Origin of the sequence: Halobacteriovorax sp. DA5 (genome assembly GCF_002903145.1) — a bacterium.
Lineage (GTDB): Bacteria > Bdellovibrionota > Bacteriovoracia > Bacteriovoracales > Bacteriovoracaceae > Halobacteriovorax_A.
Window position 1 is genome coordinate 572648 of sequence record NZ_PPDJ01000001.1, and the last position, 115343, is coordinate 687990.

99 protein-coding genes and 1 pseudogene (2 of these 100 running past the window's edge) are annotated in these 115343 nt (G+C 37.3%); 52 read left to right on the top strand and 48 right to left on the bottom strand.

The features are described from left to right. Window positions 1–73 carry the 3' portion of a CpaF family protein gene (locus C0Z22_RS02860; protein ID WP_103216826.1) on the top strand. It extends 959 nt beyond the left edge of the window, so 73 of the gene's 1032 nt are visible here — the last part of the coding sequence; the start codon falls outside the window, past its left edge; it ends in the stop codon at window positions 71–73. On the opposite strand, the gene C0Z22_RS02865 is transcribed toward C0Z22_RS02860, so the two are convergent. The 3 genes from C0Z22_RS02865 to deoC form a co-directional block, all read right to left on the bottom strand. Beyond that, entirely contained in the window at window positions 68–337 is a 270-nt protein-coding gene (locus tag C0Z22_RS02865; RefSeq protein WP_103216827.1) for a TIGR02530 family flagellar biosynthesis protein, read from the bottom strand. The two genes, C0Z22_RS02860 and C0Z22_RS02865, sit on opposite strands and share 6 nt — an antisense overlap. Before the next feature lie 91 nt (window positions 338–428). After that, entirely contained in the window at window positions 429–716 is a 288-nt protein-coding gene (locus C0Z22_RS02870; protein WP_103216828.1) for a hypothetical protein, read from the bottom strand. 72 nt (window positions 717–788) lie between these two features. After that, on the bottom strand, window positions 789–1457 hold the full coding sequence (gene deoC, locus C0Z22_RS02875) for a deoxyribose-phosphate aldolase (RefSeq protein WP_103216829.1): 669 nt from the start codon (window positions 1455–1457) through the stop codon (window positions 789–791). Window positions 1458–1528: 71 nt separating this feature from the next. Here deoC and C0Z22_RS02880 point away from each other — a divergent pair, with 71 nt between their 5' ends. From C0Z22_RS02880 to C0Z22_RS02895, 4 genes are read left to right on the top strand one after another with little or no spacing between them, the layout of a single operon-like run. After that, window positions 1529–2479, top strand: a complete 951-nt coding sequence (locus C0Z22_RS02880; RefSeq protein ID WP_103216830.1) for a sensor histidine kinase KdpD — start codon at window positions 1529–1531, stop codon at window positions 2477–2479. Next, window positions 2480–3157, top strand: coding sequence for a response regulator transcription factor (locus C0Z22_RS02885; RefSeq protein WP_103216831.1), 678 nt, complete (start codon window positions 2480–2482; stop codon window positions 3155–3157). A 29-nt stretch (window positions 3158–3186) separates the two neighbouring features. Continuing rightward, window positions 3187–3954 (top strand): enoyl-ACP reductase, encoded by a 768-nt coding sequence (locus C0Z22_RS02890; protein WP_103216832.1) that lies wholly within the window; start codon window positions 3187–3189, stop codon window positions 3952–3954. Between the two features lie 2 nt (window positions 3955–3956). Beyond that, window positions 3957–4733: an exodeoxyribonuclease III gene (locus tag C0Z22_RS02895; RefSeq protein WP_103216833.1), complete on the top strand. Its 777-nt coding sequence runs from the start codon at window positions 3957–3959 to the stop codon at window positions 4731–4733. 54 nt (window positions 4734–4787) lie between these two features. Here the strand turns inward: C0Z22_RS02895 and C0Z22_RS02900 are convergent, their stop codons facing one another. From C0Z22_RS02900 to hemC, 6 genes are all read right to left on the bottom strand, one after another. Then, a complete protein-coding gene (locus tag C0Z22_RS02900) occupies window positions 4788–5987 on the bottom strand; it encodes a M20/M25/M40 family metallo-hydrolase (RefSeq protein WP_103216834.1) in 1200 nt (399 codons plus the stop codon). Window positions 5988–6135: 148 nt separating this feature from the next. Next, window positions 6136–7173: a uroporphyrinogen decarboxylase family protein gene (locus C0Z22_RS02905; protein ID WP_103216835.1), complete on the bottom strand. Its 1038-nt coding sequence runs from the start codon at window positions 7171–7173 to the stop codon at window positions 6136–6138. A gap of 2 nt (window positions 7174–7175) precedes the next feature. Beyond that, window positions 7176–7874 (bottom strand): response regulator transcription factor, encoded by a 699-nt coding sequence (locus C0Z22_RS02910; protein ID WP_103216836.1) that lies wholly within the window; start codon window positions 7872–7874, stop codon window positions 7176–7178. Beyond that, window positions 7867–8781 carry a sensor histidine kinase KdpD gene (locus C0Z22_RS02915; protein WP_103216837.1) on the bottom strand — a complete coding sequence of 305 codons (915 nt, stop codon included), beginning with the start codon at window positions 8779–8781 and terminating at the stop codon, window positions 7867–7869. Before C0Z22_RS02915 ends, C0Z22_RS02910 begins: the two co-directional genes overlap by 8 nt. After that, window positions 8772–10043 carry a glutamate-1-semialdehyde 2,1-aminomutase gene (locus tag C0Z22_RS02920; protein WP_233189681.1) on the bottom strand — a complete coding sequence of 424 codons (1272 nt, stop codon included), beginning with the start codon at window positions 10041–10043 and terminating at the stop codon, window positions 8772–8774. Before C0Z22_RS02920 ends, C0Z22_RS02915 begins: the two co-directional genes overlap by 10 nt. Window positions 10044–10060: 17 nt before the next feature. Beyond that, on the bottom strand, window positions 10061–11590 hold the full coding sequence (hemC, locus tag C0Z22_RS02925; protein ID WP_158246783.1) for a hydroxymethylbilane synthase: 1530 nt from the start codon (window positions 11588–11590) through the stop codon (window positions 10061–10063). A 223-nt stretch (window positions 11591–11813) separates the two neighbouring features. On the opposite strand from hemC, the gene C0Z22_RS02930 reads away from it, so the two are divergent. Continuing rightward, window positions 11814–13145, top strand: a complete 1332-nt coding sequence (locus C0Z22_RS02930) for a S8 family peptidase (RefSeq protein WP_103216839.1) — start codon at window positions 11814–11816, stop codon at window positions 13143–13145. Window positions 13146–13176: 31 nt separating this feature from the next. Here the strand turns inward: C0Z22_RS02930 and C0Z22_RS02935 are convergent, their stop codons facing one another. From C0Z22_RS02935 to C0Z22_RS02955, 5 genes are all read right to left on the bottom strand, one after another. Further along, window positions 13177–14160, bottom strand: coding sequence for a hypothetical protein (locus C0Z22_RS02935; protein ID WP_103216840.1), 984 nt, complete (start codon window positions 14158–14160; stop codon window positions 13177–13179). Between the two features lie 2 nt (window positions 14161–14162). Beyond that, a complete protein-coding gene (locus C0Z22_RS02940; protein WP_103216841.1) occupies window positions 14163–14963 on the bottom strand; it encodes an HlyD family efflux transporter periplasmic adaptor subunit in 801 nt (266 codons plus the stop codon). Window positions 14964–14985: 22 nt separating this feature from the next. After that, window positions 14986–17109, bottom strand: a complete 2124-nt coding sequence (locus C0Z22_RS02945; RefSeq protein ID WP_103216842.1) for an ATP-binding cassette domain-containing protein — start codon at window positions 17107–17109, stop codon at window positions 14986–14988. Window positions 17110–17117: 8 nt separating this feature from the next. Next, on the bottom strand, window positions 17118–18764 hold the full coding sequence (locus C0Z22_RS02950; protein ID WP_103216843.1) for an ABC transporter transmembrane domain-containing protein: 1647 nt from the start codon (window positions 18762–18764) through the stop codon (window positions 17118–17120). A gap of 71 nt (window positions 18765–18835) precedes the next feature. Beyond that, window positions 18836–19732, bottom strand: coding sequence for a hypothetical protein (locus C0Z22_RS02955; protein WP_146037768.1), 897 nt, complete (start codon window positions 19730–19732; stop codon window positions 18836–18838). A 300-nt stretch (window positions 19733–20032) separates the two neighbouring features. On the opposite strand from C0Z22_RS02955, the gene C0Z22_RS02960 reads away from it, so the two are divergent. Then, entirely contained in the window at window positions 20033–20359 is a 327-nt protein-coding gene (locus C0Z22_RS02960) for a hypothetical protein (protein WP_103216845.1), read from the top strand. A gap of 29 nt (window positions 20360–20388) precedes the next feature. Next, the gene (locus C0Z22_RS02965; RefSeq protein WP_103216846.1) at window positions 20389–22017 is read left to right on the top strand and encodes a PhoU domain-containing protein; all 1629 of its coding nucleotides are present in this window, start codon (window positions 20389–20391) and stop codon (window positions 22015–22017) included. Here the strand turns inward: C0Z22_RS02965 and C0Z22_RS02970 are convergent. From C0Z22_RS02970 to C0Z22_RS03010, 9 genes are all read right to left on the bottom strand, one after another. Then, window positions 22014–22595 carry a hypothetical protein gene (locus tag C0Z22_RS02970; RefSeq protein ID WP_103216847.1) on the bottom strand — a complete coding sequence of 194 codons (582 nt, stop codon included), beginning with the start codon at window positions 22593–22595 and terminating at the stop codon, window positions 22014–22016. The genes C0Z22_RS02965 and C0Z22_RS02970 overlap by 4 nt on opposite strands. 67 nt (window positions 22596–22662) lie before the next feature. After that, a complete protein-coding gene (locus C0Z22_RS02975) occupies window positions 22663–23427 on the bottom strand; it encodes a hypothetical protein (RefSeq protein ID WP_103216848.1) in 765 nt (254 codons plus the stop codon). A 101-nt stretch (window positions 23428–23528) separates the two neighbouring features. Beyond that, a complete protein-coding gene (locus tag C0Z22_RS02980; RefSeq protein ID WP_103216849.1) occupies window positions 23529–24812 on the bottom strand; it encodes a S8 family serine peptidase in 1284 nt (427 codons plus the stop codon). Between the two features lie 67 nt (window positions 24813–24879). Beyond that, entirely contained in the window at window positions 24880–25812 is a 933-nt protein-coding gene (locus C0Z22_RS02985) for a hypothetical protein (protein WP_103216850.1), read from the bottom strand. Continuing rightward, window positions 25813–26577, bottom strand: coding sequence for a hypothetical protein (locus C0Z22_RS02990; protein WP_103216851.1), 765 nt, complete (start codon window positions 26575–26577; stop codon window positions 25813–25815). It abuts the gene before it with no gap. A gap of 85 nt (window positions 26578–26662) precedes the next feature. Continuing rightward, window positions 26663–27727, bottom strand: a complete 1065-nt coding sequence (locus C0Z22_RS02995; protein ID WP_103216852.1) for a hypothetical protein — start codon at window positions 27725–27727, stop codon at window positions 26663–26665. A gap of 144 nt (window positions 27728–27871) precedes the next feature. Then, window positions 27872–32881, bottom strand: coding sequence for a hypothetical protein (locus tag C0Z22_RS03000; protein WP_146037769.1), 5010 nt, complete (start codon window positions 32879–32881; stop codon window positions 27872–27874). 191 nt (window positions 32882–33072) lie between these two features. Beyond that, complete coding sequence (locus C0Z22_RS03005; protein WP_103216854.1) at window positions 33073–35253, bottom strand: hypothetical protein; 2181 nt, start codon at window positions 35251–35253, stop codon at window positions 33073–33075. 97 nt (window positions 35254–35350) lie between these two features. Then, window positions 35351–36436: a tRNA-dihydrouridine synthase gene (locus tag C0Z22_RS03010; RefSeq protein WP_103216855.1), complete on the bottom strand. Its 1086-nt coding sequence runs from the start codon at window positions 36434–36436 to the stop codon at window positions 35351–35353. Between the two features lie 64 nt (window positions 36437–36500). On the opposite strand from C0Z22_RS03010, the gene C0Z22_RS03015 reads away from it, so the two are divergent. Continuing rightward, entirely contained in the window at window positions 36501–37169 is a 669-nt protein-coding gene (locus tag C0Z22_RS03015; RefSeq protein WP_103216856.1) for an HAD family hydrolase, read from the top strand. Window positions 37170–37180: 11 nt separating this feature from the next. Continuing rightward, the gene (gene ffh, locus C0Z22_RS03020; RefSeq protein WP_103216857.1) at window positions 37181–38623 is read left to right on the top strand and encodes a signal recognition particle protein; all 1443 of its coding nucleotides are present in this window, start codon (window positions 37181–37183) and stop codon (window positions 38621–38623) included. Window positions 38624–38886: 263 nt separating this feature from the next. On the opposite strand, the gene C0Z22_RS03025 is transcribed toward ffh, so the two are convergent. From C0Z22_RS03025 to C0Z22_RS03035, 3 genes are all read right to left on the bottom strand, one after another. After that, the gene (locus C0Z22_RS03025) at window positions 38887–39357 is read right to left on the bottom strand and encodes a hypothetical protein (protein WP_103216858.1); all 471 of its coding nucleotides are present in this window, start codon (window positions 39355–39357) and stop codon (window positions 38887–38889) included. Window positions 39358–39832: 475 nt separating this feature from the next. Next, window positions 39833–40657, bottom strand: coding sequence for a hypothetical protein (locus C0Z22_RS03030; protein WP_103216859.1), 825 nt, complete (start codon window positions 40655–40657; stop codon window positions 39833–39835). 133 nt (window positions 40658–40790) lie between these two features. Then, window positions 40791–41333 carry a YceI family protein gene (locus tag C0Z22_RS03035; protein ID WP_158246784.1) on the bottom strand — a complete coding sequence of 181 codons (543 nt, stop codon included), beginning with the start codon at window positions 41331–41333 and terminating at the stop codon, window positions 40791–40793. A gap of 34 nt (window positions 41334–41367) precedes the next feature. Between C0Z22_RS03035 and C0Z22_RS03040 the strand changes: the two genes are divergently transcribed. The 5 genes from C0Z22_RS03040 (at window position 41368) to C0Z22_RS03060 (ending at window position 45710) form a co-directional block, all read left to right on the top strand. Continuing rightward, window positions 41368–41613, top strand: coding sequence for a hypothetical protein (locus C0Z22_RS03040; RefSeq protein WP_021266900.1), 246 nt, complete (start codon window positions 41368–41370; stop codon window positions 41611–41613). Window positions 41614–41911: 298 nt separating this feature from the next. Continuing rightward, entirely contained in the window at window positions 41912–42457 is a 546-nt protein-coding gene (locus C0Z22_RS03045) for a hypothetical protein (RefSeq protein ID WP_103216861.1), read from the top strand. Window positions 42458–42578: 121 nt separating this feature from the next. Continuing rightward, entirely contained in the window at window positions 42579–43892 is a 1314-nt protein-coding gene (locus C0Z22_RS03050) for a cytochrome-c peroxidase (protein ID WP_103216862.1), read from the top strand. A 109-nt stretch (window positions 43893–44001) separates the two neighbouring features. After that, entirely contained in the window at window positions 44002–45279 is a 1278-nt protein-coding gene (locus C0Z22_RS03055; protein WP_103216863.1) for a hypothetical protein, read from the top strand. Then, on the top strand, window positions 45279–45710 hold the full coding sequence (locus tag C0Z22_RS03060; protein WP_103216864.1) for a hypothetical protein: 432 nt from the start codon (window positions 45279–45281) through the stop codon (window positions 45708–45710). Before C0Z22_RS03055 ends, C0Z22_RS03060 begins: the two co-directional genes overlap by 1 nt. Here C0Z22_RS03060 and C0Z22_RS03065 read toward each other — a convergent pair. Continuing rightward, on the bottom strand, window positions 45702–46577 hold the full coding sequence (locus C0Z22_RS03065) for an arginase family protein (RefSeq protein ID WP_103216865.1): 876 nt from the start codon (window positions 46575–46577) through the stop codon (window positions 45702–45704). The genes C0Z22_RS03060 and C0Z22_RS03065 overlap by 9 nt on opposite strands. A 23-nt stretch (window positions 46578–46600) precedes the next feature. On the opposite strand from C0Z22_RS03065, the gene C0Z22_RS03070 reads away from it, so the two are divergent. After that, entirely contained in the window at window positions 46601–47944 is a 1344-nt protein-coding gene (locus C0Z22_RS03070; RefSeq protein ID WP_103216866.1) for a DUF4339 domain-containing protein, read from the top strand. Here the strand turns inward: C0Z22_RS03070 and C0Z22_RS03075 are convergent. Further along, window positions 47936–48778 carry an MBL fold metallo-hydrolase gene (locus tag C0Z22_RS03075; RefSeq protein ID WP_103216867.1) on the bottom strand — a complete coding sequence of 281 codons (843 nt, stop codon included), beginning with the start codon at window positions 48776–48778 and terminating at the stop codon, window positions 47936–47938. The two genes, C0Z22_RS03070 and C0Z22_RS03075, sit on opposite strands and share 9 nt — an antisense overlap. Before the next feature lie 205 nt (window positions 48779–48983). On the opposite strand from C0Z22_RS03075, the gene sucC reads away from it, so the two are divergent. From sucC to C0Z22_RS03115, 8 genes are all read left to right on the top strand, one after another. Beyond that, window positions 48984–50156 carry an ADP-forming succinate--CoA ligase subunit beta gene (gene sucC / locus C0Z22_RS03080; protein WP_103216868.1) on the top strand — a complete coding sequence of 391 codons (1173 nt, stop codon included), beginning with the start codon at window positions 48984–48986 and terminating at the stop codon, window positions 50154–50156. After that, on the top strand, window positions 50156–51031 hold the full coding sequence (gene sucD, locus C0Z22_RS03085; RefSeq protein WP_021266725.1) for a succinate--CoA ligase subunit alpha: 876 nt from the start codon (window positions 50156–50158) through the stop codon (window positions 51029–51031). The genes sucC and sucD overlap by 1 nt, the downstream gene beginning before the upstream one ends. Before the next feature lie 42 nt (window positions 51032–51073). Continuing rightward, window positions 51074–51502: a nucleoside-diphosphate kinase gene (gene ndk / locus C0Z22_RS03090; protein WP_103216869.1), complete on the top strand. Its 429-nt coding sequence runs from the start codon at window positions 51074–51076 to the stop codon at window positions 51500–51502. Window positions 51503–51599: 97 nt separating this feature from the next. After that, window positions 51600–52079, top strand: coding sequence for a hypothetical protein (locus tag C0Z22_RS03095; protein ID WP_103216870.1), 480 nt, complete (start codon window positions 51600–51602; stop codon window positions 52077–52079). Next, the gene (locus tag C0Z22_RS03100) at window positions 52054–53427 is read left to right on the top strand and encodes a sensor histidine kinase (RefSeq protein ID WP_103216871.1); all 1374 of its coding nucleotides are present in this window, start codon (window positions 52054–52056) and stop codon (window positions 53425–53427) included. Before C0Z22_RS03095 ends, C0Z22_RS03100 begins: the two co-directional genes overlap by 26 nt. Before the next feature lie 60 nt (window positions 53428–53487). Next, window positions 53488–53967, top strand: a complete 480-nt coding sequence (locus tag C0Z22_RS03105) for a hypothetical protein (protein ID WP_146037770.1) — start codon at window positions 53488–53490, stop codon at window positions 53965–53967. Continuing rightward, entirely contained in the window at window positions 53942–55333 is a 1392-nt protein-coding gene (locus C0Z22_RS03110) for a sensor histidine kinase (RefSeq protein WP_103216873.1), read from the top strand. The genes C0Z22_RS03105 and C0Z22_RS03110 overlap by 26 nt, the downstream gene beginning before the upstream one ends. Before the next feature lie 136 nt (window positions 55334–55469). Further along, window positions 55470–55943 (top strand): CarD family transcriptional regulator, encoded by a 474-nt coding sequence (locus tag C0Z22_RS03115; RefSeq protein WP_233189682.1) that lies wholly within the window; start codon window positions 55470–55472, stop codon window positions 55941–55943. Window positions 55944–56039: 96 nt separating this feature from the next. Here the strand turns inward: C0Z22_RS03115 and C0Z22_RS03120 are convergent, their stop codons facing one another. Both C0Z22_RS03120 and C0Z22_RS03125 read right to left on the bottom strand, forming a co-directional pair. Continuing rightward, a complete protein-coding gene (locus tag C0Z22_RS03120; protein ID WP_103216875.1) occupies window positions 56040–57518 on the bottom strand; it encodes a hypothetical protein in 1479 nt (492 codons plus the stop codon). Window positions 57519–57550: 32 nt separating this feature from the next. Then, window positions 57551–58162, bottom strand: coding sequence for a TetR/AcrR family transcriptional regulator (locus C0Z22_RS03125; RefSeq protein ID WP_103216876.1), 612 nt, complete (start codon window positions 58160–58162; stop codon window positions 57551–57553). A gap of 134 nt (window positions 58163–58296) precedes the next feature. Here C0Z22_RS03125 and uvrB point away from each other — a divergent pair, with 134 nt between their 5' ends. Then, the gene (uvrB, locus tag C0Z22_RS03130) at window positions 58297–60294 is read left to right on the top strand and encodes an excinuclease ABC subunit UvrB (RefSeq protein WP_103216877.1); all 1998 of its coding nucleotides are present in this window, start codon (window positions 58297–58299) and stop codon (window positions 60292–60294) included. Here uvrB and C0Z22_RS03135 read toward each other — a convergent pair. Beyond that, window positions 60257–60769: a M48 family metalloprotease gene (locus C0Z22_RS03135; protein WP_103216878.1), complete on the bottom strand. Its 513-nt coding sequence runs from the start codon at window positions 60767–60769 to the stop codon at window positions 60257–60259. The genes uvrB and C0Z22_RS03135 overlap by 38 nt on opposite strands. Window positions 60770–60884: 115 nt before the next feature. Here C0Z22_RS03135 and C0Z22_RS03140 point away from each other — a divergent pair, with 115 nt between their 5' ends. Together C0Z22_RS03140 and C0Z22_RS03145 are read left to right on the top strand one after the other, a co-directional pair. Continuing rightward, complete coding sequence (locus C0Z22_RS03140; protein WP_103216879.1) at window positions 60885–61280, top strand: hypothetical protein; 396 nt, start codon at window positions 60885–60887, stop codon at window positions 61278–61280. Continuing rightward, on the top strand, window positions 61258–62397 hold the full coding sequence (locus C0Z22_RS03145) for a metallophosphoesterase (protein ID WP_103216880.1): 1140 nt from the start codon (window positions 61258–61260) through the stop codon (window positions 62395–62397). The genes C0Z22_RS03140 and C0Z22_RS03145 overlap by 23 nt, the downstream gene beginning before the upstream one ends. A gap of 10 nt (window positions 62398–62407) precedes the next feature. Here C0Z22_RS03145 and C0Z22_RS03150 read toward each other — a convergent pair whose 3' ends face one another. Together C0Z22_RS03150 and C0Z22_RS03155 are read right to left on the bottom strand one after the other, a co-directional pair. Then, window positions 62408–63421, bottom strand: a complete 1014-nt coding sequence (locus C0Z22_RS03150; protein ID WP_103216881.1) for an HD domain-containing phosphohydrolase — start codon at window positions 63419–63421, stop codon at window positions 62408–62410. After that, on the bottom strand, window positions 63418–65931 hold the full coding sequence (locus C0Z22_RS03155; protein WP_103216882.1) for a hypothetical protein: 2514 nt from the start codon (window positions 65929–65931) through the stop codon (window positions 63418–63420). The genes C0Z22_RS03150 and C0Z22_RS03155 overlap by 4 nt, the downstream gene beginning before the upstream one ends. A gap of 287 nt (window positions 65932–66218) precedes the next feature. On the opposite strand from C0Z22_RS03155, the gene C0Z22_RS03160 reads away from it, so the two are divergent. Further along, window positions 66219–67052 carry a flagellin gene (locus C0Z22_RS03160; protein WP_103216883.1) on the top strand — a complete coding sequence of 278 codons (834 nt, stop codon included), beginning with the start codon at window positions 66219–66221 and terminating at the stop codon, window positions 67050–67052. 144 nt (window positions 67053–67196) lie between these two features. On the opposite strand, the gene C0Z22_RS03165 is transcribed toward C0Z22_RS03160, so the two are convergent. Continuing rightward, window positions 67197–67541, bottom strand: a complete 345-nt coding sequence (locus C0Z22_RS03165; protein ID WP_103216884.1) for a hypothetical protein — start codon at window positions 67539–67541, stop codon at window positions 67197–67199. Window positions 67542–67630: 89 nt separating this feature from the next. Then, window positions 67631–68038, bottom strand: coding sequence for a DUF523 domain-containing protein (locus C0Z22_RS03170; protein ID WP_103216885.1), 408 nt, complete (start codon window positions 68036–68038; stop codon window positions 67631–67633). A 134-nt stretch (window positions 68039–68172) separates the two neighbouring features. Between C0Z22_RS03170 and C0Z22_RS03175 the strand changes: the two genes are divergently transcribed. Continuing rightward, complete coding sequence (locus C0Z22_RS03175; protein WP_103216886.1) at window positions 68173–69357, top strand: hypothetical protein; 1185 nt, start codon at window positions 68173–68175, stop codon at window positions 69355–69357. 35 nt (window positions 69358–69392) lie between these two features. Here C0Z22_RS03175 and C0Z22_RS03180 read toward each other — a convergent pair whose 3' ends face one another. The 8 genes from C0Z22_RS03180 to C0Z22_RS03215 are packed head-to-tail and all read right to left on the bottom strand — an operon-like array spanning window position 69393 to window position 76340. Then, complete coding sequence (locus C0Z22_RS03180; RefSeq protein ID WP_103216887.1) at window positions 69393–70883, bottom strand: aldehyde dehydrogenase; 1491 nt, start codon at window positions 70881–70883, stop codon at window positions 69393–69395. Between the two features lie 8 nt (window positions 70884–70891). Further along, complete coding sequence (locus C0Z22_RS03185; RefSeq protein ID WP_103216888.1) at window positions 70892–72103, bottom strand: thiolase family protein; 1212 nt, start codon at window positions 72101–72103, stop codon at window positions 70892–70894. Continuing rightward, window positions 72100–72759 carry a 3-hydroxyacyl-CoA dehydrogenase family protein gene (locus C0Z22_RS03190; RefSeq protein ID WP_158246785.1) on the bottom strand — a complete coding sequence of 220 codons (660 nt, stop codon included), beginning with the start codon at window positions 72757–72759 and terminating at the stop codon, window positions 72100–72102. Before C0Z22_RS03190 ends, C0Z22_RS03185 begins: the two co-directional genes overlap by 4 nt. Beyond that, a complete protein-coding gene (locus C0Z22_RS03195; RefSeq protein ID WP_103216890.1) occupies window positions 72752–73615 on the bottom strand; it encodes a 3-hydroxyacyl-CoA dehydrogenase NAD-binding domain-containing protein in 864 nt (287 codons plus the stop codon). Before C0Z22_RS03195 ends, C0Z22_RS03190 begins: the two co-directional genes overlap by 8 nt. Window positions 73616–73619: 4 nt before the next feature. Further along, window positions 73620–74432: a Phenylacetic acid catabolic protein gene (locus C0Z22_RS03200; protein WP_103216891.1), complete on the bottom strand. Its 813-nt coding sequence runs from the start codon at window positions 74430–74432 to the stop codon at window positions 73620–73622. Window positions 74433–74444: 12 nt separating this feature from the next. Next, window positions 74445–75233: an enoyl-CoA hydratase/isomerase family protein gene (locus C0Z22_RS03205; protein ID WP_103216892.1), complete on the bottom strand. Its 789-nt coding sequence runs from the start codon at window positions 75231–75233 to the stop codon at window positions 74445–74447. Window position 75234: 1 nt separating this feature from the next. Then, entirely contained in the window at window positions 75235–76014 is a 780-nt protein-coding gene (locus C0Z22_RS03210; protein ID WP_103216893.1) for an enoyl-CoA hydratase-related protein, read from the bottom strand. 14 nt (window positions 76015–76028) lie between these two features. Continuing rightward, window positions 76029–76340 (bottom strand): EthD family reductase, encoded by a 312-nt coding sequence (locus C0Z22_RS03215; RefSeq protein WP_103216894.1) that lies wholly within the window; start codon window positions 76338–76340, stop codon window positions 76029–76031. Window positions 76341–76613: 273 nt separating this feature from the next. On the opposite strand from C0Z22_RS03215, the gene C0Z22_RS03220 reads away from it, so the two are divergent. After that, on the top strand, window positions 76614–76973 hold the full coding sequence (locus tag C0Z22_RS03220; RefSeq protein WP_103216895.1) for a hypothetical protein: 360 nt from the start codon (window positions 76614–76616) through the stop codon (window positions 76971–76973). Between the two features lie 7 nt (window positions 76974–76980). Here C0Z22_RS03220 and hppD read toward each other — a convergent pair whose 3' ends face one another. Beyond that, the gene (hppD, locus tag C0Z22_RS03225) at window positions 76981–78054 is read right to left on the bottom strand and encodes a 4-hydroxyphenylpyruvate dioxygenase (RefSeq protein WP_103216896.1); all 1074 of its coding nucleotides are present in this window, start codon (window positions 78052–78054) and stop codon (window positions 76981–76983) included. A 93-nt stretch (window positions 78055–78147) separates the two neighbouring features. Here hppD and C0Z22_RS03230 point away from each other — a divergent pair, with 93 nt between their 5' ends. The 12 genes from C0Z22_RS03230 to C0Z22_RS03285 all read left to right on the top strand — a co-directional run bounded on the left by C0Z22_RS03230 (window position 78148) and on the right by C0Z22_RS03285 (window position 96684). Beyond that, entirely contained in the window at window positions 78148–78663 is a 516-nt protein-coding gene (locus C0Z22_RS03230) for a TonB family protein (RefSeq protein ID WP_158246786.1), read from the top strand. Window positions 78664–78733: 70 nt separating this feature from the next. Then, complete coding sequence (locus C0Z22_RS03235; protein ID WP_103216898.1) at window positions 78734–82171, top strand: thiamine pyrophosphate-dependent enzyme; 3438 nt, start codon at window positions 78734–78736, stop codon at window positions 82169–82171. Beyond that, on the top strand, window positions 82168–83505 hold the full coding sequence (locus C0Z22_RS03240; protein ID WP_103216899.1) for an MBL fold metallo-hydrolase: 1338 nt from the start codon (window positions 82168–82170) through the stop codon (window positions 83503–83505). Before C0Z22_RS03235 ends, C0Z22_RS03240 begins: the two co-directional genes overlap by 4 nt. A 256-nt stretch (window positions 83506–83761) precedes the next feature. Then, window positions 83762–86800, top strand: coding sequence for a hypothetical protein (locus C0Z22_RS03245; RefSeq protein ID WP_103216900.1), 3039 nt, complete (start codon window positions 83762–83764; stop codon window positions 86798–86800). A gap of 339 nt (window positions 86801–87139) precedes the next feature. Continuing rightward, window positions 87140–89791 carry a hypothetical protein gene (locus C0Z22_RS03250; protein ID WP_103216901.1) on the top strand — a complete coding sequence of 884 codons (2652 nt, stop codon included), beginning with the start codon at window positions 87140–87142 and terminating at the stop codon, window positions 89789–89791. A 113-nt stretch (window positions 89792–89904) separates the two neighbouring features. Further along, window positions 89905–91524 (top strand): carboxyl transferase domain-containing protein, encoded by a 1620-nt coding sequence (locus C0Z22_RS03255; RefSeq protein ID WP_103216902.1) that lies wholly within the window; start codon window positions 89905–89907, stop codon window positions 91522–91524. A gap of 22 nt (window positions 91525–91546) precedes the next feature. Next, entirely contained in the window at window positions 91547–92338 is a 792-nt protein-coding gene (locus C0Z22_RS03260) for an enoyl-CoA hydratase-related protein (protein WP_103216903.1), read from the top strand. 7 nt (window positions 92339–92345) lie between these two features. After that, a complete protein-coding gene (locus C0Z22_RS03265) occupies window positions 92346–94259 on the top strand; it encodes a biotin carboxylase N-terminal domain-containing protein (protein WP_146037771.1) in 1914 nt (637 codons plus the stop codon). Window positions 94260–94271: 12 nt separating this feature from the next. Beyond that, window positions 94272–95177, top strand: coding sequence for a hydroxymethylglutaryl-CoA lyase (locus tag C0Z22_RS03270; RefSeq protein ID WP_103216905.1), 906 nt, complete (start codon window positions 94272–94274; stop codon window positions 95175–95177). After that, a complete protein-coding gene (locus C0Z22_RS03275) occupies window positions 95177–95992 on the top strand; it encodes an enoyl-CoA hydratase-related protein (RefSeq protein ID WP_103216906.1) in 816 nt (271 codons plus the stop codon). Before C0Z22_RS03270 ends, C0Z22_RS03275 begins: the two co-directional genes overlap by 1 nt. Window positions 95993–96077: 85 nt before the next feature. Beyond that, window positions 96078–96359, top strand: a complete 282-nt coding sequence (locus C0Z22_RS03280) for a hypothetical protein (RefSeq protein ID WP_146037772.1) — start codon at window positions 96078–96080, stop codon at window positions 96357–96359. Further along, a complete protein-coding gene (locus C0Z22_RS03285; protein WP_103216908.1) occupies window positions 96346–96684 on the top strand; it encodes a hypothetical protein in 339 nt (112 codons plus the stop codon). Before C0Z22_RS03280 ends, C0Z22_RS03285 begins: the two co-directional genes overlap by 14 nt. On the opposite strand, the gene C0Z22_RS03290 is transcribed toward C0Z22_RS03285, so the two are convergent. Further along, the gene (locus C0Z22_RS03290; protein WP_103216909.1) at window positions 96665–98710 is read right to left on the bottom strand and encodes an ATP-dependent helicase; all 2046 of its coding nucleotides are present in this window, start codon (window positions 98708–98710) and stop codon (window positions 96665–96667) included. The genes C0Z22_RS03285 and C0Z22_RS03290 overlap by 20 nt on opposite strands. Before the next feature lie 172 nt (window positions 98711–98882). Between C0Z22_RS03290 and C0Z22_RS03295 the strand changes: the two genes are divergently transcribed. The 7 genes and pseudogenes from C0Z22_RS03295 (at window position 98883) to C0Z22_RS03325 (ending at window position 107708) form a co-directional block, all read left to right on the top strand. After that, window positions 98883–99935: a C1 family peptidase gene (locus C0Z22_RS03295; protein ID WP_103216910.1), complete on the top strand. Its 1053-nt coding sequence runs from the start codon at window positions 98883–98885 to the stop codon at window positions 99933–99935. A gap of 448 nt (window positions 99936–100383) precedes the next feature. After that, window positions 100384–101813: pseudogene (locus C0Z22_RS16360) on the top strand (FumA C-terminus/TtdB family hydratase beta subunit). Window positions 101814–101844: 31 nt separating this feature from the next. Then, complete coding sequence (locus tag C0Z22_RS03305) at window positions 101845–103776, top strand: acetoacetate--CoA ligase (RefSeq protein WP_199177509.1); 1932 nt, start codon at window positions 101845–101847, stop codon at window positions 103774–103776. Window positions 103777–103875: 99 nt separating this feature from the next. Further along, a complete protein-coding gene (locus C0Z22_RS03310) occupies window positions 103876–104598 on the top strand; it encodes a hypothetical protein (protein ID WP_103216911.1) in 723 nt (240 codons plus the stop codon). A gap of 249 nt (window positions 104599–104847) precedes the next feature. Beyond that, on the top strand, window positions 104848–105561 hold the full coding sequence (locus C0Z22_RS03315) for a hypothetical protein (RefSeq protein ID WP_103216912.1): 714 nt from the start codon (window positions 104848–104850) through the stop codon (window positions 105559–105561). An 8-nt stretch (window positions 105562–105569) separates the two neighbouring features. Continuing rightward, window positions 105570–106205 carry a hypothetical protein gene (locus C0Z22_RS03320; protein WP_103216913.1) on the top strand — a complete coding sequence of 212 codons (636 nt, stop codon included), beginning with the start codon at window positions 105570–105572 and terminating at the stop codon, window positions 106203–106205. Between the two features lie 168 nt (window positions 106206–106373). Then, a complete protein-coding gene (locus tag C0Z22_RS03325; RefSeq protein WP_103216914.1) occupies window positions 106374–107708 on the top strand; it encodes a hypothetical protein in 1335 nt (444 codons plus the stop codon). Window positions 107709–107771: 63 nt separating this feature from the next. On the opposite strand, the gene C0Z22_RS03330 is transcribed toward C0Z22_RS03325, so the two are convergent. The 3 genes from C0Z22_RS03330 to C0Z22_RS03340 all read right to left on the bottom strand — a co-directional run bounded on the left by C0Z22_RS03330 (window position 107772) and on the right by C0Z22_RS03340 (window position 109944). Next, window positions 107772–108353 carry a hypothetical protein gene (locus C0Z22_RS03330; RefSeq protein WP_103216915.1) on the bottom strand — a complete coding sequence of 194 codons (582 nt, stop codon included), beginning with the start codon at window positions 108351–108353 and terminating at the stop codon, window positions 107772–107774. Window positions 108354–108456: 103 nt separating this feature from the next. Next, the gene (locus C0Z22_RS03335) at window positions 108457–109584 is read right to left on the bottom strand and encodes a hypothetical protein (RefSeq protein ID WP_103216916.1); all 1128 of its coding nucleotides are present in this window, start codon (window positions 109582–109584) and stop codon (window positions 108457–108459) included. Beyond that, window positions 109585–109944 carry a response regulator gene (locus C0Z22_RS03340; protein ID WP_103216917.1) on the bottom strand — a complete coding sequence of 120 codons (360 nt, stop codon included), beginning with the start codon at window positions 109942–109944 and terminating at the stop codon, window positions 109585–109587. It abuts the gene before it with no gap. A 180-nt stretch (window positions 109945–110124) separates the two neighbouring features. Between C0Z22_RS03340 and C0Z22_RS03345 the strand changes: the two genes are divergently transcribed. The 3 genes in view from C0Z22_RS03345 to C0Z22_RS03355 are tightly spaced (each overlapping or abutting the next) and all read left to right on the top strand, a layout consistent with a single transcriptional unit that may run on beyond the window. Next, window positions 110125–114231, top strand: coding sequence for a proline dehydrogenase family protein (locus C0Z22_RS03345; RefSeq protein ID WP_103216918.1), 4107 nt, complete (start codon window positions 110125–110127; stop codon window positions 114229–114231). After that, window positions 114231–115037 (top strand): pyrroline-5-carboxylate reductase, encoded by an 807-nt coding sequence (locus C0Z22_RS03350; RefSeq protein ID WP_103216919.1) that lies wholly within the window; start codon window positions 114231–114233, stop codon window positions 115035–115037. Before C0Z22_RS03345 ends, C0Z22_RS03350 begins: the two co-directional genes overlap by 1 nt. After that, window positions 115037–115343, top strand: the 5' portion of a protein-coding gene (locus tag C0Z22_RS03355) for a PaaI family thioesterase (protein ID WP_103216920.1). Its footprint extends 185 nt past the window's final position; 307 of the gene's 492 nt are visible here — the first part of the coding sequence; the start codon lies at window positions 115037–115039; its stop codon lies beyond the right edge, outside the window. The genes C0Z22_RS03350 and C0Z22_RS03355 overlap by 1 nt, the downstream gene beginning before the upstream one ends.

A 115343-nucleotide genomic window follows, 5' to 3' on the forward strand; every position in this document is an offset into this window, starting at 1 on the left:
TGCGGTTCCAAACCTTGCAAGTGAGTTAGCTCGAAAAGGTGAATTACCAACAAATTATTGGAATGAGCTATAAGATCATTGTTGCATCAATTTTAGTGAAAATATTATCACTAAGTTCGTCTTTATTTACTGCTGTTATTAAACAGTAGCGATCGATATCGAGAATAAAGGCTGCATCGTCAGTAATAACTAAGGATTCCTTTACGCCTTTTAACTTCAATTTATGAGCAGCTTCATTTAAGCGGCTATAATCATTTTCGCTAAAGTGAATTTGGCGCTCAAGCAGGCGCTTTTTTGCATGTTTTGAAATTGTTAATTGGTGTGTGACTCTCTCCATATAACCCTTCCTGGCCTTGGCCTAAATGACTCTAAAGTCATTGTGGCACTTTGCTTGGCGCAATAGTAGGTAGGCAAGGGTAAAGAAAATCTTATAACTTCTTCAGTTCATTAAGCTCTAATAAAATCCCAAGCTGCTGATGTCTTAGGTTTTGGCATCCTGATTTGAAGTAGTAATTTCTCGTGTTCTTAATAAGTGATTTAATTCGATTTCGAATGTCGTCATTTACTTGAGAATTTTCTGTGATTTTCTTTTTGATACTTATGAATTCGCGAGTGTTTTCATAAGCCAGGTTTTGGTCGAGTTGCTCACATGGCAGACTTGCGTACGCCTTGATTGAAACTAAAGTTACAGTTGCTGATAGCAAAATAGACTTCATGAAAACTCCTTGTGTGAGTCCCTCTCTCTCATCTACTTCTATCAATAGCATACTAAGATGCAAACTTACACATTAGTAAGAAGTTGTGATATTTTTTTCACCTTCCATGATCGCGACACCAGAACTCGTTCCTAGTCTTTTTACACCCATTTCTAGATATTTACGTGCATCCTCAAGACTTCTAACCCCACCAGAGGCTTTTACTTCACATTTTCCTTGAGCCTCATCAATCATTATTGAGACGACTTCAGGATTAGCTCCTTCACTTGAGAATCCAGTTGATGTTTTTATGAAGCTAGCACCAGCACTTATGGATGCTTTGGCCGCTAAACGAATTTCTTTTTCATTTAAAAGACATGTTTCAAAGATAACTTTAACAACTTTTCCGTTTGCCGCCTTAACCACTGCGGCGATATCTTGTTCAATGTACTCAAGATTACCTTCTTTTAGCCTTCCGATATTTAAAACCATATCAATTTCATCTGCACCTTTTTCGATGGCATCTTTAGTTTCAAAAACCTTTGTTTCTGTCGTCATGGCGCCAAGTGGAAAACCAATAACTGTACAAATAAGTGACTTACTTGGGTCAATATGCTTCCTTGCTTCGAGGATATTACTTGGATTTATACAAACTGATTTAAAGCCATACTCATTAGCTTCTTGGCATAGCTTTTTAATTTGTAGGCTACTTGCTTCAGGCTTTAATAAAGTGTGGTCAATAAATTGAGCGATGTCTTGCATAGTTGTCCTCGATAGAAATTCTTTTATTATTTTCTTAACTAATAGTGCCAATAATTGCTAATATTTGCAATATGTCACTTATTAAACGCGGTCCATTTTTTATTCACCCGCTCTTTATCTTTATATCGAGCTTGGTGGCCTTAGGTATTTCTTTATATCTCTATATTTCTTCTTACTTAGAGGTTAATGCCAAGTTAACGGACTTTGTTAACAAGTCGAATATTCCTCTTGTTCAGTTCCAACAAACTGAAACATGGGTAATGATCTTAATTCTGTCTATTTTAGTTTCACTTATTATCGTTGGCTTTAGTATGGTTTTTTATTATTACCAAAAACTTCGCCAGCTCTATCGTATGCAGCAAAACTTTATTAATGGATTTACTCACGAACTAAAGACTCCCGTTGCTTCGATTGCAATCTTTATTGATACTTTAAAACGCCACAGCTTTGAGAGAGAAAAGCAGTTGGAATATCTCGATATTATGAGACATGATACAGAAAGACTTGGTGATAATATTGAGCAAATCCTTCAACTTGGGCGTCTCGAAGAAAAGAAAGTCGAGCCTGATTTAAGACAAATCAATATCCGCCAGACAATCGAAGAGTTTGTTCATCGTAATCGTCATAATTTCTCTGAGCTTGATATATCGTTTGTACATCTTGATAATGAAGAATCAATCGAATTTGATAGCAAGCTTTTTGATATTCTATTAATGAATATTTTGACTAATGCAATTCGCTACAATAGCAAAGAAGTGAAGACAATGGAGATCATCTTTCAAAAAGGGAAACGTTTTAGTGAACTCTTCTTTGTTGATAATGGTGATGGTGTAGAAGAAAAAGATTTGAAAAATATTTTTAAAAAATTCTACCAAGTTGGAAAGTCATCAAAGGGAAGTGGTGTCGGACTTTATATGGCCACTCAAATTATGAAAATTCATGGAGGACGCATTAGCGCTGAAAGTGAAGGTGTCGATCAGGGGATGACATTAAAGTTATTATTTAAAAATAGGGTTAGTTAAATGAGTCGTATTTTACTTATTGAAGATGAGCAAAATATTGCGAAAGGTATTATCTTAAACCTCGAATTAGAAGGCTATGAAGTCGTTCATGCAAATCGAGGAGATTTGGGAATCAAATTTTATAAGGATCAAGAGTTTGACTTAGTTGTCTTGGATCTCATGCTTCCGGTAATAAGTGGTGAAGATATTCTTGTGCAAATACGAGAGATTAATGAGAAAACACCAGTTCTTGTTCTTTCGGCAAAGGATAGCTCGAAATCAAAAGTGCGCTGTTTTAATTTAGGTACTGATGATTACTTATCGAAGCCTTTTAACTTAGATGAGTTCATCTTGCGAGTAAAGCGTCTTTTAAAGCGCTCTAGTTGGACAAAAAAGGAAGTCACTATATATAAATTTGGGGCCAATGAAATACACTTTTCTGACTTTAAAGCACTCTGCCAGGGAGAGGAATATACTCTAACAGAGCAGGAAGTGAAGATTTTGACACTTTTAACGCAAAATGAGGGTGAAGTGGTTACGCGCGGTGAGTTACTTGAATTATTAGGCTACAAAAAGGATTCAAATACTCGTACCATTGACAACTTCATTGTACGTTTTAGAAAATACTTTGAAGAGAACCCTAAGGAACCAAAACATATAATAAGTATCCGATCTGTCGGATACAAATTTATTAAATAATAAATAACTAAATAGAAATGGAGTAATAAATGGGAATTTTAGAAGGAAAGAAAGTTCTTGTCCTAGGACTTGCAAATGACAAGTCAATTGCATGGGGAATTGCAACACAAATGAAAGAACAAGGTGCACGTCTTGCGTTTTCATATCTTAATGAAGCACTTCAAAAAAGAGTTGAGCCACTAAGTGAACAAATCGGTGGAGAGTTTACATTTGAACTAGACGTTCAAAATGAAGATCATATGACTCAGATGGCGGAAATCGTAAAAGAAAAATGGGGAGAGGTTGATGTAATCGTTCACTCTCTAGCATTTGCTGATAAAACTGATCTTAAAGATCGCTTCCATAAAACAAGCCGTGAAGGTTTCAAGATGGCACAAGATATTTCAGCATACTCACTACTAGGTGTGTGTAATGTTCTAAAGCCTATTATGGCAAAAGATTGTTCAGTTATCGCTCTTACTTACCACGGATCAGTTAAGGTTCTTAATGGTTACAATGTAATGGGTGTTGCCAAAGCATCTCTTGAATCAACAATGAGATATCTTGCAGATGATCTAGGTCCAGAAGGAATTCGCGTAAACTGTATTTCAGCAGGTCCAATTAGAACTCTTGCTGCTTCTGGTGTTCCAGGGCTTAAAGGTTTCCTAAATGATGTTGAAGAGAAGTCGCCACTTCGTCGTAATGTTACTCAAGAAGATGTTGGTGGAGCAGCGGTATTCTTAGGTTCTCGTCTTGCTAACGGTGTTACTGGACAAGTTCTTTACGTTGACTCTGGTATCTCGATCTTAGGAGCTTAGTTTTGACTAAAATTTCTAGTTGGAACGTCGCAGGTCTTAGGGCCTGCGAAAAAAAAGGTTTTTACGATTGGTATTTAGAAGATAATTCAGATGTAATCTGTCTTCAAGAAACGAAGGCATTACCTGAACAATTAAGTGATCGCTTAAATAATCCTGATAACCACGAAGTGCTAATTGCTCCTGCTGAAAAGAAGGGCTATTCAGGTGTTGCTACTTGGGTTCGAAAGGGGATCAATGTTAAGCACACGATAGGGCTTGGAATTCCTGAGTTCGATTGTGAAGGCAGAACGATCATTTCTGAATTTGATGATTACATTCTTTTTAATTGTTACTTTCCAAATGGACAAAGAGATCACGCTCGAGTTCCATATAAGTTAAACTTTTGTCGTGCTGTTGCTGATAAAGCATTAGCTCTAAAGAAGAAGACGAAAAAAGAAGTTGTGATTTGTGGAGATTATAATACCGCGCATACGGCAAATGATCTTGCAAATCCAAAGTCAAATACAAAGACGACTGGTTTTCTTCCTATTGAGCGCGAATGGATGGATGAGTTTAAGGCCCAGGGCTTTACTGATTTGTTTCGCAAGTACACTTCTGCTGAAGAGAATGGCCATTACACTTGGTGGACTTACCGCGGAGATTGTCGTGCAAGGAATGTAGGCTGGCGTATTGATTACTTCTGGTCAACTGATGAGTTTGTTTCTCGTGTGAAAAACTGCTGGCATCAGCCAGATGTTATGGGAAGTGATCACTGTCCACTATCGATTGAATTTAAATAAAAAAAAAGCCAGCATAAGCTGGCTTTTTTTATTTGATCAAAGTCGAGAGATATCCTATCTATCAAGTTCGATTGTGAATGCTAGTGCTAGTTTCGCAAACTTTAGAGCGTGATCAGCTGTTCCACCCATATTATCTAGAGTGTCACGAGATGAGTGGATTTTTCCATTCATTTCACGTTTGCGAGTTTCAAATGGTGTTGAAGCAGGGAAGCCTTGAGCAGTCCATGAAGCATGATCTGAACAAGCATAACCACAAGTATCACGTCCCCAAGATAGTTCTGGAAGATACTTATCTAATAGAGAACCTAGGAAGTTATTTTGTGCTTCGTTTGTATAATCTGTGATGATTGTGATGTCATCGTTTGAACCATTGAAGTTTGTCATATCAAGTTGCATAACACCAACAACGTTCTTACCTTGTCTTTTAAAAGTTTGTGCAATTTCTTTAGAACCAAGAAGACCAACTTCCTCGGCAGCATAAGACATGAACATAATTGTTTTTTCAGGTTGGTAACCACTTTGAGCTAGTGTTTTTAAAACTTCAGTAACCGTTGCCACACCTGAAGCGTTATCATCGGCACCTGGTGCGTGAGCGTTTGTGCGTCCCCACCAACCTGCGATTGAGTCACCGTGACCACCGATTACAATAACATCATCACTCTTACCTTTGATTGTCGCAATAACTGATGGTTGTGGGTATGAAGAGTGGTTAAAGAAATCAACACTAATATCAGAACGGTGTGATGTTAGGCTTGTCCAGTGATCTTTAAGCCACTGTTGAGAATCAACACCTGTTTCAGATTTATAATATCTGTTATTGTAGCTAGAAAGCTTTTCAATAACACTTCTTATTGAGCTTTCTTTTGCATTTGCAATGGCCGATCTAACAAGATCTTCTTGGTTGATTGTGTAATCAGCTAAGAATGCATTAATATTTGAGTTTTCTTTTTGTTCTTTTACGAATTGAAGTGCTTCTTCTTTCGTTTGAAACGCAAAGAAACCACCACATCTTTGATGCTCTTCGTGTGCAAGGTGAGAGATCTCAGCTTGCTCGCTCATAATTTTTGTCTTAGCAATAACAAGGTCTTTTTCAACCTTAATAATATCAATTTGCAGATTCGAGTGTAGACTTTGCGTTGACTGGAATAAGTCCTTTCCTGTCACGATGTAGTTGTGCTCAAACGCATGAGTATTAATTGTAAGTAGTGAGAGTCCTGCTAGTAACTGAACACAAATCTTGCGTGTAATTTTCATCTAACCTTCCTTGGTTATTTTATAACTGTAACTAAATTATTTTAGGGCCAATCAGATAATTAAAATAGAGATAGATTCTGTTATCTTCTTACACAGATGTTGGAGAAGACGTCTAGGAAGGGAGTTTGGGCGCTTTGCGCCCAAATAATTAATATTGAAATTTTGTTTGAATTAAATCAACACTTTTACGTACATTTTCTTGATCGATCCACTGAAGGCATCCGTGTCCAAGACCGCAAATCCATTTATTCATCGGTGCATTAGCATTTTGCACTGACTCATATAGGTCCATCCACTTCTTCTCAAGAGTCTCCCATGGAAGTCCTAGATAAGCTGGTTCAAGGTTTCCTTGAATATAATAGTCATTTCCTAGAGTATTTAAAACATGACCAAGGTCATGACGCCAATCGATACCTAGTACATCAATATTGTCATCTTCAATCGCCTGTAGGTATCTAAGGTGAGTCATTTTTGAGTAGTAAATTACTTTCTTATTTGGGAATTCTTTTTTGAATTCAGCAGTTACTTTCTTAAGTACTGGTAGTACTTTTTGAGTGTAATCTTCAAAATTAAGCTCACCGGCTGCTGTATCAAAAAGACACATTGCGTCTGCGCCACCAATGGCCTGAGCTCTCATTTCTCCTAGTAGTTCTGGAAGAAGTAGATCGACAAATGCATCCCAACGTCCGTCATATAGACCAATTTTTGAGCTGTATAAGGCACCAGCATGAGATCCTTCAACTGCATATGTATAAAGAGTGAAAGGAGCACCTACGAAACCTAGAAGTGTCTTGTTACTTGGTAGAGCATCTTTAAGAAGAGTACATGCTTCTCCTTGGAATTTATAAAAGTTCTCTGCGCTATCTAAGAATTTAAGTGCTTTTACATCTGCAACAGTTTCTAGAGTTTTTTCAAGCTTTGGTCCTGGAGCATACTCTAGGCCCATTCCCATTTGCTCTAGAGGGAAGAGTAGATCTGAGAATAGAATAGCCGCATCAAATTTAAAGTCATTGATTGGGCCCATTGTTACTTCACATGCAAGCTCTGGTTTTTTACATAGCTCCATGAATGTATGATCTTTTTTCATACCTTGGTAGTGGTCGTGGTAGCGCCCAGCTTGTCTCATAAACCATACAGGTACAAATTCTTTTCCATTTTCACTTTTGCGATCGTTAAATAATCCCATTTTTATTCCTTTATAATAAGCTTGTAGCCAATTCCGCGAACACTTTGAATCTCAAGTGAGTTCTTTGAGTCACTCTCGGCCCATTTTCTAAGTTTAACAATATAGTTATCTACAGTACGTTGTGATGGAAATTTATCCTCACCCCATACTTCATCAATAATAAAATCTCTTTCAACAGCTTCATTCTTTTTCTTTAGTAAGATTTCTAGAATGGCACACTCTTTTTGTGTTAGATTTAGTATCTTGCCGTCGCCATCTTGTACTTCAAATCGCTTTGGCCAAATTTTTAAATCACCAATAAGAATTTCTTCCTCAAGGGAGTCGATATTAGTCTTAAAGCTTAGTAGTCGATCCAGTCTTATCGTTAGCTCTTTTAAGGCAAATGGCTTTGTAATATAATCTTCGCCACCTGCTTCAAACCCTTCAACTTTTGTTTGAGGGTCATTTAGAGCAGATAAGAAAAGAAGAATGAAGTCTTTTCTAAGCTTTCTAAAGTCTTTAGCAAGATCAATCCCATTTCCGTCTGGAAGTCCAATATCCATTAGAATGATATTTGGTTTGAAGTCTTCGAAATAGTAACGAGCGTCTTTAACATTCTTTGCAAGTCGGCATTCGTGACCGATGTCGCCTAAGTATTCGCTTAGTGTATCACCTAGATTGTTATCATCTTCAACGACAAGAATCTTTCCGAAGTTATTCATCTTTACCTCCGTCACTTTGTTCTGATAGTGGTAATTGAATATCGAAGATTAAGCCTTTATCTAAAGTTATATTAAATTGACCTTTCATCGTTTCAATTAATTTCTTCGAAAGGTATAGGCCTATGCCTGAGCCTTTCGTCGATTGGTGCTTGTAGAAAAGCTTCCCAAGCTTTTTGACATCACCACTAAAACTGCCGCGATCATGATATCTGATATTTACGGCCTGTCCTTTAGTACTGATCGTAATTTCAACTTCATTCGAATCAGTATGTGAAATAGTATTTTCTAAAAGGTTTTTGAAAATGATACTTAGAGCAAACTCGTCAGCTTGAAGGCTAATGTTTTTTACTTCCTTAGTTACCGTAACATTCAATTTATTTTGGTAGCCACTCTCAATAATATTTTCTAGGAAATGACCTACTTCAATATCTGTACAATTTAAGTTTCCACCTCGCTCTATACGTGAGAGCTGTAGGATTTTATCCATTTGATTCTCTAGTCGAATCGTATCGTCAATTAAGCGAGTCGTAAGTTTTTGAAGTCTTTGGTTTGAGTCTTTTTCAACTTCATCTTTAATGACTTCAGATTGAAGTTTTATGCTTGCAAGGGGAGTCTTAAGCTCATGCGTAAGCCCTGCAAAGAAAGCTGCAATCGAGCGATTCTTTCTCTGGTCTCTGATAAAGAGGAGAGTGTGAGAGCTCACTAGAATGAGAATAAGGACCAGAAACGTAATTCCTTCCCATTTAATTAGTGAGCCTATGTCTGGGCCCTCTGTGATATTAAGTTTTGCCAAGCGATCACTCATTTTAAAAATTAAAAAGAGCCACCACAGGCCAAAGAGCCCAATTAGTCCCGTCGTAATCGTTGAGATTAAAAAGAATGGAGAAGAAGCTTTCTTTAGTTCCAAAGTCTGTTCTCTAAATCCTTCGCAACTTCTTCGTTATGTGCAAGTGAACCAAATCCAACTTCATATGCATTTGGAGACAGGTAAATTCCCTTTTCAAGAAGAAGTTCAAATAGTGGAACAAAGTCTTCACCAATATTGCCTGGAATATTTCCAACTGACTTTATCTTATCTCCTGGAACGATCCAAAATAGAGAAGAGTGGTGAATTACGTTGTAGTTTGAAAATTGACCATCGTTATATTCAGCAAGCCACTTCTTAAAGATATTTACAATTCTTAGAGTATTATCTTCAAGCTCTTGGTAGCTCTCTTTTGTCATTTGTTTAAGTGTCTCAAGTCCACCAACCATTGCAAGTGGGTTTGCACTTAGAGTTCCAGCTTGGTAAACACCACCAACAGGAGCAAGGTGTTCCATAATTTCTTTCTTGGCCGCAATTGCTCCAACTGGAAGACCACCACCAATTACTTTACCGTAAGTAACGATATCTGGAGTGATTCCAGTCAGTTCTGCCATACCACCAAAAGCAACACGGAAGCCTGAAATTACTTCATCAAAAATTAGAAGTGCATCATTTGCTTTTGTGATCTCTCTTAATCCTTCAAGGAATGCTTGGTCTTGAATTAAGAGACCATTATTTGCCGGAAGTGGCTCAACAATGATTGCAGCGATTTCATCTTTGTGATCTTCAAAGCATTTCTTTACACCCTCAAGATCTTCAAGCTCTAGAATTAGAGTGTCATCTGCAACACCTTTTGGAACACCAAGAGAAGAAGACTCAGCAGCACCAGCAAGTCCTGATCCCGCTTTAATTAGCATGGCATCAACGTGACCGTGGTAGCAACCATTAAACTTAATAATTTTATTTCTTCCTGTCACACCACGTGCAAGACGAAGTGCTGTCATAACTGCTTCTGTTCCCGAGTTTACAAATCTGATTTGATCAACATGTGTAAGACGAGAAAGTAGGTATTCAGCTAGATCAACTGAATATGGTTCACAAGCACCATAACTCCAGCCACGACCTAAGGCCTCAGTTAGTTTTTCTTTTACAGTTTCGTTTTGGTGTCCAAGAACGAGTGGCCCAAAGCTCATGCAAAAGTCGATATATTCTTTACCTTCGATATCTGTAAAGTAAGCACCTTTAGCGCTTTTAAAGAATTTTGGTGTTGATGTCATTCCTTTGAATGAACGAACAGGTGAGTGAACTCCACCTGGAACCATCTTCTTACTTTTTTCAAAAATTTCTGTGTGCATATTGCTCATATGTAATCCTTTTATATTTATTTTTTTAGCCAAGCTTTAAATTCTTCCATACTCGCGAATGGACGAACAGTAACGCCTTCTTTTGAAAGTTGTTCAAATGTTTTACCAAGTCCACAAGCATGAAATTTGTCTTTTAACTCTGGAAGGTGTTCAACATAAGTTTTGTATTGTGAGTAACTAGTCCAAAAGAATACATCGCACTGTCTAAGCTCATCTAAGAATGTTTCACGAATTTCTTTATTGCTCTTTTCATATGATTCAAATACTTGTCCATAGTCAGAGTAAGAGTCTTTATGTGTTAAGATTGTTAGCTCTTGTTTAGGGCCATTTAAAACTTCAATGGCTTTTGAGCTGCGAATCTTGTCTAGTGTGTCTTCTCCTAGGCCATCACATGATCCATGAACCCACTGGCCATTTTGAGCAAGTAGCTTCCAAGTTGAAGTACCAGCAGTATAAACAGCTTTACCGTGATTCTTTAGAAGGCTTACACCATAGCGCGCAGAAAGAAGAACGTCGTTATTTGGAACGCGAGCATTCTTTAGGGCCTCTTTGTGGATTAGCTCACAATAGATATATTCTTGTTCTCTGTGGTCAGCATGCGGAAGACCAATGAATGCCTTTGCCTTAGAGGCTGGTGCAGGGAAGCTTCCTTCAAGGTGTCTTTCATAGATTACCTTGTCATCAACTTTTCCCTTATGCGTATGAATATAATAATCACCTTTTTTTGTGACATTGATACCAACTGCAAGGTGACAACCGCCTCCATAGCTTGCAAATGCTTTACGCTCACGGCTTACTTCACTTACTGTATCTTTGTCTTGAAGCTTAAAAAGTTTTTCTTCTAGTACTCCGTTGTCATCACGGTTTTCTAAACATTCAATTCCAAGAGCTCCTTGAGAAGCGGCAGCTGGAAATTGACTGTGAGGTAGAACAGCATAAGTCATTCCCGAAAGTAGAACCTCAAGCTCTTTTCTTGAGCTTTCTGTAATAGCAAGTCTTTCGATACCAGGCATTGCTAGAACGATCGCATCGTAGTTGTCATCTCTAAGTTTTTGAATACGTGAGTTTACATTTCCACGAAGCATCTTTGTTGATACTTTTACATTGTCTCCATAAGGTAAGAACTCCGATAAAGAGCTTTCAATATTAACAATTCGACGTGGAGAAGAAGTTCCAACAACAAATTCTGTTAGTTCTTTGGCCATTAACTTACTAACAGTCTCTTCCTTAATTAGGAGAATATCGTAAGCATAGTCACGTTTCGATATTGCTGCTAGCCTTATTCCTTCCGGTCTATCACTTCCAAGATCTTTATATGAGTGTACGACTAAGTCGATTTCACCTTGTAGTAGGGCCGCATCTAATTCTTTAGTGAAAAAGTCTTTCCCTTCGAGTTGCCAAAGTGGCTTATCAACAATCTGGTCACCTTGAGTCTTAATTACCTTTAATTCAAACTCGTCACCAGTTAGTTCTTCAAGTTGATCTTTTACTTGATTACATTGAGTCAGGGCCAATAGTGAGCCACGTGTTCCGATGATGTATTTCAAAATAAATCCTTGTTTATGGTGTGAACGTAAAATACATTAGATAACTTACTTTTTTGTCATGAAATTGTCATTAAAACCAAGCATGCGCGATGAGTCTATTCTTTGATTTTTAACTAAACTGGTCCCATCTCCGAGTGAAAATGTAAGAAAAAGACATTTTTTATATCGTTTTTTTATATATACACTTAAGTCATTGAAATTTTATTAGCAAAAGGAATTGCAAATGAATCGATCGATCTTAATAGGAACAGTCCTAATTTTATTAGGTTTTTTCCTTAACATCACAGCTAAGGCATCGTCTCTTAACATCAACCCAAAACGCATTATTGTAAAGTTAAAGAATGGTAAAGATATTCCGGCGTTTAAGGGAATAAATAAATCAGTTTACTTTTTTGAATCCACATATGTTCTTTATACAAATGGGGATGAGTCACTTTTAAATAAATTAAGAGCGCATCAAAATATTCTTGATGCACAATTTGATACTTTCTCAAAACGTGAGCCTCTTCCAATGCCAGTTGAGTCTTTTGAGTCAGAATCAATTGAAGAAGGAGATGAGATTTATAGCTCTGTTTTAAATGATCCAAAACTTTCAAAGTTATGGGCATTTAAAGATGCTGACAAGCATGGCATGAGTGTTAATAGAGTTTATGAGGATAGTGGATTGTCACAATCTAATGCTCCAATTATTGTCGCAGTTGTTGATACAGGTGTTGATTATAACCACGAGGATCTTAAGGATGTAATGTGGGTCAATGCTAAGGAAATACCTGGCAATGGAATTGATGACGACGGTAATGGTTATATCGATGATGTTCACGGAATCAATACACTTGAGCGTGATAGTGAAGGGAATGCAACAGGGGATATGATGGATGGCCATTCACATGGAACTCACGTTTCAGGAACAATAGCAGCAACACAAAATAATGGAGTTGGTATTGCAGGTGTCGCATCAAATGTTCGCATTATGGGACTTCGTTCAGTTCCAAGCTATGGTGATGAAACAGATGTCGATATTGCGGAAAGCTTTCTTTATGCGGCAAAGAATGGTGCAAAAGTAATTAACTGCTCTTTTGGTAAGTCACATAATGAAGGTGGAATGCTGGTAAAGGAGACAATTGATTATATCGCAAAAACATATAACACTCTTGTTGTTGTTAGTGCTGGTAATAGCTCACAAAATATTGATACAAAATTAACTTATCCTGCTTCTTATGAAAGTGAAGGGATGTTAGTTGTAGCTTCATCAACTCGCTATGGTCGCTTTTCTTATTTTTCAAACTATGGTGTTAAAAGTGTTGATGTTGCGGCCCCGGGATCATCAATTTATTCAACGACTCCTGGAAATCGCTACGGAAATATGTCAGGGACTTCAATGGCCTCTCCTAATACAACAGGTGTAGCCGCAGAAGTACTTTCAAGACACCCTTACTTAACAGCAGTTGAATTAAAAAATGTTTTAATGAATAGTGTAACGGCCAAGTCTTCGATGGATGGAGATATCCTAACGGGCGGGGTTGTCGATTTATTTTCTGCTTTAGAAAATCTTTAAAATAATGGCCCGTTAATAACGGGCCTTTTTTTTAGTGCCAAAGTTTGAACTTTTCCTGATGTGGAATATTAATTTCAACAATATTTCCTGGAACAATATAATTTAACTCGATTCCTTTAGTACTATTGGCAATAGCAATTCCTTTTTCAGATTCTTTGATTGAGTTACTAAGGTTGGCCTTTAGGTATTTTTTGAACTCAAAACCATCTCCTCCATCTATGACAGAGATACGATAGGACTCTTCTAGCTTTTCATATGTCACAATAACAGGCTCTTTATTTCTATTACATAGGATATCAAGATAACTTTCATAGTCCCCATTGGCCTTTATTTTCTCTCGCTCGAGTTTATCAATCTTAAGTTGACCGTGCTCAAGAGAGTTTAGAATAATTTCAAAAAATGCCCTTTCTTGAGTAATTGATGAATTTGTAAATAGCTTTAATGTTCTTGCACATCCGGCAACATCAGCTAGTGTTCTTATGTGCATTTGTGCGTTTGATACGATATCAAGCCCACTATTGTGGTTAAGAGAGTAATTAATAATAGATTTTATCTTAGCTTGAAGTTTTATTTTTGAGTTAATTAACTGTTTAATGTTAGAGAAACTTTGAAGATCAATGAAATCATTTAAGTCATTGCTTAAATAGTGTGACTTTCTCTTTTCTGTAATTTCTTGTGCCAAGACTATTATTGGAACACTTGAGAATCTGGGGTACTTTTTTAGCATTGAAAAGATTGATAAGTCTTTATTTAAAGTAGAATCATAGTAGAGTATGAGATCGACATCATTCTTTTTTACATCTGCAAAAATTTGAATGATCATTGCAACTTTATCTCTTTGAATAATCTCATAAGTGTCATCCAGTACTTGCATTAATCGCTCTGTGATATATTTGTTGTTACTTATGATTAGGATTTTGGGCCTTTTCATTTCATGTTCTTGTGCATGTGATTTATTGCTGCTACTTGCCTCTGACATATTTTCTTGAACCGCTTGTTGTAGTTTTTTAAACATAATCATCTCTCTGTTAATGCATAGTTAAGTGAGGAGTCTAAAGGATTTGTTAGAAAGGATAGAATACTCTTTTTAGTTATAAGTATATCTGCGCGAACTTTGACTCCTGGTAAGATTAGATTCTTATTTGAGTCTCTTCCTAGGTAGTTTTTAAAGAGAAGCACTTTCGCTTGGTAGTAGGCTCTTCCATTGCTAGTGTAATATGTTGTAGGAGAAGTCGATTGCACTTCTCCAAGGATTGTTTCATATTGATTGTTCACTTTGAATCTAATCTGAACTGGCATTCCGTCTCTAATAGAATCAATATCTTTTGGGGTAATTTCTACTGATGCTGTTAGACTATCATTAATCGGTTCCAAATTCATGATACTTTGATTGGCCAATAATCTACTTCCAATGGCCTCTATCTTAACGTTTCTAATGATTCCTCTTGTCTCTGAGCGGACATAGAATATATTATCCTTCTTTTGTTTCTCATCAACGAGAGTGTAGAGAAGTTCACCTGCTTCTACATACTGGCCATTCATAACATAGAGGGCGTTAAGTACTCCTGACTTATTATAATTTATAGAGCTAATTTTGTTGGTTGATTCAATGACACCGTTTCCACTAACAACTTCATTAACCTTTGAAAGGGATATCCACACAAAGAATGCGATTAAAGCAAAGCAAGAGAGTAAGATCGTAGATTTTGAAGCAAGTGGAACTCTTGCTTCATCTAATAAAATATCCTGTCCAATATAGTCGGATTGCTTATCGTAATCTGAAACATTTTTAAGTGATAATTTTCTTTGTTCTTTCATTTATCGTATTCCTTGCATCGGTCTAAACAAGAGCACTTTCTTCGAGAATTTCTAAGATTTCTTCCTTATTTCCTGAAGAAAATTTTGAGCCTGATGCCATGTAAATTATCTTATCTGCTTCTTTTAATATTTCTTTGTGCTCACTACAAAAGATGACTGAAAAATTCCCTCTGGAGAGCTTTAAAAACTTCTTGAGTAATTTGAATTGTTCATTAATCACATTTGAGGGAATATCTTCAATTAGAACAACTTTTGCTTGAGTGCAAAAGGGGATCGCTAGAACAATTGAAGAATAGAGTTCGTTGGAAACCTTCAATTTTGTTGATCCACTAAGTGGAGTGTCGATAGTCATTCCGCTTTCTTCTAGTAGCTCTCCAATCCCAAAGAAGCCTAAGTGGATCATAATATCATCACGTGTAATTAGGGGATTGATATATTTGATATTCTCGTAAATACTCATATCCTTTAATAGGGACTTCTTGAGATTTAGAGTTAGAATATATTGTCTCATATAAAGTGTATCAAATTGGCGATGATCAATGCCTCCAATTTGAATTGATCCAGATTTTGGTAAGTAAGTTTTATTAAGCAGTTTGATGAATGCGTTTTTGCCCGAATTCACACCTGCATGGATACCATAAATTTCGTTCTGTTTTATCGTAAGGTCTATATCCTCAAAAACATTTTCTAAAGTATCAGGGTATTGGAATGATACTGATCTAAATTGAATGTCGAAGTTATTCGTGTAGAGATCTTCAAAAGATCGATATGTTCTCGTTTCACTCTTTGAACGTAGAAGCTTGTGTAGTTTTTTAAAAGAGGAGTTAACAGCATCAATTTGTTGTAGAAATTCTTGAAGTTTTTGGGCCGGAGTCACCAGATGCCATAATAAGATCATTAGACCCAAAAAACTTGCTGCCGATAGTGATTGATTCCAAACTTGGACAAGCCCTATTGCCATTGAAATAATTGCGACACACACCATAAAGCTATATGAGTAGAAGTAGATTTTTTGAGAATGCATCTTTGTTTTATGCTCTCGATAGCAAGCATTTGAATTGAGTGCAGATAGGCGTGTGCTAAAAACAGGGAAAAGGTTTTCTAAATAAATCTCTTCAGAAGTTCTCTTTAGCTCATTAATAAGATTGTTTTTGTTTTCTTTTAAATCTTCAAATTCCTCCTTTTTTAGTCTTATCTTAGAAATATTGTATAGGTAGATAAAGATGTATAGAGGTGCGAGTATTAGGATTGGAAGTGCAACTTGCCATGAAATAAAGATCATCGGAATAATGAGTAGTGTGTTAAATAATATATCGATAAATTTTAAAAAGTTTGCAGATGATAAAAACTCTACTGAGTTTCTGATATCTTCTAAGCGATTGTTTTGAAAATCGATCTTTTCTAGCTCTCTTTGATGGTCAGACATATTTGATACTTTTTCTAGAATGGCGACCTCAAGAATATAGTCTATTCGATTTACACACCAAGAAATGATATTTGATCGAATATTTCGAGCGAGAAAATTAATTGTTAATAGGAGAAGAATTCCAGTTGTTGTAGGAATGAAAATTGATGTATCTCTAGCATTAATCATGATGTCATAAATTGTCATTACATAGAAAGCTAGTACGATTATTGTTATTATGTTAAGTAGTGAAATTGAGACAACGGTTATGAACTCTTTTCTAAAGCGAATGAGTAGTGCTTTTACCCAATCAATGTAATTCTTAGAAGTGTTTTCAAATATTACTTCATTCTTTATTTCTGTGTCGTTAATTTGCTTGATGAAGAGAGCGTACTTAATAGGGAAGTTGTCGATATCAATTTGTCTCTTTAAATCGTGATCATTTATAAGGTAGTGTTGTTCTAAGTCTTTTTCATAAGTGAGTATGAGATAATCATTCTTGTCGCAAAAGTTCTCTATACTCTTTGCGGCCACTAGTAAACAAGGAAGCGCACTGTTTTCAATGTTTTGAAGATTAACTTTTAACTTTTCTGTTTTCAATCCTATTGATGCTAAAGCATTAATTAGATCAACTTCATTCATATGTCGATATGACATTAGAATTTCATTAACATCTTCGCTGTAGTCATCCTGATACTTTAGCTCCATTAGATTATGAAATATCATTTTTATATTAGACATTATTCTCCCTAGACTAAGTAAGTATCAATTTCGCCTATGCGATTATTCAAAAGATCTCGATTACATAACTTAAGTAAGTTTTGATCTCTGGTATTGATAAATATAATTCGTGACTCTCTAATATTTGCAATATATTCGAATACCTTAATATAGTTTTCTCTATCTACTCCTGCTTCAAATTCGTTTAAAACAATAATCTCTGGTGTCAGTGCAAGCTGTCTGGTTATATAGATTAATGATTTTACTTCATCAGAAATATTATCTTCAACTTCTGATGTCAGCTTTGTATCAAGTCCGTTTGGAAGATTTTGAATTATTTCACCAAGCCCCAAAATGTTAATGAATTTTTGGGCCTTTTTTTCATCGACTAGACCAAAAGAAGTGATGTTCTCTCTAATTGTGCCGTTCCATATATTTGGCTTTGCGTTTATGATTGCAATTTTCTTGTAAAGACTTAAGTCATCAACATCTGATAACTTATAGTCATTTATATAAACTTTTTTTGTGATGGCCTTCAAATTAGGTGCATATAAGAATTCCTTTGTATCTTTGTCTTGATATTTTAATGAAATAGTATCGCCCTTCATGAATGGAATTTCGTGCTTTTTACCTCTTATATAAATAGGGATAACCATCGAATAAACACTTTCTAGCTTTTGTTTTTCTTTTGCTTGAGCTGAACTTGTTGGATGAATAATTACATCAGACATGACTTTAGCCTCATGTACTTTCTTTAATACTTGAAATATTTTTGTGACTGGTGCTACACATCGATTGGCCAGAATAAGTGAAGCAACAAGTGATCCAATTCCTATTTGTCCTGTTCTTACGAGATAAACTCCTAGTGCTAGAACGGCAACAGATGTAATTTGTGTTGTTAATTGACCGAGGTTAATTAACTGTTGCTCATAGCAATTAAGCTGATAATTATTTTTAGCAACTCTTGCCTGTTTCTTTTTAAATTGATTGTTAAATAGTTTAATTCTACCAAACTTTCTAATCACAGTTAGATTATCGAGAATTTTATAAAGTAGGTTATTTTGATCAATATCAGTTATGTGCTTGAGTTGGATTATTCTAGTTATCCTCTTTAAAGAATAGAGTGAGGTCATCATATAAACTGACAGTGTAAAAAATGGAATTAATGCCATAAACGGATTTATATAAAAAAGGAATCCAAAATAGAGGCATAAGAATGGTAGCTCTGTTAATGTAATTATCCCTTGTCCTGCAAAGAATGACTTATTTCTTTGAATCTCTTTTAAGGAATACTGAAATACACCAACATTATAAAAATCTGAATCTGTAATTGTTTTCTTAATCAGTTCTTGTGAGTGTTTACTTTCAAATCGGGCACCTGCAAAGGTAATAATATAGTAGCGCAAGTATCTTAGAGCTGCTTCGGCCATTAGGAATAGAGTTAGTCCAAGTAATAAAATAATCGCTGTTGCTGTTCGATGATTTGGTATCATTCGATCATAGATTTGCATCACAACAATTGGAAGTACAAAGGATGTAATATTGATGAGTAGACTAAGTAGCAATAGCATTCTTAAAGAAATAAATTCTTTATCGAATACAATTGAGTTTTTTCGAATCCACTTAAGTGTACTAAGCGGTATATGTCCGATTCGATTTGAGCTATTAATCTCCATGTCGTCTCCTACAGTAAATTACTGTAGATAACAGATCGACTTAGATAACGGTGCTTTTGAGTTAATTAATACTAAAGATTTGCGCGTACTGTAGCTAAGTGCTTAGCTCTCTTCTCAACAAGAGATTCAATGGCCATCTTCGCTTGGTCTAGTTTCTCAATCTTTTCTTCATCTAGCATTTTACCGTGATTAAGAATATCTCCTAAACGATAAACACCCTGTTTCTTGTCAAATTCTGTGTCAATTACAGAAGGTGAGCCAAGGTCGACAAAGATTGAGTTATTTGGACAGTGGCCAGCAAAGAACTCTTCAGCAAAGATCTTTCCTGAGCATCCGATAGTGTTCACATAGCTATTAAACTTGAAGTATTCGTTATAATCCTTCCAGCCAACAGCAGTGATATTGATATTTGGAAAATCATTAATGATATCTTGTACTTTCTCTGGGTTTCTAGCACTAATATAAACATTATACTTTTTCATTAGGTGCTTAATAGAATCTCTTGCTAATTGTCCTGATCCTAAAATTAGAACATCTCCAGAGTCATATTTTGATTGAATGATTCTTCTTGTAATACCTGCATAAGATTGTTGACCAATCTTAATTAAGTGCTCTTTTCTTACTTCTTTAGCATCCTTAAATAGTTTTTCAAGGACTCTAAGAATTAGAGAAGAGCGAATATCTTCTTTTAAATAATTTGAGAATGCTTCTTTGAATTGGGCAACGATCTCACTCTCACCCTTAAGCTTACTTTGTAGGCCACAAATAGTTTCTAGTAAAAAGTGATAGGCCTTCTTTCCAAAGTAGTATTGTCCTAGTTGTCTGTCTTCATCACTGAATTCAGTAGTTGTTAGGATGATTGTTCTTTGACATGTAATAAGAACAAACGCACCTGGCATTTTTAGCAGGTGAGTAGGTATATTTTCACTCTTAGTTTGAATGTTTAATAGGTGTATTTTTTGTAGCAAAAAATCTTCCTTGCACTGTGTCGTCTATAATCCCTGTGACTTAGATTACCCAAATCGGTACCCAAAAGTGTCATGGAATTGTAGACCTTGTTTTTCTTTATTCGTCTTAATTCTTTTTGTTAGATATTGTGCTAATTTGTATTGTCTGAGTGTATTAGTCAATATCTTCTTCCATAATATTACTATCTTATATATCTTGATTCGGGGCCAATAGAAATTCTATATGGTGTCATTAATAGTTGTTCAAAGATTCCTAAAATCCTTTTCACCACTGTTTTTCTCTGCTAATTTGTGCTTATCATGAGCTCAGTTACTAATAATGCAAACGAAGTAGATAAGAATAAGCAATCAGAGCAGAAAACTGTTCTAAAGTCCTTACTGGAGCGACTAAAGGCTCCTTTTCTGGCATTTGATCGCAAGGTCGATGGTGCTATTTCATTCTTCATTACCCACTATGGTAAAACAAAATTTATGGTGGCAATGTCTAAGAAGATTCAATACTTGGGGATTGAAGGATTATGGAATAAAGGCCCAAAAGCTTTTATTTATTTTTTCCTATTTTATCTGATCCGAGATACAATACTCTACATTATTATCCCTATCTGGGTGGCCAAGGCCACTTCTTAAATCTTACAAGGATTTATATTTAATAAGTCATGGAATACTTGCAAACGGTTTTATTTTTTATCTCAGGACTCGCTATATTTTATTACGGACAACGAATTATCTCTGCAGGTATTCAGAGTCTGGGTTCTGGTGCTATCAAACATATTGCTTCTGATATTGATGGAAAGAACTTTGTCGTCAATTTCTGGAATGGTGCAAGGCTGAGTCTACTAGCATTCTCACCAACAATGGCCAATATCGTGACGGTAGGTCTTGTTAATGCCAACTTGATTAAAAAGAATCGAGTTATTCCTATGCTTTTTGGCTCTGTCATTGGTGCCGTTACGATCTTTCTTATTCTAATGCTTTCAAGACAGGAGATAGGTCTGAATCTTATGGCCTTTGCTCTTATTCTTGGTCTGGTATTTACACAACGCTTTGTGAGAAAGCTAACAAAGCTCCTATTTGGACTAGCATTTCTTTTTCTTGGTGTATCGGTAATGCATGAGAGTCTTGTCTCTCTTTTAACTTGGGATCTTGTTCAAGATATTGTTGTTCGATTTGTTGATTATTCTTTATTTACAAACCTTCTAATTGGATTTGTTTTTGGAACAGTAGTATCGTTCATCTTAAGAAGCCAAACGATGACATTGGCCATCGCAGTGGTCATGATCTTCACAAAAGTTTTTCCTGTTAGTATTTGCTTTTCAATTATTTGCGCCTCAACACTAAGTTCATTTTTTATAAATTTTAATACGGCAAGAAAAGTTGCAAGACCTCTTGCAATTCGTTTATCCCTCCATCCATTAGTCCATTACTTAGTGGCCACATTTGCTAGTTTCTTATTAATTGTGATCATTGATCATAATGTTGAAACAACAGTTGGAACGGTTAGTCTTGTTGTCATAGGGCAATTCTTTGTTATTTCACTGGCAATCCTTAATTACTTCTTCTTTAAGAATATTGTGGCGGAACTTATTCAGGGAATGTATCCGGATGCGAAATTTAAGGATCGTCCAAAGTTAAAATTCCTTGGCGAAAGAAGACATATTTCTTCGACAATGGCATATGTTTTAGTCGAACTTGAAATTGGTAAGCTTTTAGATATTGTTTCAAGAATGTTTGAGAAGTGCCACGAGTATATTGAAAGTCCTACTAAGGGGGCCCGTGCTCTGGCAAAAATTAAAGATTACGAAAAAATTATTGATAATATTCAACTTGAAATCAATGATTTTATTTCAAAAGTAATTGCTAATGGTGCAGAGGAAGTTGAGAGTCGCAATGCTATAAAGCTTATGCAGATCGCCTCTGACCTCGAACAATTAGCAGATAGCTTAGATAAGCTTACAACTATGCTTACAAAGTATTACGAAAATTGGAAGCTATCAGCAGATGAAACCGATCGTCTTCTAAATTACTTTTCAGAAGTTGAATCTCTCTATCAAAGAAGTATTTCAGTCTATAAAGGACAGATTGCAACTGAAGATGAAATTAATGAGGTCATTGTTAGTACTCGTGAACTCAAGAGGCACCTTATGACTGAAAGAGAAGATTTTGCGAAAGTTCATCACAATGAAGATGGAAGAAAGCATATCTATTATTCGGATATGATGACATCAATATCTGTGGTTCGTGCAAATGTTAGAGAGGTTTATTTACTCTTAACTGGTGTTATCTAATTCCACTTATTAGTTAATTCATTCTTACAAACAACAATGGGTAGCTCTTTTACAATAGTATTCTGATTCTTATTTATTGCGAAAGGAAAGAACTTCTTCGTTGATGCTATTTTTCGATCAATCATACTTTCTTTATGGCGACGAGAGGCCTTCACTTTTCTGTAGCGAATACATTTCTTACCTCGCATTCGTACACATTGGCTGATAAGAGCTACCTGATCTATTTGCTCTTCGTAGTATCTAATTTCTTTTTCTAATTCAACTTTTGTATTTGTGATGGGAATGAACTCTTCACCCTTTGTTGTTCTAATTCGATACTTTCCAAATGGACGATTCGGTCTTAGGGTTAGTAGGTCTTCTTTTGCCTTAAGGTTGATATCAAGTTTATATTCGTAGCAATTGTAATTTTGATCTAAGACTTCACTTTGTATATCAATTGAGACAATCTCGATATCAAAGAATGAAGGGATTTCGTAAAAATTTCTTGTTATCTCTGATAAGCGGCCCTGCTTGGGGTGATCTTGATTGCAAGATAGCAATGCAATAATGAATAGGGGAATTAAAAGTAGAACTCTCATATGAACATCATAGGTTCTACTTAAAGTTAATTAAAAGGTCGGTAAGGCCTAATTTAGTTAAAGATTCCTAAAACCAAAGTGCTTGCATTCTTCTAAAAGAAATTTCCGTATACTCAATATCTTCTGATTTTGAAGCTAGTCCACGACCGATATTAACTTTCTTCTTTGTTGAAAGATTGTCGATTAGTAATTTGTTAAAAACAAGACTTGTTTTAACTAGTGAGTTTGCACCTTCACTTGTTCCTGCATAAACTTTATTACTTTTTGCTAACGAAATATAGTTTTCGAAAACGTAGTAATTATCAGAGAAACCATTGTCACATAGTTTTGATATTTCGTAATATGTACGATCCATATGTTCTTTCATTGCAAGAGGAAGAGTTGCTTTTGTTGCTCTCTCTCCATCATATGGAAGGTGCCAAACCACATTTTCAATATTGTCATCAATATCTTCTCTTAGCTGATAACTCCAAGTCTTTGGTTTGTCATTATATGAGCTAAACTCTTGATGAAAGTAAGCACATGTTTTAACGTCTTTTTTAAAACTAGGGTAGAGGTCAGAGAATGTTAAGTATTGTTCATAAAGCGAAAGAAAGTAGACTTTCTTATTATCAAGCTTAGAGATATCTTTAGTCAGTTCTTGACCAACACTCGCTGGGCCACGACTCTTCTTTTTAAAGCTTCTAATTTTATAAGAAGGGATTGGATTAACTTCACTATCTGAGCGATCTTCAAAGCCTGCAATTTTGCTTTCAATTGATTCAGTTTGGTGCGTACTACTCGCACAGCTCATTAATGAAGATAGTAAGATTAAAGTTGCTAATTTGTTCATATGATCCACCTCTTATCTATTCTTATCGTCAAAATAGATAAGAGGTTTAGGCAAAATATGCTCATTCCGTATGAAATTTCAGCTAAAATTTAGCATAGGTTTTACTTTAAATAGTAACGTGCAAGGCTTAGAGCGCTTTGTTGATCGAGTAGTCCACCACTTGTGCAAAGATTGCTTAAAGTACTCAGCTTTTTGGCCGAGTCTTCCAGTATGTCTTTTACAAAAGATCCATTAATATCTTTATTGTAAAAGTCCGCCATGGCATAAATCATTGCGGCCGTGTTTGTTACTTGTGGAGCTGCTTGAGAAGTTCCATTTATTGGAACATAGTTATCGCCGGGTGAGCATGAATTGATTGCCACTCCTGGTGCAAAGATTGTCACAGTCTTTTTTCCGAAATTTGAAAAATAGGCCTTGTCCTTATTGTGTTCATCAATTGCGGCAACAGAAATAACGTTTTCTGCAATAATTGAAGATGGATAATGCAATAAAGAGTCCGTATCGTCTTTTTTATTTCCAGCAGAAAATACGAAAAGCATTTTAGGATATGCTTTTACCACTTCTAGACCTTTGTCCATCAGTCCTTTCATATAGCTATCACGCATTTGAGTGATTAGCTTTTCATATTTATCATTAACTTCTTTTTCTTTTAAATTAAATTCATCTTGGAAGAGCCCGTTGATCATATCATAGGCCGGCTCCCAGCTTTGTCCCCAAGATGCGTGATAGATATTTGAAAACTTAGACGAGTACTTAACAGTTTCTCTCATTTTAGAAATCATCCAGTTTTCATAGTACATTAAGTATCTTTCGATATTTCTAATCTTTAGATATGACTTACTATATTTGCTAGGAATAAATTCCTTCTTAGCAAATAGACCTTTCGGATCATCTCCTAAGTAGCGAATTGGAAGATATCGGAGATCTCCTGACTTTAGCTCGTACGGCAAAGTCTTTGTGTTCATTGCAAGACATGCAACATGAGAGCCGTGCGTATATGAAGAGAACTCATCTCTGCTTTCCATAAACTCGTCGTCTTTTCTAATTTCCGTGTACCATTTAAGTTCACTTTCAGTTGCCGTCTTTAGTGTCTTCTTCTTTCTAATTTCATAGTATTCAAAAACTCTTGGGTCGAAAGTTCCAATAAGGCCGTCATCAAAAACCTTTCCAGAGTTTTGGATATAATTCCAACCATTAAGATCATCAATCTTTCCATTAGCGTCGCTATCTTTACCATTTTCGATTTCTTGGCGATTAGAAAAAAGATGATCCTTAAGATCAATATGATTGATATCAATTTGGTTATCACTGATGGCAACAACAGAAGCTGCAAAAGTAGGTAACGCAAAAAGCCAGATTAAGATGTGTTGTTTAATTTGATGCATAGAGAATTTATTAAATGATCTTTTTCATCCTTGCAATTGCATCGCGTAAATCATCAATTCTCGAATCTTATTTCAATAGTTTATAAATTGCGTACACAGGGTAGTGGTCAGAGGGATTATTCCATATATCCGATCGTTTGCGCGGCGGGCCTAAAACCTTTCCAACTGAGTTGCGGTAGCGATAGACAGCAGCATCTGCAATTTGATTTTTAAACCTTTCATCAATAAAGAGGTAATCAAGTTGAAGAGGGTGGGCCGCTTGGCCAACGAATTGATAGAATGTTGTTCGGTACTCTAGTGGTAATTCAAAAATTCCAAGTACATCCTTAAGATTTGTTTCTGAGTATAGTGATAAAAATTCTTCATCTGTTTTTTCATTCGAAGCATTACCATTAAAGTCTCCACATAAAATGACAGGGGTTTCTTTAAAGAGTGAAGATTCTTGTTTATAGACGTGAACAAGTAACTCAAGCTCGGCCTTTCTTCTTCTAACTGATCTAAAGTCATGGCCGGAATCATCTCGTTGGGACTTTAAGTGAACATTCAAAAGACTCATTATATGTTTTGTTTTCTCTTTATCGCTAAATACTCTTAAGTGAGAGAAGTCACGTGATAGAAAGTAATTTGTTTCATCTTCATCGTGCAAGATAAAATCAATCTCTTTATCAGTGTGAGAGAGATGCTCAAAATAGAAAGGCAGGCCCTTTCTAACTAAGAAGGCGTTTTCAATTCCTCGATCACTATTTCCTTGGTTGTGATAAATTTCGTACTCATTTGAAAGGTAATTTTCATTAAAGTAATGAAGACTTTCAATATAGCCAATCTCCGTTAGAGCATAAATATCAGCATTTATTTCACTAAAAACTGTACGCAATTGATTGAGATTTAGTGGTGATTTAAAGTAGTTTAGGTTTGGAGGATGATCAAAGGCATCCTTTATAAATAGATTTTCTAGGTTGTAAACACAAAGTTCAATTTCTTCTAATTGTTTCTGTTGCAATTAACAGCTCCATCCAAAAATATAGCGAAAGTACTTCTTCGCCTTTGCATCATAGATAAGCTTACAATATGCACTTTGATAGAGCTTTTGACTATTAATTTCCTTAAACTTAGTTAAGAGCTCTTCGCTGCAAGCTCCACTTTGTATCTCATAGTTTTGAAGTTTATCTGTGAAGAGGGAGACCTTTTCATTTTCTATTTTAAACTTAAAATCAACCCCGCGATACTCTTGTTGAAAGTAAATGGCCGCTCCATTTGTATAAAATGGAATAGAGTGGCGTGGGATGATCGTTGGTTTATCTTGCCCTTGCCTTAACATGATATTAGGTAGGATATCTTGATTGTTTGAAAGCTCCTTCGTGCTCTTTAGAAATCTAATTCCTTCATAAATAGGCTGCCTGTCATTTACAATTTTTCCAAATTTATCTTTCTGAGGATGATGAAAACTACACTTTGATTGATAGGTAATTGTATTTTTATCTTTAGGGAGAGTTGTCCAGAAAGTGAAAGGCAGACCATATTTGTTTGCGAATTCTTTCTTCTTGATCAAGCTATCCTTTAAAAAAGTTTGCTTAAAGTCTTCTGATACTTTTCCCATTTGTGAATTACATTCAGAGTTTTCTGGACAGCCTTTTATAAGATGCTCCACCATATGCGGCTCAAACTTTACTTCTTCAATAACTTGCGCCTGAGGAGGCGGAGGGCTTAGGGCCAATGAGAAATGACTGATTGTGGCAACAAGAAGCACTTTGTAATAATTTTTCATATCTAAATTGTATATGGAATTGGAATATTTCTCAAAACAAAAAAGCCCGCATGATGCGGGCCTTTAAAGGGGGGAGGGGTATTTATTATTGTGATCTTGAGTTAACTGATCCACCTAGGATAAAGTCAATCTGATCATCTACTGTATACTTTTCTGTAGTTTCGCCTCTTCTGATATCGTTGATCGTTGGTTGATTTGGATTAACACGATCACTATTACCTTTTTGGGCCATAAAGTTTTGTTTTTCTTGTGCTTCAAATTTTACAACTACTTTTTGCTCATCTTCATCGCTATCAACTTTTGCAGAGTTTACTCTTGTTTCAATTGTCGTCTTTGTCTTAATGTCTTCTAAAGTATCTTTGTCGTTTACAGGATTATTAACACACTCAATTTTAGTAAACTCTAGTGCTCTAATATCACTTGCAAATGTTGAGATGCTTCCATTGGCCTGTAGAACTCTTAGATCAGCATTGAACTCCATACGCTCTTTTCTTGATGTTTCAAAGTCTTCTGTAACTGTTCCTGATTCAACATTGTCTCCAAGATCAAAGATACCTCTTTTTGTGATCTTAAATGCGGCAGATGAGCCAGCGCCATCAAATCTTGATTCTAGCTGATCACTTACATCCTGAGGTGTTTGAACTTGACCCATATGCTCTTTTTCAGCGATAGAAACAAGTGCACTTTTTGCTTTAGCTTTCTTGTCACCAAGGATATTCTGGCAAATGGCATCAGCATCAGAAACTTTTTGAAGATAGATTTCTTTATTACCTTCGAATACTTTATATTTCAGTGATGCACGGTATGCGATAATAGGTGAGTTATCATAGTAGTCTCTAAGATCTTCTGTTGAAAGCTCAATTGACTCACGGTCTTTAATGAAGTCAGCATGCTTCTTTTCATCTTTTTCGATATTTGTTTGTTTCTTTTGAAACTTCTCTTCAGCAATCTTATATTTTTCTAGATCACATCTATCCTTGTATTTATTGTATCTTTCTTGAAAGTCTTTATCGAAGTCACTAATCTTCTCAAAACCTTTTCTTTCAAACTTCCTTTCTACAATAGTACAAATATTTGCATAAGCAGAAAGTGGAATTAATCCAGTGAAGATGGCAACTTTAATCAGTGTTGATAGATTTTGCTTTTTCATAGTTTCCCCATTTGGTTTTTCATTTCTTAAGTTTAGATACTATGTATAAAGCAATAGGTGTGCCAAAAAACAGAAGGGGCAAGATATTGAATTTTCGTTGTGTTTGAAGAAACTACTGTCTATTAAATGAACAGTGTATGAAACTTATTCACAATAGAAGTGATGATTCCAACGGAAACCTTTAATAAAGCTTGAGTAGTTAGCGTCATCAGCAGTTAAGTCATCCATTGAGTCGACAATTGAGTTATAACCTTTTAACTGAGTGTCTTCAGTAAAGTAGCCGGCCGCCGGTTGAGGATAGTAATTATCAAAGGCGCTACCTGTTCTTACTTTTCCAAGTTGACAGAAGCGGTTACCAATTTGATTTAGTTTAGATTTTACTTGATCACCATTGGCACCCTCAACAAGTGGAAATCCTGTTCTTAGATCATAATGCTTTTCTGGATCAAGTGACATATCCGCACTTTCTGTTACGATACCTTCAGATGAGATAAATAAGTTTAGATAAGTGTTAATATTTGTCCCACTAGGTAGACGACACTCATAAGTATTATCTTCATTTAAGACACCAAAGCCTGAACAACACATTGAGCCTGGGTCTGTAACGTTTGTCCCTAGCTTTGAACAACACTTAAAGTCGTTGGCCGCAAAAATCTGAGGTAGGGCAATCGTTGAACCATCTGTTTTGTAATATACTTGATTATCAATTGCATCAGCTGTTCCAATATTTGGATCTGTTGCAGGAATTCTATCTGGATCAGTAAAGAACGGATCACTTACTTCATTATAGATACCTTCAACTAGTCGTCCTTCATTTGAAGTGTGGGCCGCAGGATTGGCCTTCTCATCATTACAACGAATGGCCTCATAAGTAACTTGTGGAACACCTAGTAACTCATATCTTTCGAAGATACTTTCGTAGTATTTTTGTCCTCCTGGAATTGTCCCAAAAGCACTCGCAGGGAAATTGTATCTAAATGATACCCATCCAATTTGCATTGGTGTCGGAGCAGACAGAAGATCATTATTAATTCTAAAGAACATGTATCTTAAGTTATTTTCAGTAACAGTACAGTATGCCGGCTGACTAATTGAGGCCAGTGCTAGTTCGGCACCTGCTACACTTGGGCAGACAACTTCTGTCATTGCTGCTTCATCGTGTGTTGAAAGGTCTGAAAAGTCCGTCGCATCTGGATCAGTAATATAGTTAAGGATAACATCGTTAATCGATGCACCATTAACATAGTCAGGGATGTAAATCGCAAGCGTTTGTTGCTCAAGATCATCAGCTCCAAGTGCTGGGGCAATAGGGTTATTGAATCCTGCCGGTTTAACAACCACTGGCGAATACGGGGCATTGAATGTGTCATTAAAACCAGTATTCTGGTAAAGTCCAAATGCTATCTTCGTATTAAATAGAGTTCCTTCTTCATCGGCAGGGTAGAAGCTAATACGGCCATCAATAGGTGAAGTTGTATTAATATTTTCAGGTACTGCCGCAGAGTCAGCATTAATATTTGCCTGAATACTTCCAATAGGATCACCTGGTCTTAGCCAAACAAATGGTTGTCCTACTTCTCCATTATAAGTACGGTAACCACCAATAGCACTCATGAAAGAGTATTCCATTAGCCAGTTATTACGGTAAAGAGGTTGAAGCTCTTCACGCCATGACTTCATTGAATAGTTAAGGCACGCTAGCTTTGTTGGTGAAAGGTTTAGGCGTCCACCAGCTGTCCAGTTATTTGTTCCATCTTCAAACTTTCTAATGAAACCACCACCACAGCAATTTGAGCGTCCTGTTTCATTAATAATAAGGGCCTGACCATTATCTGGAAGAACTCCCGGTTCTACTTTCATCTCAATTGAGCTTGTATTAAATGTCTCAGATGCTGAGTAACGAGAGTAGCGTCCTGTTGCATCAGGAGATACATTTGATGTTGTTCTCGTATTAAGAACCTCATTTTGTGAGTCATAACCAGGAAATGATGTATTTGTCTCGACTTGTGTGTACATCGTGAAGTCTTTTGAAATTTCACGACAACAACGGTTTTGACCCATATCATAGTTATAGTAACTACCCGCAAGAATCGTATTTAAAAGAGGCTCTTGTTGACTTTGGCCACAAACGAGTTCTTCTTCCCAGTACTTTTGTTCAGCGATTGTATCACCAAAGCTAGAAGGAGAGAGTCCTCTTGCCACATCAGCATGAAGGCGGTTTGGACCACAGTCTAAGTTAGTATGACAAACAGCTCCCGCTCTTCTAATACAGGCGTTGGCCGCGAGTGTTTCCGTTTGAAGCTGAAGGATATCTTTAATTAAACCAGCTTCAATTGATTTGAAAGATGATGTTTCATCTGTATCAACAGAAGCCGCTGAACACATATTTTGTAATACTGATGGAACATTGATTGTAGCATCTTCTACAGTCACATAGTTTCCGTCTGTGTCGAATACTGGACATGAACGGGTACGATTAAAGCCTGTAGCATCTTCATTACAAGAAGCTATTTGAGAAATATAATCAGTACGATTCTTATTATCTTCAGACTCGTGACGACTTTCAAATCCATTAGTTGTATCTGTTGAGCGCCCTGGAACACAAAGGCCCACATCTCCTGGCCCATAGGTACCAGTAGCTGCATATATTGAAAGGTTTGCAGCAATTGCTTGTTGAATATTTGTCGGCAGCTCTTCGCCGCGGTTACTATAAGAGATTGGTCGTCCAAGAATACTTGCAGCTTGTCCGTAAAGGATTGCTGTCGGCTCATTAGGTGAGCGAATTAGTTCTTTTGAAAAACTTGCAGAGTCCAGGGCCGCACAGTAGAAGTTTGGAGCACAAGTTAAAAGTTTTGAGTGTGTTGTCTTTTTAACATTTGTTGTCGGGCTTAATTTACAAAGTGAACCGGCCCCGCGGTAAACACATCTCTTATTTTGACCACTACTAATATTTGTATTTAAAATAGAAGAGAGTGAAACTCCTTCTCTTGAGTAGTTATTTCTTTCAAATGCATCAATATCAAATTTTGGCCAATTGGTTTTCACATCTGTTACCTGAGCACAGGCATATTCCCATCCAAGTTTTGCAACACAATCGCTATCAACATTACAAGCATGCATATACTGGCAACTTGCCCCGTACCCTTGACCTGCGGCCGAAGGATCTTTTGAGAAGTCCCAGTCATAATCTGCTGCCGTTTGACCACCAAGATCTTCGACAACAGAAACTGTATAATTTGTGTTTTGAGCAAGATCCGCAAAAGGAGCATTAATTGCTAAGAATAGTTTTTGTGTTGTCGAACGTACACGTCTTCCTGCTCCAACAGAGAACCAAGATACTCCATCAAATGAACCAATAAGGGCACCTTGATTAAAACCATACCAATCTCTTTGGTAACCGTTTACATACATTGCCGCTTGAGTTTCTAGACGGTTTCTTCTTTGCACACCTGCATCTGCATAGCTTATGTGTGAACTCGGTAGCATTGTCGGAGGGACCCAACAAGCACGTCCAAAAATTGTATCTTCATAATTTCCGTAAGTTGTATTACTGCCGATTTGGGCACGATCAGTTGTATACCCTCGCCAAGTTAACCCATAGCCTTTTGCTGTCTCTGGCTGTGAACTAAATACCTTTTGCCAAGCATCTTGTTGACAGTAAGGGCAAGGAGTAGCGTAACCACTTGTTACCGAGACAATATAAACTTTATCAACTTCGACATCTAAGGCCTTGGCCGGTTGTGCTTGTTGAAGATCAAGTGTCATCTGACCAATAACAGCGTTCATATTATATGACGTTTCTAAAGGGCCTGCCTTGTTTGCATCATCAAGATAGTAGAATGTATCGCCTTCTTGATTTGTTCCCTCTGGAATCTCTGATAAATCATCATAAGGAGTTCCCGCTAGAGAGAAGAAGCGGTGAGGAGCACTCTTTCCAGAAACTAAAACTGATAGGTTTTGAAATGGCCTGTCTTCATTTTCAATTACTGGAATATCACATTGAATATTTAAAATATTACCATTGGCGTCCTTTTCAGCTTTTAGGCCGTAGTCAATACAGCGAGAGTCTAGTTGAAGTTCTCCACCAATATACGTTGGCTCAAATGAACAACCACATTTTTGCCATACTTTCACACGCACACTATCAAGATTTGGATCACAGCTATCGAGCTGGCCAAGAAGACATTTGTAATCTTCGATATCTTTTAATAGCTGTTGATTTGCATCATCAATTGGATCGCCATCGTTTGAATCATCGTCATCCTCTCCCGGATTAACGTTGATAGGACAGACATAGAAGAGTTCTGGATAATTTTTAAAACTATTTGCATCTTCTAAGATTTCAGCAAGAGCTGTTTTATATTCTGAACTATTTTGATCTGTTTCAGGTCTAACTTCACCGTCGATTACACATTGTCCGTTTAGACAACAGTTATAGCCTTGTTGCTGACATGAAGTATTTGTACAACTACCACCAGGTGTTGTTGATGAGCCATTAACATTGATTGTGACAGAAAGATTCGACAGGCTAACTGAAGTACTTGGAACAGGTGAGTGCTTTAGAACACCTGCTACCGACTCATGAAGAGTGAGTGCAATAGTTGTAAAACTTGTTGAACATTCTGGGCAAATTGTAGCAAGGCTGTAAGCGGCCTCGTTTGCGTCAACTAGCACTGAAGATCCAGAGCTTGTGTAGCTTACGATATTATCTCCACCACAAAAAGCAGCATTATCACCAGCATTGGCAACATTAATTCTTAAGCTTGTTTCTTGTGATTTACTTGATTTAATTGGCGTGGCCATTAATCTAACTTGTGACTTCTTATCCACTCCTGTAGAGCTAGCAGTATTAATAGAACCAACTAAACAGAACACTGAATTCTTTTTATCTTGTGAAACAATGTAATTATTAACAATGCCACCAACAAGATAAATACTTCCTGTGTCGCTGGAATTTAGTGTTAGAGCACCATCGACATACTGACCTTTGGCGTACCAAGAAGGATTCGTAGGATTTTCGATAATATAATCTGATGACTCTTGTTCTGAGTCGTTTGAATCTAGATTAGAGCGGCGATTGTTGGCCGCTTCCATACATGAAGTAAGGAGCATCAATGTGCTTATGAATGTGAGTAAACTTACTTTAAATTTCATTGGTTTACATTTTCCTACCCATTTACTTTTCGTGAAATTCGATGCCTTTCTTTATATTAACCTGTTGATATTAAAGAAAAGGTAAGAAATACCTACTTATCGATAACTTATTGAAATAAGGAGTATTTTTAGCACTTTGGTAAGGGAGCGAACTGAATGAGACGACAAATTTTTGTGTGTTTTAGCAGATTCTAAAATCCATAGCCATAATTGGCGTAGAAGTCGTAAGAGCTATAGAAAGGATTATAGCTTCCACTAAACATTCTCTGATTAGAGAGATCAAGCTTTTCCATGTACCAATCATAGTACTGTTGTTGATAGGCGAGTTGTTGCTGTTGAACTCGGCCCGTGTAAATGTATCCAGGAAGTTGGGCCCTTAATTGCTGAGTAGAGATCATTGGCCCAATGAAGGCATACGAATTCTGAGCAGCATACATCGCAACTTGAGGCCAGAAGCTCTTTCTGTGCTGGCGCTTGACCATTCGTTCTGAGACAGGGTCCCAGTCGAAGTACTCATTACTTTTAAGTTCAACACTACTATCGGCAAATGATTTTGTTTTTAAGTTACACGTTCGAACATGAAGAGCTCGACAGGCATAATCAAACTCGTCGCCACGGCTATCCTCATCATTTCCACTTGCACCATTTTCGACAACAGCTCCATTACAGCGCTTGTTTTTCTTTTCATGGCAGTAATCTAGTAGGTAGCGATCAGTCATGCGAAAATCATTAGGCTCTCGCTCACCATAAAAGTAGCGAGAGTAATCCTCTGTAATAATCTTATCATCGATACCATCACTTAGTTTTGTGAGAATCGAAATACCTTCATTACCCGTTTCAAGAGCTGGCATACAAGAGATATTAGCTTCTTTAAAGCCACTACAGTTTAGCTTATAAGTTTTTAAGTTAAGGGCCTTTAGAACTTCTAAGTCCTTCATTGGTCTTGTTGTGAAAACTGCTGCAATCTGCTTCTCAACGTCACCCAGCGCTTCTTCACGCTCTTTTATCTTTTGACTTAAAGCTTCGTCATTTAATTCACTTTCAACACAGCCATATAAAATATCTGTCGTCGAACCACCCGGAGTTCCAGGGCAAAGCTCTGCAAGATTATCTGCTAAAATTTCACCAAAGTTATGATTACTCTTACTTGTTTTGTTTAAGGCAGATACTTTATCATTAGCATCTTTTAAGAATGAATGAATTTTATTCTTAAGATCATCTCTTCTTTTTTCGTCGGCCTTCTTCTCTTCCTCGCTAGGGTAGAGTGAAATGCTATCAAGTGTATTGTAATTACCAATGGCCGCTCTAGAGTCATTGATAGCAGTTTTTATTTTTTCTAAGTCTTTACTCGCGTCACACTCTTTAATTTTCACTCGACAGCTCTTTAGACTTGTCAGTGCTGAAGATAAGTCACTAAATGACTGATCAGAGATACCACTATCTAAGTAGAAGGAAGCATAAGAACCTTTTTCAGTATTAAAGATATTTGGATCTTCGTTATGATCAAAAGTGTCTTCGTATAATTTTAAAATTGTATTTTCGTAGTAATGCTTTAATTGATCGTTGTGCGAAAGTAAATTTAAGCTATTGCCCGAAGTGTTGATTTTTATAGAAGGAGTTCCTTCTTTTGTCGTTGTTAATGCAACATTAACAGTATCGTCCTTTAGGGCCTCTAGGTGAGCTTCTAGGAAATTGTTTGCATCATCTTCTGTTGCACTTCCAGCATAAATTTTTTGTAAGATTACACCATAGTTATTGATTGTATCCTTGGCCATATCTTCATAGCCTTGATCCATCTCAAAGTTTCCTGTGAAATCATTGAAGACCTCGCATTCTTTTTGTACGCTTGCATCTCTGCCACGACACGCAGATTTAACATAAGAGTAGAGATCTTTCCCATTTCCATCTTTAAGATGATTAAAGAGTTTTACGAAAGCATTTTCTTCTTTGTTATTCTCAGCGATACTTGCAGCTTGCTTCTTTGCTAAGGCCGATACAGTCGAGTGAATGACTGCATACTTTGTCACAGCTTGAGTGTGTGTTTCAAGCTCTTTTAGCGCCTGTGCAGTATTAGTATCAAAGAGTTTAGCGACATCAAGTACCTCGGCTTCTTTTTTAAAGCTTAGGTATTCATTACGAATTTTCTTTAATGATCTCAAGGCCACGACTTGTGCCATTTGAGCATCGCGAATTTTTTTGAGTTCGATAAGTGTTGGAGAGTCCGCCTTATCATCTTTTTTCATTTGATCTTGTTTTTCATGGATGGCAGAGATTTCATTTTCAAGATCTGTACACATATCAGAGGCCATCGCATTGAAGGCCAATGTACCGATAAGCACTGTATTGAAAATATTTTTAAAAAGTCTCTTCATCTCTTAACTTAAGTATAAAGTAATTTACACTATCTCCACTAACGCCTCTTCGACATTTCAAGTGGAAAACTTTAGTATGAGAAGTGATTTCGGAGTCTTAGCCGTGTCCACCGGCCATGAAGGCTTGAGTTAGATCCAATTTCTTGTGATCATTTTTTATGGCATCGAAATATTCGCGAGTTACCTTCATCGTTTCTTCGATATCAGGTGTTTGGAACATGACATTTCTAAAGTGAGTTACATTTGGAAAGCCTGCGGCCATCCAAACGATATTCTTTCTAAGTGTGATAAGAACAGTTCTTTCTCGATCAGTGTACTCTTCCATGTATTCACGGAATCTTTCGATAACTTCAAGATAGTCACTTGGTGTGAATGTAATATCATCATCTTCGTTTAAGAAGCTCTCGAGAAAAATAAATGGATTTCTAAGAGGTCCACGTCCAAGCATCAGTGCCTGACAGCGAGTTGCCATTAGGCGCTGCTTTGTCATAGGGGCCGAGTGAAGATCTCCGTTTCCAATAATTGGCAGGGGAGATGTTTCAGCAATACTTTCTAAAAGATCCCAATTTGCTAATCCTTTATAGGCCTGAGTTCTTGTTCTACCGTGGATAGCAACGAATTCAACACCTTCTTCTTTTGCAATATGAATAACTTCCCCAGCATTAATTGAATTCTCATCCCAACCAGTTCTAATCTTAATTGTTAAAGGTACTTCGATTGCATTCTTCATTTGGTTGAAGAATTTTCCAAGCTTAGAAGTATCTTTTAAAAGAGCAGATCCTCCGCCTTTTGTGACAACTTTACGAACAGGACAACCCATATTGATATCGATAAATTTCGGCTGTCTTTCTTCGGCCACTTTTGCGGCTTCGGCCATGGCCGTTCCATCTTCACCAAATAGCTGCAGACCAATATTCTTCTCTTGTGGGTGAATCTCAAGCATTTTCACCGTCTTTTCATTCTTGTAGTTAATCCCGTGACAGCTCACCAATTCACTTACTGTCCCACCACATCCTAGCTCTTCCATCAATAAACGATATGGAGCTGTGCAAATACTACTCATTGGAGCAAGTAGAAGTGGTGAATCAAATGAAATATTACCAAGTTTGACCTTTGGGCGACGTGCCATTAGAGTGTCAATCTTAGCTTGAAGAGATGGTGAAAAAGTGCGATTATTGGCCATGCGTTTATTTAGCAAGTAGCTAGAATTAGGTCAACATATTTCAATAATTTGGAAATAATTACTAATGTTTTTTGAAAATCCAAGAGGATATATTGTTTTTGATTGCGACGGTACTTTAGTTTCATCTAAAGAGGCCGTAATCTGCGCTGTGGCCGAGATGATGACGATTATTTTAAATCGTGATGTCACGATCGAAGAGGCCCGTTCAAAATATGGGCCAGATCTTGTTTACACAGCAAATCAGTTTGGTCTTGATCCTGTGAACTCTGAACTACAAAGAAACAAGCTCATGACGACTTGGAAAGAAGTGACGGCAAAGCAGAGCAATAACTACAAACTCTTTGATGGAATGAAGAGACTAATTTTAGATCTTCTTGATCACGAATTTCAACTCTATGTTTGGACGGCACGTGATCGCAGATCAACGTTAAGAATTTTAGACGACCAAAATGTCCTTCAGCATTTTTTAGAGTTACGATGTCTTGATGATACGACTCCTAAGCCACACCCGCAGGGGTTAAGTGAGATGCTTGAAGATATGCCAAAGAATAAGATTCTTATGATTGGTGATAGCTACACGGATACTCAAGGAGCAAAGGGCTTTGGGGTTGAATCAATTGGCGCTCTATGGGAGAGTGGGATAACTAAAGATGGCTTTGGTGAGCATAGTGCTGACTACTGGGCCACGCACCCAAGTGAATGTTTAGATATAATTTTGAATAAAATAAAATAAGGACGACAAGAATGTTTGATAATTTAAGTGATAAGTTTTCAGAAGCGTTTAAGAATATCTCGGGTAAGGGAAAGATTACTGAAAGCAATATTGAGGATACTCTAAAACTTGTAAAGACTGCACTGCTAGAAGCTGATGTTAACTTTAAGGTTGTAAAGAATTTCATTAACAACGTTAAAGAAGAAGCTCTTGGTGAGAAAGTTATCATAGGTGTTAATCCTGAAGAACAGTTCATTAAAATCGTTCACGATGAACTTGCAAAAACGATGGGAGACACAAATACTGAGCTTAACTTTGTTGAAGGCGGTATTACTCCAATTCTAGTTGTTGGTCTAAATGGTCAAGGTAAGACAACATTCTCTGGTAAGCTTTCACTTTTCCTAACAAAGAAAGAAAAGAAGAACGTTCTTCTTGTTCCTGCCGATACTTTCAGACCTGCCGCTAAAGATCAGCTAATTACTCTTGCTAAGTCAATGAATATGGACTGGTTCGATTCTGATCTTGGAAAGCATCCGAAAGATATTGCAGCAGAGGCAATGGCCTATGCAAAAGAGCACGGTAAAGAAATTGTTATCATTGATACGGCCGGACGTCTTCACGTTGATGAAGAGCTAATGGGACAAATCAAAGAAGTTCGTCAAAGCCTTGAGGGACTTAATCCTGAAGTTCTTATGGTTGCAGATGCAATGACTGGTCAAGAGGCCGTAAACGTTGCAAAGAGCTTCCACGAAGCTGTAGGGCTTACTGGTGTCGTTCTTTCAAAAATGGACTCTGATGCTCGTGGTGGTGCCGCACTTTCAATCAAGCACGTAACCGGAGTTCCAATCAAGTTCATCTCTACAGGTGAGAAAATGAAAGACCTTGAACTCTTTCATCCGGATCGTCTTGCTGGACGAATTCTTGATATGGGAGATGTTCTAACTCTTGTTGAAAAAGCAGAAGCTGCAATAGACAAAGATGATGCTGAAGGCATGATGAAACGTTTAGAGAAAGGAAAGTTCTCTGTAAACGACTTCATGAAACAAATGGATATGATGAAGAACTTAGGTTCAATGGCATCAATCATGAAGATGATCCCTGGAATGGGGGGCATGCTTAAGCAAGTAGGGGATTTAACACCTGCTGAAAATGAAATGAAAAGAATGCGCGTTATCATCAACTCGATGACAAAAAAGGAACGCGACAATTATAAGATCATGAAGGATTCTCACATCAAGCGTATTGCTCGTGGTTCTGGAAATACAGAAGCACAGGTTCGTGACTTTATCGCTAAGTTCAAGCAGATGGAGCAGATGATGGGTGGCCTTTCTCAAATGATGAAAGGTGGAGCGATGCCGGGGATGCCTGGTATGCCAGGAATGGGGGGAGGTGGAATGCCTAATCTTCCTGGATTTGGTGGCAAGAAGAAAAAGCCTCGCAAGAAGGGCGGCCCTTGGGGCGGTGGCTTCTTTTAATTCTTTAGGTCTCACTCCGTCTGCTGCGCCTGACTTCGGTCGGCGTAGCAAACTACGCCTTCCCTCGTCTTACGCTAGCATCCGAAGCAAGCCTTAAAGAATTAAATATCATTTCAAAATTTGTTTTGCGGCTTTGCCGGTGGCTCGGGCTGCGCCCATCGCTTTTGCTAGAGCTTCGCTCGTCGCTGCTAGGACTTCGTCCATCGCTGTGGCTCCCATCGCAAAAAAAAAGCGACACCGAAGTGTCGCTTAGAAGTATTGAATTATTTTAGGATGTATGGAGTAAGAGTAGTTTCTGTTCTATCGTGGCAGATATCGTAGTTGTACTCTCTAAGTAATGAAACTTTTGTGATTTTTACTTCTCTGTATTTCGCTTCAAAGTTAACTTCAAGCTGCGCATCGAAAACATAGTTGAATGCTTCAAATTCGTCACAACCGTAACCATTAGCAATAACATCTCTGTCTAGTGAACCTTGAACTTTGTATAGGTAGTCTGAACCAGTAACTTCGCGCTCAACGATCTTTCCAGTGAATGACTTTAGTTCACCGTTAAGTACTGCTCTAAAAGTAACAGTTCTAGCAAAGATGTCTGAGTTTAGATGCTCAACATCAGTAAGTGTAATTGTTTCTAGAGCTTTGTAGTCATAGCTAGCTTCAGAAGCTACAGTGTTTGAAAGTTGGTAAGTATTAGCAAATGCTGTAAGTGTAACAAAAAGTGCGATAACAAGTTTCATAATAATCTCCGAGTTTTATTTATGCTGGTTAAGTACCAACCAAAGACTCAAAAGAAAAGTTTGGTTTCTGTTAAGATTTGAACATTAGGAAAAGAAAAGACGTGGCACAAGTGCCACGCCAGATACTTAGAGAAATAGAAGTCAGGCTCGCGTACCTGATTCTATGAAAAGTTATATATAGTAGTTGGATAAAAGATATAGCGACACAGCAGAAGCGAATGTTCTAGCAAATCAATTTCAATATCCCCCTACAGATATATCTAAATTTTATTTGTAGTAACAATTAATTGACCGAATGAAAAGAAGAAAATTTATTTTGGAATCGCGGCAAGATTCAGGGGCCTTGCCGCGAAGTGTGTTCTCTAGACCTGATTACTCTATGCAATTGTAATTAAGTGGAGAGGATATTGTTCTTGTGTTCTCAATGAAAATAACAATAACAACTCCACTTGCAAAGTTGAGATTCTGTTAAGATTTAAAAGAAGTAATAACCGATATCCAATGTAACTGTTCCACGCTTGTGAAAGTCGTCAATGATAAGAGCATGGTCATTGTCACCTGATTGGGCCGCAGTGTAAGTTGCATAAAGTTCAACAAATCCATCACCCTTGGCATATCTTAAATAAGGTAGCCAAGCTACGAAACGATCGTCACCAGCTTTTCTGTCACCATCTCTGTGGTCAGTATACCACTCGCCACCAAAGCCAAGAGACCAGTTGTCATTAAAGTTGTAAAAAGCAAAAGTTCCAAACATTGTACGCCATGCATTTGCATTAGGATTCCTTCCATTCTTATTGTAAACCTGCAAGTAAGTATTCGCTTCTAAAGTTAGCTTTCCGTTAGCGACTGTTTTTGATGATAGGAAATAGGCCCTATGATATGAGTCGTATCCACTGTTGCGATCTTCACCATCAAAAATATAATTTCGGTTTTGAAAGTTTAAGTTAATTCCGTGCTTATCTTCAGTTAGGATATTGTTTACGTACCATCTTAATGATGAGTAAGCGTATTCTCCTTGAAGTGTTTTCTTTCCTTCTTGTCCTATATATTGAGTGTAGACAGGAACCCAACGAATATTCTGATTCTTTGATAGGTTTAAACGAAAGTAGAAGAGGTGATCCATTGTAATACCATCTCTATCTTTTGAATTGATCTCTGCGTATGTAGAGTTTAAATAAAGAAGTTTAAAATTCTTTGATAGGGAATCAAGAAAAGAAGCTTCTTCGATTGAGATTTCATTGACCTGCGCATAGGTTATATTAATGACCAATGAAAGTAGTAATGTTGCTATCTTTTTCAAATATGCCTCCAAGCTTACTTAAATAGGGTTCGACCCTGAACTTAGAGGGAGTATGATAGTTAATTGAATTAATCACAAAAAGATGTGGGTGAAGTTAGTGAAGGTTCACTTTCTTTACCCACAATTGAGTATATTATTTACACTTTGAGAACTTAGATTCAATTGAAACTTGAACATCGTTCCAAGTTTTCCCTTCGTGAAGGGCAAGACATGCTTTATTGATAGCAGATAGGTTTTTTCCTAGAGCAAAATCAAGAACATCAATTGTTCCTTCTGCCTCTAGCTCACCATCTTCGATATCGTATTTCATTGGAACCTTGATTGTTTTTCCACCTAAAGTCATATCTACATAAAGGTAGTTGCTATCAACTTTATTAACAACACCTGAGATTTTCATATCTTGAAAAAAGAATTTCTCAATCTTTGCATCACGAGAAGCATCTTTTGTGTGAACAGAGTTTACGTCAATTGTAAAACGTGCACCACGAATTAGATCCTCAATAGAACCTTGTTTCTTCGTTGTCTTGATGTCGAATTTTTTAAATTCACCTTTTACACCAACTTTTTTTGCAGTCTTGTATGCTTCCCACTTTATCTTCGTATTTGCGTTACTAACTTCGAAACAGTTTGCAAATGTCATACTAGAAAAGAGGAGCCCAGCAATAATAAATTTCATTGTCTTTCTCCTTTGAATTAGATACATCAAGTATATGAAACAAAATGATTATCCGAAAGATTTTTATGTAACTTTACAAAATAATGACAATCTCATTGGTCAAATTGAAGTTAATAAAACATCTCGTGGATTCAATGCAGATATTGCAATCGTCTATAAAGAAACAAAAAAGATTTTCAAACACGTGGATCAAGTTTTTAACGCAGAAGATGAAACTGAAGCTTGTGATATTGGGATGATGAAATTGTCTCGTTTCTTGAAGTCAGTGAAGTCAATTTAATAACACAAAGACAATGTGTGTCAGTCATAAATATGACATCGCCTTTTTATGAAACTACGTACTATTAATGCCTTTTCGCTGCGTCAGTGGTTTTGAAAAGTTGGCACGGGCCTTGCTTATATATAAACGTGTGTGTGTTGGAGCAGAAGAAAGGATTTTTTCACTCCGTCAAAAATGTCTCTCTTTAAGAAGCCGGATCAGTGATCCGGCTTTTTTTTTGGAAGCGGCATTTGCCACGATGGCAAAATGACGCTGAACAACGCCGACCGACCAGTATGGGAGGTCAGGTGAACCAACTATGCAATCTAGAAAACACCCTTACCAAATTACCACCCAACCAGCGACACTTCACGAAGTGAAGTTAGCGACATTCAAATTACAGACTCCCAAACCAGCGACACTTCACGAAGTGAAGTTAGCGACATTCAAATTACAGACTCCCAAACCAGCGACACTTCACGAAGTGAAGTTAGCGACATTCAAATTACAGACTCCCAAACCAGCGACACTTCACGAAGTGAAGTTAGCGACATTCAAATTACAGACTCCCAAACCAGCGACACTTCACGAAGTGAAGTTAGCGACATTCAAATTACAGACTCCCAAACCAGCGACACTTCACGAAGTGAAGTTAGCGACATTCAAATTACAGACTCCCAAACCAGCGACACTTCACGAAGTGAAGTTAGCGACATTCAAATTACAGACTCCCAAACCAGCGACACTTCACGAAGTGAAGTTAGCGACATTCAAATTACAGACTCCCAAACCAGCGACACTTCACGAAGTGAAGTTAGCGACTTTCAAATTACAGACTCCCAACCAGCGACACTTCACGAAGTGAAGTTAGCGCTCTTTTTAAGCATACTCCCTTAGGTCCTCTTTTCTCAACTAACTTAGAAACAGTTTGACGAGGCAAACAAAGCTTCCTACTATCTTTCAAACACAATTGGGACACACAAAAAATGAAAACATTATTTATCCTCACATTGGCACTGAGCGCTTTTGCAGTTCAGGCCGACCAACTTGATATTAAGCTAAAGCGCTATATTGAGGGCTTTTCAATGAAGGCCGTTGAGAAGCCAACAGGAAAGAATCCACAAATTTTTAAATTAGGAAAAGAGCTCTTTAATGAGAAAGAGATTTCTGGAAATCGCAATATTAGCTGTGCCGATTGCCATATGCCTGAATTTGGCAGTGGTGATAAGCTTCCTGTTGGAATTGGTGAAGGTGGAAAGTGGCAAGCAGGTGAGCGCTTAATTGCTAAAGGCCATGCTATTCCACGAAATTCACAACCTCTTTATAACTTAGGTGATAAGAATATCGAATTTATGTTCTGGGATGGAAGAGTTCACTATCGTAAAGATTGGGATGTTTACACAACTCCAGTTGAAGCCTTAAATGGTGATTATCCTGAACGATGGGATATTACTGAAAATCTTGGAAGTGCCCTTGCTGCGCAAGCTCTTTTTCCAATTACTTCTCATGAAGAAATGAGAGGCGTTAAGGGAAGCAATGACATTGCCAACGCCGTAAACGAAGAAGCAGTTTGGAAGATCGTTATGGGAAGACTTTTAAAGATGCCTAAGTATCAAAAGTTGTTCAAAGAAGCCTATCCAAGGACTCCAAAGGCTGAACTTAATATTGGCCACTTTGGTCAGGCTATTGCTCATTTTGAAACACATGAATTTGCAGTATATGAAACGGCGTGGGATGAGTACTTAAATGGCAACCGCTTTGCTCTTAATCAAAAGGCTAAAAGAGGTGCAGTTGTATTCTTTGAAACTGGAAGCTGTATCGGATGTCATACAGGGACACTTCTTGGTGCGAATATGTTTGCAGCAGTAGCTTCGCCGCAGATAGGGCCAGGTAAGAATGATCCGAGAAGAAATGATGAAGGGCGATTTCTTGTAACCAAGCGAGAAAGTGATCGCTATAAATTTAGAGTTCCACCTTTAAGAAATATTGCATTAACCGCTCCTTACTTTCATTCGGGCGCATATGGGAGCCTTGAGGAAGTTGTTGAACATTACCGAACAGGTGTTACGGCAATTGATCAGTATGACAGCTCTTGGTTACTAAGCACTTTTAAGAAGAATTTTGGAAAGAATCTCTTTGTTGAAACAAATCAATATATGCTCTTTAAAAAGAAAGATGCAGCAGACATGATCCTTAAAGATCAATTGATTCGTATCAATGACTCGCAAAAAAGCGATTTAGTCTACTTTTTGAAGTACGGATTAACTGATAAGAAAGATCTCCAGAGAATTATGCCTTAAAAAATTGGTAGCGAAATTTGTATAAACAAGCAGATTTCGCCCATATTTCATTAATATCTTCGCAACGTGTTACAATAACTATTGTCGCGTTAAACTTATGGGGAAGTTGATGAAAAAGTTGATTTTATTTTTAAGCATAGTCGCAATTTCAAGCACTTATGCTCTTGTAACAGATGAGAATTACGAAGGAGTGACGGATGTTCAATTCGATGTTGTCCGTTCATTTGATATTCTTGATCCTGAAACAGGTTACTCCCACCGAATTGATGCCCCAAAGAGAGGAAGTGATAAGAGTATAAAGGTTCGTATTGTTGGTCAAAATAATTGGGCCTATCGAATTAAACTTGAAGTCGACGGAGTTGAGCAAGATAAGACTTATCATGTAACGAAACGATATCTTAAAGAGGCCCTTGATATGGCAACGGCCTATAACTATATCCGCTTAAACCGTACTATTGATGAAGTAGGGAATCCTCCAATTGAGCCTTGTGAAGGTAGTGATATTTTATCTGAAAACCGTCCTGTTTATGTTGGCGAAATTTTTGAAGAGCCTAAGAATATCATTACAAGTAATCAAAAGTGGAAGGCCGGTTGCGAGGTCTTAGAAAACCGTAATTCATTAACTTCAAGCGATAGCAATACTAAGTCAAAGCTTGGACAATGTATTAGGAGTATCCAAAACTCAATTACACGTCAGGGTTCTTTAAAAAATCGTGGGCAAATATTTAAAAACCTCTACCGTTATTTAAGACCGGAAGAGCAGCACTTTGCCGCTATGATCTTTACTGCTCAAGGTGAAGCTGGAATCCTTGTTCGTGATATCAATGGTGGTGAAAGACACCCTGAAGAAATGATGATGATCATGAAGGTTATTGATAATCGTGTTCGTAACTCGAATGAAGATGCATCTCGTGCTGGTAAAGAAGGTAGTACGACTGCTCTCGATATTGCTTTAGATCCATGGCAATTCTCGATGTATAACCATAATGAAGATAATTGGAGACAAATGATGCTTCCTGGTCGAAATCAAGAGTTTGATACGGCCATTGATGCTTATATGAAATTTGGAACGGCCAATTTTAAGCCGAAGCCAGATGTTGATCATGTTTACCATTACCATGCAAACTGGATGCTTCCAACAAATGATGCTTGGGGAGATAACTTTAGAGCAAATCAAGATAATTGGGAGTTAAATGTTCAAGTTGATGGAAATCTTCTAAGACAGCCAAACCCAATGTATAATGAAAACAATGCAAGTGATCGTAAGAAGATTGCGAAAAGTTGGAAAAGACAACGCCATATTTTTTATAAACCAATCGATACAGATGGAAAGATCGTTGATGGCGACGATTGGCATTGGACTGTAAAGAAACCGTTTAGGTCATAATGAAAAAGATACTATTAATTACAACATTTCTATTTCAAACAATTGTTAGCGCTGGTGTTAGTGACTGGTCAATTGTAAATATTAAAGGTGACTTCTGGCTTAAGAAAAAAGATTCGAAAACACTTAAGGCAAAAATCACAAAACGTACTGGAAAAAGTAAAGTTACTGAGACTAAGTCTGTTGGTGATAATTATGAATTGATAATTTATTACGCAGGTTCAGCGGGTACTTTCCAGTTAATAGATATTTACTACGCAGTCATCTTTGATAAGAAGAAAAATCAATTTATTGGAGACTACCCTTGGGAATATAAAGCTCAAGAAGGATCTAAAAAAGTTGATAATCCAAAATGGGATATTTCAAAGAAGGTCATTAAAATTAATGACCCACAAACTGACTTGAAGAAAACTATCCAATTAAGATCAAACTAAGAAATCATAAATGAGTGAGGCGAGGGCGCGTGCGTCCTTTGCCGATAACTCGTCAAATAACGGATTGTATTCGTAAATTCCTAAAATCTGTTTTTTACTCGCTGTATACTCTTTATATTGAGAAACAAGCTTTCTTAAAAACTCAAGAGGGATTCCGTCGTGATTTACAGCGCTCACACTTTGCATATCACTAGCTGCAATAGCGTCTGCATCGATACTAAAGAGAATATCACCATCATGTTTTTCGTAGATCTCTTTCATAAAGCTAGTGTCGCTAAAAGTAAGAGATAACTCTTTGAGCTTTTTCGTATCGATAATATCCATCTTCATACCTTCATAATTTTGAGGCACGTTTGCATATTGATGAATTCCAATTTGCAAAATTTTGACTTCTTTCTGATTGGCCACTTGGCGAAATGGAGTCCCTGAATGATAGACATCATCACTTCTTGTATCAAGGTGGGCATCAATATTGATTAGAAGTGGATTCTTTAGTGCAACACCCATGGCAAGAGGATAGACATGGTCGTGTCCTCCACCAAGGTGAACTAATTTCTTTGCTTTTATCTTCTTTATTTTCTCGATTGATTGGGCCTGCATTTTATCAAAGTCCAACTGTCCTTGGTTGGCGATACTTATTATTCCAAGCTCACTGAGGCTATTATGATCGGCAAATTTTTTTAGCTGAGAAAGGATTACTTTTGGCCCGTGAGAGGCGCCGCGGCGGCCACCGTTTCTCACAACACCAAGGTCGTTCTCACTTAGTAGAAGAGCTTGCTGTGAATTAAAGTCATCAATTTTAAAGCGAGTGGCAATAGATTGTGATTTTCTTTTGTTAAGATTGTCATCTATTTCTTTCCAGCCCATGTAACTTCCTTTAAAGTATAACTATGCAAAAAAATTGGTATATTAATCAGTCCGGCAAAAATAAGGGACCATTCAACGCTCAAGATATTATCGACTTTTATGATAAAGGTCTAATTAAATCCTATCAACTTTGCTGGCGCAAAGGGGCCAAGAATTGGAAGCCTGTCTTTGCAGTCATTCAAGTTGCCCGTAATGAGGCCCAATCTTATTATGAGTCTAAGGTTTTAGATGAAGATCATGATCTTCCTGAGATTCCTATACACGAAGCAAAGTTCTTTGATGACTACAATGAGGATGATACTCCACCTCCTTTAGAGGAAGAGATTGAAGATGAGGACGATTTTGAACGTGAGTTAGAAGATAGTAGCGAGAAACTTGATGTCGCAGCAGACATTAAGTTACCTAGTAAGTTTCCAATTTATACAACAGTTATTGCAAGTTTTATCATCACAGTTGTTGTGGTTATCAGTTTCTACATGGCCGCAGGCCCTAAAGTGAAAGAAGTTGAGTTAAAAAATATCTCTATTAGTGCACTAAATGAATTTAAGAAGCCTGTTAGTGCAAATGATGTACATTTAATTGTTAATAAGGATATGTCTGCTCTTTATATAAAGCTTCCATTTAAAAGGAGAGTAAGTGTTGAGCTCATTCTTCATCGAAAACCAGATGAGCTACATCGTGGGGATGTTCTCGTAAAGGCCCATAATATTGGAGAAGGCGGAATTATTGAGTTTAAGGATCTAACATTAGAGGAAGGACAAAACTTCATACCTGGTTCTTATGCAGTAACTTTCATTTACGATTATCTTGGACTATTGGATAATATTAAGAGTAAATTTGGGACTGGTTCAAACCGTGAAGTTTTAGAAAAGAAAGTATTCCTTGTTCCTGAAACACGTGAAAAATATATTGCACAAATTACAAAAGTTGAGAAAAAGAAGACTGTTGCTTCAAAAAAGAATATTGCTGCAATTAATGAAAAGCTTAGAACACTAGAGGCCCTCATTTCTTCGATGTCTATTCACTATCGTCTTTCTCTTAGTCAGGTTAGTGGATGGTTGGCCCATAAAGAATTTAAGCAACGATATGCAAAGAATATTGCACCTTTGTTACAGAGTATTATTTTATCGAATTATGATCTTAATGATGCAAGACTTTCTAGTGAAGAGAGGAAACTTGAAAATGAAATACACTCTTTGGGTAAAGATATAAGTGCTTGGAGTGTGAAGCTTACTGATAAGCTGTCTCGCTATGGAATGCTAAATAAGAAAAAGCGTCTCTACCTAAGAAAGTTTATGGATGATGACCGCGTGATTTTTCAGTCTTCAAAGAATGATATTCAAGCAGAAATTCAAAAGCTACTCTAAGTCTACTGGAATATACTTTCCGCGCTCATTTTGCGTAATCTTTGCACTGGCGTATTTAGGGTCATGTTCAAAAATTACGCGAAGATCTTTTTCTACAATCATCTTTAGAAATTCAATCTTATCAACAGTCGTCTGCCCAGGAGCAATGTCATAGCCCATAACCCAAGGCACGTGAACGTGATTTGATGTTGGGATTAGATCGGCAAGATAGATATATTCATTTGTATATGGGTGTATAAGGTGAGGAGTATGGCCATAAGAGCACTTAAAACGAAGGCTATCATTACTTAATTTTAAAATTTCACCTTCTTTTCCAGTGAGCCAGTGAACACGTCCAGCTTTATCAAACCTTTCAATTGTTTCTTTAAAGTATTGCTTATGAAATGAGCCACTATCTCTTAACGTTGGATTAAGTGCATATTCCCAGTGGTCTTTGTGAAGGTGAATCGTGGCGTTTGGAAAGACCGGTGCAAATTCACCATTTTCATCTTTATATACCATCCCACCAACATGGTCGAAGTGTAGGTGAGAGATCACAAGGTCTGTCACACCTGCACAATCAATTCCCTTGTCGGCAAGTGCCTTCTTTAAAGGAGAGTGTTCTTGGCGTACATCGAATTGCTCGTCAAACTTTTCACCGTGATAATCGCCAATTCCCGTATCTGTTATAATGATGCGATCTTGGTCCTTGATGATCCAAAGTCTTAGGTCGAGGTCAATGCGGTTGTCATTATCCGCAGGATGAACCTTGTTCCATAATGGTTTTGGAATAATGCCGAACATGGCACCACCGTCTAATCTAAATTTACCAGGGCTAATAAGTATGTTTTCCATGTCATAATTGTGCGAAAGTTTAGAAATTGCTACAAGACTGTAAGCGTTATATTGTGAATAAATCTTCAGTTCTAAATCTTAATCATTTAATGCACAAAAAACTTGGGGAAAATGACACGACTCACCTAGAAAGATATGGTCTTGCCCTCTATTATAAGCCAGTAAAATCATGAATATTTCATAGACAAAAAACTTAGGAGTTTTAATGAACGTACATGAGTACCAGGCCAAGGGTTTAATGAGAGATATGGGCCTGAAGGTTCTTAGAGGTGAAGTAGCGAAGACTGTTGATGAAGCAGTTGCTGCTGCAGAAAAATTAGGTGGAAATATTTGGGTTGTTAAGGCTCAAATTCACGCAGGTGGGCGTGGTAAAGCAGGTGGTGTTAAGCTTGCAAAGTCAATCGAAGAAGTTCGCTTACACGCTGACGATATTCTAGGTAAGACTCTTGTTACTCACCAAACTGGTCCAGAAGGAAAGAAAGTACACACACTATTCATCGAAGAAGGATGTGACATCGAGCATGAGTACTATGCTGGTGTTGTTCTAGACCGTGCAACTGGTAAAGTTACAATGATGGCCTCTGAAGAAGGTGGAGTTGAAATTGAAGAAGTTGCTCACAATACTCCAGAGAAAATTATTAAAGTAGCAATCGATCCAGCAGCTGGGTTCACACCATTTGTTGCTAGAAAGCTTGCATACGGAATTGGTCTTAAGACAAAAGAAGAAGTGAAGGAAGCTTCAATTTTCTTTAAAGGTCTTTACGATCTATACATGAAGTATGACTGTTCAATTGCAGAGATCAACCCATTAGTAAAAACTAAGCAAGGTGATATCTTAGCACTAGACGCAAAGTTAAACTTTGATTCAAACGCTCTTTTCAAGCATCCAGAGGTTCAAGAACTAAGAGATCCAACTGAAGAAAGTGATAAAGAACTTGCAGCAAGTGAATTTGGTGCAGCATATATTGAGCTTGATGGAAATATTGGTTGTCTAGTAAACGGTGCAGGTCTTGCAATGGGTACAATGGACATCATTAAGCTACACGGTGGTGAGCCAGCTAACTTCCTTGACGTTGGTGGATCAGCAACAAAAGAAACTGTTCAAAAAGCATTCTCTCTAATTCTTCAAGATGAGAACGTAAAAGCAATTCTAGTTAATATCTTTGGTGGGATCATGAAATGTGACATTATCGCTGAAGGTGTTGTTGCAGCTGCAAAAGAACTAGAACTTACAGTTCCATTAGTAGTACGTCTAGAAGGAACAAACGTTGCTCTAGGTAAGAAAATATTAAATGAATCAGATCTTGCAATTATCGCTGCTGAAGATCTAGCTGATGCTGCAAAGAAAGCAGTTGAAGCAGCAAAAGGGGAGGCGTAATGGCCATTCTTATTAATCGTGATACAAAACTAATCACTGTTGGTTTTACAGGTAAGCAAGGTACTTTCCATTCACTACAATCAAGAGATTACGGTACTAACTTTGTTGGTGGTGTAACTCCAGGTAAAGGTGGAACAGTTCACGAAGGTTTCCCTGTTTTCAATACAATCAAAGAAGCTATGAATAAGACGGAAGCGAATGCGGCCATGATTATGGTTCCACCTCCGTTCGCAGCTGACTCAATCCTTGAAGCAATCGATGCAGAAATGCCACTTATCATTGCTATCACTGAAGGGATTCCTATCCTAGATATGGTTAAGGTAAAAGCAGCTCTTAAAGGTTCAAAATCAAGACTAATTGGTCCTAACTGTCCAGGTGTTATCACTCCAGGTGAGTGTAAGATCGGAATTATGCCAGGTCACATCCACATGCCAGGTCGTGTTGGTGTTATCTCTCGTTCAGGAACTCTTACTTATGAAGCTGTTTACCAATTAACTCAAAGAGATATCGGACAATCAACTTGTGTTGGTATCGGTGGTGACCCAGTAAACGGAACTAACTTCATCGACGTACTAGAGCTTTTCGAAAAAGATCCAGATACAGATGCTGTTATCATGATCGGTGAGATCGGTGGTTCTGCAGAAACAGATGCAGGTCGTTGGATTCAAAAGAACATGAGTAAGCCAGTTGTTTCTTTCATCGCTGGTGCTTCAGCGCCTCCAGGTAAGAGAATGGGGCACGCAGGTGCAATCATCTCTGGTGGTGATGACACTGCTGAAGCTAAGTTTAGAATTCTTGAAGAGTGTGGTGTAACTGTATCACGTTCTCCAGCTGAACTTGGTGAGACAATGGAGAAGGTTTTAAAGAACCTTTAATTAAAGAATTTAGGAAATTTTCCGCAAGATAATTTTAAGGAGATTAAAATGGAAAGAACTTTTAGTATCGTTAAGCCAAACGCGCTTCTTGATAACAACATCGGTAACATCATTAAGAGATTTGAAGAAGAAGGTCTAAGAATCGCTGCTCTTAAACTTACTCACCTTTCAAAAGAGAAAGCTGAAGGTTTCTATATCGAGCACAAAGACAGACCATTCTTTGGTGAGCTTGTTGCTTTCATGACTTCTGCGCCAGTTGTACTTATGTGCCTAGAAGGTGAAAACGCAGTTGAAAGAAACAGAGAAATCATGGGGGCTACTAACCCAGCTGAAGCTGCTGAAAATACTCTAAGAAAGCTATATGCTAAGTCAATCGGTGAAAACGCTGTTCACGGTTCTGACTCTCTAGCTTCTGCAGAAAGAGAACTTGCTTATTTCTTCGAAAAAGATGAAATTTGTCCACGTTTCTAATTATCTTTTTATCTTAAAAGCATAATGAGAGAAGGCCTTGTCTATGACAAGGCCTTTTTTATGTTTATAAAGAGAATTTGTCGTGTTAAGTTTACGTATGAAAACTCTTGTACTGTCTTTAGCATTATTCGGGATTTCGGCATTTGCTCAGATCCCAAGACAAAAAATTAAAATAATGAATCAACGACTTCATAAAGAGCTTAAAGTTGTAAAAGTTGATTATTTTACAAATATTCCAAGTGAAGAATTCTACTTCGTCGATCCCTATCAAAAGAATAAAAAGAATAAAGCGTTGGCATTCTCTCTTGAGAATCTTTTCAAGCACTTTGCTCCAGATGCAAAGTCAGTAAAGCTAACGGCCATTAATCTTTATCAAGTTATTATCCAAAGAAATACTGAGAGGGCCAAAACAACTTACGTCATGTATAAGCAAGATGGAAATTGGATGGAAAACTCTGACTTAGGTCCTTTAAGGGTTATCAGAAAAGGTTTAGGTATAATTCCGAATGATAAAATTACCAAAGAAGGAATAGATTGGATTTGGATGATTAATGAGATTTCTTTCATCTATGAATAAATTTTCGAATAAACACTTATTTTACAGTTTCATCGTAATTTTTATATTTGTTATCGCTGCAGGAGTAGGGGCCGGTCTTCGTATCTTTGATAAAGATGAGCCTAAGCTGTTTAATGCTCGTGTTATTTCGAGATTGTATTTTCAAGTGGTCGCAAGTATTCATGCCACTTCCCAGAACCTTGAAGAATTTAAAAAGAGTCCAAGTTCTGAAGCCCTTGAGTCCGCTTTTCTTAGGGCCGATGCAATCCTTGGTCATACAATGGCCTATAGGAGTGAAATCTACTCTCTTGCTGAATATGATACAGAGTCGTTTCTGAAATATCTCTCTGAAGTCGACCGTAGCTTTAATACTGCTAGACAAAAGATTGAAGCACTCCTTTTTAAGGTTGAGTCAAATGTGGGATATTCTTATGTTGCTAGTGACTTGAATAAAATTGATGAAGTTCTAATCATCTTAGAGCGCTTGAATAATCTAACATTAAAGCTAGAGAGTGAGTCATGGCTGTTGTCTGCAAATGTATTTGGGGATGCTGCAGGTTCATTTGAATTTAATCGAATTGTTTTTCTCACTTCTTTAATTGGTCTATTTATTTGTCTGACCGGCTTTCTGATCATGCTTATTTTAAAGAGTAGGAGTGATGAAGAGCTAAAAGAAAAAAATGTTGAGCTGCTTAATAATTATCGACTCGCAAACCTAGGTGAGTTTGCCGCTAATGTTGCTCATGAGATCAATAATCCACTCACGGTTTTATTGTGGAGCGTAAAAAGAATTGAAAAAGTTAATAACAGCGATGGGGAAATGAAAAACTTGGCGATGATTAGAGGTCAGGCCGAGAGGATTGATCAGATCATTAAGGGGATAAAGCTTCTTTCTCAAAATTCTAATCACTTAAATAATAGCCCAATAGATATTGAAGAACTCTTTGAACACCTGCGAGAGATTATTATTCATAAATGTGTCGCTAATAATATTGTTTTGAATATTGAAGGGAGTTGCTCAGGAAGTAAGGTCTGGGGGAAAGAGGTTCAACTTCTTCAAGTTTTCACAAACTTTATTGTTAACTCTATTGATGCAATGGAGGGAATGAATAATAAGAAAATTTCGATTAAGTATAAAACTAATCTTGAAGATCAGTTACTTATTCATATTATCGATACCGGTAGGGGGATTGATCTTAAAGATCAGAAGAAGCTTTTTGCTTATATGTACACGAGTAAGCCTGGTACAGGTATGGGAATCGGACTTGCCCTTAGTTCACAGATCATTGAGTCTCTTAACGGCCATATCAAATACCTAAATAATGAGGAAAATACGACTTTTGAAATCATGTTGCCCCTTTATCGCTAATTAGTTTCTATATTTCTTTTATACTTGGTCAAATCGACTTAATCGTGATAAAAATTATTTATGAAAATTTTGCTACTAATCGCTACGTTTTTTAGTATTAGCGTGATTGCTAAAGTACCTAGACAAAAAATTGCAATCTTAAATCAAAAACTTCATACGGAAGACAAGGTTGTGAAGGTTGATTACTTCACTAAAATCCCAAGTGTTGAGTTTGATTTTTTTGATCCATATCAACAGCACAAGAAGATAAAGGTAACAGCTTTCTCTCTTGAGAGTCTGTTTGTTTATTTTGCGCCTACAGCTACGTCGGTGAAACTTAAGGCCATTAATCTTTATAAAGTTCATATTAAAAGAAATGTTGAACGTTCTAAAACGACTTATATTATGTATAAGCAGGATGGGAAGTGGCTTGAAAATTCAGAGCTTGGCCCTATGAGAATTATTAGAAAAGACTTAGGGGTCATTTCAAAAGATAAGATTACTGAAGAAGGAGCTGACTGGATTTGGATGATAAATGAGATCGAATTCGTCTATGAGTAAGCTTTCTAATAAGCATTTATTCTATAGTTTCTTAATTATTCTCGTTTTGATGCTTTCTGCTGGATTTGGAGCAGGGCTTCGAATTTTTGATAAGGAAGAGCACAGACTTTTTAACTCAAGAGTTGTTGCTAGACTTTATTTTCATGTGGCCTACGCTATTCATGACACTCATAAAAAACTTATAAAATTTAAAGATTCACCAACAATTGATAATCTCGAAGATGCCTATTTAAGAATTGATGCTAGCTTTGGACAAATTAGTGCACTAAAGAGTGAAGCTTTTATTTTAGATGAGTATGAAACGAAATCATTTCAAGACTACCTGAAGGTTGCAAATGAAATCCTCACGTCTGCTCGTGGTATTATTGAGACAGTTCTTACGAGGGCCGAGAGTGTAGATGGCTATCAATTTACGGAAAATGACTTTAAGGAGATTGCTCGCTCAATTCTAATTCTAGAGCGACTCAGTGACTTGAACTTAGAGCTTGAAAGTGAGTTTTGGCAAATCTCTGCCTATGTCTATGGCGATATCACCAAATCTTTTGACTTTAAGCGTGCTGTTTACCTAGCTTCTCTTACCGGTTTAACTATCTGCCTTATTGGTTTCCTCGTCATCCTTGTTTTAAAAATTCGAAGTGATGAGAGGCTTGAAGAAAAGAATGTTGAGCTTGTTAATAATTATCGTCTGGCAAATCTAGGTGAGTTTGCGGCCAATGTCGCTCATGAAATTAATAATCCTCTTACTGTACTTCTGTGGAGTGTGAAAAGACTAGAGAAGAACACTGCTGATGAAGAAGAGAAGAAAAAGTTTAATATGATTAAGAATCAGGCCCAAAGGATTGATCAAATTATTAAAGGGATCAAGCTTTTATCTAAGAACTCTAATCATCTAAACAATAGTGCAATTAATGTAGATAAGCTCTTTGATCAGCTACAAGAGCTTGTTATTCATAAATGTAGTGCAAATAATATTGCTTTGAATATTGAAGGTGACTGTAAAGGTTGTCAGATTTGGGGAAAGGAAGTTCAGATTCTTCAGGTACTCACAAATTTTGTTTCCAATTCTGTTGATGCAATTGAAGAGATGGAAAGAGGGCGAATTACGATTCGCTATAAATCTAATAGTGAAAACCAATTGATCATACATATTGTTGATACAGGTAAAGGGATTGATCTTAAGGATCAGAAGAAGCTCTTTGCATATATGTATACAACTAAGCCAGAAGCCGGTATGGGCATTGGTTTGGCCCTTAGTACTCAGATCGTTGAGTCGATGAATGGCCACATTAAATATCTTAATAAAGAGGAGAATACGACTTTTGAGATCATGCTTCCTCTTTATCGTAACTCAGCTAAATATAAGTAGTTGAAATTATTGGGTCGTTTCTCTACAACGAACTGTCTAAAATTCAAAGATCATATGTAAATCTTACAAGGCTCATTGAGGCTGATGCTGCGTCGTAGTATATTCAATGGGAGAGAAAATACCCTTGGAGGTAGAAATGTTTAACATTGGAGATTACGCAGTTTGCCCTGGCCACGGTGTGGGACAAATTGTGGACATCGAAGATCGCGAGGTAGGAGGACAAAGTCTTTCATTCTACATCATTAAAGTTGTAGCTAATGGAATGACTGTAATGGTTCCTACGAATTCCAAAGATGGAATTAGAGTACTCGTCGACGAAAAAGAGATCAGTGAAGTTTACGAGCTTCTTAATGATCATGATGTAACAGTTGATAATTCAACTTGGAACCGTCGTTATAGAGACTATATGGAAAAAGTGAAGACTGGTTCACTTATTGAGATTGCTGATGTCCTTAGATCACTTTTCTTATTAAAGAATAAGAAGAATCTTTCGTTCGGTGAAAAGAAAATGCTTGAGCAGTGTAGAGACCTAATTGTTCAAGAGATTTCAATCAAGAACGGGGCAGAGAAAACTGAAGTAAAAAATCAAATTGAGAGCTGTTTTAATTAATAGCTTTATAAGTTCAAGGTTCTTTTGAACTTATTCTCTTGTGTTGTGTGTGTGAAATAAGCGTTTGTGGGGTAACTTGCAAGCGCTTTATTTTTTTCAAAGACTTTCAAAATATCTTTTTTCAACATTTTCGAGTAACTCTTTTGGTGTAACTTCCATAATGTACTCAGTATTTCCTTCGTAATTGATTCGCTCGTGAATTGGTTTAAAGCCCCAGCGCTTAAATGAACGGGCCCTAATTTTATCCGCTTCTATGACAATGCGATCAAGGCCCTCTACTTTCTGTGCCGCAAATGTAACGGCCGCTATTAAGTCATTTGCATTGAAAATGGAATCATTCCCATCTACTGCAAAACGTCCAATTTCGGCTATTATTTCACCTCTTTGTCTTTCTACCTCATGGCCAGTAAAGATCTCAAGAGGAAGCTTCTGATTTACTTCTTTTGAAAGAGTAATTGAAATTGTTCCCGAAATATCGATCGAATCTTTTTCTCTAGATAGGTAGCGAATACCAGAATCATCATGACCTTTAAATGAATATTTTATCTGAGAGTTTCGAGCTGCTGCAAGAACGATTGTACGACTTTCTAATTGCTCTGTTATTTCTTTAAGCTTATCTAAGTCTTGGTCTTCGATATTTAGACGATTCTTGTATTCATTAAAAAGAAAGTCTCTCACGGTACTGACTAGTTCAGGACGTGATTCATAGTCTCTGATAGCATCAATCATATGAAAGGATGCCTTCACTTCATTATCATCCATATAGGTAAAGCTTTGAATCTTTTTGATCCTTCTTTGAGGTGAGAAAAAGTTTTGATTGTAGTTTAAGCTATTTAAAAAGTTCGCAAACATCGTTTGGTAAGTTATCTCTTCACTCTCATTTGCAGAAATATTAAAGATAGAGTTGCTCGTTGAGCTCGAGTTATCAAAATGTACAAGAGTTCTTGTTCTTCCTTGAGAGTCTACATGAACTGGCTCGTGTAACTTATAAGGGTTATCTCCAAGTTGTGCATATGGGACGTAATCTAATTCTCCACGGTAGAATTTGATAAGAGTATTGATTCGTTGATATTCACCTAGAAGATAATCTGTTATTTCTTTTTCATCTTTCTTATGAGCTTCATAAATAATAGTGCTGATATCATTTTGATACTTATAAAGTTTTGAAATATTATTCTCGTATTGCTTTTGATGATAGTCGCTTAGTTGTGATAGGGGAGTTACGGCCTTTACTTTATCGGCCTTAATAAGATGCTGCTGATTAAGAGGAACTTTTAAATTCCCTCTTAAAGTAGTGAAAACTAAGTGGCCATCTTCTATCTTACGATCTAGTCCTGAACGATGGATATAAGAAAGGTTGATCCCCTTATACTTATCTTTCAGATAAGTCATGATTTGTGCAACCTTTGTGTCATACTTAGGATCCGCTCCAAAATTAACAAATTCAGAAATGGCCTCGAGACAAGAATTTGGCCTATTTACACTTGCAATTGAGCGGCGTGCAACTTCGTCTTTACTAAGAATAAAGCTAAGAACAACTAGAATGGAAAATACACAAGATATTAGAATCTTCACCAATAGCTTTTCGGAAATTCTACGGCAATTCTTTAGTTGTTTAGTCGGTTAATTAACGTCTCAAGCCTTTTTATGTAGGCTTCAACCTCTTCTTTTGGATCAATTACATTATAAAGGCTTAATATCTGGATGATAGCACCTGTTAGAAATTCATGAATGGCCTGACCAGCAAGCTCAGGGTTTAGGTCTTTTGCGAGCTGCCCATCTTTTTGAGCGCTACGAACGAGGTCGATAATCCTCTGTCTACCGGTGTGAATGAGGTTGGCAGCAGTTTGTGAAACCTTCTTGTCGATAGAAGCGCGATAGTAAAGATAGAGAATCGTTTTTGCCTCATTGGGACGGTCAATGAGCCATTGGAAATTAGCAAGACAATGCTTTTTTAGTTTAGTTAAAGAAGTATCTTCTTCGCAAATTGTGCTTATGACTCTAGCGTGGTTCTTTGTAACGATAAATTCGAGAACTCCAAGAAAGAGTTGAGACTTATTTTTAAAGTAGTGAAAAACTGCAGACTGGCTAACTCCAAGTGTATTTGCAATCTTTTGAAAAGATGCACCATCAATACCTTTGTGCGCCATCTGATCGATTGCTGTCTCAATGATCGCGATCTTTCTTTTTTCACCTTTAGGTGTTTCACCTACACTCATAATAAACCCTAATAACAATTCGAATTTTTACTATCATATAAACTTTCTATCGAGTTTACAAAAACTAACTTGGTTATATTAATGATAACTCAATTTCGCTGTTTTAAACTATGATAATAAGATAAAATAGGCATATGAGTGAAAATGTATTTAATTTAAAATCGAAGTTTAAGCCTTGTGGAGATCAGCCTGAGGCGATTAAAACAATTGTAGAGAAGCTTACAAGCGGCACTAAGGAACAAACACTTCTTGGTGTAACAGGTTCTGGAAAAACTTTTACCATGGCCAACGTTATCCAAAAGCTAGGAAAGAAAACTCTTATTCTCGCCCATAACAAGACTCTTGCTGCTCAACTCTATGCAGAGTTTCGTGAATTCTTTCCTGATAATGCTGTTGAATACTTTGTTTCATATTATGACTATTACCAACCAGAAGCCTATGTTCCTGGAAGTGACACTTATATTGAAAAAGACTCATCAGTAAATGATGAGATCGATAAACTTCGCCACTCGGCAACTCGTTCACTACTGGAAAGAGATGATGTGATTATCATCTCATCTGTTAGTTGTATTTACGGGATTGGTTCCCCTGATGAGTATGCGAATATGAGAGAGACTCTCTTTGTTGGAGATGAAAAAGATCGCGACGAATTTTTAAAGTCACTTGTTGCAATTCAATATGAAAGAAATGATATCGACTTTGTTCGTGGATGCTTTCGCGTTCGTGGTGATATCGTTGAAATCTTTCCGGCCCACGAGGATTCAAATGTTGTACGAGTTGAGTTCTTCGATGATGAGATTGAGAGTATTACAATTGTTGATCCTTTAAGAGGAACAAAGATACAAGCACTACAGAAGGTGACAATCTATCCAAAGTCTCACTATGTTGTTGGTGAGGAGAGAATGGAGCATGCTTTAGAGACTATTAAAGTTGAGCTTCGTGAAAGACTACAGGAATTAGAAAAACAAAATAAACTGGTAGAAAAGCAAAGACTTGAACAAAGAACACTTCTTGATATCGAAATGCTTGAAGAGATGGGCTTTTGTTCTGGTATTGAAAACTACTCGCGCCATATGACAGGAAGTGAGCCTGGTGATCCACCTCCGACTCTCATTGATTTTTTTAGAAAAGACTTTCTTATGATTATTGATGAGTCCCATATTACTGTTCCTCAGGTTGGAGGGATGTATAGGGGAGATAGAGCAAGGAAGTTAAATCTTGTGGATTATGGCTTTAGACTTCCATCAGCACTTGATAACCGTCCTTTAAACTTTGAAGAATTTAAGACAAAGTTAGACGATATTCTTTATGTCTCAGCGACTCCTGGAAATTATGAGTTAGAGAGAACTCACGGTGAGTTTGTTGAACAAATCATTAGACCAACTGGCCTTCTCGATCCAATTATCGAAGTTAGGGATGCTACCAATCAGGTTGATGACCTCCTTGTTGAAGTAAGAAAAATCATAGAAAAAGGTCAAAGAGTTTTAATCACAACACTAACGAAGAAGTTAGCTGAAGAGCTAACTAATTTCTATCATGGTAGTGGAATTAAAGTGAAGTATCTTCATAGTGATATCGATACAATCGAGCGAGTTGAAATCATTCGCGATCTTAGACTTGGGGAATTTGATGTTCTTGTTGGTATTAACTTATTAAGGGAAGGACTTGATATACCTGAGGTTTCTCTTGTCGCAATTTTAGATGCAGACAAGGAGGGCTTCTTAAGATCTGAGAGATCACTCGTTCAGACAATTGGACGTGCCGCTCGAAATAGTGATGGTAAGGTTCTTATGTATGCGTATCAAACGACAAAATCGATGGAGCGAGCAATAGGAGAAACGAAAAGGCGTCGTGCTATTCAGATGGAGTATAATGAGGCCAATGGAATCACTCCTCAAACTATTTTGAAAGAGGTATCTGGTGGTGTTATCGAGACTCTTCGAGGAAATAAGAAGAAAGGTAAGAAGAGTGGACCTAAAGAAGTCTCGATGTCTCCTGAAGAAATTAAGAAGCGTATCGCTGAGCTTAAGCTAGAGATGAAAGAAGCTTCAAAGGATCTTCGATTTGAAGATGCAGCTAAAATAAGAGATGAAATTAAGTTCTTAAACGAATCATTTCTAGTCTTTGGCTAACTTCCGTTGTAATTGGCATACCCTTTAAGAAATTAAATAGTCCAAGAGCATGGCCATGACGAATAGAGAACTCATCTGCTTCAATTTGTTTTGTCATCTCTCCAATTTGTGATCTCATCGTAAAATGACGATAGTAGAGGTGACCTAATTCATGGAAGATAACTGCTTGGGCCATTTCGTTATCTGCTGAACGAATCAATTTTAGTAATTGAGGGTAAATAAGAACAAATGTTTTATCTCCATGTGAAGGAATAACACTTGAGTACATTCCTTGGCTTTCGAGAAAAACTAATTGTCCATATGAGGCCAAGCTCTCACATTCTTCTTCATCGAGTTGTCCAAGTATATCTTGAAAGAATCTAAAAATATGTGGATTTGAAACGATCCAGTGGTGTGCTGGATCAGAAAAGTCCACTAATGGTAGGTTTTGTTCTTCAGTATTCTTTGTAAATGTTTTCTTTATTGCGTTTATCATACAAGATTCATCGGTATGAATCTTAAATGACATCAATTTCAGCGTGTAAATGATGATTACTAGGTAAGCTTTGCCAGCTATAATCTATAAAATATTAAATAGTTACAATATAAATATGAATAATAAACGATTAAGCTTCTTTCTTTTCTCAATTTTTTTTAGCTTCTTTTTAACAAAAGAAGTATTTGCACAACAGAGAATGGAGAGGGCCGAGGCATTTATAGTTACGGCCATGCCTAGTTATTACAAAGTAATTTCCCCTGCAAAAATGAGAAATGGGAGAGTTGCAGTTATTGTTCAAAATAAAACCCTTACTCCGATTCGCGGCAAGTTTGTTGATGAGTTTGATAAGAATTTAAAATTTATTACAGTAAAGTCAGACATGGAAGTAAGTGTTGAATTTGACTTTAATACCAAGAAAAGATTTTTTTTCGTTCCACTAGATCCTGCTTTTCAAAAAATCGTCTTGAATATAGGTAAATCGGCATATGAGATTCCTTCGCAAAAATAATTCAAAGAAAACCATTATTGTAATCTCTGATGTTCATCTCGGAGCAGGCGAGTATGTTGATGGTGTAAGAAACTATCTTGAAGATTTTCACTACGATGAAGAACTAGTGGATTTTCTCGAATATTTTAGTAAAGAAGAATATTCAAATAAAGAAGTTGAATTAATTATTAATGGAGACTTCTTTGATCTTTTGGCCGTTCCTTATATCAAGGTATATGATGACGAATTTTGGTCTGAAGAGTCTTCATTAAAAAAATTAAAAATGATTCTTGAGGCGCATAAAGAAGTTATGCTGGCCCTTAATGATTTTTTGAAAACAAAGAATAAGAAAATTACTTTCATTATAGGTAATCACGATGCGGAGCTTGTTTTTAAATCACTACAGGAGCTTGTTTTATCTTACTTTGACGAAAATATACGATCAAAATTTGAAATACGTCACCTAAATGATGAGTATCGTCCTGCTGATCGAGTTGTTCTTAAGCATGGCCACGAGTATGAGATTGCTCATACCTTTGATGAAGAGCATTGTATTATCGAAGATGAGTCTGGTAAGCGCTATTTTAATCCTCCGTGGGGATCTTATTACGTCACAAGAGTAATCAATAAGTTTAAAGAGGAGCGAGATCACGTAAATGCTGTAAGACCTATCAATAAGTTCTTAATTAATGGACTTATTTACGATACATTCTTCACGCTGCGCTTTATGCTCGCAAACGTTATCTATTTCATCATGGTTCGTTCAATTTATCTTTTTAAGATAAGTGATAATTTTGGTGATTGGTTAAAACTATTCTTTAAGGAATTAGCACTCTTTCAAGATTACGAATCTCTGACTTTCGATTATCTACAGCAAGCAGAAGATACAGATGTGCTAATTGTTGGTCATACGCATGAGCCGATTTGTCGTACCTATTCTAATGGGAAGACATTTATAAATACTGGAACATGGACTCGTATGTATAATCTCGATTTTGGAAAGGGAACTGGAACGACTCAGTTAACTTTCGCTAAGATTGAAGTTATGGATAATAAAAATGATAATGAAACGAGTATTCAGGCGAATCTTCACACTTGGATGGGAAGAAATACACTTCCGTACGGAACATTTAATTAATAACTAATAATTAAAGAGATAGTATGCTAGTTACATGAGGCTTTATACGGCCGCTGTAATTGACATTGAGTCCACTAACTCCTGCTCCAGCATCAATCATATAAACAACACTACTTAGAGATGTTTTTTCTCCGGTAATCAGTCCGTAGCTAAATTCCATGATGTGAGAGACAAACTCAAGGATCTCACTGCTTAGGCCAAGGCCTGCTTGTGATATTTGATCGGGCATTCCTGAACCATCATATTTTTCATGATGAGTATCAATGAGTTTCTTACACTCTTCACTTAACTTAATACCGCTTTGATCAATAAACATACGACTAAATTTAACATGTTTGTAATATTGCTCTCTTTGATCGTGAGTGATTTCAGTTTGATTGCCATGAATGATATTAGGCGATATTTGAGTAAGGCCAATATTTGCTAGGAATGAAGCACATACTAGGTCTGCAAGATCTTGTGGGTTATCAATCATCATTTTCTTCGCAAAGAAATAACTGAGAGCGACGATTCTATTTGTCAGATTATCTTTATTCATATGCACACCTGCAAAGTGACGTGCAAGAGATACAGTGTGGCTTATATCAATTGAAAAAAGCATGATTTCTTTTTGGGCCCTAAGTATGATAGGTAGAAAGTCATCCTTATCGATTGCTTTTGAGACCATACTGCGAAGTGGGGGAAGTGCGATATGTTCGCTTATCCTTTGTTCCTCAATAATGTCTTCGTACTCTTTTAAAATTTCAATCTTCTGCTTTGTTTCTTCAATAACTCTTGGTTCAATCTTATCGAGTTCTCCAACTGTGGCCAAATAAGTCATTCTCTGGGAAAGCTTTACTGCGATCTTACCTTTATTACTATCTTCAATATAACGTAGTAGTTCATAACTATCATTTGTTAATGGAGTATTGGCCTTTAGTGACAAATTATATGTTTTATCTTTCAAGTTGTAGACATAGAGTGAAAAAGGAAAAGTTTTAATGTCTTTTAGTGAACTTAATTTGATAAAGAAATATGCCCTCATTTCTTACCTCCAAAGATTCCTTTAAAGAGACCACTAACAGATTCTGTAATGGATGAGCTCTTTTTTGATTCAATCTTCTTAGATGCTCGATCTTCTCCACTAAGGTAGCTTCCCTTGATTACTTGTAGACATTGTTCGACCCTTTTTGGATTTTCATTTGATCTTGCAATTTCACCCTTGGAAGTCAGAAATAGAATGAAGTTATGGTATTTTCCATTTTCTATGATTGGTATGTGATAGTAGAGCAGCTCACTTTGAAATGTTGTATCATTCCAACTAGGTTTTCTCTTTGCTTTTAAAACATTCTTTATGGCCTCGAAGCGATCATCAACATCTTCATTGCCTAGAATACACTCATTTTGAATATTATAAATGACGACAGTTCCAATGCAAAAACTATTTATATATTCATTTGTGAAGCTTTTTACTGCGTCACCATCAATAACAAAATTCATCGCCTCGATAAAAAAGTTCATATCTTTTGGATCTGGAATAAAGATTGCGTCTAGGGCATCTTCAATTTCTTGTTCATTTTTTAGCCTCTCTGCTTCAGCATCGGCCAGTGCCTTTGCTTGTTGTGCTTCAAGTGCTCTTTTTCTTTCTTCTTCCTGCTTTTTTCTTGCATCTTCTTGTTGCTGAATCTTTAATTGTTCTGCTAGACGATTTGCTTCTTCTCTTTTTTTAGCAGCAAGCACATCCTGAGATTCGGAGAATTTTATTTCTAATTCTTCTTTCGAACCACCTTCGTATTCAGGTTGTTTATCAAGGTTTGAGTAATCAATAGTTTGCTCGCCAAGATCACCCTTCTTTTCGTATTCAATAGTTGGTCCAGGAGGTCTTGTTACTTCTTCGTTTTCGGCCTTGTTATCTAAATTAAGATCTAAATTATGTACATTATCATACTTTTTATTTTTCTCTTTAGAGTGCGCATCGAGAGAAGCAAATAGATCTTCATTGTCTCTATTATTTGTCTGATTATCACGAGAACCATTATTCTTACTCATTGCCAGATCGGCACTGTCTTTCGATTTACCTTGGAGACCTTTCTCGTTATCAATAAGTTCATCATTAGATGAAGACTGTATTCCTTGTTGATCTCTTCCCTTAGAAGTGGTCTTATTTGACTGTAGCTCTTCTAATGTTTTCAATAAGTCATCATCAAAATCGTCATCACTATAATCAGTATCGCTTTGTGTAGGAGTAAGCTTTCCACTAAGATTTGGTCTACTCGTTTTGCTATCATTTAAGTTTGATTTTTTTATATTATCAAGACTTGCAAAGAGGTCTTCGTCGGTATCTTTTTCATTTTCTACATTATCTAATGTTGCGGAGATGCTACCTTTAAGTGAACCATCTTTCTCATTCGATTTATTTGTCGCATTTTTAACTTTATCGAGACTTGCAAAGAGGTCTTCGTCAGTATCTTTTTCGTCTTCTATGTCATCAAGAGTAGGAGATAGCTTACCTTGAAGGCTTCCACCAAGGTCATCGGCTTTATTTGCTGATTTTTTGACAGTATCAAGACTCTTGAAAAGATCGTCTTCGAAATCATCGTCTTCAATGTCATCTAATGTTGGAGATAAACTCCCCTTAAGTTGTCCACTTTGTTGGCCTGAGTTTTGTGAACTCTTTTTTACACTATCAAGACTTTTAAAAAGGTCCTCATCAAAGTCGTCTTTATCTTCATCATAGTCATCTAAAGTAGGGGATACTTGTCCTTTTAGACTTCCTCCTAGATCCTTATTTGATTTACTTGATTGCTGTTCAAGGCTTTTAAAGAGATCCTCTTCAAAATTTATCTCAGGAGTGTTGTCGGCCTTACTATTCTTTTCTAATGAGCCTTTAAGATGGCCACCTTCTTGATTATTTTGCTTTTGGTGTGCACTTAAGTCTTTTAATGACATTCCTTGTTCTTTAATTTCGTCATCATCACTATAATCTGCATATGTACTATCATCAAAGACATCCTTATTAGCTTTTTGAGGAGCTGTCTTTGAAACATTTCCCTTTAAGTGCCCACCATTATTATTTCTTTCGGCCTCTTTCTTATCTTCATAATTTCTTTCTTCGAGTGCTGCTTTATCTTCACCACTTCGAAACTCCATTTCTGCTGTTTCTTCGGCCTTCTTTAAAGATCTTAATATAAGATTTACTTTATACTCTAACGTTTTTGCAGGAACAGGTTCTTGTATATACTCTGTTAATCCAATCTTTCTAAACTTTTCTAGAGTTTTAGGAGGCACAGCTTTCGAGTTAATCAGAAGTACTTTTACATTATTTTTATGAATGAATTTTCTTAGCGGTTGAATACATTGAGCTGTCTTTTTAGGACTACAGGCAATCGTTAAAGACTGGCCGATAGTTGGGATTAGTTGATTATATTCCTCGGGACTTTCAACTTCATATATTTCGATACCCTCTGCTTCTGCAGATGCCTCAATAGACTCTTTTAGCTTCTTTACTGCTTCAGTAAGAGGCTCAAGAAAAATGAGCGGTTTCCCTTCTTCCATATAGCTTATTATCGGTAAATCATTTAATTTATTTATGTACTTATCATTATAGAGTCCAAAAAAATTAATGATTTTCGAGACTTTCCTTAATTTTAGAAAATGTAAAAAAAAATCTAAAATAATTTAATATTTTCCTAAAGCTTTCATTTTCACCTCCGAGAAGATTCATGTTAGGTCAGAAGACTTAATTAAAAAGTTAATAAAATTCACAAGAGCAGTATGCTCATTGTTCCAATGGTCGGGACAACCCTGAGTACGGGGGGGAAATAGATCACGGAGGTATCACAATGGGTATGCGTATTAACACAAATGTAACGTCTTTAGCTGCACAAAGATCATTAGGTCTAAGCAACAACGCTCAATCAAAATCTTTAGAAAAACTTTCATCTGGTACAAGAATTGTACGTTCAGCTGACGATGCTGCAGGTCTTGCGATTTCTGAGAAATTAAAAGGGCAAATTAGATCAACTAATCAAGCAGAAAGAAACGCGAATGACGGTATTTCAATGATTCAAATCGCAGAAGGTGGTCTGAATGAAGTATCAAACATCTTAGTAAGACTAAGAGAACTATCTGTTCAATCAGCATCGGACACAGTAGGTGACACTGAGAGACAATTTACTGATCTTGAGTATCAAAACCTTAAGCAAGAGATCCAAAGAATTTCAGAAGTTACTGAGTTTAACGGAAAGAAACTTCTAACTGGTGCTGGTGATAAGTTTGATATCCAAATCGGTATTAATAATGATGATTTCCAAGATAGAATTCAATTCGATACGAATGTTCTGAACTCTTCTCTGGAAAACCTAGGTGTAGCAGACCTTGAAGTTGGCTCGAAAGAGGGTGCTCAATCTGCTCTTGCAAACCTAGACTCTGCAATCGAAAGTATTGCAGGACAAAGAGCTGAGCTAGGTGCTAAGCAAAATAGATTAAATTCTACAATTAACAACCTACAGATCAGTTCAGAAAACTTAAGTGCTGCTAACTCTCGTATCAGAGACACTGACTATGCAGCTGAGACAGCGAAGAAAGCTAAGAATGATATTCTTGTTAACGCTGGTTCTTCAGTACTTGCTCAGTCTAACTCTCAAGGTGCTGCAGCTCTAAAACTAATTGGTTAATTAAAACCACTATAATTACTGCAAAAGGATTGCCCCGCGAATGCGGGGCTTTTTTATGTCCAGGATGGACGGTATGTCGGCGAGAGGCAGGAGCCGAAGCCGACGAGTTTGCGTGCATCCGCAGAAGCACAAACCACAGTTTAACTAATGCGTAAACTCAGATTGCATTTCAGTATTGATTAAAAGCTCAACACCTAGGCCATCTAGAGCATCGAGAACTTCATCAAATTGGTCTTTTACGATAGTAATAGTCTCATTATTAAAATTTTCATTTAAATGATTTTGTAATAGGGCAAGATAATTTGCCGCTTCAATACTTCCAAGAGAAATTGAATCATTGATGAGATGATTAAATTTCATATTAATGATTGATTGAAAGTTATCCCAGTCTTCTGGATTCACTTTTAAGTATTCAAGCTGATGACTAAGGTGCTTCATTCGACCTTGTAAATTTCTTGCTTGAAATTTCTTTAGTTCTAATTCATTCATCTAGACCCTCCTAGTGTTCTAGTAGGTCTATCTTAATTGATTTATTAATTGAGATGTTACAGCTTTGTTAGATGTGTGAAAACTTTGGATTAGTCGATGGCCTCAACTTGAATACCGTTCTCTTTTAGCTTCTTGGTAAATTCGCCATCACCTTCAATTAGGTTTCCTGAAAAATTCCCATCGTAAACAAGTCCAGCACCACACATTGGTGATTTTGATTTTAGCAGTGCCTTTGTGCATGAATTTTCTAGTGCAATTTCTAGAGATCTCTGGGCCCCAAGCTCGTAGTTGATGCTGACATCATTTCCATCGATTGTGATGAGCTTTCCATCGACATTCTCAGCGGGTGGCCTCGGAGTAGGAAGGCCTCCTAGTTCTTCAGGACAGACAGCAATGGCCTTGCCTTGAGCAACGAGGTCACTTATAAGTTGTTGTTTTTTATGCTCTCCGTCATATCGACATTTTTTGCCGGCCAAGCACGCGCTTACGATCATCATATTTAACAAGAATACGTTAAAATCGTCGATTTTGCCACTGTGTGTCGAGGATTCTTGAATAATTTACAATATCATATTTGGGTATCCTATTTATGGTAAAAAATCGGACTAAATGAAGTTTTTGGAGACGAACTTTGCTTAAGGCAATAACACTTTCAATCATCTCACTACTTGTTCTGTGTTCATGTGGAACTCCAGGTGGAGAAGATGGTGCTAAAAAGAATGTTACGAGACAGACCTCGAAATTAGAGACCTCAACAAAGGTTAAATTCGACTGTTTCGAAGAGGGTCAGTGTACTGACTCATTTGTGCTATTTATTAATAGTTCAAGTGAGTTTCCTAAGTATTGTACTGGCTATATGGCCGATGAGCAGCACATGGTTGTTCCTTCTCATTGTGTGACCGATGCCAGCTGTAGTTCAATTGCAGCAAAAACAACAAACGGCCGCGTCTATCAATGTGGTGAAATTCTAGAAGATCAATCTCAATTCAACGAACAAAATACTTACAACGGAAACTTTACAACTATTAGACTCAAGGAGGCCATTCCTGGAGACTATGCCGCTGTTTCTGAAAATAAGATGAGTGATTTTAGCTATTATCAACTTTGGTTCGTTAAAAAGAAACTTGATAATACAGGTTATGAACTTAACCGTATGAGATACAACTGCCGTAAAACAAATAATAATGTTTTATTCCCAAATAATAACAAAGAATCTTCTGCCGTTGCGATGAAAAATTGTAATATTCGTGATGATTCTATGGGGGCCGGTGTCGTTGATACGAGAACTGGTGATGTTCTTGGCCTTGTGCACGGATCAGTTAATGAGGATAAAACATTTAGGCGCTTCATGCATGGTAGAAAGGGGTCAACCCTTACGATCGCAACACCAATTAAGTGTGTGATTAAGAAATTTAATATCGCAAATTACAACTCTGATGACACTCAATATTGTGATGAACCAGTCTTTCGCCCAGGAACGGCACAGCACTCTCAAAAATTATCTCAACTTTTTAGATTTAATAATCGCAATATTAGCTATGTCTTTACGAGGTTAGCTGGAATAGGAGAGGACTTTCTTAAGTATCGTGAGTACTTTGCTTTAAGTTATGAAAGTGTTCCTTATCAATACCCAAGGGTGAGAATTTGTGAATTTCAACCTTTCTTAAATCGTAGTTACGAAATCTACGGACGTGATTTTATCACAACATGTATTGATTCTAATTTAGATATTGTGTTTAAAGAAAGTCACTTTGAAAAATCATTCTCGATTTACGATGACTTTGGAGATATTGCACTAAAAGTTTTATACAAATAAAAAAAAGGCCTTCATAACGAAGGCCTTTTCTTTATCTAAAATAGGGCATCAAACCACATTTTACCTTCGCGTGTATTACAATCAGATTCCCATAGGTGTTTAACTTCAAGGTAGGCCTTGATTCCTTCTTCACCCATTTCTCGTCCAACACCAGATTGTTTAAATCCACCAAATGGCATTCCTGGGTTTAATAAGTGATACTCATTTATCCAAACTGTACCGGCTTCAATTTCTTTGGCAATATTAAGCGCACGCTCTTCATTCTTTGACCATACAGCTCCTGCAAGTCCATAGATTGAGTTATTTGCTAGCTTGATCGCTTCTTCTTCCGTGCTGAATTTAGTAATACCTACAACTGGCCCAAAGATCTCTTCATGCCAAATTGTATTGTCTGGTGTGATTTCAAAAGCTGTCGGCTGAATATAGTAACCTTTGGCAAAGTCACCTTCAGTAATACGCTCACCACCATAGATCAGCTTTGCACCTTCTTCTTTTGTCTTATTAATATAACCCATGATTGTGTTAAATTGTTTCTCTGAAACCACTGGTCCAAATCCTGTTGTCTTCTCTGGAGTTGCACCAATTGCTACTTTTGCAATTCTTTCTTTGAACTTTGTCATGAACTCATCATAGATTCCATCTTGAACAAGTAGGCGAGTTCCCGAGTCACAAGCTTGACCTGAGTGATATAGGAATGCGTAAAGAGCGCCATCAACAGCGATATCAAGATCAGCATCGTCTAAAACGATATTTGCTGATTTTCCACCAAGCTCCATTGTCGTATTCTTAATTTCACTTGCACTTTGCTTTAAGATTTCACGCCCAACGGCCGTTGATCCTGTAAATGCTACTTTTGCGATATCCTTGTGATTAACAAGATATTGTCCTTCTTTTGCTCCACCCGTAACGATATTGACAACACCTTTAGGCACGCCTGCTTCAATTAGAACTTCTGCTAGCATCATTGCTGTCACTGGAGTTTCAACTGCTGATTTTAGAACTGTCGTACATCCTGTCGCTAAGATTGGACCAATTTTCCAACCGGCCATAACAAGAGGGAAGTTCCATGGAATAATTTGTGCACAAACACCAACAGGCTCATAGCGACGAGTATTTTTAGAAAAGCCCGCTCTTGTTGCTTTTTCATCTAATTGTTCAAACTTAAAATTTGTCGCAACCTTACTCATTACCTTAAAGAAACTTGCTGTGTTGTGAAGATCAGCGGCAGCTTTTCTAAAAGTTGAACCACTGTCTTTGATTTCTTGTTCAATGAACTCACGCTTTCTTTCTTTTAGAAGCTCTGAAACTTTAAGTAGGATTTCTCCTCTTTGGGCCGCAGTCATTTCACGCCATTCTTTATTATAGAAGGCGCTCTTTGCTGCTTGTACTGCATCTTCAAGATCCTGTGTCGAAGGAATGTGAACCTTCGCTACAAATTCACCATTTGATGGGTCGATTGAATCAACCATTTCACCCGATGATGAAGGGCGGATTTCTCCATTGATATATAATTTTACTTCATTCATATTTACTCCTATTTACAATTTTCCACGCTTAGAGAGACACCTTGACCAACACCAACACACATTGAAGCTAGACCTTGCTTAAGATTTGCATTGTCTTTCATGATATGAGTAAGTGTTGTCACAATTCTAGCACCAGAACATCCAAGAGGGTGTCCTAGAGAGATTGCTCCACCACGTAAATTTATTTTTGATTCATCAAGGCCAAGCTCGCGAATACAACCAAGTGATTGAGAAGCGAAGGCCTCATTTAGTTCTACAACATCAAAGTCAGAAATTTTCTTTCCAAATTTTTCCATTAATCTTTGAGTTGAAGCTACAGGGCCAAGGCCCATGATATTTGGGTGGATTCCGCGAACACCTGCTCCTGTTAATTTCACTAGAGGAGTTAAGTTGTGGCGTTTTAAGAACTCTTCACTAACAAGTGCCACACATGCTGCACCATCATTCATCATTGAAGAGTTTCCGGCCGTTACTGAACCATCCTTTTTAAATACTGCTCTAAGTCCTGCTAGGGCCTCTAGAGTTGTTGATGGACGAGGACCTTCATCTTTTGAAACAGTAATTGTTTCTTTTCTCATCGCTATTTCAACAGGAAGAACTTCATCGTTAAATTCTCCATTCTCCCATGCTTTACAAGCTTTTTGGTGGGATGCAAGTGCGAATTTATCTTGGTCTTCACGAGAAATTCCAATTTTCGCCACAACTTCTTCAGCTGTCTCTCCCATGCCAAGTAAAGGAAACATCTCCTTCATCTTCTTATTTGGAAATCGCCAACCAAATGTTGTATCAAACATTTTAGAATCACGCCCAAATGGAGTTGATCCTTTAGAGATAACAAGAGGTGCTCTTGTCATACTCTCAGCACCACCAATAAGAAGGCAATCGGCCATTCCTAAATTAATGCGCGACCAACCATCAATAATTGCATCGAGTGATGATGCACAAAGACGGTTAAGTGTTACACCTGGAACTTCGTAAGGAAGGCCTCCTAAGAGAGCAGACATACGAGCAAGGTTTCTGTTGTCTTCACCGGCCTGATTTGCACAGCCAACGATAACATCGTCTATTTCCTTCATATCAAAATCAAAGCTTTGAGAGAAGTCACGAAAAAGTGTCGCTAGCATATCATCAACTCTTAGATGAGAAAGGCTTCCACCAAGTTTTCCAATAGGTGTTCTTTTTGCGTAGACAAGATACGCATCTCTATATTTAAGTGTCATAAATTCATCCTAAGTAGGCGAGACGGACGATAACGTGCATCTCCTGTGATTTCACGTAATTCTTCAAGCAGAATTAAGATTTTTTCAATTCCAATTTTATCGGCCCATTCAAATGGACCTAGGGGATAGTTCACACCAAACTTCATTGCCTTATCAATATCCGAATTTGAAGCCAAGGCTTCTTCTTTAGCAAAGTATGCTTCATTAATAATTTGTGAAATAACTCTAGGGTATGTGAATCCAATTCCAATGTGATTGACGATTTCAAGATCAAAACCGAGTTTTTTGAAGACATCAAACGCAGCTTCTTCAATAGAATCATCTTTCATATAGAATTCAAAACAGCTTTTTGGAGAGTAGAAGGCCGCTGCTACAGCGCCAAGTACATTTTCGTATTGACCAATTAAATACTCGCCCCAGTTGACCGTTAGATCTGAAACGATTGGGCCATCAAAGACAATATCTAAGTGTTCGTATAGGTCCATCTTTGAGTTGCGATCAAAACAAGTAAGATCAACAATTAAATCTGTCTCATCAAAATCAACACCATCTAGTGTGTTGATGCTATACGGATCAACAACAATTGAAGGATATTCACTTCCAAGAACATTTTTGTACAGAGGGTGGTTATCACTTACTAAAATAGTTTTATTCATAACGATAGAACCCCTCTTTAACTTTGCGTCCAATACGGCCACTATCAACCATTTCACGTTGAATCTTGTGTGGCCTAAAACGTGGTTCATAATAGTATGACGCCCACACAGATTGAGTGACATCATAGTTGACATCAATTCCGATAAGATCCATTAACTCAAATGGGCCCATTCTAAATCCACCTACATTTTTCATGACACGATCAATTTCTGCGACCTGCTCTTGATTATAGTTTTCTAGGCGGTGAAAGCTCTCGCCGTAAAAATTTCTGGCAACACGATTAACGATAAAACCAGGAGAATCCTTGCATAAAGCAGGCTTTTTTCCATAGCGCTCAAACCAGTCATAAAGGGCATGGGCCTGATCTTTACTACTCCATGGTGTTTCAATAATTTCAACTAACTTCATTAAAGTTGCTGGATTGAAGAAGTGTAGACCTAAGAATTTTTCTTTACGAGGTTTTGATAAGTCTTTTGCCATTTTAGTAATTGGAATAGATGAAGTATTAGATGCAAAGATCGTTTTTTCACTCATGATCTCATCAAGACGAGCAAAAACTTTTTTCTTAATATCTAAGTTTTCAACAATGGCCTCAATCACAAGGTCGTGATCGATTTGGTGCTCATTCATCTCAACGATATTTAAATTCTTTTTAAAAGCCGTGATTTCAGCGGAGTCAAATTTACCTTTGCTTTCAAGTTTGTCCCACGAAGAGGTGATAAGATCACCACTTGCTTGGGCCATTTCAAGGTGCTGGTCTACTAATTCAACCTTCACACCGTGTTGGCAAAACCATTGGGCGATTCCTCGCCCCATAGTTCCTGCACCAATAACTAGTACACTATTTATATTCATTCAATTATTGCCTTTGTGGTTGTGCATCTTCGTCGTAGATAGGAAGAACTAGGCCTGCTTGTTCACAAAGCTCTTCTACTTCTTTTACGAAAACATCGCGAACAACAGCATTTGTTCTCTTCTTAAGTCCTAACTTAACATATAGGTCATTTGAGCGACCTTTTGTTGAACCAAATACGTTCATAACTCTTGGCCACCAGATATTTAGTCTTTCTTGTAGGAATTCTTTGTTGTCACCTTCGGCAAGGATTTTTATCCATTTGTCACCGTGAGCAAGGTGCATGATTTCTTCTTTATAGATTCCTTCGATTCCTTTTTTCCAAGGAAGGTAGCTTGAATCAAGAGTGTCTTCTAGTTGGTGGCCAGCAGCTCTATCCATTAGGAAGTTAAATAGAATAAAGTCTTCCCAGAAATTGATACCGTAGTAGAAGATATTTACACGGTAGTCATCTTTTAATCTTTGGAATCCAATTTGTGCTTCGTCTTCTGGCATTTTGAATCCAAGTTCTGACTTTTCGATATGTGAGTCAACATCTTCACCAAGACCTTTTAGAAGTCTGTAACAAACTGAAGCATGTCTCATTTCATCTTTAACGATTTGAGCAACAACAACTTTTTCTTGCATCGTTGGTGCCTTTTCAATCCATGGTGCATATCCAAGCGCCCCAGAATATTCTGAATCGTGTTGCATCCATAGAAGGTTTCTTAGGGCCTTCTTGTATAGTGGAGGAAGCTCATCTCCCTTATCAAATTTCTTACCATTTTGAATGTCTTCAAATAATTGTAGTTCTTCTTGAGTGTATTCTCTTGCTGCCATATGGCCTCCTTCTTATTTTCCTAAAAATTTTGCTTGTCTCTTTTCAAAGAACGCCGTTAGGCCTTCTTTATAATCTTCACTATTTCCCAAGAATCTTTGGTAAGCTGTTTCGCGCTCCATCGATTCTTTTGAAGTGCTATCAATTGCAACATTGATATTCTCTTTTATCGCTTTTACTGAAAGAGGTGCCATGGCATTAATTTGCCCGGCCCATGCTTTTGCATCTGTTAATGCTTCTTCACTTACTTTATTAATAAGTCCTGCACTCTCTAATTGCTCACTTGTTAAAGGAGCGTTAAAAAGGAAGTATTCCATTGCTTTTTTAGGGCCAAGTGCTTGAGTGAACATATGAGTTGATCCAGCATCTGGGCAAAGACCTAGTTTTGAAAAACCTGAAACAAACTTGATCCCTGGTTTTGCTACGATTAAGTCGCATGCAAGTGCTACGGAAACACCGGCTCCTGCAACGACACCTTCAACTGCTGCGATAACTAGTTTCTTAGATGACTTAATTGCATTAACCAGTGGGTTCCACTCAGTTTCAAGTGTTACTCCAAGATCAACTGGTTTTTCTCCAGCTTGCACTGTGCGATCATTTAAGTCTTGTCCAGTACAAAATCCTTTGCCTTTTGAAGCAAGAATAATACAGCCAACTTCACTGTCGCGGTTTAGATCTCTGATGGCCTTGATGATTTCAAGTTTTGCTTCACGAGAAAGTGCGCCGTAAACTTCTTCACGGTTAATTGTGATCATACCTGTGAAGGCTTCTTTTTCGATAATAATATTCTTAAATTCAGACATTCTAATTTCCTTTGTACTCTGGTGAGCGCTTTTCTAAGAAGGCACGCATACCTTCTTTCTGATCACTACTTGCAAAAGTTAAATAGAAATTGCGTCTTTCAAAATCAACACCATCACTAAGTGACATTTCAAAGGCCTTGTTTACAGATTCTTTGATTAACTTAATTGCAACTGGTGCCTTATTTGCGATTTCTTTTGCGGTTTCAAAAGTTTCTTGAAGTAGAGTCGTGCTAGGGACAACCTTTGCAACTAGGCCCCAGTCAAGTGCTTGGTTTGCACCAAACATTTCACCTGTCATACAAAGCATCATTGCCTTCGACTTTCCTAGAGCTCGTGTTAGGCGTTGTGTTCCACCTGCACCAGGAGTTGTCCCAATGCTAATTTCTGGTTGGCCAAATTTTGCGCTATCTCCAGCAATAATGAAATCACAGTGCATTGCTAACTCACATCCACCACCTAGAGCATAACCATTTACGGCCGCAATGATTGGCTTTGTTATTTGAGCGAGTTGTTGCCATGAGCGGAAGCGGTTGTCATTGATTTGATCAATTGGAGTCGCTTCAACCATTTGTGCAATATCTGCACCAGCAGCAAATGCGCGTTCATCACCAGTAAGGATGATGACACGAACTTGTGGGTTATCATCAAGTTCGAAAAGCTTATCAACTAACTCTCGCATTAGGTCTGTTGAAAGAGCATTTAAAACCTTTGGGCGATTAAGCTTAACTAGGGCGATATGCTCGTGGTCGTTATATGGAAATTCACAAAGTATATTACTCATTAAAGCTTTCCTTATTAAAGAGTGATTACTTCTTCTTTAGCGAAGTGAATTGAAACAATCTCTTTAGCGAAATTAAATAGATCTTTTCCACACGCCATATTTTCTTCAGAACTCATTCCTACTTTAAAGTCATCTTTATTTTCAAAAACCATCTCTGCGATTACATGTAGATCACTTGCTCCACGAGGAGTCCCTGTGATGCGATTTAAGCGAAGCTCTTTCATACTTGGAACTTTCTTTACAAGTGGAGTATGAACTTGCGCATAGTGCTTTTCCCATGCATCGATATCGTTTGGAATTTTATAAATGGCGATTAACTTGTACATAAGTATCCTTTCTTTGAAGTTGTGTCGTGTTGTTTAAATTTTAGTTAATTAAACCAATATTGTAGGGATATGAGGGACCCTTTGAATAGGCTAGTTGAGTCATTTTTTGACGTATTATCAGTAGTTTAGATAAAGGAAATCAATATATTAGTTTAATCTAATGGAAAATATCAGTTTCCAATGACGCTATGTGAAATACTTTCAATAATAAACATTGCCTTTAGCTTTTCGTCTATATTGCCGCATCTTAAAAATTTAATCCCGGAGTGGAAAATGAAAATATTAACAAAAGTAATTCTAGTATTAATGGCGCTGCAAGTGTCATTTGCTCTAGAAGTTTCACCAAGAGATGTGCGTGCGCACGTAATTGAATCTTTTCGCCCTTTTCATGAGGCCCATATCGTAATCAATACAGAGCGAGAAGATATTATCATTTCTAAAGAAGTTATTTGTTCAAACTTCTTATTCGAGTGCTCTGATAAGTCAGAGTATGAAGTCCTTCAAGGATTTGTAGATGTGATTAACTCAATTCGCGATCGTGCTTATAAAGCTTGGTCAGATATGACAATTGATAAAAGATGCTTTGCCTCGAAGTCTTATGAGAAACAAAGCATCTTCAATTGTATTAAGTAATTAAATTCTAATCCAGGTATCCTCTTGCGATTTGGTCCCTTTCAATAGCATCAAAGAGGGCCTGGAAATTTCCTTCACCAAAACCGTTGTGATTTTTTCTTTGAATAAATTCAAAAAATAGTGGACCAACATAAGTGTCAGTAAAGTTTTGGATTAGGTATCCTTCCTCATCACCATCAACTAGAAGTTGACGATCTTCGAGCTCTACTAGATCTTCTGTAACATTAATTCCACGCCCAGCAATACCTTCGTAGTATGAATGAGGGATATCAAGAAATTTAATATCTCTTTCTCTTAAATCTTTAACAGTTGTAAGAATATCACCGCAAGTTAAAGCAATGTGCTGAACTCCAGCACCGTTGTGACGATCAAGAAACTCTTGAATTTGATCCTTTCCACCAGCTTCTTTTGGCTCATTAATTGGAATAATGACTTCACCTTTTGGAAGTTGAACAACTTCTGAGTTAAGTCCAGTTTTTGAACCTTTAATATCGAAGTAGCGAGTTACTTTGAAACCATAAACACGGTCATAGAACTCAACCCATTTCTTCATTTCACCTTTTGGAACGTTATTCGTTAAGTGGTCAATACGAGCAACACGTGAACCTAGAGGGCGCGCTTTTGGATCTTCTTCAAGTTTCGTAAACCCTGGACGAAAGAATGTGCGAGGTCTTTCAATGAACTCATTGGCAACATCACCAAAGCCTTTAATGCGAGCACTTTTGTAGATACCATGCTCATTTTCAGTGATAACAACTTCTTGAAGTGACTCAGCACCACGCTCAATTGCTGTCTTATAAGCATGCTCACAATCTTCAACTAAGAATGAGATTGTTGAAACACCTTCACCGTGAGCCTTGAAGTAATCTTGCGCATGGCCACCTTTTTGTGCCGTTAAAAGAAATCTAACTTGTCCCTGAGTGAATAGCTCTTTGCTTTCACTTTGCTTTTCATATGTTTTAGAAAAACCAAATGTGTAGAATAAATCTTTTGTGGCCGTATCAAGTGAATCACATGTGAATTCGAGATGATCAATGGCCAGGACCCCAAGAGGGTTTTCTGGAGAAATTTTTGAGTTCATAAAAACTTCCTTCTTTATATTAGCTGTTTGATTTGTGTATGAAAGATACTAACGATTTTTCCCAAATGGAGCAAGATGCATTATGATATGTGCATGAAGCATCGTTTATGGTTTTTCTTTTTTGCACTAAGTCTAGTGACTCATGCTGTTATATTCTTTTCAAATATAAGAAAAGGTGAGCAGCAGATGAGGCGCGAGCGCATTGGTATTGATGTCCAGATTAAGGCCCATGCTATAAAACAAGAAAAGCAAAATAAAAAAGAAGTTGAAAAGATTGAACAAAAGCCGCGAAAAAGTGTTCAGGCTAAAGAGGAGTCCTCTAAGTCTGAGCAACAACAGGTTGTGACAAATAATACATTTGAGAACCAAATAGTTCATTTCGAGGCCCCTATTTATCCGCGATCTGCCAGAAGAGCTGCGATTGGTGGCTCCGTGACTATCTCCCTTATTGTTGGTGTTGACGGGAAAGTTGTGGATGTCAAAATTTTAAAACCTGCTGATTACACAGCTTTCAATGAAGCAGTACTAAGTGTTGCAAAACAATGGCAATTCAAGCCTCAGAAGATTCAAAATACATATACTAAAAAAATCGTGTTTACTATTGAGTAATGACGCTTTGGTTCGTCAAAAAACATAATAAAAATTCTATACTTGCACCTCAATTAAATTTAGAGGAATTATGAGTCAATATAGAATTCTCAATGGGAATGAGCTAATCATTCAAGGTGCTCTTGAAGCTGGTTTTAATCTTTATACTGGATATCCAGGATCACCGTTAGCAGATTATTTTAATATCTTATATAGCAAGAAAAAAGAGTTTCACGAAAAAGGTATCCGTGTTGTTATTGCAAACTCGGAGGCCAATGCAGCGGCCATGGCCAGTGGAGTAAAACAAGCGGGACGTGACTGTATTGTTGCCATGAAATCAATGGGACTTCATGTTGCAAGTGATGCTTTATCCGTTGGTAACTTTGCCAATCCTGCGAGACCTAAGATAGTCGATGGAAAGGAAGTTTATCCTGCTACTGTTATTTGTGTTGGAGATGACCCTTGGTCGATGTCCACTTCAACTGCAGCTGATTCAAGATATCTTTTTAAGCATCTTCATATGTCTTTTCTAGAACCTTCAAATCCTAAAGAGTTAAAAGACTGGATTGCTAAGGCAAAAGAAATTTCTTCTAAAACAAGTTTATATCAAGGATTACTTCTAACGACTTTTCTTGCTGAAGGTGGTGGAAGAGTTGAGTGCTTTGACGAGGCCCCGATTGATGGCAATTTAATCGATATCGATCCTTCAACTTTTGATCTTCAAAAAAATGTAATGGTTCCACCAAATTCTCTACTTGCTGATGTGAGTATGATTAAAGAGCGCTTTCCAAAACTTCAAAGTGTACTTAAAGAGATGGCCCTTGATCAAGTTTTTGGAAAATCGAACGCAGATATTGGCTTTATCTCAAGTGGTGTTATTTTTGAAACACTTAAACAATGCTTAGAAGAAGGTGAGTATCTTGATCACTTCTCTTTATATAAAGTTGCTTCTTCATTTCCACTTGTTGATGACATCTTAGTACCTTACTTAAAGGGCTTGAAGAAGCTTGTTGTGGTTGAAGAAAAGCGAGGTTTCTTAGAGGGGGAGATTCGCTCTCTTTGTCAGAAACATGGACTTATTCTTGATATCGTAGGAAAGGACTTTAAAGATGGTGATGGCTTTCCTGCATTTGGTGGGCTTAGTTATGAGATCATCAGTGAAAAACTTGAAGCACTGAAAGACTATCTTGAAATTGGCCAATGTAAGTCATTGGCATTCGAAGAAAGAAATTTCGGAGAGATTCTTCCAAAAAGACTTCCGACTTTTTGTCCAGGTTGTCCACACCGTGAGACTCTTTCTCTTTTAAAAGATCTTCGTCGTTGGCTAAAGGCCCAAGATATTGACCTTATCACTCACGGTGATGTTGGTTGCTATTCGCTTTCATTCCTACCTCCGTTTGGAGAGATGCATAACTTATCTGCAATGGGGCAAGGTGGTGCTCTTGGAGCTGGGATGGATCTTTTTACAAAGAATCCTTCTGTTGTCTTGATGGGTGACTCAACTTTCTTTCACTCAGGCCTTACTGATATTTCAAATTCAGTTCAAGCTGATCACGATATTACTTATATTCTTTTAGATAATGATAATACGGCTATGACTGGGCACCAGATGACTCCTGCTTCTCAAGTTAACGTAGAGGGAAGTAAGAGGCCAAAGCAAGATATGTTAAATATCGTTCAAAACCTTGGTGTTAAGGTGGCCAAGGAAGTTAACCCTTCTGATCGCTACTTTTACCAAAACCTTATGCGTGAATTTGTTGTACAAAAAGGCGTTAAGGTTATTATTTCAAATAAAGAATGTTCTCTTACTTACCAAGCAAAGGTAAGAGCTAAAGAGAGGGGACAAATTAAAGATAAGGGTGTGCTAGCGCAAAAGACTTTTTATCAAATTAATACTTCTGCTTGTGAAGATTGCCGCGTTTGTATTGAAGAGACAGGTTGTCCTGGATTAACTCAAGTGATGGATGCTTACGGAACTAAGATGGCAATTGACCCTACTATTTGTGTGGCCGATAGTTATTGTACAAAAATGAAGGCCTGCCCTAGTTTTGAGAAAGTTGTCGTTAAGGGTTATCACCCGACAATGTATCGAGATAGTGATCTTTCTCACTTAACATACGATCTTAAAGAGTTTGAAACGAAGAAGACATTTGATGCCATTGCTAGTGGAGACACTTGGCGAATGGTTGTAACAGGTGTTGGTGGTTCAGGGATTACTACAATCTCTAAAATTATTGCAAATGCATGTGTTGAAATGGCCGGCCGTAATGATCTTGATTTTAAATTTATGGATCAAAAGGGCCTTGCTCAAAGAAATGGAAATGTAACTGGGCATATGTCGATTTGCCACAAAGATAAGTCAATGGGAGCGGTTACTCCACGTGGTGGATCTGATGTACTCTTAAGCCCTGACCTTTTAGATGGTATTGGACAACTTGGATTTCTAAAGACTGAAAATGCTGTTGCAATTTTTGATGATTCGTATCAAGTGCCTCTTTCAATTCTTCTTGATAAGGGGGAGAGTGAAGAAAGTTTAACTAGAGCTAAGCTTATTGAAAAAGTTAGAAGTAAAGGTGATGACAGAATTATTCTTGTGCCACTTAAGAAGTGGTGTGATCTCTTCTTTGGTAAAGCGGTCTATGCTTCAAGTATGATTCTCGGTTATGCATTTCAATTAGGTCTTGTTCCATTTGGTGAAGATGATCTTCTTGGGGCCTTAAAGAAGTCGATGAAGCCTGCAGAAATTGAAAATAATATTGCTTCGTTTAAGCTTGGGCGAGAAATGGCTTCTCTTGGAACTGAAGCTTTTGAAGCTAAGTATAAGAATCTTGTCGTAAAGAACAAGGACCCTCTCGATTTAGCAATCGAGTCTGTAAAGGCGTCACTACTTCCTTGGCATAATTCTACTTATATTATTAATAAATTTAGACAACATCTTGATCAAGCAATTGTTGATATTAACTGGATGAGTCGCAAGGACTTAATTCAGATCATTCACGATCAGTATATTTATAATCGCGGTAAAGAGACGACAGAGTTTATTTCTGGGGCCAGAGCAGTGGGAACTATTGTTGATGAAGAAAATAAAGTTCTTGCTACACGTGTTCTTGCTAAGACATTTATCGTTAAAGATGAAGTCATGGTTGCTCACTTAATGCTTTCTCCTTTTTTAAAGCAAATGGAAGAGAGCATCTATAGCTTCCTTGGAAAGTCTTATACTAAAGAGAGAATTAACCGTCCTTCATTTGATATCTTTGGAAAGAAGATTGAATTTGATATTTCGCCAAAAGATTGGCAATTAAAAATTATGAGACACTTTAGAATCTTACGTTCTGTGCTGCCTGCTTGGCATGCAAAAGAAAGAGAGATTGGTTCTAAGGTAAGAAATTACTTATTTAACGGTATCCAAAAAATTGAAGCGAAGAATAGTCAATATCACGCCCTTAAGCTTCTCGATAATATTAAAGGTTACAGGGAAGTTCGCTACACTAATGCGCAAAGAGTATTTAAAGAGTTGGAGATCAATTGAAGCAATCAGTTTCAGCAATATTTATCTGTGAGGACCAAGTCCTTATTATGAAGAGACAAAACTATCTGAGAGCATTTCCTGGCTACTCTTCTTTTCCTGGAGGAAAAGTTGATGAAGAGGATGTGCTCAATGGTGGAGATGATTACCTTCTCTTTGCTCTTAAAAGAGAGATCCAAGAGGAGCTTCATATAAATATTGATGAACTATTAAAGTCAGGTCACATACTTGATGTTAAGCAATACGCTTTAGCAGTCACTCCTGACTTTAATCCACATCGATTTGAGAATTATTACTTCAAGGTTTTTATTAAAGATAAGAGTGCTCTTGAAGAAATTAATTTTCACTTTGACGAGGGAGAAATTGCCAAGGCAACGTGGATGAATTGTCACGAGGCCTTTACTGAATATAAGAAAGGACATCTCTTGGTTGTTCCTCCTATGATTACAATTCTTAAAGACCTTGATCGTGATATTAATTCTCTTGATTTCCTTGATGCTAACTTGAAGTATGATGGAGATTTGCAGGTTCCAATGATTGAGCCTTTATTTGGCCTACGTCAATACATGCCTCTTTCACATACTTTTCCTCCAGCAAATCGTACGAATTGTTTTGTCATTGGAGATGATAATGGAAAGAAAATTGTTATCGATCCATCTCCTAAGAATGAAGAAGAACTAGAAAAGCTAATTTATGGCCTAAAGGAACATGATCTTAGTGAGATATTTCTTACTCATCACCATCCTGATCATCACGAGTTTAGTCGTGAATTAGCAAAGATATTAAAACTACCTTTTTCTATGTCCGAAGGTACTTATGAACATCTTTTAGGAGACTTTGGGCAGGATTATTTTGATGGCCATGAAGTAAAGTTCTATGATGATGGCGATATTGTGACAACGTCATGTGGCCATGAAGTAAAGCTAGTTACGACTGGTGGCCATGCTTTTGGTCAGAGCTCACTTCTTCGTGCTGACGGCTCATGGATGATTGTATCTGATCTTATTCAAACAATTGGAACAGTTACAATTAGTGGCCGAGGCTCAGATATGAGAGAATATTTTCACTCTCTTACTAATGTAATCAATCTAGATCCACAAGTTGTAATGCCTTCACATGGAATTTGTCTTGGTGGAACAAATAAAATTAAGCAAACTCTTGATCATCGAATTGAAAGAGAGAATCAAATCCGTGCTTGCTTGGAAGAAGGCAAGAGTCGTGAAGAGATTTTTCAATCAATATACCCAGATCTTCCTGAAAGATTACATAAGTACGCCTATGCTACGATTGATTCCCACTTAGATAAATTAACTAAGTATGGGCCAGGACTTTGCTAAAAAGCAAAATTTATTGGCACAATTAATTGCTCAAAATTTAGTGATTAGGATTTTTACAGCTAAGATTTATTCTTTAATATTAATAGGTTAATCCATGGTTCAAAATTATCTTTAGTATAATTCATTAAAATTATTCACTCATATCCTTTCTCAAGTGAAAATAAGCTAGGGGAGTGGTCAACTTTATTGTCGGCAAAGTAAAGAAATAAAACTTATTAACCGATAAATTAAGAAGATTAATCTATGTGAGGAAGAAATGAAAGTTGTTAAATCATCGATTATCCTATTATTCACGATTAACTCAACTTATGCCAATGGCAATATTGGTTTATTGCAAAATGATCCATTGTTACCAGACGGTGCAGTATTGATCGGCAATGGTATGGTTATGGGAACAGGCGCTGGTGTTGGCATTGATAATATATCGATGGGATTAGTTGAACAAGTTAGTGACTATGCGAAAAAGAGTGTTGATATCGAACAGTCACTACGCCGTAAACGTCTTCAATTCTTCGAAAACCCAGATAAGTTTTCTAATAGAGTTGCACCTATTAGATATGATGCAAACTTTATTACTTCGGGATTTATGAGTCCTATTCTATTAGATGGTGATTCACAAATGAGTGACTTTGATCCCGAAGGAGATGCAATTAGCTTAGTAGGGGAAGACACAAATAAACAGCCATCCGCTACTTTAAATTTTAAAATTGGAAATTATGTATCGACGAGCTATTTATATTCATCTCCAAGAGCGTCCCTTTTTAATAGTGGCTGGAGTACTCCCGTCAGTGAAGGATGGGGTTCTTCAAGCTATGATTTTTATCAAAGCTATAAACCATGCCCTGGAAATAAGGCCTTAACTGATGGACTAGGCGATAGTGCTCAATTCTTAGAAAGCTTTATGTATAAACTTGATACTCGTTTTATGGGGTGCTCTGATGAGTATTTAACAGTTGTTGATGATGGCTATAATTTAAAGCCAATGATTGATACTAAGAAATTTTGTAAGTGTGCTAGCGAAATTTCACATGAAGATAATGTTGAAGAACAGATTGAAAATAAAGATGTTCTCGATGACTTTGCTGATAAGCTCTATGGAAAGCTTCTTGCTCACCGAATGAAGAACTTTGCAGAGTTTTTAGAGCGTTCAAAAGGTCGTTTTGATGAATTTGAAAAAGGTAAAGATTCAGTCGACTCATATAGCTGTTCTAGCAAGAACGTTGAGGCCCTTAGTAAAAAGTTAAAGGGATGTTTTGGTGGAAGTGCTGCAATCGCAATTGATAAAGCGTTAGAACTTGATGGGACAAAAGATTCAAGAGGTTTCTTCTCCAGCCTTATTCCTTTAGGAGAGTCTGGTAAATTAGGACGATCAAAAGATCGTATGGCCCAGCTTTTCTCAAAGGTTAATGAGAAAACGATATCTAAGCCAGCTTACGAAAAGGGTGAAGACCAAAAAGTTAAGGAATTTGCTGAGATCTTTATTTTACAATATGAAAAGCATAGTAAGGATATACTTGGTTTTCCTCGCTCTTATGTTGATGAGTTAAATGCCTATATTCAAAGTGACCCTGTTATGCTTGGTGCATACCTAGACTTCAAAAAGAATGAGCTTGAAGTTATGGATAGTATTCTTAAAGCTAAGGCCAGTGATGAAAATAGAAGAGCTATCAATAGCTATGTGAGATTAGATCAGCAGTATCTTTCTCAAGTTCAAGAAGATATGCTACAGCTTCAATTTGCAACATCAATCTTTTCTAAAACACTACCTCGTCTTATTGACGGTTCTTCTAAGGCAACTATTGCACAAATTTCTAAGGCATTTAATGATCTTGAAATGGGTAATGAAGAAGGTGTTAAGGCAATGGGGGATATCTATAGCGTAATGAAAGAACAACATGAACAAGAGCTTAGGCTTTCATGTCGTGATCAAATTATGTTCTTAGAGGAATCTTGTAATGAGGACAATGCTCAAGAGGTAATGTCTTCTGTATCTACTGAGGAATTTATTGCTATTAATGATAGTGTTGATGGTGTTAATTCTGAAGATGTTTCGATAAACGCTAAAAAATACTGTGTCGCTATGAATAAGGGGTTATTTAAAGACTCTGAAAGAACGGTTTTAAGCGTTGAGGTAGCATCGCAGTCAGTTGTTGATGAAATTAGGTCTGTCTATGATCCATCAAGTGATATTGCTTCAAAAAGAAAAAGTAATGATGAAAATAATGTTGCAAATGGTGCACTTGGTGGCTTTACTGAAAGAGCAAATACAGCAGGACAAATTATCAGTAATGGACAACAGGATGCTTCAGGAGTTGCAGGCGATGGTAGCTCAAGTGAGTATAACTTTGATGAAGCGGCTCAATTTTTAGAAAGCTATAATAGTTCAAACTCTTCATTACCATCTAATAGTTTTGCAAGTTCGAATGTTATTGATAACAACTCTCTGCAATCAATGATTCAAAATCCGTCAACATCTGTTAAGTCTCTTGAAGATGTGAAAATAAGAGTTGAGGATGAAGCCGAGGCAATTGCGAAAGAGCTTGAAGAGAACCGAAACTCTACAGCTGTTTCTACTGATGAAGCGAGTCAGAGTGCGGAGCTTAGAGCTGAGCTTGCTGCACTTAAAGCACAAATAGCAGAGCTTAATACTGCTATAACTGCAAAGTCTGAAAAACCTATTGATGAAGATGATCCTGAAAGAGAAAAGCGTATTGCAGCTCAAAGAAATAAAGTAATGTCTAATATAGCTGCAAGTAGTGGTTTTGGTGGAGGTCGTCGAGATGCGGCACCTGCAGGAAATACTAGAGCTGTACAGCAGGCGTCTAGTGGATCGAGTATTCCTTCAAATCTTTCTGCTGGAGCTGGAGGCAGTTCTTCATCGGCCGGTACAGGAATTAGTGCGATCAATCGACTAGGTGCAACTGGTGGACTAGGACTTACAGCAGGCTCTTCTTCACGTGCTTCTTCTGGAGCAGTAGCAGGTGATAATATTGCTAAAAGTGATCAACGCTTAGTTGCAAAAGCTATTGCTGAAGGGAATAACAGTGTTGTTCTTGCCGATGGCCGTGTCTATTATATTGGTCATGATGAAGATGGAAATGTGATTCTTTCTGAAACAGCAGAAGAAGTATTAGCTGGTGTGACGAGTCCTGAGCAAGAAGGACCTCAACTTCCTACTCCTAAGGCCGAAGACGGTCCTAAGCGTGAAATTGCTTCTGAAGGTGAAGAAGTAAAAGTTCCTGGCGAGGATAGTATTTATACTAAGTTCTTAAATGCCGCAGAAATCAACGAATAGAATTATCAATAAATTCACATATAGAAAAGACCAGCAATAGCTGGTCTTTTTTATTTTTTTTTACTTTTTTTTGAAAATAGAAAGTGTTGAAACGACGACTATTATTGGCGCAAGGAGATTTTGTTGTTTAGTCGCTATTTATTTATTTTTAAACAGTTGTACACGTGAATTCAGTGAGTTTGCTCACCTCATAATTAAGTTATTTGTAGTGTGTTTAGAAAATATATTTTTAGCGTCCATAATATATTGAAGAAAGGAAGGGGCACAATAAGTTTTGGTCACTTAAGAGAATTCTTAATGCCACCGATAGACAAATTGGATCAGGTATCCGGGACGGAAATGAAATTAATTAAAATATTTATTATTACGACATTGTTTACACTACAGAACACTACTCAAGCAGCCGCTATCCTAGGAGTCGCTGGAGGTTCGTTTTCTACACCACTTCAACAAAATCTACTAATGTTAAGTGAAGTCGATACGGTTATTGCTGATGCTGGTATCTATCTTCTTGAACAGGTTGATCACAACGAAAATACATTCAATGAGATTAGAAAGAATCGTATCCTTGGTACAAGTGATCCATTTGTGGAAATGGAGAAGTCTCTTGCAAAGTCTGGCTGTGTTGGTGATCGTAAGAGTTCATCTCCAGCTGATAATCAAATTGATCAAGTGACAAAAATGGAAATCAGTATGTCTCGTTATGGTAATGCATGTCGAGACACTTTATATAGTGTTGACCTTCAAGAAGGTGCTAAAGAGAAAATTAATGTTGAACAATACTGTGGTTGTGTAAGTAACGTTACAGCTTCTGTAACTCAAGAACAGGCATTAGTACCTAATTCAGATGAAGCATATAAGAGTAAGTTTCACTCTGCGATTGTGGCCAGCCGAGTTTATAATCTTTTTGATCTAATTAGAGACAATGCTGGACGATTAGAACGTTATCGTCACAAACTAGCTATTAGAGATAAGAACTTTGATCGATTTACCTGTACAAAAAGTGATATTGATAAAATTAGTCAAAAAATTGAGTCTTGTTTAAGCCCTCAAGTTAGAAATGCAGTAGATAAGAAGCTTGGTTATAATTTGGATAATCTTATCAAAACAAGTACCGAAGGAGAGGCAAAGCAGCGCCTAAATCATGTTTTCACAAAATCTAATACAGAAATCGATGATTATTTTGATGATAAAATCGCTGCTGAGAATGTTGCCCTCGATGGTAATGGCGGTAGTAAAAGAAACCGATTCATTGATCTTTTCATTGTAAGATTCAATGAACAAAGAATTAGTGGTGAAGGATATTCGAAGTATTATAAAGATGATCTTAAAGCTTATGTTTATAATAACAAAATATTTAGTCGTGAATTTTATAGTTTTAGAGAAAGAGAAATTGCAAAGTCAGATAAGTTAAGTCGCTCTCTTTATTATCAAACTGATGGTAAAGAAGGTCGCCTTGATTATGCTAATCAAGTCTTTACTGCAGAAGAAGAGGATCAATTTCTAATTCAATACGTATCCTTCTTTGGTTCAAAATTTATGAAATCAATGGTTCGTGACGCAGATGATTTTGAGCAAGTAACTAAGGCCTTAAAAGAAATTAAAAATCAAGGTGTTGATACTAAGAGCTTTATCTTTGATTCTCTTATGAATCACTTAACAGATTTGAAAGAAGAAGTAATTAGTGAGTGTGAGAGTCGTATTGAAGAACTTGAGTATACTTGTGATCCTTCAAATTTTGATGATGTAATGAAAAGTGTATCTGCAGTTGAATTTACTGAGGCGAATGAGTCATTTGGTGGAAATGATATTGAAACAGCAGAGTTCTATTGTTCAGCTTTTAATAAAGGAGAGATCCCACAAACTATTGCGGGTGGGTATGGTAACTTTACTTCAACTTATGACCCTGCACTCGTTTTTGATGAAGTTCGTGGAAGTCACGGACAGCAAATTGCTTCAGTTAGAGAGTCTTATGAGAAGGGTGGCCTAGCAAATGCGTTTAATAATAATTCTAAATCAAATTCGAATATAGAAAATGTATCTGCAGATGCTATCGATGATGGAGCCTTTTCTCAAACGGCAGAGTACCTAAATAAGAAGTATACAAATACACAAAATACTGGGATGGCACAAAGCTCGCAAATGGCTACGATGGGACAGGCCCAAGTTGCTCAGGTGCAAACAAATACTGCTTCTCAAGTAAATGAAACAAAACATGAAAGAGTCGAGAGAGAGATTGAAAATCAAGTTGAGAAAATAGAAAATCAACTTGCATCAAGTGTTAATGACGATCAAGAAGCGCAAGAGCTTAGAAAGCAACTTAAAGAGTTAAAAGAACAACTGGCCAATGTTGCAAAAAATGCACTTGCAGTTAATGAAGAAAGCGCAAAGAGAAAAGAAAGAAGTATTGCTAGTGAGCAAAATTTTGCTGATGAGCGAGCGTTAGGTCACTTTGGTAGTAGTTCTTCTGCATACTCTCACTCTGGTGCAGCTCCATCTAGTGTAAGAGGAGGGGCCTCTGTTGGTTCAACTTCTGGCCGTGGTGGTGGAGCATCAATAGCAGGTGCTGGGACTTCTGGATCAGCATCTTCAATCTCAGCTGCCCTTGGCGCAGCAGATATGGTATCAGGACTTAGTTTATCTAGTAATACACGATCAGATGTACTATCGGTATCAGATAATCGAATAGGAAAGCAAGATCGTAAGCTAGTTGCTGATGCAATTTCAAAAGGTAGCAATCGCGTTGTCCTAGCAGATGGTCAGACATACTTCATTGGCCATGATGATGATGGGAACGTCATCCTTTCACAATCAAAAGATGCACTATTTGAGGTAGCAATGCTTTCTGAATTAGAGGGGCCCCAGTTAGAAGCAGATCAGATTAAAAAACTGGATAACGCAGGCCGCTCAATTGCCTCGGAGGCTTCAGAAGTAAGTTCTGAGGATAGTATCTACTCTCAATTTCTCAATGCAGCAGAAATATCAGAATAATTTCTTAGAATAAGCCGATGCAAGGCGCGTTATAACGTGCCTTGCCTTGTCAAAATCCCTCATAAATAGATAAAATTGCTCAGTTTTTATTACAAAAGTTAGAGGCAATTTCTATGACAATTTCAGGGACGCTACCTATCGTTTCTAAGGTCGATCGATCAAGTGATGACTTTAGAGAGAATTTCAATTTTCATTTTTCAAATGTAGAAGAATTAAGAAACAAAGTTAAACATGCTCATATGGGTGGAGGAGAAAAGTCTGTTTCTCGTCACCACTCTCGTGGAAAATTATTACCACGTGAGCGTATTGATAAAATCCTCGATGCAGGATCTCCATTTATCGAATTATCATCTCTTGCTGCAAACGGCATGTATGGAATGGATATCCCAAGTGCTGGTATCGTAACAGGTATTGGTAAAGTACACGGTGTTTGGTGTATGTTCGTGGCCAATGATGCAACTGTTAAGGGTGGAACTTACTTTCCAATGACAGTTAAGAAACACTTAAGAGCGCAAGAGGTGGCACGTGAGAATCGCCTTCCATGTGTTTATCTTGTGGACTCTGGTGGAGCATTCTTACCAATGCAAGATGAAGTATTTCCAGATAAAGAACACTTTGGAAGAATCTTTTTTAATCAGGCCCAAATGTCTGCCCAAGGGATTCCACAAATTGCTGTTGTTCTTGGTTCATGTACTGCTGGTGGAGCTTACGTTCCTGCGATGGCGGATGAATCAATTATTGTAAAAGATAATGGGACGATCTTTTTAGGAGGACCTCCTCTAGTAAAAGCTGCAACAGGTGAAGAAGTTGATGCTCAAACTCTTGGTGGGGCAAAGGTTCACACTAGTGAGTCTGGTGTTGCTGACCACTTCGCTGAAGACGAAGACGACGCTCTTGCAATTACAAGATCAATTCTTGAAAATATAAACTTTGAGCAAAACGAAGATGACTTCAATTTTGAAATGCCAAAGTATGATGCCGAAGATATTTACGGAATTCTTCCTCGTGATACGAAGAAGCCATTTGATATTAGAGAGATCATTGCTTGCCTTGTTGATGGTTCACGCTTTCATGAGTTTAAAGAGAAATACGGGCCAACACTGGTTTGTGGTTTCGCAAAGATTTGTGGAGAAAGAGTAGGGATCGTAGCTAATAACGGTATTCTCTTTTCTGAATCGGCAATTAAAGGTTCTCACTTTATTCAGCTTTGCGGACAAAGAAATATTCCATTAGTTTTCCTACAAAATATTACTGGTTTCATGGTTGGTTCTAAATATGAAGCTGAAGGAATTGCAAAGCATGGTGCTAAAATGGTTACGGCCGTTTCAACTGTTAATGTTCCAAAGTTTACAGTTGTGATTGGTGGATCTTTTGGTGCTGGTAACTACGGTATGTGTGGTCGTGCTTATTCTCCTCGTTTCTTATGGATGTGGCCTAATGCTCGTATCTCAGTAATGGGTGGTGAGCAAGCAGCAGGAGTACTTGCAACTGTTCGTCAAGACGGGCTTGTTGCAAAAGGTGAAAAGCCGATGACGGCCGAAGAAGAAGCGAAGTTTAAACAACCTATCTTAGATAAATACGAAAATGAAGGAAGCGCATATTATTCAACAGCAAGACTGTGGGATGATGGTGTGATTGAACCTCATAAAACTCGTGATATCTTAGGTGCGGCAATTAAAGCAAGCAAACAGGCTCCAATTGAAGAGACTAAGTTTGGTGTCTTTAGAATGTAGTGAAATAGAAGAAGGATTTTTTATGACAGGATATACAAAAGAGATAAAAACAGGTGAAGAAAGTGGGATTTGTTTCATCACACTAAATCGCCCAGAAGTACATAATGCATTCAATGATGAGATGATTGCAGCACTTACAGAAGAGTTCCTAGCACTTGAAAATGATGACAGCGTCCGCGTTGTTGTTCTTACTGGTGCCGGAAAATCATTTTGCGCAGGAGCTGATCTAAATTGGATGAAAAAAATGAAAGACTATTCAATGGAAGAAAATATTGCGGACTCTAAAAAGTTAGCGGGACTATTTCATGCCATTAACAATCTTTCTAAGCCAGTCATTGGCCGAGTAAATGGCGCTGCCCTTGGTGGTGGAGTTGGTCTTGTTGCTTGTTGTGACTTTGTCATCGCAAGTGAGAGTGCAAAATTTGGTCTTACGGAAGTTAATCTTGGACTTGTTCCTGCGGTAATTTCTCCATTTGTTATGGCAAAAATTGGAGAGTCAAATGCTCGCCACCTATTTCTTACTGGTGAGAGATTTGATGGAGAACGTGCTCTTCAAATTGGCCTTATTCATAGAGTTTCTCTTGATCGCTACTATGATGCAGATATCGTCAATATGGCAAAAGAACTCATTAAAGTTGCACCAAATGCACAGAGAGTTGCAAAGAAGTTAATTTTTGGTGTTAAAGAGCGTCTTGGAAATGATGAAGCAACAATGAATTACACTTGTGAAGTTATTGCTAAGCAGAGAATTTCTGATGAAGGTCAGGAAGGTATGACAGCATTACTTGAAAAAAGAAAACCAAACTGGAAGTAAGTTATATATGGCAACTATAAAGAAAATTGAGAAAGTATTAATCGCCAACCGCGCTGAGATTGCACTAAGAGTTATCAAAACTTGTCGCACTCTTGGAATTAAAACAGTAACTCTTTACACTTTTGAAGAAAGAAATCTTCCTCAAAGAGAATTTGCAGATGAGACTTATTACTTAGAAGGAAAACTTCTTAGTGAAACATATCTGAATATGGATAAGATCATTCAAATTGCAAAAGATAGTGGATGTGATGCAATTCACCCTGGTTATGGTTTCTTATCTGAAAACGCAATATTTGCTCAGAAAGTAACTGATGCAGGTCTTGTGTTTATTGGACCAACTCCTGAGCATATTGTTCTTATGGGAGATAAGAAAGGGTCTAAAGACAAGATGATTGAAATTGGTGTTCCTGTTATTCCAGGATACAATGGTGAAAATCAAGAACCTGAATTCTTAAAGTCTGAAGCTGATAAAATGGGCTATCCTGTACTGATTAAAGCATCTGCCGGTGGTGGTGGAAAAGGGATGAGGGTTGTTAATGACTCGAAAGACTTTCTTGCTGAACTTGAAAGTTGTAAGCGAGAGGCCCTAAGCTCATTTGGTTCCGATATTGTCTTGATTGAAAAATTCATAACAAGTCCACGCCATATTGAAATTCAAGTAATGAGTGATACTCACGGAAATCACTTTCACTTTTTTGAAAGAGAATGTTCAATTCAAAGACGTCACCAAAAAATTATTGAAGAGTCTCCTTCTTTGGCCCTAAGTGATGAGCTTCGTAAAAAGATGACTGATGCAGCTGTTAAGATTACAACGGCCATCGATTATCATGGTGCTGGTACTGTTGAATTAATTCTTGACGGTGAAAACTTCTATTTTCTTGAAATGAATACAAGATTACAGGTTGAGCACCCTGTCACTGAAATGGTAACAGGATATGATCTTGTCGAATTACAGCTTATGGCAGCAAGTGGTGAGAGATTTGAGTTTACTCAAGATGATATTAAGCAAGTCGGGCACGCTATTGAATGTCGTATCTATGCAGAAGATCCTGATAATGACTTTATGCCAGCAATTGGTCGCCTTGAATATATTGGGGATGCAATTGAGGGGATTCGTCTAGACACTGGTTATAAGAATGGAAACTCAATCACTGTTAACTTTGACCCAATGATTGCAAAAGTAATTACTTGGGGAGCTGAAAGAAATGAAGCTGTAGGAACAATGATTGCAGGTCTTAATCACCTTCCATTTGAAGGTTTAACAACAAATAATGACTATCTCGTAAGAATTTTAAAGCATGAGGCATTCCTTGCTGGTAACACTTATACTCACTTTGTAAAAACTTATGAAGCAGATCTTGCACCTGCTGAAGTTTATGCAGAAGAGATTGCTGCTGCTCTTGCTCACGATTTCTTAAAAGATGATATCATGTTTGATTCTTTTAGAATGAGCGGTGACCAAGGTGAAAAGAGAATTTATGACTTTGGAGAAAATACTTTTGAAGCTTTCTTCAAGTTCTCAGGTGTGAGTACTCTTGTTGTACGTTTTGAAGGCTTTACTTGTACTGTTGATATTGAAGAAGATGCTCTTTGGATTAACGAAGTTCCATTCCATATCTTAACGCAAAAGAATGCCTATATTGTAAATAGTAAGCGTGTTGAACTTTCACGAAGTGTTGCGAAGCGCTCTGGGGCTGCTACAGGTGAGGCCCATGAAATGAGCTCGCCAATGCCTGGGAAAATTCTTAAGGTTCTTGTTCAAGCAGGGCAAGAAGTTAAAATTGGTGATGCTCTAGTTGTTATGGAGGCCATGAAAATGGAACATACTGTAAAGGCATCTCGTGATGGTAAGATTGATGCTATACTAGTTCAAGAAGGCCAAACAATTGATGGTGGAGTTGACCTCGTAGAATTAAACTAATTCGGATTAACTATGACTAAAAAAATTAAGATTGTTGAAGTTGGACCTCGCGACGGATTACAAAATGAAAAAAGTTTTGTCGCTACAGAAGATAAGCTCGAGTTTATCAAGCTTTTAAGTGAGACAGGACTTTCAACAATTGAAGTAACAAGCTTTGTTCGTCCTGATAAGATTCCTCAAATGCAGGATGCAGCAGAGCTGTATCCTCAGGTATTAAAAATCACTGAAGATAAGGGGATTGCAACTCCTTGTTTAGTACCCAACTTAAAGGGACTAGAGCTTGCAAAGAGTCTTGGGGTGAAAGAGATTAGTATGTTTACTGCAACATCGAATACTTTCAACCAGAAGAATATCAATGCAACTATTGAAGAGGCCCATGCAAGACAGATTGAAGTGGCAAAGGCCGCTCTTGATGAAGGAATGAAAGTTAGAGGTTATCTTTCAACAGTTTTTGGTTGCCCTTATGAAAAAGAAATAAAAGATAAATCAATCGTTGATGGAATCCAAAGATTATTAGATCTAGGGTGTTACGAAATATCATTAGGGGATACTATTGGTGTCGCTAACCCTAACCAAGTGCGAAGAATTACAAAACTAATTAAAGATCACTTTGGTTTAAAACAGATGGCAATGCACTTTCACGATACAGAGGGGATGGCCCTCGCTAATATCTACGCTTCTTTAGAAGAGGGGATTGAGGTTTTTGATTCATCTGCAGCAGGTCTTGGCGGTTGTCCATATGCAAAAGGTGCAAGTGGGAATGTGGCAACAGATGACGTTGTTAATCTCTTACATAAACTTGGTTTTGATACAGGCGTGGATATGGATAAACTCCATGATGCTAGCTCTTTTATTATTTCTAAAATCGGTCACACTGCACCGTCTAAGTTTTTTCAAGCTTATAAAGGAAGGAAGTAATGTCTATTTACGGCTACGAATTTGAACACTTAAAAATTGAAAAGAAAGACGCAACCCTTTGGGTAAGTCTTGATAATACTAAGATGGCAAATGCTATCACTAATAAAATGATTGCTTCTCTTACTGAAGTTTTAACATTCGCTGATGGTGATCCAGATATTCGCGTGATCGTTCTTAGAGGCGAAGGCGACAACTTCTGTGCCGGTGGTGATATTAAAGCAATGATTGCTCGCAAAGGAATGTTTGCAGGTGAATCTTTTGAGCTAAGAAATCGTTACTCTCGTGGAATTCAAAATATTCCTCGAGTTATCGAAAGACTTCAAAAACCAATTATAGCAATGGTTCACGGTGGTGCAATTGGAGCTGGATGTGATCTTGTAGCGATGTGTGATCTTGCCGTCGCAAGCGATGATGCGAAATTTGGTGAGACTTTCTGTAAGCTCTCTCTCGTTCCTGGAGATGGTGGGCCATTCTTTTTAACTCGAAAAGTTGGTTACACAAAAGCAATGGAGATGTACTTAACGGGCCGTATTTATACTGCTAAAGAGGCCATGCAAATGGGCCTTGTTAATAATATCGTAACAGGTGAGGACCTTGAGCTTGCTGTATCTGCTTTTGCAAATGAAATAGCTGCTAATGCTCCAGTTGCAGTACAATTGACAAAGACAGCAATGAAGCGTGCTGCGCACGATGATCTTGAGTCTCATCTCAATTTAATGAGTGCATACCAAGGAATTGCGCAAAGAACGAATGATCACTTTGAGGGACTTTCAGCTCTAAAAGAGAAGAGAAACCCAGACTTCAAGGGAAATTAATATTAATATAATCGTAATGGGCCTTTTTGCCTTCTTTCTTTCGTCTTGCTCTAGCACCCTCTATAGTGGAGATGGTGAGAGGCTTTTGCATATTTCAAAACATGCAAATCGAGAGGCCATTACGTTAAAAGCAAATCACGAAATTCAAAATATGTTTTATGGATCACTTCCGAAACAGCATCATATAAAACTAGGTAATGATTTCTTTCGTCGTCGAAGTGAGTATGTTTCACGTGTTGAAATTCAAGAGATTGAATCTCCACTTGATCAATTTATAAAATTTTTAAGTTTTGGCCTTTTTTCCAAAAAGCAAATTGAAGTTAAGGCGGCCACTGATATTGGAGAGAATGAGTATGAAGTTTACTAGATTTGTCATTCTCCCTTTTATACTGTTCATTACTTCTTGTGCATCAAGTGGAGTTAAGCTCAATAGTCAATTTTGTGCTTCTCCAAATGGTATTTGGGCAAAAGCAGACGATAAGCTTGATTATCGTGTTTCAAAAAATATTTCTGGCTTTGGTATTGAAGAGCGTAGAATTAGAGATATTTTTAAGCAAAGAAGTTATGATTGTCGCCAGGTAAGTAAGATGCGTGTGACGATTAAACAGGGATTTTTTGAAACACTACTTAGCCTTATCCCAGGTTACTCTTCCAATACTGTTATCATTGATTTTAATCTAGAAGATTCATAAGTCCTGAAAAGAAATCTTTCTTATAGGCGTCGACTTCTTCTTGAGTTTCAAGGTGACCGAAGTTTTGACGGTCTTGTTTAACAAAGTATTTTTTTGCATCATCTGTGCATAGAAAGCGTGAGTGATGGCGTGTTAGCATATTGCCGTATATTTTTCTTTGCTTACACACTGTCATGATAAGCTTTTCTTGAGCGCGAGTAATCCCTACATAACAAAGTCTACGCTCTTCTGCGTCTCCTTCGCCATTAACAATTGTTTTCTTGTGCGGAAGGATTTCTTCTTCGACTCCAACCATATAAACTTGTTTAAACTCAAGCCCCTTTGATGAGTGAAGAGTCATCATCGTAACTTCATTCTTTCTTACATCATCATCTTCGTCTTCATCTTTTGTATCCTGAGAATCTTGAAGCATAAGCTTTTCCATGAATTTATCTAGGGTAGCTTGTTCCTTAAAATTCTCTGTAAAACGCGCCGCTGATTCAATGAAGAAGTGAATATCGTCTTTTTTACGTGAAGCCTGCTTAACTTGGTCATAGCATTTGTCGATATATTCAAAATACTTTAGATCATCCGTAAGACTTGTGATTGCCTGACTAAGAGGTAGTCTTCCAAAATACTCTTTTGCACTTTCAATAAAATTAATAAATGTTGTAATCTTATCCGCTCGTGTACCCGCAAGTTCAGGTGCATTTTTCATTGCACTAAACAGATCGATCTGATGGGCCTCACTTTCTTCTAGAAATTTCTCTAAAGTCTTCATTCCGATTCCACGATTCGGAACATTTAGAATTCTTCGAAGCGCCATTTGATCGGCAGGATTTTTAATGACCGAAAGATAGGCCATGATATCTTTTACTTCTTTTTTCTCGTAAAATTTTTGGCCACCGATAATTGTATAGGGTACCTGAGAAAGTCTTAGCTGCTCTTCAATTGGTGCTGCTTGAGTATTTGAACGGTAAAGAATTGCGATGTCACCTAAATGCCCACCTTTAGATTGGTGAGAGATAATATCTTCAACAATGATTTCCGCCTCATGTTCAGTATCTTCAAGCTCCCAAAGGATAGGCCTGTGATCACTTGGTTTATCTGACCACAGTGTCTTGTCTCGACGATCTGTATTTTCTTGAATAACAGCGTTAGCAAGTTTTAGAATCGGTGAGATTGAGCGATAATTCTGCTCTAGCTTGATAACTTTTGCACGAGAGTAATCTCTTTCAAAGCCAATGATATTTGAAATATCGGCACCTCGAAACGAATAGATTGCTTGATCATCGTCACCAACAACACACAGATTATCGTGGGCACAAGTTAAGTGGCGAATAAGTCTAAATTGAAGTGGATTTGTATCTTGGTACTCATCTACCATGATGTACTTAAATCCATTTGAATACTCTAAAGCGATTTCGGGATTCTCATCAAAGAGCCTAACTGTTAGAAGAAGAATATCATCAAAGTCGATGGCATTATAAAATTTAAGCTTCTCTTGATAAAATTCGTAGAGAAAATTAACTGCGTGATCATAAGGATCTTCTCCATCAAAGAATGGCGAATCAGCAAAGTCCTCAGGCTTAATCCCTTCGTTTTTAAGCTTTCCAATCTTAGACTGAATAACTTCTTTCTTAAATGAGCCCTTGTTATCGTGATAAAGTCTAAGACCTTCACGTATGATACTCATTTGATCTGTTTGGTCGTAGATCGAGAAGTTCTTATGGTAACCCAAATGAGTAATTTCTTTCTTAAGAATTTTCAGTCCTAGTGAGTGAAAAGTCGCTAAAGTCATTCCTTTAGATTTATTCTTTCCAAGCAGGCCGTGAACTCTTTCTTTCATTTCCTTTGCGGCCTTATTTGTAAATGAAACGGCCAAAATCTGTTTTCCAGGAATATGCAGGTTATCAACCATATGCGCAATTCGGTAGGTGATTGTACGTGTTTTACCACTTCCAGCACCTGCTAAAATCAGTACTGGGCCTTCGATGGTCTCAGCCGCCGCGCGTTGTTTGTCGTTTAATCCTGCCAATGAAATCATGCGTATAATGTGCCTTTAGAAAGGCGATTAGGCAATCTGTTTGTTGGTATGGGTTCCTGGATACTTTTCGGGATGCTTAGCATAATTACTTCATGCCACGCACCCCGAAAAGTATCCAGGAACCTTGCATTGCATCTTGATAAAGCCGAGCTAAAGAGTCAGAATTTCATACATGAACACAACACACCTTAGATCGATTTTATTGAATTTAATAATTCTACTTGGTGCACTATACACCCAAGCATCTGAGCTTCCATCGCGAAGTGATATCCATGCATTAATTGGCCAACAGACTTCTGTTAAGTCTCAAGGCTCCCGTGGTACATGCACTATGTTTAGTGCAATTGGAATTGTTGAGCACTTACTAATTCGTAAGCATGGGGTTCTACCGGTTGAGCTCGATTTGTCTGAGCAGTGGATGGAATATCTCATAATGAAGGATAAGAGTTGGGAAGGTTCAACAACATCTAAAAATATGCGTGCCATTCTTGATTGGGGAGTTGTTTACGAAAAAACTTGGCCTTACTCTCGCAAGAAATGGCCATCTCTTGAAGATGACTATCCTGAAATCACTATGGCCAAACAAACTTGTGGCCATTTAGTAGAGCTTCCAAAGTATCTACAGTCTTGTTTACTTGGGCAGCGTGATCCTCGTTTATTTGAAATGACTGATTATGATATTGCTCAAATTGATCCTGATTTTATTCCAATTAGAAAAGAGGCAATTTATTTAAGAGACACTTTAGTGGATGATCTTTATTCAAGAAAGAAGTCTTACATGTCGAAAGACTTATCCAAAATTAAGAAATGGTTAAGTCAAGGAAAGTCAGTTATTCTAGGAACTAAGTTGTACTATGGGTCTTGGAATGCAAAAAAGACTCAGACTCTTGAGATTCAAGAACGTGATAAGAGCAAATGGTATGCAGGCATTGTTGGCTATCCTGAAGTTGGAACACGTGATCGTCGAATTTCGGGAGAAAAAGGCGGGGGCCATTCGATGATTCTTGTTGGTTATGACGATGATGTTGTTGTGAAGACTAGAATGCAGATGGAAGATGGCTCTTGGCAGGAATTCGAATATAAGGGTGTTTATTACTTTAAGAATTCTTGGGGAGTTAAAGGCTTTGGGAAGAAGTTTAAGTTAGATGAAGTAAACTATCCAGGTTATGGAATGATTACTCAAAAATATGCACATGATTTTGGAAATTTTTTCTATATAGATTAAGGAGATGGCCATGGCCAAGAAGAAAGTAGCAAAGAAGAAAGTTGCTAAAAAAGCAACTAAGAAAGTAGCAAAGAAAGCAACTAAGAAAGTAGCAAAGAAAAAAGCAACTAAGAAAGTAGCAAAGAAAGCAACTAAGAAAGTAGCAAAGAAAAAAGCAGCTAAGAAAGTAGCAAAGAAAGCAACTAAGAAAGTAGCAAAGAAAGCAACTAAGAAAGTAGCAAAGAAAACAACTAAGAAAGTCGCAAAGAAAGCAACTAAGAAAGTAGCAAAGAAAGCAACTAAGAAAGTAGCAAAGAAAAAAGCAGCTAAGAAAGTAGCAAAGAAAGCAACTAAGAAAGTAGCAAAAAAAGCAACTAAGAAAGTAGCAAAGAAAGCGACTAAGAAAGCAGCTAAGAAAGTAGCAAAAAAAGCAAACCCAACAAAGGACCTTTTTAACTCACTACTTGAACTGATTAGAGTTACTTCAACTGTTCTTCCTGACGACATTCAACGTGTTGTTCTTGATGCTCTTCATAGAGAAGAAAAGAATACTACGGCCGAATATGCAATGAATATCATTCAAGCAAATATCAAAATGGCAGAGCAAAAATCTCAGCCACTATGCCAAGATACTGGAACAATTGTATTCAAGGTTTACCATCCAAGAGACTTTGATCAGGATGCATTCAGAAAGGTATGTGAAAAAGCCGTTCTTGAAGCAACTAAGATTGGATACCTAAGACAAAACTCAGTTGATTCACTAACTGGTAAGAACGATTGTATGAATGTTGGTGGTGGACACCCAGTAATTAAGTTTGAGCAACACAAGTCAAAGAATCTTGACGTTAAGCTTATGCTTAAAGGTGGGGGTTGTGAGAACGTTGGTGCACAATACTCACTTCCAAATACTGAATTAAATGCAGGCCGTGATCTTGATGGTGTAAGAAAAGCAATCCTTGATTGTGTTCAAAAAGCACAAGGTAAGGGATGTGGACCAGGTGTTCTAGGTGTATGTATCGGTGGTGATAGAGGAACTGGACATGTGGCCGCTAAGGATCAATTCCTAAGAAAGCTAGATGATAAAAACTCTAAGCCTGAGCTTGCTGCACTTGAAGCAGACATCGTTGAAACAGCAAATAAACTTGGTATTGGGCCAATGGGATTTGGTGGAAAAACAACTCTTCTAGGATGTAAAGTAACAGACCTTAACCGTCTTCCTGCTTCATTCTTTGTTTCAGTTTCTTATATGTGCTGGGCATTTAGAAGACAGGGCGTTTCGCTTAAAGCAAATAATACAATCAATAAATGGTTATACTAGGAAGAGGTTAGAACATGAAACGTTTAGACTATCCATTTACAAAAGAACAAATTAGAGAACTTAAAGTTGGAGATATGGTTTTAATATCAGGAAAGATGTTTACTGGACGCGATGCTGTTCACAAACGTCTTCACGAAGGAACAAAACCACCAGTAGATTTAAATAACCAAATTATCTATCACTGTGGTCCAGTTGTACTAGAAAACAAAGATGGTACATATGAAGTTAAGGCCGCAGGGCCAACGACTTCAATCCGTGAGGAACCATACCAGTGGGAAGTAATGCGTGACCACGGAATCCTTGGTGTTATCGGTAAAGGTGGAATGGGGCAGAAGACTCTTGACGGTTGTCGCGAGTACGGATGTGTATACTTCCATGGTATTGGTGGAGCAGCACAGGTTTTAGCTGAAAAAATCAAATCAGTAGACAATGTTTACTGGCGTGACCTTGGTTCTCCTGAAGCGATTTGGGAATTAACAGTAGAAGAGTTTCCTGTTGTTGTAACAATGGATGCTCACGGTAATTCTCTACACGCAAAAGTTGAAGCAGAGAGTGCTGAAATCCTTAAGGGACTAGTTTAGTTTATTTAAAAACTTTTTGAGGTTTTAAGAAGTGAATAAGATTTTATATACGCCAAGTAGTGAACGTATCCAATCATCAAATATGATGGAGTTTATTAGACAAATTAATAAGTCCCAAGGCTTGGACTGTAAGTCTTATTACTCACTTCACAAATATTCTGTCGAAAACCCAAAGAGTTTTTGGAAAGAACTCGTTAAGTTTTTTGATATCGACTATACGGGAGATCTCGAACCAGTATGTACTGATTTGAGTTTTGAAAGTTACGGTTGGTTTCCAAAAGTTAAACTTAACTTCGCTAAAAATCTTTTAAAAAATGGCCGTGATATTTCAATTGCTTTAAGTAGCGTGAGAGAAAGCGGCCAAACTCAAAAAACTTCTTATAAAGGTTTAAAAAATAAAGTGGCGGGTTTGCAAGATGTGATTAAACCACATATTGCAAAAGGTGATGTCTTGGCCTGCTATATGCCAAATATTGCAGAAACTGTTGTTTCAATGCTTGCGACGACTTCACTGGGTGGTGTTTTTACATCGACTTCATGTGACTTTGGTGTTGAAGGTGTGATTGACCGCTTCGGACAATCAAAACCAAAAGTTCTTGTTACTGTTAATGGTTACGAATATGGTGGAAAGTATTTTGACTTAACAGATAAGATTAATGCTGTTGTTAAAGCTGTCGACTCAATTGAAAAAGTAATCGTTGTTGACTTCAAGGGGAAAGGCCTTGATGCAAGCTCAATACACAAAGGCGTTAGCTGGTCTGATGTGGTTAGACCAATTGAAGAAGAGATAGAGTATACTGAGTGTGACTTTTCCGACCCTCTCTATATTATGTACTCTTCTGGAACTACAGGTAAGCCTAAGTGTATCGTTCATAGTGTCGGAGGAACTCTCGTTAATCATATTAAGGAGCTTGGCCTTCACTCGGATCTTAAGGAAGACAAATCAATTTTCTTCTTCACCACTTGTGGTTGGATGATGTGGAACTGGCTTGTTTCTTCTCTTTACTTTGGATCTACTGTTGTTCTTTATGAAGGCTCGCCGGGATATCCAACTTTTGGTGATTTTATTTCAATTATTGAAAAAGAGCAGCTAAATATTTTTGGAACAAGCCCAAAATTCTTAAAGGCCCTTGAAGATACTGGAATTGATCTTTCACAATATGATATGTCATCTCTTGAAACGATTCTTTCTACAGGTGCACCACTTCTTCCTGAACAATTCGATTATGTTTATACGAAGTTTAAAAAAGACATTCAACTTTCAAGTATTTCTGGTGGTACAGATATTATAGGTTGTTTCTTCTTAGGAAACCCAATCCTTCCTGTCTTTAGAGGGGAGCTACAATGTGCTGGTCTAGGAATGGATGTTACTTGTTTTGATAGTCGCGGAAAGGAAGTCCCTGCTGGTGAAGAAGGTGAGTTAGTTTGTCTACAAAGTTTTCCTTCACGCCCAATCTACTTCCTAAACGATGATGATGGTCAGCGTATCAACAAAGCATACTTCTCGGAGTTTAAGGGAGTGTGGCATCACGGTGACTTTATTAAGATCACAGAGGGTGGTGGTGCGATGGTTCTTGGCCGCTCTGATGCGACTCTTAATCCAGGTGGTGTCCGTATTGGTACTGCTGAGATTTACCGTCAAACGGAGACGATTGACTTTATTGAAGATTCAGTTTGTGTTGGAAAGAATGTCGACGGTGATGTTGAGGTATGGCTCTTTGTCGTAACGAAAGATGGCCATGAACTTACTAAGGAAGATTGTAAATTTATCAAAACTCGCATACGTGAAAATACAACACCGAGGCATATGCCAAGACGTGTAATCCAAGTAAAGGGAATTCCATATACTCGCTCTGGAAAGAAGATGGAGATGGCCGTAAGTCGTCTTATCAATGGCCGTGCTCTTGATAATGTTCAGGCCGTGGCAAATCCTGAGACTTTGGATTTTTTCACAAATCTCTAAGCTTTCTAGGCAATTGATTTTATTTGATTTTGTGAATTTCCTCTTTGGCCATAGGCATAACACCCGATAAGTATAGATAGTACAAAGAGGGGACATATCATGCGAAATTTTATCTATCTATTTCTTGCGCTTAATTGCGCAATCATTCAAGCTGAAAGTCCAAATTCAATTGAATGCTTAGGTGGAAGTTTCGAAACACTTGATGCTCTAAATGTTAAGAATGTACGAAAGCTTGCCTCATCAAATTCTCAATCGATTGGGCCTATTATCAATTATGATTATAACTATCCAAAGCTACCTAAAAATATAAAAGAGATTTTAAGTCCTGACTTAAGAACTGTTTGCGATTTCTATGCTAAGGCCAATCCTACGGATCCATTTTTTCAAGACATTCGTGACAATATTACAAAGAAATATAAAGATGGTGATGATACTGATTTCTTCTTTAAGTATCTTTTAGTTCTACCTTGCTGGCACTATTCTAAAAATATGTTTGATTACTTTACGTCTGGTAATGAAGCTAATACTAGGGCAGGTATCGGACTCTTGTTTGGTGATATGATGCATCCATTATTTGGTGGAGCTGATCCAAATACTTTTATACGTATTTGGCGTGAGGGGAAGATGTTTGAAGGGCCAATGTATATTGTCTATGATCATCTTCTAAAAAATTATTCAAAATCTGAGCGCTTTAAAATTGAATATCTGCCAATTGTGAAACGACTTAAACATCCTAGGTATATTGCAAAGTTTCCGAAAAAATCTCTAGAGCAAATTAAAAAGGAAGAACCTGATATGCCAATAACATTACCAATGCCGTAGAAGCTAATCGAGTTGCCAAATTTTATTGGGGCCCAATTTATGAGCAATCAAGTGCTTAGGCCCCCTCTTTGTTCTTAATTTCTAGTTCATTTATAATAATAGCTGAGGCGTTATCTCTAATAATGACGTGTTTTCAACTACTTAGTGAATAGGTTCACTCAAGTAAGTTATTGAAATTATGCAAGATTTTGTGAACTAAACCCTAAAGTCAAATATTTTGCTTCCGATTAGTTCACAAAGGATTAGTTTATGAGGAAGTTGATTTTATTTTCTATTTTAGCACTTTCAACGCAGTTAAGTATATTTGCTGCAAGTGGAAAGGACTCTGCAAGTGAGGCAACACCTGATTGTTTAGAGAATGCTATTCCAAATACTCTTGATTCTAAAAATACGAATAATATTGAACAAATTGTCGAATTACAAAATGTAAGAAGTCATGGAGCAAATCCTAATTATCCTATATTCCCTGATAATATCGATGAAATTTTAAAGCCTGATAAACGAACGGTTTGCGATGCCTATGCAGTTCCGAACGAAATCGATCCATCGTATCGTTCAGTTATGAAACATATTGATAAGACTTATAAAGATGGTGATCATAAAGATTTCTTTTTTAGATACGTTTTATCTATGAACTGTTGGCCATTTCGTGAGAACTTCTTCGCCTATATGATTAAAGGTGGAAATGTTGGTCATGCGATGGGAAATATTATGAAGTCTCCATATGGTGGGCTTGATCCAAATGCATTTATTCGAATTGAAAGAGAAGGTCGAGTTTTTGAGGGGCCAATGTATCATGTTTATGAATATTTAGAGAAGAATTATAAAAATAAATCTGAGTCTTCGAATGAATATATAGCTGCAATGAAAAGACTAAAGTCTTCTCGCTATCAATTATATCCAGTTAAATCACTTAATCAGATAAAGAAAGAAGAACCAAATATGCCGATATCAATAAGGTGATTTAGACATTGAAAATATTTAGAATTCTTTTAATATTCTTATTTACTCTTAATGCTCACAGTGAGTGTAGAAGTGGAATTGTCGCAATTTTTAAATCAAGCACTATTGAGGAAATTTCACAAAGCATTGGCGGAGTGAAGGCAAAGGTAGGTGAGTCTTGTAAGAGCTCAATTGGATTAGAATTAAACTCTGATTCGTATTGTGAATGTATTTCAAAAAATCAAGACACTGACTTTGATGTTAGTCGTAAGATGTTTCGCCAAAAAAATGGGAAAGCTTTAAAAAGTATTATTTTTGATCTTGCTGAAACTATCGCGGTAAATGATAATCCAGATCTTACTCTTAATTGTAAACTTCATGACACCTTAGTCAATAATTGTGATGCGCAAATGATTAGTGAAATGTTTCCTGAATATGAGGGAACAAATTTTTCACAAGAAATGTTTGCAGATTATTTAGAAATCTTTAATACAAACTCAGGTGGCGGAAAGAAAACAATTGATCACTTCCGCTCAAATTCATGTTCGTCTACTTTTGTTCGAAAGAGCTCAATTGAAGGTAATACAGCAAGTGTTCAGGCCGAACTAGATAAATCGTGTGAACAGTTTACGAGCCAAGTTATTGGCCTATGTCAAAATGAATAATTAACTGGTGTTGAATATGATAATTTTGATTTCGATTTACCAACATTAGAAAATGTCGATTCTTTTAATTACTTTTGTAAAATAAAAGATCGTCCAATAAAAGATATCAATACCGATAATAATACATTATCAAATCTATTCTTAGCATATGAGAAGAAAGACGAAGAAGTGTCTCCTTTATGTAAAGAAGTCTGTATTGATGAAGCACCATACTCTGTTAGAGGCTGCCAAGTTGATACTCAAAAAGCGATTGTGGCCCTTAAAAGATTGATCGCTAGTGAAAATGTTAATAATGAGGAAATAACTTTTTTAAAAGAAATTATTGGAAACCAAGTTTCCAATGATGTTATTGAAGGTAAAATCAATGACGATGATCTAGCGTATTTTAAGAAAAATCTTGATGACGATGATTACAATAATATCGTTCAAATTGTAAAAACGGGAAGAAATCAGGCATCTGTGAATCAACAAGACTCACTAGTTTCTCAATTCTTTGCAACGGAAAAATCTGAAGCTGTGTCAACAAGTCTTGCCTCTAATGACAAGTCAAAACCAGCTCCTGCTCAACCTACAGCTGCTCCACAAGAGCAGTCAGTGCAACAAATTCAACAACAAATGATGGATGCCGTACCTGAACAACAGGCGGCCATGAATAGCTCAACTCAGCCCATAGGGCCGAGTCAAAATCGTGCTCTAACTTTTGGACGTCGTGGAAAGTCTAATAATGCTTCAAAGGCAACAAAAGATATCGTTGCTTCAGTTAAGGCGTTAAGAGAAGCGGGGAGCTCTCTTGCAAGTGCTCTAGAAGCACAAAAGAAAAGACTAAAAAGAGAGAGAGAAAAGATAGCGCGTGAAAATCAAGATAAGTACCAACGTTATGATGCTGAAACTCTAGAGCCAATTGAAAGAAATAGAAGAGGAAGAGGTACAAACGGAGCAGCTAATTATCCGATCGCAAATGTTGCAAGTGCCGGATCTGGTGGTGGATCAAACTTTGCAACAGGTGGCGCAGGAACTTCTTCAACAGGTAGTTCTACTTTTACACAACCTGAAGCAAAAGCAACAGTTGTTGATATCACTGGACGTTCAGCGCCTAATATTGATTTAAATAATCTTCAAAGTTCTGGAGCAACTCTGCCGGCTTCGATTACAAATCACCCTGATGCATCTGAGATTTCAAAAATGTTCAATGGCCTTGCCTATGAGAAAGATGAAAAGGGTAGAAGTATTGCAAGTGAAAAAGGTGAGGTTAAAAAGATCAAGGTTTCTTGGGGTGCTGAGAGTATCGATCTCGGATCACTTCTTATCAATGCCAAGGATCTAAAGCCTGGTGAAGAATTTATTGTCTACAAAGGTGATATGGATAAGTTTGTAAGGCTTACTCCAGCTTATCGCTTTCAAGCTGGAAAGCGTGTCTTTATCGGCTACCGAGTTGAAAATCGAAATCGTAATAATGCAGACTTGGCCGCAAGTCTCTATGCCAAGAAATTTTTAATTCTATAATTCTATTTAAATTTATATTATGAAATTTTGCGCCCTTGAAAATGACTTCAAGGGCCTTTTGATTTATTGAACTTCTTCAGAAGGAAGATCATCTGATGAACCATCATTTGGTTCAGAAGGTTCAGTCGGCCCTGGCTTAACTGGTGCCTCTGTAAGTCTCTTGTAGATAACAATTAGGCGATCTTTTTCGGCATTAAAAAATAACACTAAGTAAAAGTCGTCAGATTGTTCTTCTCTAAAAGATTCTAGATTTCCAGACTGCTTTAATGAGTCAGCTTTTGTCGAAGAATAGAAATCTTCGATCTTCTTTGTGTCTTCATATGAGAAACGAGTTGAACCAACATGATCTGTGGCAAGTGTGTCCATGATGATATTGATTTTTTCGTCTTTTAAAAGAAGTTGAAGTCTAGTTTCACTATCACCAACAATAGCACTTTGTAGCTTCTCTTTTAGCTCTTTTGAGAAGTCTGCATATGAACATTTATTAGAGATAAACACTAGTTCATTTCCTGGCTTACTCTCTAGCCCAATAAGCTTTTCTTGAGTTAACTCAAGGCATGGCTGAGGAGCAGGTTGTTGGTCTTGCTCACCAGTATTTGCAAATATCGGCAATGCAAGTAGTAGTGCTAGTATTGTTTTTTTCATTTCCCTAATTCCCTAATATTATTTGTTGATATGGGCATCCTCCCATAATTGGCCTTATCAGGCAAGCCTTTGTGCGGCGAGTTGTAGAATATACTGGATATAACTACTTGATTTTCTTCGCACCAGAGTATTGAAGTCGGACTTCATCGCTTAGCCACTGGCCTGCAACGTCCTCATTCATGAAGTCATCACAGTATCTAGCAGGATTTCCACGAGGAAATTTCTTTTTACCGTCGTAAAAACTGAGGCAGATCTGAGCATAGTTTTCAATGTACTCTGGAAAATTCTTTGCGAATCTCTTGATGATAACTTTCGTTTTGGTGCTGGCCTTCCCATTTCTGCGATGAAAAATTTCACCTCTTAGGGGGTGGTATTTTAGAAGATCTGTTAAAACCTTCTTTCTGCTGTCGTAATTGGCCGATAGCTCTTCCATTTTGTTCCAGGCCATATTCATCACCGGGCCAGGAATTGGATTTGTTAGAAGATAGTTTGTTAGAAAAACAGATTTTAGCTGCTCATCAATTTTGTCGAATGCATTGAATGTAAGAAATATGATTTCACTATTGTAGTCACTAGGTTTAAGTAGAGATTCTAAATCACTCTTTGCGAATCCATTCAAGCAGTCCGGATTAAAGATATCCTTTGCCTTCTCAATAATTGAAGCCTTTGTATCTGTTCGTGAAATCTCTTTAACAATAATTTGTAAGAATGCCTTTTGACCTTGCTCCTCTCGACAGTAATAAATTGAATCGTTACTTTTTAAGGGTGCCTTAACGAGGTTATCGTATTTACTCTGTAAAGAGTTTGAGAGTGTTTTATAGATATCAAAATCAATATCAGGATAACGTGCAGAGTGAGATATATATGTATCTAAATCCTTTTGGCAGTCATTACACTTTTGAAAATAAAGTCTGGCATACTTTGAATAGGCCAGAGTGAAAAAGGCATAGGCCTTTAAGTTTTTATTCTCGATATATTTAGTAATAATTTTGAACTGAGTACTATTAACTTCATTCTTTGTTATTAAGTCTTCAACGTAAGAAGTTGCCATTTCACGTGTCATCTTCTTCCACTCAAAATCTCTTTGAGACGGCCTTACGTCTAAGAAGTGCTTCATGTATTCACGGTGAGACTTGTCTTTATAAAGCACACGTAGGTCATCCATCGTATAAGTGACGGCAGATACCTTTACAGAAAGAAGTGTGATTAATAAACAAATCAAATTGCGCATTTAAATAATGTCCTCGATTACTGAGAATAGAGTTTCTTTTTTAAAGGGCTTTTTAATGAAGTGAACCTTACCTTGAAGCTCGTCATTATCCAGTTCTTCATCACCAGAGATGATAATATACTTTAAAGTACCGGCCTTCGGACTGCTTTCAAAACGACGCACAACTTCTGCACCATTAATTACTGGCATATTCTTGTCTGCAATGACGATTTTAAGATTGTCGCTAATATTTTCAAAGTAGTGCTCTACGTCAACTTCGCCGCTTAGTGCTAAAGTTTCATGGCCACCTTGGCTTAGGGTAAGAGCAAAGAGCTCAGCAATATTCTCATCGTCATCGATAAATAAGATCTCTTCATTCATATATTTATTTTCCCAAATTTAAGGTCATTTCAAAAGTAATTTTTAGTAATTTATTGCTATGGGTTAAATGTGTGAATTTTGTTTTTTAAACCTTTACTTTAGTTTATTATACCCGCTGATAATTAAATGACAAAAGAAATCAACTTTTCGTTAAGAAACACACTTTAATTTGGAGTTAATGTGAAGCTACCTGTGGTTAAAAGCACACAATTAAATGATACATTTCGCTTAGACTATTATGATCATTTTGGGCCTCTTATACTGGATGGCCAACAAATCAAAGAATCGATTAAGAAAGATTTACTATTTTGGACAGAGTTTGATTCTTCATTCAAGTTTCAAATTGGTCTTAAAGGAGTTCAATTCTTATTGGGAATTGATAAGGACGAAAAAGTACTTCGTCTATGTAATATTAAATTAGCAAATGAGATATTTTTACTCGATAACTTTGTTGGTGAAGAGAGTGAGGAGTATAAAAAGTTTAAAGCACACGTTACAAAAGTGATGAGTGTTAAAATTGCTGATTTTCCAGGTGTAAGTAATATTATAACTCACCGTTATGGACTAACTAAACTAAGTGAAATTGAAGATAAGCCTGTTTCTGAAATGTCAGATACGATCACTAAGAAGCTTCTTTCTTTTCTTAATGATTACAAACCCGTTTTCTTTGAAAAGATTTCTGACTTCGCTCTTGGTCTTACTGCAAATTATGCACTTCTTAGAATTCACCTGCTTAAGTTCTTAGCAATTCTTCCTTCTCTAGATCATGATAAAGAAGGAAAAGAGGTAAAGCGAATTCTAAGAGAGTCTCTGAGAAGACTTATTCTTGATTCTAAAAAAGCAAAAAGATTAGACTTGAAGGGGGATCGCCAACCTCTTCCTCCACAGTTAGTGGTTCTATTTTATTTTGTTCTTCTGGCCGTTCGCATTTTTCCGGCCAAGGCGCTGGCCAATATTGTACGTTTCAAAGTTCGCTTTATGGCAAAGAGATTTATTGCTGGTGAAACAATTGAAAGCGCACAAAAGAATTTTGCAGCAATCTTTAATACGGGAAGAGATGTAACTCTAGACCAACTCGGAGAGTTAGTTGTTTCTGAATCAGAAGCTGATAACTATATGAATGAGGTTTTAAATCTTGTTAATGGTTTTAGCATGCACATTACTCCAGGTAGTCGCAATAAAGCAGGTATCTTAAGAGCACACGTTTCAATTAAGGTTTCTGCCCTTTGCTCAGACTTCAAACCTGAAGCTTTTGATTACACTTATAACTTAGTTGCCCCAAGGCTTATTAAAATTTTAAAGACGGCTAAAGAGCAACAGGTATTTATTAATATCGATGCTGAACATTATCACTATCGTGATATCGTTTTTGAAATTTATAAGAAAGCTCTCCTTGAGACTGAAGAGCTTAAAGATTATGCAGATACAGGGATTGTTGTTCAAGCGTATCTTCGTGATTGTTATGACCATCTTCAAGACGTTGTTGAGCTTGCAAAAGAGCGTGGCATGATTATGCCAATCCGCCTTGTTAAGGGTGCATACTGGGATGCTGAAACTGTAGAGGCCGAGGCCCATGGACATAATGCTCCAGAGTTCTTAAACAAAGAAGAAACAGATATTAATTTTAGACAGATGATTTATGAGATTTACAAAGCTTTCCCACATATCAAGCTTTGTATTGCTTCTCACAACTTTGCGGATCACTCATACGCTGAAGCTTTAAGAGAAATTAAGTTTAAAGAAATTGATGAAATTGAGCACCAATGTCTTCACATGACTTATGAAGCACTTTCGACAGCTATGGCAAAGATGGGATGGGCCGTAAGAAATTATGTTCCAATTGGTTCACTTATCGTAGGGATGGCCTACCTTGTTCGTCGTATTATGGAAAACTCTTCACAAGTAGGAGTTTTAACAATCATGAGAAGTCATAAGAAGAATGCAAAGCTTATGGCGCCAAATGATATCTTTAAAAAGCACCAGAATGAAGGTCTTCTAAACTTAGACTCAACTCTAACTCAGGTTCATGGGCAATTTAGTAACTGTCCACCTCTAAAAACTTACCTTGAAAAAGAACTGAAGTATTTTAGAAGTGAATTTGAAAAGTTTGAACTAGGTAAAGACTATGCAACAGACTTTGCTCTAAGTGGAGAGTCTGAATCTGTTCTTTCTCCATCTGATGGAAAGAGTGTCGTTGGTAAAATTACTTTCGCCAATTTAGACGATACTGAAAGAGCAATCGATACAATTGATAATTCTTTCTACGAAGGTGAGTGGTCAAAGGCCTCTTGGCAAGAAAGAGCGGCCGTCATGGCAAGAGCTGCAGAGATGATGTATCTGCGTCGCAATTACTATTCTGCACTAATTATGCACGAATCAGGTAAGGCCATCGGTGAAGCATTAGCTGACGTTGATGAAGCAATCGACTTCTTAAACTTCTATATTAGAAGGCTAGCTGAAGTAGGAGATAATGAAGAGTTTAAGGCCCGTGGCCCATTTGCCATTATTGCTCCATGGAACTTCCCTCTAGCAATTCCGTGTGGGATGACAGCTTCGGCCTTGCTAACTGGATCAACTGTTATCTTAAAACCAGCAGAGCAAACTCCTCTTATCACTTGTGAGCTTGTGGCACTATTTCATGAAGCGGGTGTTCCTAAAGATGCCCTAATTCATCTTCCTGGAGTTGGTGAGACTGTTGGTCAGAAACTAATTGAGGATAAGCGTATTGCAGGTGTTATCTTTACTGGTTCAAAACCTGTAGGTGTTCATATTGCAAAGACTTGTGCAAAAAGACTTTATGAGAATCGCAACACAGGCAAGAGCTATCCAGTTCGTGTTATCACTGAAATGGGTGGTAAGAACGCTGTTATTGTAACAAATAATGCTGAGCTCGATGAGACAGTATCAGGTATTCTTTATTCTGCCTTTGCGCACGCTGGTCAGAAATGTTCTGCAGCTTCACGTGTTCTTGTTCATAAAGAAGTAAAAGACAAATTAGTTGCTCGCCTTAAGCAAGCTGCTAACGATATTTACGTTGGGCCAGCAACGGACTTTGCAAGTTTCATTAATCCACTAGTGAGCCAAGAAGAAAAAGATCGTCTCATTGCTCAAGTTAAAGAAGCAAGTGAAGAGGCAAATAAATACGGTGGAGTTGTCCACGTTAACCGCTCAGAAGAAAATCTTCCAGGTTACTGTGTAGGCCCAACAATTATCGAACTTCCAAAGTCACGTGCTTTAGAAAAAGATAGTTTTGCTTCTCGTGAGTTATTTGCTCCAGTTATCCATGTCGTTGCATACGATGATTACGAAGACGCGTTAAATATCTTTAATAGTGTTGAGTATGGCCTAACAGGTGGTGTTTTCTCTCAATCACAAGATGATATTGATTTCCTAACAAAGCGAATGCTTATCGGAAATAACTATATTAATAGACCTATTACAGGTGCTCGCGTTGCTATTGAGCCTTTTGGTGGTTTCAAGATGTCGGGGACAGGGCCAAAGGCCGGTGGTGTTGATTACCTAAGAAGTCTTTTTGTAAGAAGTAACTCTGAAGAACTTAAGACTTCTACTTTTGATAACGGAAGTGATTACGAACCAGTTGTATCTCGTAGCTCTTCTTCTGACCATTTTGTTAGACGTGAAAAAATGCTTTCAGCACTAGACGAAATCATTAGTAATTTTGGTCCATTATTTCCTGGGACGTTTGGAGAACAGAGACATGCTCTTAAAGATCTTAAGAAATGGCTTGAAGTTGACTATCTTGATTTCTTAAATAAGGGACGCGATAACCGTTATATTCCAGGACAAATCAATTACTCTGTATTTGATTGTAATAAAGACCGTGCACTTTATTTGAGTTTAAATGAAGAAATTAATATGCAAACATTCTTTGCTGTTCTTATGTCTTTAACAACTGGAACAGGTGTAACAATTCTTTGTTCAAATGCTGAAGCTTATCGTTGGTGGAATTATCTAATAGATATTCTTAAGAAGAATCGTTTCTCTAAAAAGAATATTGATTGTTATCACGTTAGCAAGGAAAAGATGCACACTCTTCTAAATGAAAATTTTGATGTTGTTATTTGTGACGGTGATCTTGAATCAATTAAAGAGTTTAACTCTGCTGTTGGTGAAAAAAATGGTCAATTTGTTATGACATCTTTTATTTCACCACTTGAGGATTATGTTAATGGATCATATTTTGATCTTTTCCATCTATTCTCATGTGAAAGAAGCTACGCTGTAAATATCATGAGGCATGGTGCACCGATGGAGTTAGACTCGTAATGAAGTATCGTCACTTAATTTTAGGAGCGGGTAATATGGCCCGCGCTCTAATCCCTGGTTTCATCGAGAATTCTGATGATTGTGAATTCCTTGTTTTTACACCAAGTGGTGATAAGGCAAAGAGCTTTGCACTGGATTTTGGTGCTACTTGGATAAAAGACCTAGAGGAGTTACGAAATACTCATATTGATTATCTTTGGGCCTGTTTTAAGCCTCAACAACTTAAGCAAGTGGCCCTTGAAATTGACTTCTTAACACATCCGTATCTAACGATTGTCTCACTCCTAGCGGGAAGTGATTCTCAGGCCCTAACTGAAAATTTGTTATCTGATCAAATTATTCGAATTATGCCAAATACTCCTGCTCAAGTAGGTCTTGGGGTAAATGCACTTTATAAGTCAAAGAGTGTTCATCAAGATAAGTGGAATGCTTTCTGGCAGGCCTTTAACTCAAGTGGGATTAACACCGTTTTCGACAATGAAGACGATATCGATACGATTACTCCTTTTTCTGGCTCTGGCCCTGCATACTTCTTTGAAATTGCACGTATCTTAATTGAGGATATGAAGGCACGTGGAATTGACGGCGAGCTTGCACATAGAATGATTGCGGGTACAATAGAAGGTGCTGGTCGAATGCTTTCACAAAACAATGATGCGCAAACTCTTCGCAATAATGTCACATCAAAAAATGGTGTGACTTATGAGGCCCTTGAATCTTTTAAAGAATCGGGAATGGAGGAGATGTTTAATCGTGCAATAGAGCGTGCTTATCAGAGAACACTTGAATTAAAAGGAAATAAGTAATGAAAAAGGTTTTAGATAAATTACCTGAAGGTTTAAGAAATACTGCATTTGTTAGACTCTTTGGTTTAACAAAAGTACCAATGATTTTTTGGCTAAGACCAACAGTACTTGAGCTTAGTGATGAAGTTACAGCTATCAAGATTCCTCTTTCTCGTCGCTCTAAGAATCATTTAAATAGTATGTACTTTGGTGCCCTTGCTTGTGGGGCAGACCTTGCTGGCGGTTTTGCAGCAATGAAGAAGACGATGGATAAGGGAAAGAGAGTGTCACTTGCTTTCAAAGAGTTCCATGCAGAGTTCTTAAAAA

Coding starts and splice junctions, on each gene's coding strand:
- C0Z22_RS02865 (WP_103216827.1), bottom strand. CDS start 337: ATGGAGAGAGTCACACACCAATTAACAATTTCAAAACATGCAAAAAAG.
- C0Z22_RS02870 (WP_103216828.1), bottom strand. CDS start 716: ATGAAGTCTATTTTGCTATCAGCAACTGTAACTTTAGTTTCAATCAAG.
- deoC (WP_103216829.1), bottom strand. CDS start 1,457: ATGCAAGACATCGCTCAATTTATTGACCACACTTTATTAAAGCCTGAA.
- C0Z22_RS02880 (WP_103216830.1), top strand. CDS start 1,529: ATGTCACTTATTAAACGCGGTCCATTTTTTATTCACCCGCTCTTTATC.
- C0Z22_RS02885 (WP_103216831.1), top strand. CDS start 2,480: ATGAGTCGTATTTTACTTATTGAAGATGAGCAAAATATTGCGAAAGGT.
- C0Z22_RS02890 (WP_103216832.1), top strand. CDS start 3,187: ATGGGAATTTTAGAAGGAAAGAAAGTTCTTGTCCTAGGACTTGCAAAT.
- C0Z22_RS02900 (WP_103216834.1), bottom strand. CDS start 5,987: ATGAAAATTACACGCAAGATTTGTGTTCAGTTACTAGCAGGACTCTCA.
- C0Z22_RS02905 (WP_103216835.1), bottom strand. CDS start 7,173: ATGGGATTATTTAACGATCGCAAAAGTGAAAATGGAAAAGAATTTGTA.
- C0Z22_RS02910 (WP_103216836.1), bottom strand. CDS start 7,874: ATGAATAACTTCGGAAAGATTCTTGTCGTTGAAGATGATAACAATCTA.
- C0Z22_RS02920 (WP_233189681.1), bottom strand. CDS start 10,043: ATGAGCAATATGCACACAGAAATTTTTGAAAAAAGTAAGAAGATGGTT.
- C0Z22_RS02930 (WP_103216839.1), top strand. CDS start 11,814: ATGAATCGATCGATCTTAATAGGAACAGTCCTAATTTTATTAGGTTTT.
- C0Z22_RS02935 (WP_103216840.1), bottom strand. CDS start 14,160: ATGTTTAAAAAACTACAACAAGCGGTTCAAGAAAATATGTCAGAGGCA.
- C0Z22_RS02940 (WP_103216841.1), bottom strand. CDS start 14,963: ATGAAAGAACAAAGAAAATTATCACTTAAAAATGTTTCAGATTACGAT.
- C0Z22_RS02945 (WP_103216842.1), bottom strand. CDS start 17,109: ATGTCTAATATAAAAATGATATTTCATAATCTAATGGAGCTAAAGTAT.
- C0Z22_RS02950 (WP_103216843.1), bottom strand. CDS start 18,764: ATGGAGATTAATAGCTCAAATCGAATCGGACATATACCGCTTAGTACA.
- C0Z22_RS02960 (WP_103216845.1), top strand. CDS start 20,033: ATGAGCTCAGTTACTAATAATGCAAACGAAGTAGATAAGAATAAGCAA.
- C0Z22_RS02965 (WP_103216846.1), top strand. CDS start 20,389: ATGGAATACTTGCAAACGGTTTTATTTTTTATCTCAGGACTCGCTATA.
- C0Z22_RS02970 (WP_103216847.1), bottom strand. CDS start 22,595: ATGAGAGTTCTACTTTTAATTCCCCTATTCATTATTGCATTGCTATCT.
- C0Z22_RS02975 (WP_103216848.1), bottom strand. CDS start 23,427: ATGAACAAATTAGCAACTTTAATCTTACTATCTTCATTAATGAGCTGT.
- C0Z22_RS02980 (WP_103216849.1), bottom strand. CDS start 24,812: ATGCATCAAATTAAACAACACATCTTAATCTGGCTTTTTGCGTTACCT.
- C0Z22_RS02990 (WP_103216851.1), bottom strand. CDS start 26,577: ATGAAAAATTATTACAAAGTGCTTCTTGTTGCCACAATCAGTCATTTC.
- C0Z22_RS02995 (WP_103216852.1), bottom strand. CDS start 27,727: ATGAAAAAGCAAAATCTATCAACACTGATTAAAGTTGCCATCTTCACT.
- C0Z22_RS03000 (WP_146037769.1), bottom strand. CDS start 32,881: ATGAAATTTAAAGTAAGTTTACTCACATTCATAAGCACATTGATGCTC.
- C0Z22_RS03005 (WP_103216854.1), bottom strand. CDS start 35,253: ATGAAGAGACTTTTTAAAAATATTTTCAATACAGTGCTTATCGGTACA.
- C0Z22_RS03010 (WP_103216855.1), bottom strand. CDS start 36,436: ATGGCCAATAATCGCACTTTTTCACCATCTCTTCAAGCTAAGATTGAC.
- C0Z22_RS03015 (WP_103216856.1), top strand. CDS start 36,501: ATGTTTTTTGAAAATCCAAGAGGATATATTGTTTTTGATTGCGACGGT.
- ffh (WP_103216857.1), top strand. CDS start 37,181: ATGTTTGATAATTTAAGTGATAAGTTTTCAGAAGCGTTTAAGAATATC.
- C0Z22_RS03025 (WP_103216858.1), bottom strand. CDS start 39,357: ATGAAACTTGTTATCGCACTTTTTGTTACACTTACAGCATTTGCTAAT.
- C0Z22_RS03035 (WP_158246784.1), bottom strand. CDS start 41,333: ATGAAATTTATTATTGCTGGGCTCCTCTTTTCTAGTATGACATTTGCA.
- C0Z22_RS03040 (WP_021266900.1), top strand. CDS start 41,368: ATGAAACAAAATGATTATCCGAAAGATTTTTATGTAACTTTACAAAAT.
- C0Z22_RS03045 (WP_103216861.1), top strand. CDS start 41,912: ATGCAATCTAGAAAACACCCTTACCAAATTACCACCCAACCAGCGACA.
- C0Z22_RS03050 (WP_103216862.1), top strand. CDS start 42,579: ATGAAAACATTATTTATCCTCACATTGGCACTGAGCGCTTTTGCAGTT.
- C0Z22_RS03055 (WP_103216863.1), top strand. CDS start 44,002: ATGAAAAAGTTGATTTTATTTTTAAGCATAGTCGCAATTTCAAGCACT.
- C0Z22_RS03060 (WP_103216864.1), top strand. CDS start 45,279: ATGAAAAAGATACTATTAATTACAACATTTCTATTTCAAACAATTGTT.
- C0Z22_RS03065 (WP_103216865.1), bottom strand. CDS start 46,577: ATGGGCTGGAAAGAAATAGATGACAATCTTAACAAAAGAAAATCACAA.
- C0Z22_RS03070 (WP_103216866.1), top strand. CDS start 46,601: ATGCAAAAAAATTGGTATATTAATCAGTCCGGCAAAAATAAGGGACCA.
- C0Z22_RS03075 (WP_103216867.1), bottom strand. CDS start 48,778: ATGGAAAACATACTTATTAGCCCTGGTAAATTTAGATTAGACGGTGGT.
- sucC (WP_103216868.1), top strand. CDS start 48,984: ATGAACGTACATGAGTACCAGGCCAAGGGTTTAATGAGAGATATGGGC.
- sucD (WP_021266725.1), top strand. CDS start 50,156: ATGGCCATTCTTATTAATCGTGATACAAAACTAATCACTGTTGGTTTT.
- C0Z22_RS03095 (WP_103216870.1), top strand. CDS start 51,600: ATGAAAACTCTTGTACTGTCTTTAGCATTATTCGGGATTTCGGCATTT.
- C0Z22_RS03100 (WP_103216871.1), top strand. CDS start 52,054: ATGAGATTTCTTTCATCTATGAATAAATTTTCGAATAAACACTTATTT.
- C0Z22_RS03105 (WP_146037770.1), top strand. CDS start 53,488: ATGAAAATTTTGCTACTAATCGCTACGTTTTTTAGTATTAGCGTGATT.
- C0Z22_RS03110 (WP_103216873.1), top strand. CDS start 53,942: ATGAGATCGAATTCGTCTATGAGTAAGCTTTCTAATAAGCATTTATTC.
- C0Z22_RS03115 (WP_233189682.1), top strand. CDS start 55,470: ATGTTTAACATTGGAGATTACGCAGTTTGCCCTGGCCACGGTGTGGGA.
- C0Z22_RS03125 (WP_103216876.1), bottom strand. CDS start 58,162: ATGAGTGTAGGTGAAACACCTAAAGGTGAAAAAAGAAAGATCGCGATC.
- uvrB (WP_103216877.1), top strand. CDS start 58,297: ATGAGTGAAAATGTATTTAATTTAAAATCGAAGTTTAAGCCTTGTGGA.
- C0Z22_RS03135 (WP_103216878.1), bottom strand. CDS start 60,769: ATGATAAACGCAATAAAGAAAACATTTACAAAGAATACTGAAGAACAA.
- C0Z22_RS03140 (WP_103216879.1), top strand. CDS start 60,885: ATGAATAATAAACGATTAAGCTTCTTTCTTTTCTCAATTTTTTTTAGC.
- C0Z22_RS03145 (WP_103216880.1), top strand. CDS start 61,258: ATGAGATTCCTTCGCAAAAATAATTCAAAGAAAACCATTATTGTAATC.
- C0Z22_RS03150 (WP_103216881.1), bottom strand. CDS start 63,421: ATGAGGGCATATTTCTTTATCAAATTAAGTTCACTAAAAGACATTAAA.
- C0Z22_RS03155 (WP_103216882.1), bottom strand. CDS start 65,931: ATGGAAGAAGGGAAACCGCTCATTTTTCTTGAGCCTCTTACTGAAGCA.
- C0Z22_RS03160 (WP_103216883.1), top strand. CDS start 66,219: ATGGGTATGCGTATTAACACAAATGTAACGTCTTTAGCTGCACAAAGA.
- C0Z22_RS03165 (WP_103216884.1), bottom strand. CDS start 67,541: ATGAATGAATTAGAACTAAAGAAATTTCAAGCAAGAAATTTACAAGGT.
- C0Z22_RS03170 (WP_103216885.1), bottom strand. CDS start 68,038: ATGATGATCGTAAGCGCGTGCTTGGCCGGCAAAAAATGTCGATATGAC.
- C0Z22_RS03180 (WP_103216887.1), bottom strand. CDS start 70,883: ATGAATGAAGTAAAATTATATATCAATGGAGAAATCCGCCCTTCATCA.
- C0Z22_RS03185 (WP_103216888.1), bottom strand. CDS start 72,103: ATGACACTTAAATATAGAGATGCGTATCTTGTCTACGCAAAAAGAACA.
- C0Z22_RS03190 (WP_158246785.1), bottom strand. CDS start 72,759: ATGAATAAAACTATTTTAGTAAGTGATAACCACCCTCTGTACAAAAAT.
- C0Z22_RS03195 (WP_103216890.1), bottom strand. CDS start 73,615: ATGAATATAAATAGTGTACTAGTTATTGGTGCAGGAACTATGGGGCGA.
- C0Z22_RS03200 (WP_103216891.1), bottom strand. CDS start 74,432: ATGGCAGCAAGAGAATACACTCAAGAAGAACTACAATTATTTGAAGAC.
- C0Z22_RS03205 (WP_103216892.1), bottom strand. CDS start 75,233: ATGTCTGAATTTAAGAATATTATTATCGAAAAAGAAGCCTTCACAGGT.
- C0Z22_RS03210 (WP_103216893.1), bottom strand. CDS start 76,014: ATGAGTAATATACTTTGTGAATTTCCATATAACGACCACGAGCATATC.
- C0Z22_RS03215 (WP_103216894.1), bottom strand. CDS start 76,340: ATGTACAAGTTAATCGCCATTTATAAAATTCCAAACGATATCGATGCA.
- C0Z22_RS03220 (WP_103216895.1), top strand. CDS start 76,614: ATGAAAATATTAACAAAAGTAATTCTAGTATTAATGGCGCTGCAAGTG.
- hppD (WP_103216896.1), bottom strand. CDS start 78,054: ATGAACTCAAAAATTTCTCCAGAAAACCCTCTTGGGGTCCTGGCCATT.
- C0Z22_RS03230 (WP_158246786.1), top strand. CDS start 78,148: ATGAAGCATCGTTTATGGTTTTTCTTTTTTGCACTAAGTCTAGTGACT.
- C0Z22_RS03235 (WP_103216898.1), top strand. CDS start 78,734: ATGAGTCAATATAGAATTCTCAATGGGAATGAGCTAATCATTCAAGGT.
- C0Z22_RS03245 (WP_103216900.1), top strand. CDS start 83,762: ATGAAAGTTGTTAAATCATCGATTATCCTATTATTCACGATTAACTCA.
- C0Z22_RS03250 (WP_103216901.1), top strand. CDS start 87,140: ATGAAATTAATTAAAATATTTATTATTACGACATTGTTTACACTACAG.
- C0Z22_RS03255 (WP_103216902.1), top strand. CDS start 89,905: ATGACAATTTCAGGGACGCTACCTATCGTTTCTAAGGTCGATCGATCA.
- C0Z22_RS03260 (WP_103216903.1), top strand. CDS start 91,547: ATGACAGGATATACAAAAGAGATAAAAACAGGTGAAGAAAGTGGGATT.
- C0Z22_RS03265 (WP_146037771.1), top strand. CDS start 92,346: ATGGCAACTATAAAGAAAATTGAGAAAGTATTAATCGCCAACCGCGCT.
- C0Z22_RS03270 (WP_103216905.1), top strand. CDS start 94,272: ATGACTAAAAAAATTAAGATTGTTGAAGTTGGACCTCGCGACGGATTA.
- C0Z22_RS03275 (WP_103216906.1), top strand. CDS start 95,177: ATGTCTATTTACGGCTACGAATTTGAACACTTAAAAATTGAAAAGAAA.
- C0Z22_RS03285 (WP_103216908.1), top strand. CDS start 96,346: ATGAAGTTTACTAGATTTGTCATTCTCCCTTTTATACTGTTCATTACT.
- C0Z22_RS03290 (WP_103216909.1), bottom strand. CDS start 98,710: ATGATTTCATTGGCAGGATTAAACGACAAACAACGCGCGGCGGCTGAG.
- C0Z22_RS03295 (WP_103216910.1), top strand. CDS start 98,883: ATGAACACAACACACCTTAGATCGATTTTATTGAATTTAATAATTCTA.
- C0Z22_RS03310 (WP_103216911.1), top strand. CDS start 103,876: ATGCGAAATTTTATCTATCTATTTCTTGCGCTTAATTGCGCAATCATT.
- C0Z22_RS03315 (WP_103216912.1), top strand. CDS start 104,848: ATGAGGAAGTTGATTTTATTTTCTATTTTAGCACTTTCAACGCAGTTA.
- C0Z22_RS03330 (WP_103216915.1), bottom strand. CDS start 108,353: ATGAAAAAAACAATACTAGCACTACTACTTGCATTGCCGATATTTGCA.
- C0Z22_RS03335 (WP_103216916.1), bottom strand. CDS start 109,584: ATGCGCAATTTGATTTGTTTATTAATCACACTTCTTTCTGTAAAGGTA.
- C0Z22_RS03340 (WP_103216917.1), bottom strand. CDS start 109,944: ATGAATGAAGAGATCTTATTTATCGATGACGATGAGAATATTGCTGAG.
- C0Z22_RS03350 (WP_103216919.1), top strand. CDS start 114,231: ATGAAGTATCGTCACTTAATTTTAGGAGCGGGTAATATGGCCCGCGCT.